Raw genomic sequence first — 114,209 nt, forward strand, 5'->3', positions numbered from 1 at the left:
AGCGGCTTCTCCGGCAGCAGCGGCCGCACGAAGCCGAAGTAGAGCGCCAGGTACTCCGCCGCCACCAGCGCGCCCGCGGCCAGCCCCAGGCGCGGGTTGCTGCGCAGGCCCGCCAGCGTCACCAGCGTGCCCCAGATGACCAGCGTGGGCGCGGTGAGCGCGTAGACCGGCCCCTGGTAGCGCAGGTCGAACGTGAGCACCACCGCCGGGATGCTCACCTCGATGAACACGTTCAGCCACGGGATGGCCGGGTGGAACGCACCGGAGCGCAGCACCCACCACATGCACCCGTAATAGCCAGACAGCACCGTGGACAGCCCCATCAGCGCGAACGTCAGGTCCCAACCCATCGCGGGCCCCAGCGCCGCGGCCACCACCACGCAGATGGCGGACAGGATGCTCATGAAGCGCGCCACCGAAAGCTCCCGCGCCTGCGCGTCACGCCGCAGGTGCGCGTCCAGGAAGCGCGACACGGTGCTCGATGGATTCCGGGTAATCATGTCCCCCCACTCTAGAACGTGGCAGGCCGCGTCATCCGCTGGCCCCCCCACACGTTGGGTGCGCTCCTACCACACCTCCCGCTGCTGGGTAGACCTTTGCAACCCCATGAAGTGGACTTCGGGGGTCAGGTATCGCTGAAATGTTGCACCCCTGCCTCACGCGGCATGAGAGGCACTGGGGGCTTTCCTCGTCGCACCTGTTCCTTTTCCAAGCACTGCCTTCGGGCAGGAGGCTTCATGCGCAGCTCCCGTTTATTGCTGGCCGCTTTGGGCACAGTCCTGCTGTTGGGCAGCGCCTGTAGTTCGGATGAACCCGAGGTCACGGCGGTCTGCGGTGACGGAAAGAAGGAAGGTGCCGAGCAGTGCGATGATGGCAACACCGTCGGTGGCGACGGGTGCGAGGCGAACTGCACGCTCCCTGGCGCGAAGTGTGGCGACGGCATCAAGGCGCCCACGGAGGCCTGCGACGACGGCAACACGGTGAGCGGCGACGGGTGCGAGGCGGACTGTACCGTCACGCCCACCCAGACGACGCAGTGTTGGGCCACGCCGCCCGCGCCGCTGGCGAACGGGGCCACCTGCGAGGTGACGAAGGCGGGCACGGCGGGGAAGCTCTTCGTCGGCATCGTGCTCAAGGACGGCGAGACGCTGACGGGCGGCCAGGTGCTGGTGGACGCCCAGGGCGTCATCACCTGCGCCGCGTGCGACTGCTCGCAGGCGGCCGGCGCCGCGGAGGCCACGGTGGTGACGTGCCCCACGGGCGTCATCTCCCCGGGCCTCATCAACCCGCATGACCACATCACCTACCCGGGCGCGCCCGTGGCCAGCACCAGCGCGGAGCGCTACGAGCACCGCCACGACTGGCGCACGGGCAACAACAAGCACACCCGGCTGAACAACCCGGCCAACTCCAAGGCGGACGCCATCCGCTGGTCGGAGCTGCGCCAGGTGATGGCGGGCACCACCTCCATCGCGGGCGCGGGCGGGCAGGCCGGGTTCCTGCGCAACCTGGACGTGTCCACCGTCGCGCAGCAGGAGGGGCTGGCGGAGGGGTACGCGGACTCGGACACCTTCCCGCTGGGGGACAGCAGCGGCACCACGCTGACGGACTCGTGCTCGTACAGCTCGTTCCCGTCCGCGACGACCATCACGGGCCGCGCGTCCGCGTACCTGCCGCACATCGCGGAGGGCATCGCGGCCACGGCGCAGAACGAGTTCCGCTGCCTGTCCTCGGGCACCGGGAACGTGCTGTTCCCGCGCTCGGCCATCATCCACGGCGTGGGCCTCACCGCCCGGGAGATTTCGGAGATGGTGGCGCACGGCACGGGCCTGGTCTGGTCGCCGCGCTCCAACATCTCGCTGTACGGCGACACGGCGATGGTGACGGCCTTCAAGCGGATGGGCGCGTCCATCTCCCTGGGCACGGACTGGATCCGCTCCGGCTCCATGAACATCCTGCGCGAGCTGCGCTGCGCGGACCACCTCAACACCACGCGCTACGCCAAGACCTTCACGGACGAGGACCTGTGGCGCATGGTGACGGCCAACGCCGCGGACGTGGTGGACTTCTACGAGCGCGTGGGCCGCATCGCCCCGGGCAAGGTGGCGGACCTGGCCATCTTCCGCGTGGGCACGAACGCGGCCTCGCCGTTCCGCGCGGTCATCGCCGCGGAGCCGGCGGACGTGGTGCTGACGGTGCGCGGCGGCAAGCCGCTCTACGGTGACCAAGCGCTGGTGGACGGCCTCAAGGGCACGGACACCTGCGACGCGCTGGACGTGTGCGGCACGCAGAAGGCCGCGTGCGTGAAGTCGGAGATCGGCAAGACGCTGACGGAGTTCCAGGGCTCCACGGACACCCAGGGCCTCTACCCGCTGTTCGCGTGCGGCACCCCGGAGAACGAGCCCACCTGCGAGCCCTCGCGCAGCGCGGTGAACACCAGCTTCCCGGTGGCCGCCGTCAACGGCTCCACCGTCTACACGGGCGTGGCGAGCGCGGCGGACGCGGACGCGGACGGCGTCGAGGACGCCTTCGACAACTGCCCCGCCATCTTCAACCCCGTGCGCCCCATGGACAACGGGCGGCAGCTGGACACGGACGGCGACGGCGTGGGTGACGCGTGCGACCCGTGCCCCCTGGAGGCGGGCACCACCGCGTGCCAGGCCTTCCGCGGCGACGACGACGACCACGACGGCGTGCCCACCTGGCTGGACAACTGCCCCTTCGTGGCCAACGCGGATCAGCAGGACACGGATGGCGACGGCAAGGGCGACGCGTGCGACGGCTGCCCGAGTGACGCGAACGCGTGCGCGGCCACGGATCCGTCCGACTTCGACTACGACGGCATCACCGCCCCCGGCGACAACTGCCCGCTGGTGGCCAACCCGGACCAGCAGGACACGGATGGCGACGGCGTGGGCGACGCGTGCGACGCGTGCCCGGTGGCCAACCCCGCTGGCGCCGCGTGCGCCATCACCGTCTACGACGTGAAGACGACGCCGCGCACCGGCAACCAGTCGCTGGTGGGCACGAAGGTGGTGGTGGACGACGTGGTGGTGACCGCGCTGGATGCGAAGGTGGATAACGGCTACTGGGTGCAGGTGGCGCACTACCCGGCGGGCAAGGGGGCGGAGAACTCCGGCCTCTTCATCTACAGCGCCAAGTCCGCGGTCGCGGTGGGCGACAACATCCGCGTGGAGGGCTCGCTGAAGGACTACTTCGGCCTGCTGGAGTTGACGGACGCGAAGGTGACGAAGAACAGCGCGGCCAACCCGCTGCCGGCGCCGGAGGTGGTGCGCACGGAGGACATCCGCACCAACGGCCCGCGGGCGAAGGCGCTGGAGGGCGCGCTGGTGGAGGTCCACGACGTCTTCAATACCCGCCTGGAGAACACCAACCGCGAGTTCATCGTGGACGAGAACAAGTCCGGCAACCCGGCGTCCTCGGGCCTGATGGTGGACGACCAGGCCTTCAACTACCCCGCGCAGGTGCTGGGCACGGAGTACACCACGCTGCGCGGCGTGCTCACGTTCACCTTCAGCGACCACAAGCTGCTGCCCCGGAGCGCGGCGGACATGGTCATCCCGCTGCCGCCCCTGCCGGCGCTGACGGGCTTCACGTCCGGCGGCTTCGCGCGCGTGGGCGGCACCCAGGCCATTCCCCAGCCGCTCACCGTGAGCATCGCGAACGCCTACCCGGTGGATGTCACCGTGACCATCAGCTCCGCCGACGCGGCGGCGCTGACCGCGGCGGGTGGGCAGGTGGTGATCCCGGCCGGCCAGACCAGCGCCACGGTGGCGCTGGAGGCGAAGGCGGTGGCGGCCTCGGTGACCCTCACCGCGACGCTGGGCACGTCCTCCCTGACGACCGGGCTGCGCGTGCTGGGGGAGGACGAGGCGGCTGGCGCCACGGAGCTCACCCCGGCGACGCAGGGCGTGGCGCCGGGCGGTGTCGCGCGCTTCACCGTGACGTTCGACCGGCCGGTGCCGGCGGGCACCCCGCTGGACGTGACCGTGGCGCCCGCGGGCTTTGGCGCCGTCACCGCCCAGGCCGTGACGGCGGACGCGCTGACGGCCACCTTCGACGTGACCGTGGAGGAGGCCAGCACCGGCTCCGGCACGGTGACGCTGGGCGCGCTGAGCGCCACGGTGAACGTCATCACGGACGTGCCGCGGCTCGTGTCGCTCACCCCGCTCACCGCCACGGTGAACGCGGGCGCGGCGCAGGAGTTCACGGTGACGCTGGAGTCCGCTCCGACGGACGCCGTGCAGGTGCTGCTGGCGCTGACCTCGCCGGCCACGCCCTTCGGCGCGCTGTCCGCCACGTCGGTGACGGTGGGCGCGGGCGAGACGACGGCGACGGTGACGTTCACCGCCGCCGCGGATGGGGAGGGGGCGGGCGCGGTGTCCGCCTCGCTCAACGGCATCACGCGCTCGGCGTCGCTGACCGTGCTCCCTCCGCCCGCGAAGCTCGCCAGCGTCACGCCGGACCTCGTGACGGTGACGGTGGGCACGACGCAGACCTTCACCGTCACGCTGGACCGCAAGGCCCCCGCGGGCGGCGCGGTCGTGGACGTGGCGTTCGCTCCGTCGGAGCTGGGCTCGCTGTCGGCCTCGACGGTGACGGTGCCGGAAGGCGAGACGACCGCCACGGTCGTCTTCACCGCCACGGAGGCCACGGGCGATGGCCAGCTCACCGCGTCCTACCAGGGCGTGACGAAGCAGGCGGCCGTGACGGTGGCCGAGGTGCAGGGCCACGTCGTCATCAGCGAGTTCTGCGGCGGCACCACCGCCAACGCGTCGGACGAGTTCGTGGAGCTCTACAACCCCACGAACGCGGACATCGACATGAGCGGCTGGAAGGTCCAGTACCGGGCCGCGGGGGCGACCTCCAAGTACAGCCAGTCCAGCAGCCTGCCCCAGGGCGCGATCATCAAGGCGCACGGCTACTACCTGCTGGTCGGCAGCGGCTATCCCTCGGACGCGGCCGTGAAGGAGGACGCGAAGTACGGGTTCAACTCGTCCGCCAGCACGTCGGGCGGCGGCCATGTGCGAATCGGAACGTCCGCCCTCGGTGACGCGGATGGTGACGTGAACGCCATCGACACCCTGGGCTACGGCACGGGCGCGGCCCCTGAGGGCGGCCACGCCGCGCCGGCGCACCCCGCGTCCGGCGGCAGTCTGGAGCGCAAGGCCCGGGCGACCTCCTCCTCCGCCTCCATGGCGGAGGGCGGCGAGGACGAGCTCGCCGGCAACGGTCAGGACACGGACGACAACGCGGCGGACTTCGTGCAGCGCTCGACGCGCCAGCCGCAGAACTCGTCGAGCCCCATCGAGATGCCGTAGCGCCGGCGCCTCACCCCGCTCCCCTCACCGGGGAGCGGGGGGCTGAAGCCCCCCTGAAATGAAGACGCCCGGTCCCCTCGCGCGGGGGACCGGGCGTCTGTCCTTCCGGGCCGCGGGCCGCCCGGCCCGGTGGGCCCGGCGCATCAGCCCAAGGAGCTGCGCACGTGGAGGTCGCCGGAGAGGATCTGATCCAACGACGCCATCAGCGGGTCGTAGCTCACGGTGTCGCGGTACAGGTTGTGGTGCAGGAGGATGCCCAGGTAGCCGCCCATCATCGTGTGGGCCATGTGCACGGGGTCCACCTCCGGGCGGAACTCCTGCCGCTTCTGGCCGTAGCGGATCATCCCCGCCAGCACCGACACGTAGAGGGAGATCTTCTCGCGCAGCGCCTCCGTCACGCGGTCGTTGGCCTCCGCGGACTCGGCGGACAGCATCCCGAAGAAGATGCCGTATTCGCGGTGGTAGCGCAGGAACTGCGAGGTGCGCGACACCACGAAGACCAGCTGCTCCCGGCCGGACAGGGTGCGGCGCTCGGCGAGCAGCGGCGTGAACTCCATCAGGTAGCGCTGGTGCAGCTCGTCGATGGCCGCCAGCAGCAGGTCTTCCTTGGTGGGGAAGTGCCAGTACAGGGCGCCCGGCGTCATCCGGATGGCCTTCGCCAGGTCCGACATCGTCGTCGACAGGTAGCCCCGCCGGGCGAACAAGGTGATGGCGGCCTCCAGGATCTCGATCCGCGTTCGCGCGGCCCGCTCCTGTTTGATTTCGCGCTTCGCTGGTTCCTTGCTCATTTCCAGGTAAATCTACACCTCACGCCAGGAGCGTCACCTTAACGATTTCCGACGGGGCGGCGACGCGCAGGGGCGGGCCCCAGAAGCCGGTGCCCCGGCTGACGTAGAGGTGGCTGTCGCCGTCCTGGAAGAGGCCGGCGGCGTGCTTCCAGATGGCGGAGACCGCGAGGGTGAAGGGGAAGAACTGGCCGCCGTGGGTGTGGCCGGACAGCTGCAAGCCCATGCCCGCCTTCGCGGCGACATCCCAATTGGATGGTTGGTGCGCGAGCAGCACGGCCGCGCGGTCGCGGTCGCGGCCCGCGATGGCGGCGTCCAGGTTGTAGCCCTGGGGGCCGTTGCGCATGGACCAGTCGTCCACGCCCACCAGGTCGAACGCGCCGCCCGCGTCTCCAATCGTCACGTAACGGTTTCGCAGCACGGTGAGGCCCAGGCCGGTGAGCGCGTCCGCCCAGGCGCTCGCGTTCCAGTAGTACTCGTGGTTGCCGGTGATGAAGTGCGTGCCCGCGCGCGCCTGGAGGTTCTGGAGCGCGGCGACGGAGTGGCGCAGGTCGCCCACCGTGCCATCCACCAGGTCGCCGGTGATGGCGACCAGGTCCGGCTTGAGCGCGTTGGTCCGCCGCACCAGCTCGTCCATGAAGCGCCGCTGGATGATGGGGCCCACGTGGATGTCGCTCAGGTGGACGAGGGTGAAGCCATCCAGCGCCCTGGGCAGGCCGGGCAGCCGCACCGCGATTTCGTTGACCACGGGCGGATGGAACGCGCTCCACATGCCGTAGCCGGTGAGGCCGCCCGCCGCGAGCACCGCGCCGCCCGCGGTGGCCCGCGCGAGGAACAGCCGGCGCGCCTCATCCACCGGCGGCGCCGCGGGAGCCGGGGGCGCCGCGGGCGGCGCGGTGACGGCCAGGTCCGACAGCGACGGCGGCGGGGCGGGGTCCGGCGCGGGCGTGGCCAGCGGCGCGGCGACGCCCCGGTGGCCCCGCGTGCGCGCCACCAGCCAGCGCACCGCGCCCAGCAGCGCCAGGGACAGCAGCAGGTAGACGGCGACGCCCATCCACGTCCACGCGGCCACGGCGACGATGAACGCGGAGGGCGCCACGCGCGTCACCACCCAGGACAGCAGCAGCGGCAGGCACAGCGCCGTCAGCAGCCCCTTGCCGGCCGCGCGCCAGGTGGGGTTCGCGGACGTGTCGCGGAAGAGGCGCCGGTACAGGTAGATGTGGGCGTAGACCGACGCGACGCTGACGAGGAGGATGAACAGGATGATGCGCAACGGGCTTTCCACCATGGGGAGCCCATCCTTGCGCGCACGCGCCACGGCGCAACCGGCATGCGCGTGAAGAAGCGTGAAGCGCGCGGGGGCTCGACCCTGGCGGAGGCCGGCCGGCTACTTCCGGGTGGTGTCCAGCGCGGCGCCGATCTCCTGCCACTCCTGGGCGTAGGTGCCCCGGGAGAAGGCGCGCAGGTCGTCGCCAGTCACCGTGCCGCGGGAGAGCGCCGTGTCGAGCGCCTTCACGATGGCGTTCTTGTGCGGCTGCTCGACGTACGGGTTGTTCTCGCGGAAGACCTCGCCGAAGAGCGTCTCCAGGCGGCCGTCCTGCTTCAGCCGCTCCACGATGCGGTTCTGGGACACCGGCGCGTCCGAGTGCGCGTGCAGCATCGCGGAGGCGATGCCGCTCTGCGCGTCCGCGTCCGGGAACTCCTCCAGCAGCCCCAGCTCGATGTCCGCCTGGGCGATGGACTCCGCGTCCGCCGGCGAGGGCGGGGCCTTCACCGCCTGCGTCTGCGTGGGCGTGGGGCGCCCGGGGGCGGGGCGCGCGGGCTCGAAGTCGCTGCGGCCCTGGAACGAGCGCACGTTGGCGTTGGCGGGCGTCCGGCCCTGCGCGGCCCCCGGCTTGCCGTCGCGCGAGGCGTCGCTCCGCTCGGACCGCTCGAACTCCGAGCGCTTCGGGGGGAGGGACGGGCGGTTGCCACCATCGACGCGAGACATGAGGGGACTCCAGGGGCGGGGGAAGACCCGTCGCGGTACTCGCGCCGGGTTGCGCACCTACATCCGTTATCGGTCCGTCCTTCCCCCGGGTTGCGTGGCCTGCGGGTCCACAAGCCCCGCCCGGCCGCCCGTCTGCCGCGCCGGAGGCCCCTCCCAATCCGGGATCATCCGGCCTTGGCCGCCTTTCCTCCACGCCAACCCCTTGATTCCCCGGGGATTTCGGCCCGGGCGGAAATCCAGCCGTTCGCCGCGCTGCGTCACCCGGCGGGCGAGAAAATTTCTTCCAGGCCGGCGGGGAGGCTGGTCTGCCACGCCGGGTAATTGTGGCCCCCGCTGTAGGGCCGGTAGGTGACGCGGTGCCCGGCGGCGTGGAGGGCGGGCAGGAGGCGCTGGTTGCCGTCCTGGAGTCCCTCGAAGCGGCCGCAGTCCATCCAGACGTGCAGGGGCGGCTGGCCGGTGCGCCGGGCCAGGTCGAAGACGACCAGGTCGGTGCCTTCGATGGAGAAGGCGCCGGACTGGGACAGCACGCGGCCGAAGACGCGCGGCAGGCGCTGGGCCGCGTAGAGCGCCATCAGGCCGCCCAGCGACGCGCCCAGCACCGCGTGCGCGCCCGGCGCGCGCCGCTCATCCACCAGCGACAGGTGCTCGCGGGCCAGGGGCAGCACGCGCTGGTGCAGGAGGCGCACGGTGGCCTCGCTGCATGCGTATTCCGTGGTGCGGGCCGGGCCGCCGTTGGACACGAAGGCCATGGCCACCGGGCGCATGCGGCCCGCGGCGATCAGGTTGTCCACCAGCGTGGGCAGCCGGACGCGCCTCAGGTAGTCGTCGCCGTCCAGCACCACCATGAGCGGCACGGGGCCCCGCGCGGGCGGCGCGTAGAGGGCCACCGCGCGCTTCCTGCCCACGGCGTACTCGTGGGTCTCCACCTGGTGGCGCGTCACGCGGCCCCTCGTCACGCCGCGCGCGCGCCTGCCCAGCGGCGTGGCCCCGCCCTTCGGCATCCAGAAGCAGTGGTTGAAGTCGCCGAAGCCGTTGTCGGAGCGGCGCGGGTTGAGGACGTCGCGCACGCGGCGGCCCCTGGCGTCCTGGAGCGCATACTCCACGTAGGCGTCCTCGGGCAGCGCCAGCGAGCGCGCCCACAGCCCCCTGCCCACGCGCTCCAGCGGCAGCGGCGTGCCGCGCCAGTCCTGGAAGTCTCCCTGGAGGAAGACGGGGCGGGGGCCCCTCCACACGAAGGTGGCGGTGTCTCCGTCGATGAGCGGCGTGCCCTCTTCGCGCGCGCGGGCTTCCAGCGTCCGGATGTCATCCATGCGTGGCGCGCACTGTATTAGGGGGACAGCAGGTCGCGCAGCGCCTCGGTCAGGTCGGGGTGGCGGAACTCGAAGCCCGCCTCCAGCGCGCGGCGGGGCATCACCCGCTGGCCCTCCAGCGCCACGTGCGCCATCTCCCCGAAGCGCGCCTTGAGCACCAGCCCCGGCACCGTCAGCGCCGCGGGCCGCTCCAGCACCGCGCCCAGCGTGTGCGCGAAGGTCGCGTTGGTGACGGGCTCCGGCGACGTGGCGTTCACCGGGCCGGACAGGGCGGGGTGCTCCAGCGTGAAGCGCATCAACTGGAAGAGGTCCTCGCGGTGCACCCAGCTGACGTACTGCTGGCCGTGGCCCACCTTCGCGCCCGCGCCCAGGCGGAACACCGGCAGCATCCGGTGCAGCACGCCGCCCGCCGGGTGCAGCACCACGCCGATGCGCAGGCGCACCGTGCGGATGCCCGCCTCCTCCGCGCGCAGGGCCTGCGCCTCCCAGGCCTGGCACACGTGGGCGAGGAAGTCGTCGCCGGGCGGGTCCTCCTCCGTCAGCGTCTGCGTCGCGCGCGCGCCGCCGTAGTAGCCCACCGCCGACGCGCAGACGAAGTGCCGCACGGTGCCGGCCTGCCTCAGGGCCTCCACCAGCACGCGCGTGCCCTCCACGCGGCTGTGGTGGATGCGCTGCTTCGCCTCGTGTGTCCAGCGCTGGTCCACCGGCTCGCCGGCCAGGTGCACCACGCCCTCCGCCCCCGCGAGCGCGTCCGGCGACAGCGGCGTGCTCCCGTCGAAGAAGGACCCCGTCACTCCGGCGGGCAGGCGGCCGAGCGCGTGCTCCACGTTCCGGCTGAGCACGTGCACGGTGTGGCCGGCTTCCAACAAACCTTGAACAAGGCCTGGGCCGAGGAAGCCGGTGGCACCCGTGCACGTCACCCTCACGGGGAGTCCTCCGCCGGGGTCGACAGGTCCTGGCCCACCAGCGCCCCCAAGGCGGTGAAGAAGCGCTCCTGCTCCTCCGGCTTCATGCGCCCGGAGTGGCGGTAGACGGGCGCGCCCTCCGCGTCCAGCAGCAGCACCGAGGACGTCTTCGTGGGCAGCTTCCACGGGGGCTGGCCCAGGGTGCCCTTCAGGTCCACCAGGATGGGCACGCCGGCCTTCTTCTCTTCGTCACGCACGTACGACAGGGCGATCTCCCGCGCGGGAAAGAAGTCATATTTCTCCAGATTGGCCACGGCGACCACGGACGCGCTCTCCAGGAGTCCGCGCGCGCGTCCCCGGGCGAACAACTCCGCCTTCAAGGCCGCGTTGAGTGTCGTGGAGTCCTTGTCCTCGTAGAAGAGGATGACGGGTTTCCCACGCCAGCGCGCCAGCTGGACCCGCGCTCCGCTGGAGGTGCTTAACGTCGCGTCCACCGGCTCCGCGTCCGGGGCGGCGCCATGCGCGCTCCCCGCCGCCAGGGTCACCGTCAACGCACCTGTGATCCACGCCTTCATCGGGTGTCTCCATGTCCAAGGTTTTCGGTAAACATTGGACATAGCCTTGACAATCTCTGGACGCAAACGCTACCTCTAGGGGAAAGGCTGCCGCCGTGCTCCCGACTTCGGAGATCCGCTTCATGGCCACCCTGCTTCCCAACGTGCAGCAGACCTCCGCCGGCGCCGCGCACCTTGAGCAGGCCTGGCTGCAGCTCGTGCAGGGGCAGGTGGAGTCCGCGCTCGCCCGGCTCTTCGAGCTGCCGGACGAGCAGGCCCTGGACGCGCGCTGGACACAGGCGGCGGCGCAGGCGCGGGCCTATGCGCTGCGGCCGGCGAAGCGGCTGAGGCCCGCGCTGGTGCTGGCGGGGCACGGGCTGGCGCGCGGGAGCACGGCGGTCCCGCCGGGGCTGTGGCGCTTCGCCGCGGGGCTGGAGCTGCTGCACACGTTCCTGCTCATCCACGACGACGTGGCGGATCAGGCGGAGCTGCGCCGGGGTGGGCCGGTGCTGCACCGGATGCTGGCCCCGGGCCGCCCGGGCGAGGACCTGGCGGTGGTGATGGGGGACCACCTCTTCGCGCGCGCGCTGGAGGCGATGCTGGAGTCGGGCCTGCCGGGCGCGGCGCGGGTGGCGCGCTACTACCTGGGCGTGTGCCGGCACACGGCCGCCGGGCAGTACCTGGACCTGGACCTGGCGCGCGCGCCGCTGGCGGAGGTGTCGCTCTTCCAGACGCTGCGCGTGGCGCACCTCAAGACGGCGCGCTACGGCTTCAGCGCCCCGCTGGTGTGCGGCGCCATGCTGGGCGGCGCGGACGTGGCGCTCCAGCAGGGCTTGGAGCGGGTGGGGCGCGCGGTGGGGCTCGCGTACCAGCTGCGCGACGACCTCATCGGCCTGTTCGGCGACACGTCCGTGGCGGGCAAGGCGTCCGACGGCGACTTCACGCAGGGCAAGCGCACGTTTCCCGTCGTGGCCGCGTACGTGCGCGCCTCTCCCGCGGGCCGCGAGGAGCTGGAGCGGCTGTGGGCGCTGCCGGTGGAGCGCAAGGACGGCGCGGCGCTGGCCCGCGCGCGGGAGCTGGTGGCGGACTTCGGCGGCCGCGCGGCGTGTGAGCGCGCGGTGGAGCGGGCGTCGCGCTCGGCCCGGCGCGGTCTCCAGGTCCTGCCCAACCCCCACGGCATGAGGGACCTGCTGGACACCCTCATCGCCCGGCTGTCGCACCGCGCCGCTTGAGGACACCGTCATGAGCGCACAGGGCAAGCGGGTGGTGGTGGTGGGCGCGGGGGTGGGCGGGCTGGCCGCGGCGGCGCGGCTCGCGCGGCAGGGGTTCGACGTCCAGGTCTTCGAGAAGACGCGCGGCCCGGGGGGGCGGTGCAACCAGCTCCAGGTGGATGGCTTCACCTGGGACGTGGGCCCCACCATCGTGCTCATGCCGGAGGTGTTCGAGGAGACCTTCCGCGCGCTGGGCCGGCGCATCGAGGACTTCCTCACGCTGGTGCGGTGCGACCCGAACTACCGGGTGCACTTCCGGGACGGCTCGGACATCACCTTCACGTCCGAGCTGTGCGCCATGGGCCGCGAGCTGGAGCGCGTGGAGCCGGGGGGCTTCCAGCGCTACCTGGCCTTCCTCGCGCAGGGCCGCGACCAGTACCGCATCAGCCTGGACCACTTCGTGGGCCGCAACTTCGAGGGCGTGAGCGACTACTGCTCCCCCGGGGTGCTGGCCCGGATCTTCAAGGCGCGCGCGCACCGCCGCATGTACGCGGACGTCAGCCGCTTCTTCCAGGACGACCGGCTGCGCGCGGCGATGACCTTCCAGACCATGTACCTGGGCGTGTCTCCCTTTGAGGCGCCCGCGGTGTATGGCCTGTTGCCCTTCACCGAGCTGGGCGTGGGCGTCTGGTTTCCGAAGGGCGGCCTGTATGCCATTCCCCTCGCGCTGGAGCGGCTGGCGCGCGCGGAGGGCGTGGCGCTGCACTACGGCCGGCCGGTGGAGCGCATCCTCACCGAGGGCGGGCGCGCCACGGGCGTGCGGCTCGCGGGCGGTGACGTGGTGTCCGCGGACGCGGTGCTGTGCAACGCGGACCTGCCCTACGCGTATGAGAAGCTGCTGGACCCGAAGGACGCGCCGCTCAAGCGGGGGGAGAAGCTCCGCTACACCTCCAGCGGCTACATGCTCTACCTGGGCATGAAGAGGCGGGTGCCGGGCCTCCTGCATCACAACGTGATGTTCGGCCGGGACTACGCGGGCTCCTTCGAGGACATCTTCCGGCGCTTCCGCGTGCCGGAGGACCCCAGCTTCTACGTCAACGTGCCCACGCGCACGGACCCCTCGCTGGCGCCGGAGGGGAAGGACTCGCTCTACGTGCTGGTGCCGGTGCCGCACCAGCACCCCGGGCTGGACTGGAAGGTGGAGGGCCCCCAGGTGCGCGCGAAGGTGTTCCAGCGCCTGGCGGAGCTGGGGTACCCGGACCTGGAGGCGGACATCGAGGTGGAGCGCGTCTTCACCCCGGACGACTGGGCGGGCACGTACAACCTGGCGCGCGGCAGCGCGTTCGGGCTGGCGCAGAACTTCTTCCAGATTGGCCCCTTCCGTCCGGCCAACGTGGATCCGCGCGTGAAGAACCTGTTCTTCGTGGGGGCCTCCACGCAGCCGGGCACGGGCCTGCCCACGGTGCTCATCTCCGCGCGGCTCGTCACCGAGCGGCTGACGGCGTGGGCCCGCAAGCAGGGCGTGGCGCTGGCGCCGCGTGAAGGCGTCCGGGCGGTGGAGGTGGCGGCATGAGCGACACCGCCGCTCCGGCGCTCATCGCGCGGGGCTACCAGCGCGCCCGGGCCGTCACGCGCCACCACGCCAGGAGCTTCTACTTCGCGTCGTATCTCCTCTTCGGGCAGCGGCGGAGGGCGGCCTTCGCGCTGTATGCCTTCTGCCGCCGGCTGGACGACCTGGTGGACGCGGGCGAGAGCGCGCTGCCGGGCGGAGCGCCCCTGGACCTGGCGACGCGCCTGGCCTGGGCGCGCGAGCGCGTGGCGGAGGTGTACCTGCCGCTGCCGGAGCTGGCGTCGGAGGCGCTGGGCCCGCCGTCCGCGCGCCAGCCCCGCGCGGACGCGCCGTCGCCGTGGGACCCGAGCGAGTTCGCGGCGCTGCGCCACACCATCCACCGCGCCCGGATTCCCGAGCAGCCCTTCCAGGACCTCATCTCCGGCATGGAGATGGACCTGACGAAGCAGCGCTACGACACGTGGGCGGAGCTGGACCTGTACTGCTACCGCGTCGCGGGCGTGGTCGGGTTGATGCTCACGCCGGTGCTGGGCTGCGAGGACGCTCGCGCGGTGGCGCCGGCGGCGGACCTGGGCCGCGCGATGCAGCTCACCAACATCCTGCGCGACGTGCGCGAGGACCTGGAGCGCGGCCGGGTGTACCTGCCCTCGGAGGAGCTGCGCGCCTTTGGCCTCGCCGAGGACGACCTGCGCGCGGGGCGGGTGGACGCGAGGTGGCGCGACTTCATGCGCTTTCAAATCCAGCGCGCGCGGGCGTACTACGCGCGCGCGGCGGCGGGGGTGCGCCACCTCACCGGCTTCGGCAGCCAGCGGATGGTGCGGCTGATGGGCGCCATCTACGGCGACATCCTGCGCGACATCGAGGCGCGGGACTACGACGTGTTCCGCGGCCGGGCGCACACGACGACGGGCCGCAAGCTGGCGCTGGCGGCGACCGTGCTCCTGCGGCCCCGGGCCGCGCTGCCGGAGGCGTCCCTGCCGCTGCCCTCCGCGCCGGCGCCGCTGGTGTCCACGGGCACGGGAGGTCCGCGATGAAGGCCTCGCGCGTGGCGGTGATCGGGGGCGGCATCGGCGGGCTGACGGCCGCGGGCCTGCTCGCGAAGGAGGGGCACGCGGTGACGCTGTTCGAGGGCGGCCCGTCCCTCGGAGGCAAGGCGCAGGCGGTGACGGTGGAGGGGCTCACGCTGGACACGGGGCCCACGCTGCTCACGTTGCCGGCGCTGGTGCGCGGCACCTTCGAGCAGTTGGACGCGCTGGACCTGCTGCCGCCGTTCACGGAGCTGGAGCCGCAGTGCACCTACCACTTCGCGGACGGGTGCGGCTTCACGGCGTACAAGGACCTGGAGCGCATGGCGGACAGCGCCGCGGAGCTGCGCCCCGTAGAGCGCAAGGGCGTGCGCTCCTTCTACGCGGAGGCCGCGGCCATCTGGCGCGCGGCGGGGGAGCCCTACCTGGAGGCCCCCTTCGAGGGCATGGCCGGCTTCATGGCGCGCGTGGCCCGCAGGGGCATTGGCGCGATGCTGGCGGGGCTGAAGCTGGACACGCTGCACGCGCTGGCGGCGAAGCACTTCCAGACGCATCACCTGCGGCAGTACGTGGGGCGCTTCGCCACCTACGCGGGCGGCTCGCCCTATGCGTCCAGCGCGGCGTTCGCGCTCATCCCGCACATCGAGCATGCGTATGGCGTGCACCACGTGCGCGGTGGCATGGGGGCGCTCGTGGAGGCGCTGGGGCGGGCGGCGCGGCGGCTGGGCGTGACGGTGCACCTGGACACGCGCGCCCGCTTCGAGCGCGTCGCCGGGGGCTACCGCGTGGAGCCTGTGGCGGAGGTGTTCGACAGCGTGGTGGTGAACGCGGATCCGCTGGCGGCGCTGCGCCGGGAGTCGGAGCCGCTGTCGCTGTCCGGCTTCGTGTTGCTCCTGGAGGTGGAGGGGCGCACGGCGGTCCCGCACCACGCGGTGATGTTCGGCGGGGACTACCGGAAGGAGTTCGATGCGCTCTTCGCGGGGCAGCTCGCGGCGGACCCCACGGTGTATGTCTGCAACCCGTCCGCCACGGACTCGGGCATGGCGCCGCCCGGCCGCACGGGGCTGTTCGTGATGGTGAACGCACCGGCCATGCCGGTGGAGGAGGGCAGGGCGGAGCAGGCTCGCCGCGAGTGGGAGTCCGACGCGGCGCGCGTGCGCGAGCAGATGTTCGAGAAGCTCCTGCGGCACTACCCGGCGTTGAAGGGGCGCGTGCGCGTGGTGGGGCAGCGCTCGCCGGTGGACCTGGCGGCGCGCGGGGCTCCGGGCGGTTCCATCTACGGCTTCCTGCCGCATGGCCGCTTCGGTCCGTTCCGCAGGCCGCGCATCCGGGGCGGCACGCCGGGGCTGTTCTTCGCGGGCGGTGGCACGCATCCGGGGGGCGGCGTTCCGCTGGTGATGCTGTCGGGCCGGTTCGCGGCCCAGCTGGCGTCCGCGCACCTGCGGGAGGTCGCATGAAGGCCATCCTCGCCCAGAGCGTCCCGTCCGAGACGCCGGAGTCGTGCGCGTTGCCGGCGCTGCCGGACACGGCGGGGGCGTATCGCTGGTTCTACGCGGACGTGAGCGCCGGGCCGTACAGCGCGGTGTGCATCTTCATGCTGGGGTCGTTGTTCTCTCCGCGCTACTCGGTGGCGGCGAGGCGCGGAGGGCATCCGCTGGCGTACAGCGCGGTGAACTTCGCGCTCTACCACCAGGGGGTGCGCAGGTTGTGGGTGCTCAGCGAGTACCCGCGCGTGGAGCTGCAAGGGCCGGGGCGGCTGCGCATCGGCCGCTCCACGTTGACGCACGCGGTGGATGGCACGGTGCGCATGGACGTGGATGACGGGACGGCGCCGTGGGGCCGCCCGGTGCGCGCGAGCCTGACGCTGCGGCCGCTGACGGGGCGGGGCGCGGAGGTGCAGCTCATGCCGGGCCTGCCGCACTACTGGCAGGCCCTGGCGCCCCGGTCGGAGGCCCGGCTGGAGGTGGCCACGCTGGGCGTGGCGGCGGAGGGGCTGGGCTACCACGACACGAACCACGGCCAGGAGTTGCTGGGCGCGCGGCTGTCCGGCTGGCATTGGGCGCGCACGCACCACGCGGACCACACGGCGGTGGACTACCACCTGCCGGATGGCGTGGCGCCGGTGCGCATGATGGCGGGGCCCTCGGGCGTGGTGTGCGAGCGCGGCCCGGATCCCGAGGCGCGCCCCATGACCCTGACGGGCTGGGGGTTGCGCATCCCCGCGAGGCTGCACACGGGCAATGAGGTGGTGGGCTCGCCGCGCCTGCTGGAGTCGTCGCCCTTCTACGCGCGGCTGGAGTCGAGGCGGGACACGCTGGACACGCTGGGCGAGGTGGCGGACTTCCGCCGCTTCCATTCCCCGTTCATCCGCTGGATGGCGCACTTCCGGACGCGCGTGGGGCGGGCGCCATGAACGCGCTCGGCTTCTTCACGCTCGGATGGGCGGCGGTGGCCGGGGGCTTCAGCGCCGTGGCGCTGGCGCGGCTGTGCCGCCGCGCGCCCGTGACGGTCGGAGGCCCGCTGCCCTCCGTGCTGCTCCTGCGCCCCGTGGACGCGCCCACGCCGCTGGAGCTGGAGAACCTGGGACGCCCCATCGACTACGCGGGGCCGCTGGAGCAGGTGGTGCTGGCTCCCTACCGCCCGCGTCTGGCCGCGGGCGTGCGCTGGCTCCCGAGCGACCCGGTGTGCCCCAACCGCAAGGTGGGTCACTTGCTCTACGCGCTGGGGACACTGGACGTGCGCGGAAGGGTGGTGCTCGCGGTGGACGCGGACGTGGCGGTGACGGGCGCGCTGGTGGAGGGGCTGGCCGCTCCGCTCGCGGCCGGTGTCGCCTTGAGCACCGCCGCCCCTACCCCCGTGGGCGCGCTGGACGCGGCCGGCCGCGCCATGGCCGGGCTGCTTCGCTGCACGCATCACAGCTTCCGCGCGCTGCATGCGATGAGCGCGGGCGCGCGGGCCGTGTGTGGCAAGGCGCTCGGGCTGTCACCGCGCGCGGCGGAGGAGCTGGTCGGCCTGTCGGACCACATCGGCGAGGACCTGGAGCTGGCGAAGCGGCTGCACGCGCACGGCCTGGACGTGGCGCTGAGCCTCGCGCCCGCCTGGGTGCCCGTGGCCCACGGGACGCCCTGGCGTGTGCCATTGGAGCGCTTCACGCGCTGGATGCAGGTGCTCGCGAGCCACCGGCCCGGCCTGTACCCCACCGTGCCGCTGCTCTTCTCGCCCACCGTGCCGCTGCTGCTCCTGGCCGCGTGGCTCCACGAGCCCGCTGTTTGGCTCACGGTGGGGGCGCTCGTCGCCGTGCGCACGCTGCTGTCGCTGCGCCTCGCCGTGCTCAGCCGCGTGCCCGGCGTGGCGGACACGGGCCACGCGCTGACGGACTGGGTGCGGGGGGAGCTGCTGCTGCTCGCGGCCTTCGCGGCGTCGCTGACGCGGCAGGGGCGGGTGACCTGGCGTGGCCATACCTACGCGCTGGAGGCTGGGGGACGCATGGTGCGCGTGACACCGCGATGGAGTGGAGGCCCGGGATGACCTACGCGCGCTTCCTGGGCCTCTTCGTCGTCCTGCCCATCCTGTTCCTGCTCGCGCGCTACCGCCGCACGCTGTCGTGGCGCGGGCTCGCGCCCCTGGGCCTGCTGCTCATCATCGTCTACGCGGCCACGTCGCCGTGGGACAACATGGCCGTGAAGTGGGGCCTGTGGGGCTTCGACCCGGAGCGCATCTGGGGCGTGAAGCTGGGCTACCTGCCGCTGGAGGAGTACCTCTTCTTCGGCCTCCAGACGCTGCTCGTGGGCCTGTGGGCGCGCGACCGGCTGGAGCGCGCGCTGGCGAAGCGCGTCGCCGAGGCGCAGAAACCCGTCCACGCGGAGCGGACCCTGGAGTCCTCCGAGGTGTCGCCATGATGGAGACGCGCTGGGCGTACCTCGTCCACCTGCTGGCGTGGACGCTGCCGGTGATGGCCCTCCAGCTGGCGGCGCTCGTGCATCACTACAAGGCCCGCTCGGGCGAGGTGCTGCGCGCGGTGCTGCCTCCGGCGCTCGTCATCGGCGTGTACCTGTCCGTCGCGGACCACCTGGCCATCTCCGCCGGCATCTGGAGCTTCGGCGAGGGCCGCCACATCGGCGTCTCCGTGGGCGCCGTGCCGCTGGAGGAGCTCCTCTTCTTCCTCATCACGAGCGTGCTGGTGTCGCTGGGGCTCGCGCTGTTCACGGCGCTCCTGCGGCGCAGGGAGGCCCGGGCGTCTTGATTCGCGCGGCCAAGGGTGGGCCCTTCGGGTGGGCCGTGGACCGGTACATCGGGTGGAAGGTCCGCTCGACGTTCCGGGGGCTGTGGGTGCGCGGCGAGCTGCCCGCCGACGGCGTGGGCCGGCTCGTCTACCTGAACCACACCAACTGGTGGGACGGCTTCGTGCTACACCAGCTCTGCCAGGTCGCGGGTTGGGACGGCTACTGCCTGATGGACGAGGACACTCTGCGCCGCTACCCCTTCCACACGAAGATGGGCGCCTTCAGCATCCGCAAGCAGGACGCGATGTCGTCCCTGGCCTCCCTGAGGTACGCGAAGGAGCTGCTGCGCAGGCCGCGAGCGGCCGTGTGTGTCTTCCCGGAAGGCGAGCACCGGCCCTTCGGCGTCCACCCGCTGCGGCTGGAGCGTGGCGTGGAGCTGCTGGCCCGCGCGGCGAAGGCGGAGTGCGTGCCCATCGCCATCCGCTACGCCTTCTTCGAGCACGAGCGCCCGGACGTGCTGCTGGAGGTGGGCGCGGTCCACGAGGCCGGGCCGCTCGAGCGCTTCCAGCGCGGGCTGGAGACGGTGGTGCGGCGGGTGTCCGAGGCCACCCGCCTGGAGGGCTTCACGCGGAAGGTGGCGGGGGCGCGCGGCGTGGCGGAGCGCTGGGACCGCGCGCGGGGCCTGGGCCCATGAGCCTGCGCATCCGCACCATCGCCCGGCTCACCGGCATCCGCGAGGCCACGCTGCGCGCCTGGGAGCGCCGCTACGGCTTCCCGCGCCCGGAGCGCAGCGAGAACAACTACCGCGTCTATTCGCGCGATGAGCTGGACGCCGTCCACCGGGTGGCGAAGCTGATGGAGGAGGGCCTCGCGGTGAGCGAGGCCATCGCCCAGGTGCGCGACGAGCCCCGCACGTTCGGCCCGCCGGGAGCGAGGCACCTGGAGCGCTTCTGGGCGGCGGTGATGGAGCTGGACTCGGAGGCCGCGGACGCGGCGCTGTCCGAGGCCCAGGCGGGGCTGGATGCCATCACGTGCTGCGATACCGTCCTCGTCCCGCTGCTGCGGGACATGGCCTCCCGCCTGGACGTGGCGCGCGAGCACATGGCGTCCGCGCTGGTGCGGCATCGGCTGCGCATGCTGCTGACGGGGATGGAGCGCGTGGGGGAGGGGCCCCGGGGGCTCCTGGCGTGTCCGGCGAGGGACCACCACGAGGGGGGCTTGCTCGCGCTGGGCGTGCACCTCAAGGCGCGGGGGTGGCGGGTGACGCTGCTCGGGGCGGACACGCCCGCGGAGGCGTTGCGGGGGGCCTGCCTGCAGGTGCGCCCGGACGTGGTGGCGCTGTCGTTCAGCCGCCGCCGGGACGTGGGGGACTTCGTCTCGGTGTTGTCGGAGGCGATGCAGGCGTGCGTGCCCGCGCCGGTGGTGGTAGGCGGTCCTGGGGCGCGGGAGCACCTGAAGGCGCTGTTCACCCTGGGCGCGCAGTACGCGGAGTCCGCGGAGGAGCTCATCGCCGTCTGGCAGCAGGCGCGAAACGCGCAGAACCGACCATGAAGCACCCACACCATGGCTGAGCGCACCTATCGCATCCACGTCGCCGCGGAGCTGTCGGGGGTCCGGGTGGAGCTCATCCGGGCCTGGGAGCGCCGCTACGGGGTGCTCGCGCCGGAGCGCACGCCCGCGGGCTACCGCGTCTACACCGACCGCGACGTGGCCCTGCTCAAGCGGCTCAAGGCGCTGACGGACGAGGGGGTGTCCATCAGCGAGGCGGCGAAGCTGTTGCCCCAGCTGCGCGCGGAGCTGGAGGTGGCCGCTCCCCCTCCCGTCGAGGGCCCCGAGGAGCGGACCGGGTCGCAGCCGGAGACGTGGCGCGCGGCGGTGCTGTCCGCGGCCCAGGCGTATGACCAGCCCCGCGTGGTGCGCGTCCTGGATGAAGTGCTGGCGGCGCTGCCGCCCTTGAGGGCCTTCGAGGACGTGCTGGTGCCGGTGCAGCGCGAGGTGGGTGAGCGTTGGCATGCGGGAGCCCTCACGGTGGCGCAGGAGCACCTGGTGACGCAGGTGGTGCGCGAGCGGCTGGTGAGCCTGCTGCACGGCTCTCCTCGCGGAGGGCACAAGCACGCGGTGCTGGCGTGCTTCCCGGAGGAGGAGCACGAGATTGGCCTGCTGGGCGCGGCGCTGCGGCTGCGGTACGCGGGCCTGCGGGTGACGCTGTTGGGGCAGCGCGTGCCGGCGGAGGGGCTGGGCGAGACGGTGGCGCGGGCGAGGCCAGACGTAGTGGGCCTGTCCGCGGTGACCAACCAGGGCGCCACGGTGTTCGAGGACGTGCTCGGCCACATCCGGCAGGCGCTGCCCAAGGGCCTGCCCCTCTGGGTGGGAGGCCCCGCCGCCCAGACGCACGCGGACGTCTGCGAGCGCCTGGGCGTGACGCTCTTCACCCACGAGGACGACTGGTCACGGATGGCGGGCTGAGCGTCCGCCGTGCTCCTCAGTGCGCCAGGGCCCCGAGGGCCTTCGCCTGCGCGTCGATGAAGTGCCCGGAGTCCGAGTCCACCGGATCCGAACCTCCGTGAGCCACTTGATGCGCCGCTCCGACCGTCCATCACCACCGAGGAGAGTGGAAACAACGATCTCTTTGGCCTCTATAACCAGTGCTACGCCAACGAGCCGCCGTGGACCCAGGTGGGCACGGATCATCCCTATGGAGAGTAGGCCCATGTCGATGAGGGAAATGCTCGAAGAGGTGTCACGTCTGCACCACGCACGCCCACCCGCGACGCCGGAACAAATCGATGCGTTCGAGCAAAGGGTGGGATGGCGCCTGGACCCGGAGCTGCGCGCTTTCTATCTGCACTGCGATGGCGCGGACCTGTTCGACTCCGTCGACCCCGCCTTCTCATTCCTTCCCTTGGAACGGATTCGCCGTGCGCGGGTGGTGATGCGCAAGGACGACACCGACCGAGCAGGGCCCGCGTCCTGGTACGCCATCGGCGAGGTGCAGGACAGCAACTACATCCTGCTCGACGTAAGCCATCAGCGGGACGGCAGATATCCCATTCGCGATGGCTACAATGAAGCGTTCCCGAACCCGGACTACTGCCGTCAGATCGCGGGTTCATTCGCTGAGTTCCTCCGCGGAGCGCTTCGTTCCAGTGGACGCTGGTTCTGGCTCCGAGAGGACGCGTAGGCGACCCGGGCGCTACACCGCCCGCGGTGTGAGCGGGATGCCGTGCTTCGGGCGCAGGGTGATGGCGGGGAGGACCTCCGGCGCGGGGCCTGGCGCGGCGTCGAAGTGGAGGCGCTGGAGCACCGTGGCCAGCACCAGGCGGATCACCATCAGCGCGGAGCCCGCGCCGATGCAGAGCCTGGGGCCTCCTCCGAACGGACAGTACGCGAAGCGCGGGATGCGCCGCTCCAGCCCGTCCGCCCAGCGCTCGGGACGGAAGGCCTCCGGCTCCGGGAAGTGGCGCGCGTCCCGGTGCAGCGCCCACTGGGACCACGCGACCACCGTCCCTGCGGGGACGCGCACGCCGTCCAGCCGGTCGTCCGCCTCCGCCACCCGGCTCATGCCCCACGCGGGGGGATACAGCCGCAGCGACTCCTTCACCACCTGCTCGCAGTACGGCAGCGACGGCAGGTCCGCCACCGTGGGCTCACGGCCTCCCAGCACCGTGGCCAGCTCCCGCCGCAGCGCGGCCTCCGCCTCCGGGTGGCGCGCCAGCAGCCACAGGCTGAGCGCCAGCGCGGCGGCCGTCGTCTCGTGCCCGGCGATCATCAAGGTCAGACATTCGTCGCGCAGCTGCGCGTCCGTCAGGTGCTCGCCGTCCTCCGCCTGTGCCTCCAGCAGCAGGCCCAGCAGGTCGTCTCCAGGGCCTCCCTGCCTCCTCCGACGCTCCACCACGGCGTCCACGATGGCGTGCAGGGAGCGCAGGGCGGCCTGGAACCGCCGCTGTCCCGGCGTGGGCACCCAGGCGGGCAGCGGCAGGGGCGTGTCGAAGAGGAACTGGGCATGCAGCATCACCGACTCCATGGCCCGCCCCACCTCCCGCGCCTGCGCGGAGAGGTTCGCGCCGAAGAGCGTCCCCGCCACCACGTCCAGGGTCAGCGCCATCATCTCCGGATACGCGTCGAAGACCGCCCCCTCCCGCCGCGCCGCCATCCACGTGTTCGCGGCCTTCACCGCCACGCTCCCGTGCGCGGCCAGCAGGTTCTTGTGGAAGGCCGGCTGCATCATCCGCCGCCGCAGCATCCAGAAGTCACCGTGGCCGGTGAACAGGCCATGCCCCACCACCGCCTCCAGGGCGCGCTTCTGGAAGGCGTCCTTGGGGTAGTTGCGGAAGTTCTTCACCAACACGTGCTCGATGGCCTCCGACGTGTTGAGCAGGTAGATGTCCGTCCCCACGAAGCGCGTCCGCACCACCGCGCCCCGGTCCGCGTAGCGCAGGAAGAAGCCCAGCGGATCCTTCCGGTACTCCAGCCCCTGCCCCACCCACGGCAGCCCCGCGGGAAGCCGGGGCGGGAGGACCGCGGAGTCGGAAGGGGCGGCGTGCATGCGGCGGCTCCTGGACGGGCATGAACGACCTTCCCGAGGGCGCGAGTGTACCCGAGCCGGTCCGGTGGAGGCCCCACGGCGCCGATGACGCCCCCGCGCGCTCCAGCCGTCGTCGTCGTGACACTCCCGTCCGGCGGACGCGCGCCGGGAAGTCGTTGGACCTGTATTCAATGAAAAAAGTGATAGAGCGGCTGGGCTCATCAAGGTCGGTGGGTGGCTCCAGCAAGGACGGATATGCGTCTTCTCCAGCGGTTCTGGGTGGCTCTCGTCGCGGCACAGCTCCTGTTCGTCTCGTCGTCGGCGCGCGCGGACAGTTACGACAACGTGTGGATGGAGAGCTCGTACATCACCCAGTGTTCGTTCACGTCCGCCAACCCCACGGTGGGGGCCGTCTCCAGCGCGTCGCCGGGCTACGGCGCCCTGAATGACTGGCGCATCGGCAACGGCCAGGCGGACGCCGTGGATCCGGGGACGTCCGCCATCGGCGCCATCGGGCTCTTGTATGGCTACCAGCGGCTGGTGTCCGCGGGGCGCAGCAACAGCGACCTGGACTCGCGGGCGAAGACGGCGCTGAGCGGCTACTTCTGGAGCTGGGTGCGCAACCCCCAGAACCACGTGGTGGAGCAGGACGGGAGCGTCACGCGCGTCGGCTTCATGCAGCCGCCAGGGGGGCAGTTCGTCACCTATGACGCCCACGGGAACATCACCCGCACGTTCCCGGGCGGCGCCGCCGCCACGGCGGAGGTGCTCATCGCCATGCGCAAGTACTGCCTGTACTCGCCCAACGGCGACCGGGCCAACTACCAGTCGCAGGAGTACGCGCTGGCGCACCAGATGGCGGACTACATCAACGCGCACCTGGGCTCCTGGACCATCGACCGCTCCTACGCGGTGGCGGCCTTCCGGGCCTTCTCGCACTGGGCCTCGGCGGTCGGCGACAGCGCGACGGCGGCCTACTACAACGACCGGGCGAACGCGGTGTCGGGCCTGCTGGCCGCCGCCCAGGACCCGGGCTCCTGGGGCAACTACTACGCGTACCTCGATGGCGGCGGCAACGGCGTCTACAACGGCGGCGTGGACCAGACGGGCTTCGCTCCGTATGAGTTCAGCGCCCGGGACCCGGGAGAGGCCTACGCGAAGAAGCTCGCGGACTGGTGGAACTCCGGGCAGGCGTACAACGGCGCGTACCTGAGCGTGCAGGGCGGGCGCTACGCGGGCGGCGTGCACCAGTGGACGCCGCAGGGAGGCACGGACACCAAGGTCTACCCGGGCTCCGCGCTCCAGCTCGCGGACGCGCAGTGGAAGATCGCCCGGGCCACGGGCAACTACCACGACCTGTATGGCGCCGCCTGGAGCCACTACAACTTCGCCCTGTCGGCGCTGGGCGCGTCGAGCGGCTCCGGCTGCTGGGTCAACAACACGTCCGTCGATGGCGTCGTGGGAGGCTTCGTGGACTGGGTGGACACCGCGACCGGCGCGCGCCCCGTCGCGTGGCAGCGCTTCGTGGACACGAGCGCCTACTTCCTCGTGGCCACCGAGGAGCTGGTCTTCTCCAACCTGGTGGACTGGAGCCACTGAGCAAGGGGGCGGACCACCCGGAGCCTCCGGTCGCGCGGGCGGGCGCTTCGCGCCCTACTGCTCGTCGCCGAGCACCGGCCGGAGCTGGCCGCTGTTGATGGCCAGCGACAGGCGCTGCTCCAGGGCCTCCAGCTCCTCGCGCGTTCCGCCGCGGAGGGCCTGGTGGAAGCGCTGCTGATCCGCCTCCGTCCAGCGGCCCCTCCCGAGGGCTTCCGCCAGCACCTGCTGCCCCTGGCGCGAGGCCTCCACCGGGTCGGGCGTGGGGGCGGGGCGCACGTCGTCCTCGGGTTCCGGGGGAGGCGCCGGCGCGGGGGGCCTCGCCGCGAGCACGGCGAGTTGCTCACGGATGAGCCGCAGCTCCTGGCGGGAGTCCTCCGCCTGCGTCACCACGGGCGCGGGCGCGGGGCGGGACTGCACGAGGGGGCGGAGCCGGGCGAGCTGCGCCTCCAGCTTCGCGTCCAGCAACTGCTCCACGCGGGACTCCAGGGTGGTGAAGGTCAGCGCCACGCCCCCGGTGATGCCGAGCGCGATGCCCGGGACCTGTGACAACAGCGTCTGGAGGAAGGTCTTCATCGAAGGCTCCGGGGGCGTGGCGCAAGCGGCGGGACTACGGCCCCTTCGGCTCCAGGTGCGAGCCCTTGAGCACGTCGATGGTCTGACAGACGCCGCTCGCGTCCCAGGCGAAGTAGAGGTAGGCCGAGTCGTTGGCGGACTGGACGCTGCGGATGAGCGCCGGCGAGGACGAGTAGCAGGACACGGAGGCGCCCGCCGCGTTGTTGGCGAAGCACCGCACCGACTCACCCAACGCCGCGTCCGCGAAGGTGCGGCAATAGATGTTCTGGACGGTGTCCGCGCTGTTGCGCGCCGTGCCCATCGCGCCGTAGGCCGTGCGGGCGGTCGAGTTGATGGTCACGAAGAACTGCGTCTTCGACCCTGCGTAGGCCACGGGCACGGCCAGCAGGACCAGCGCGGCGGACATCCCCAACGTCTGCGTGGAACGCTTCATGGTGTGGGCTCCCCTTCAGTGGAAATGCTGAAGGGGTTACGCCCGCGGTGCTGATTATTCCCGAGCATCTTCCGGGAGCCGTCCTTCCCACCCGGGAGGACCCGCCCCTATCGTCCAGGGACATCCCCTTCGCAGGAGCGTCCGCATGGGCAGCTATCTGGACTTCTACCGCCGCTCCATCGAAGCGCCGGAGGCGTTCTGGGCGGAGCAGGCTCGCCTCATCGACTGGGAGCGGCCCTTCGACGCGGTGCTGGACGCCTCCCGGCCGCCCTTCGCGCGCTGGTTCGTCGGGGGGCGCACCAACCTGTGCCACAACGCGGTGGACCGGCACCTGGCCACCCGCGCGGACCAGCCGGCGCTCGTCTTCGAGTCCACGGAGACGGAGCAGCGCCGCCAGTACACCTACGCCCAACTGCACGGGGAGGTGAACCGGGCGGCGGCCATGCTGCGCTCGCTGGGCGTGGGGCGCGGCGACCGCGTCATCGTCTACATGCCCATGGTGCCGGAGGCCCTCTTCGTGCTGCTCGCCTGCACGCGGCTGGGGGCCATCCACTCGGTGGTGTTCGGCGGCTTCGCGGCGCACAGCCTGGCCATGCGCATCGACGACGCGACGCCCGTCCTGCTGGTGACGACGGACGCGGGCATGCGCGCGGGCAGGGTCGTCCCGTACAAGCCGCTGGTGGACGAGGCGCTCACGCTCGCGAAGCACCCGCCCGCGCACGTGCTGGTGTTCCACCGGGGGCTCGTCCCGGACAGCCCCGTCACGCAGGGGCGCGACGTGGACTTCGCCACGCTGGCGGAGCAGCACGAAGGCGCCCGCGTGCCGGTGGAGTGGCTGGAGTCCTCCGAGCCCAGCTACATCCTCTACACGTCCGGCACCACCGGGAAGCCCAAGGGCGTGCAGCGCGACACGGGCGGCTACGCGGTGGCGCTGGCCGCGTCCATGCGCCACATCTACACGGGCCAGCCGGGCGAGACGATGTTCACGGCCTCGGACATCGGCTGGGTGGTGGGCCACTCGTACATCGTCTACGGCCCGCTGCTGAACGGCATGACGACGGTGCTCTACGAGGGCCTGCCCATCCGGCCCGACGCGGGCATCTGGTGGCGGCTCATCGAGCAGCACAAGGTCCGCGTGATGTTCACGTCGCCCACGGCCATCCGCATCCTGAAGAAGCAGGACGCGGCGTTCCTGAAGCAGCACGACACGTCCAGCCTGCGCTACCTGTTCCTCGCGGGCGAGCCGCTGGACGCGCCCACGCACGCGTGGATCTCCGACGCGCTGCCGTCCACGCAGGTGCTGGACAACTACTGGCAGACGGAGACGGGCTGGCCCATCCTGGGGCCCGTTCCCGGGGTGGAGCCTCGCAAGCGCAAGCTGGGGTCCCCGGGCACGGCCATCTACGGCTACCGCGTGAAGCTGGTGGACGGGCTGAGCGGCGAAGAGGTGACGGCGGCGAACCAGAAGGGCGTGCTGGTGGTTCAGCCCCCGCTGCCACCGGGCTGCCTGTCCACGGTGTGGGGCGACGACGCGCGCTTCGTCTCCACGTACTTCTCCAGCTTCGACACGCCCCTCTACAACACCTTCGACTGGGCCACGCGCGACGAGGACGGGGACTACTTCATCCTCGGCCGCACGGACGACGTCATCAACGTGGCGGGCCACCGGCTGGGCACGCGCGAGATTGAAGAGGCCATCAGCGGCCACCCGGCCATCGCGGAGGTGGCCGTGGTGGGCGTGAAGGACGAGCTCAAGGGCCAGGTGGTGATGGCCTTCGCCGTGCCCAAGGACCCCGCGCGCCTCGTGCGCGAGGAGGACCGCGCCGCCCTCTCGCGCGAGCTGATGGACACGGTGGGCCGGACGCTGGGCGCCGTGGCCCGCCCCGCTGCGGTGCACCTGGTGGCGGGCCTGCCCAAGACGCGCTCGGGCAAGCTGCTCCGCCGCAGCATCCAGGCCGTGGCGGAGCAGCGCGAGCCGGGCGACCTCACCACCATCGAGGACCCAGGCGCGCTGGAGGGCATCCAGGCGGCGCTCCAGGCGCGGCCTCCGAAGGCGTAGCCCTTCAGCCCTTGCGCTTCGCCTCGCGCCTCGCGCCGGGCGCGGCGGGGTCCTTGGGCAGGTGCCGCAGGCCCATCCACCCGAGCGCCGCGACGTGGCGGGCCACGTTCTCCGTGGAGAAGGCCTTGCCCTCCGCGGCCCACCAGTGGCCCACCTGCGTCACCATGCCCACCAGCGCGTTGGCGTAGATGGGCGCCACCTTGGATGGGTAGCCGGCGCGCTCGAACTCGCTGCGGAAGACGTCGCCCACGCGGTGGGCCAGGTCGTCAATGACGCGCGTCAGCCCGCGCCGCGCCGCCGCCGTGGGGGAGTCCCGCGTCAGCACCGCGAAGCCCGCGGGCTCTTCCTTCACGTAGGCCATGAAGGCCAGCACCGCGTCCTCGAAGCGCTGCCGGGGCGTGCCCTGCGCGATGCTCGCGGACACGCGCGCCACCAGGTCCTCCAGCTCCCGGTCCACGATGGCCGCGTACAGCCCCTCCTTCGCGCCGAAGTGCTCGTAGACGATGGGCTTGGACACGCCCGCCTGCTGGGCCACCTCTTCGATGGAGGTCGCCTCGTAGCCCTTCGAGGCGAAGGCCGCCCGGCCGATCTCCATCAACTGGACCCGGCGCTCCGCTCCCGTGAGCCGCTGTTTCTTCTTCAAGTTGACCTCGAACCTACCCACCAGTAACTTACCCAATCGAAACCTACCGAAGAGTAGGTGCGGCGAGGAGGTGGCGTCATCATGAAATGCCTGGATGCTCGGGGTGTCGAGTCCACGGTGGGGTGCGCGTGAGCGCGGCGGTGATGGGCATGGAGAAGCCGAGGTTGCGAGGGGTGCTGCACCAGTGGGCGGCGGCGTTCGCGGTGGGCGCGGGCGTGGTGCTGGTGGCGATGGCGCCCACGCCGCGCACGGCGGTGGCGTCCGCACTGTACGCGCTGAGCCTGGTGGGGCTGTTCACCATCAGCGCGACGTACCACCGGGTGAACTGGTCGCCGGGGGCCCGTGCGTGGATGCGCCGGGCGGACCACGCGGCCATCTTCCTGCTCATCGCGGGGACGTACACGCCGGTCATCCTGCTGGGGCTGCCGCCCGCCGTGGGCAACCCGCTGATGGCGTGGCTCTCCGCGGGGGCGCTGCTGGGCATCCTCCAGTCGCTGTTCTGGGTGGGAGCGCCCAAGTGGGTGACGGCGGCGCTGGCCATCGCGGTGGGGTGGACGATGATGCCGTACTTCGGCGACGTCTTCCGCGCGGTGGGGCCGGGCGCGAGCCTGCTCATCATCGCCGGGGGGCTGGCGTATACGCTGGGGGCGCTCGCGTATGCCTTCAAGCGGCCCAACCCCCGGCCCGGCGTCTTCGGCTACCACGAGGTGTTCCACGCGATGACGCTGGTGGGCGCGGGGCTGCACTTCGCGGTGGTGCTGCGCCTGGTGCGCGCGGCGGGATAGGCCGCGCTTCCTTCAGCGCGCCGCGACGGCGAGCCGGCGCTTCGGGGCCGTGGGCTCCGGGGGCTTCCGGCGCAGGTAGGTCTCTCCCCAGGACTTGAGCGCGGCAATCACGCCGCGCAGGGTCTGGCCCTGTGGCGTGAGGCTGTATTCGACGCGCGGGGGGACCTCCGCGTACACCTGCCGGTGCACGAGCCCGCTCTGTTCCAGCTCGCGCAGGTGCTGCGTCAGCATCCGCTGGGTGACGTCCGGGATGCGCTTGCGCAGCTCCCCGAAGCGCAGCGTGCCTTCGAGCAGGTGGTAGAGGATGAGCCCCTTCCACTTGCCGCCAATCACATCCAGCGTCGCGGACACCGGACAGCCGGCGGAGCAGTCGTAGGTCTTGTGCCGGGCCATGGTTCCCTTTTCGTGTGTATGGGCGGAAATCCTGCGTACTTGTCCGTTCCAACCTTCGGGACGATGTTGCACGCGAAGGAGCCTCCCATGCGAGCTGTCGCCCTCACGAAGTATCTCCCCAGTGACCACCCCGAAGCCTTCGCCGACGTGGAGCTGCCGGACCCCACGCCCGGCCCTGGCGACCTCCTGGTGCGCGTGCGCGCCGTGTCCGTGAACCCCGTGGACGTGAAGGTGCGCGCGCCCAAGGCCCAGGTGGAGTCCTCGCCGCGCGTGCTCGGCTGGGACGCAGCCGGCGTGGTGGAGGCGGTGGGCGAGGACGTGACGCGCTTCCGCCCGGGGGATGAGGTGTTCTACGCGGGCTCCATCGCGAAGCCCGGGACGAACTCCGAGCTGCACGTCGTGGACGCGCGCATCGTCGGCCGCAAGCCGAGGGGGCTGACGTTCGCCCAGGCGGCCGCGATGCCGCTCACCTCCATCACCGCGTGGGAGCTGCTGTTCGAGCGCCTGGGCGTACCCCAGCGGAAGACGGGGACGCGGAAGGACGCGCTGCTCGTGGTGGGGGGCGCGGGGGGCGTGGGCTCCATGGCCATCCAGCTTGCGAGCCAGCTGACGGACCTCACGGTCATCGCCACGGCGTCGCGGCCGGAGACGGTGGAGTGGTGCGAGTCCCTGGGCGCGCACCACGTGGTGGACCACCGCCAGCCCCTGGCCGAGCAGGTGAAGGCGCTGGTGCCGGGCGGCGTGCGCTACGTGATGGCGCTCACCGCGACGGAGCAGCACTTCGCGCAGCTGGTGGAGCTGATGGCGCCCTTCGGGCAGATGGGCATCATCGACGACCCGCGGGCGCCGCTCGACGTGAACGCGATGAAGCGCAAGAGCCTGGCGCTGCACTGGGAGCTGATGTTCACCCGCGCGCTCTACGACGCGGAGCCGCTGTCCCAGCAGCGGCTGCTCGACGCGGTGGCGGGCCTGGTGGAGGCGGGGACGCTGCGGACCACGATGACGCAGGACTTCGGGCCGCTCACCGCGGCCAACCTCCGGCGCGCGCACGCGGCGGTGGAGACGGGTCGAACGCTGGGCAAGATCGTCCTGAGTGGCCTTCCCTGAGCCATCCCGGGGGAGGGGAGGTTCGTCGTAAGGGCCGATGGCCTCGCGGCCCTCGTGGGCTGCATGGAGGACGCCTCCGAACACCTTGCCCGGGCGGGACGTCGCCTGGGCCTGCGAGCCTGGTGGGGCTGGCTGCCGATGATGGGCATGGCCTGCGCGACGGTGCTGACGGTGGTGTCCGACAGCTCGCCGCGGTCGTTCGACCCAAGCGGCTGGAGCCTGCCGCTCACGGCCACGTCGCCAGTGACTCGGACGGCGTGGCGAATGGCGGAGGTCTGGCTGCTCCTCCCGCCCCGGACAGCCAGCCTTGCGTGGGGCTCGCCCGCACGGCCGGTCTCAGGGCGGTGGGACGGTGCACATCTTCGCCGGGGGTGAACCGGCCCAGGCGAGGGGTGGACCATGAAGAAGACGGTGGCGGACCAGTTCGCGGAGGTCCTCGCGCTCGCGGGAGTGAAGCGCATCTATGGCGTGGTGGGCGACAGCCTGAACGCCCTCACGGAGGCGCTGCGCCGGCGCGGCGACATCGAGTGGGTGCCCATGCGCAACGAGGAGGCCGCCGCCTTCGCGGCCGGCGCGGAGGCGCACCTCACCGGGCAGCTCGCCGTGTGCGCGGGCAGCTGCGGCCCCGGCAACCTGCACCTCATCAATGGCCTGTATGACTGCCACCGCAGCCGGGTGCCGGTGCTGGCCATCGCCGCGCAGATTCCCTCCGTGGAGCTGGGCACCGGCTACTTCCAGGAGACGCATCCCGAGGTGCTCTTCAAGGAGTGCAGCCACTACTGCGAGCTGGTCTCCGGCCCCAACCAGATGCAGCGCACGGCGGAGATCGCCGTCCGCAGCGCCGTGGGCAAGGGCGGCGTGGCCGTGGTGGTGCTCCCCGGCGACGTCGCCATGCAGAAGGCCGAGGACGCGCGGCTCCCCACGCCAGGGTCGCTGCGCGTGTCGCCCGCCCAGCTGATGCCCGCCACCGCGCAGGTGGAGCAGATGGCCGCGCTGCTCAACCGCGGAGGACGCGTGACGCTGCTATGCGGCGCGGGCTGCGCGGGCGCGGGCGCGCAGGTGGTGGAGCTGGCGAAGCGGCTCCAGGCGCCCGTCGTCTCCGCGCTCCGGGGCAAGGAGTTCCTGGAGAAGGACAACCCCCACTTCGTGGGGCTCACGGGGCTCATCGGCTACGCGTCCGGGTACTGGGCGATGATCGACTGCGACGTGCTCCTGATGCTGGGCACGGACTTCCCCTACCGGCAGTTCTATCCGGACAGCTCGGACACCCGCATCATCCAGGTGGACGTGCGCGCGGAGAACCTCGGCAAGCGCACGCGGGTGGACCTGGGCGTGGTGGGCAGCGTGTCCGCCACCATCCAGGCGCTCCTGCCCCGCCTCGAAACGAAGCGCGACACGAGGCACCTGGAGCGGGCGCTCGCGCACTACCGCAAGACGCGCGAGGAGCTGGACGCGCTGGGGCAGGGCACCGTGGGCAAGCGGCCCATCCGACCGACCCAGGTGGCCCGCGCGTTCGACCTCCAGGCGTCGGACGACGCCATCTTCACCTGCGACGTGGGCCTGCCCACCGTATGGGCCGCGCGCTACGCGACCATGAAGGGCGGCCGGCGGCTGGTGGGCTCCTTCAACCATGGCTCCATGGCCAGCGCGCTGGCGCAGGCCATTGGCGCGCAGAAGGCCTTCCCGGACCGGCAGGTCATCTCCTTCTCCGGTGACGGCGGCTTCACGATGTTGATGGGGGACTTCATCGGCCTGGTGCAGCTGGGGCTGCCCATCAAGGTCGTGGTGTTCAACAACAGCTCCCTGGGCTTCGTGGCCATGGAGCAGCAGGTGGGCGGAATGCTCGACGTGGGCACGGCGCTCCAGAACCCCCACTTCGCCGCGCTCGCCGAGGCCGTGGGCGTCAAGGGCCTGCGCGTGGAGGACCCGGGGCAGGTGGACGAGGCCGTCCAGCTGGCGCTCGCGACCCCCGGCCCCGTGCTGGTGGACGCCGTGGTCAGCAAGGCGGAGCTGGTGATGCCCCCGCGCATCACCGCGTCCATGGCCGCGGGCTTCACCCTGTTCGGCATCAAGGCCCTGCTCAATGGCCGCACCAACGAGGTGCTGGAGTTGGCGCGCACCAACCTCTGGCGGTGAAACCCCTGGCATTCCCGGCGGTTGGGCGGGGCTGAAGAAAAATCAGCGGGGCCGCGAATCCATCCGGCCCGTGGCCGCCTCCTGGCGTGTGAATGGGGAGCTTCCCCGTCGCACGAGGCAGGTCCCAGTGGCGTCCACGTCGCGAGGGAAGAACGCCCGGTGGTACAGCGACGTCATGCCGCCCTTGCTGATCCACTTGCCGGGGAAGAGCGGCTTGAACGCCTGGACGATGCGGTGGTGGTCCGCCGCCGCCTGCTCGATGTTGAGCAGCCTCCAGTCCGTGGGCTGCGGGGTGGAGTTGTTGAAGCAGCGGTGCTCCACCAGCAGCTGGTTGCCCTCGACGAGGTAGGTGGGCTCCATGGGGGAGTAGTACGAGCCAATGCCATAGCCCGTGCTGGCCAGCACCATGGCAGCACCGCGGGACGACTGAAGAAACTCGTCATATGGGAAATGCCTCCTGGCGTTGAAAGCGCCTACGAAGATGCCGGGTTGGCATTTCACGATGAAGGACTTCCCAGGTGCCCTGGCCGCGGCCGTAAGGTCTCCCTCATGAACGTCCATGAGATTCGCGGCGGCTTCGGCCTGGACCACCTGGTGCGCGCGGAGCGGCCGGACCCGGAGCCCGGACCCTTCCAGGTGCGCATGCGGGTGAAGGCCACGAGCCTCAACTCGCGCGACCTGATGATGGTGGAGGGCCGCTACAACCCGCGCCAGAAGCTGCCGCTGGTGCCCAACTCGGACGGCGCGGGCGTGGTGGACGCGGTGGGGCCGGGCGTCACCCGCGTGAAGCCCGGGGACCGGGTGATGACGCTGTTCGCGCAGGGGTGGCAGGCCGGTGAGCCGACGAAGGCCATCACCGCGACCACGCTGGGCGGACCGCTGGACGGCGCGCTCGCGGACACGCTGGTCCTGCACGAGGACGGCGTGGTGCCCACGCCCGCGTACCTCACCGACGAGGAGGCCGCCACGCTGCCGTGCGCGGCGGTGACGGCGTGGAGCGCGCTCGTCACGCAGGGCGGGCTCAAGGCCGGGGACACCGTGCTGGTCCAGGGCACGGGAGGCGTGTCCATCTTCGCGCTACAGATCGCCCGGCTGTTCGGCGCGCGCGTCATCGTCACGTCCAGCCGCGACGACAAGCTGGAGCGGGCCCTGAAGCTGGGCGCGCAGGAGGGCATCAACTACGTCACCACGCCGGACTGGGAGAAGGCGGCGCGCGCGCTCACCGGCGGCGTGGGCGTGGACCACGTGGTGGAGGTGGGCGGGGCGGGCACCTTCGAGAGGTCACTCAAGGCGCTGCGCGTGGGCGGCACCGTGTCCGTCATCGGCGTGCTGTCCGGTGGGGCGGGCCCCGTGTCGCTCATCCCCATCCTGATGCAGAACCTGCGCGTGCAGGGCGTGTTCGTGGGGCACCGTCAGTCCTTCGAGGCGATGACGCGCGCGTTCGCGCTCCATGACGTCCACCCGGTGGTGGACCGCGTGTTCCCCTTCGCGGAGGCGCGCGCCGCCTTCGAGCACATGAAGCAGGGCGCGCACTTCGGAAAGCTTGTCATCAAGGTGAGCTGACCCACGCGAAGTGGAAGTGGGCCTCCACCGTGGCGGTGGAGGTGCTCCCGGGCAGCGGCGGGAAGGGCGCCGCCTTCTTCACCGCGGCGAGCGCGGCCGCGTCCCACGCCTTGGCGCCGGACTCGGTGAGGATGGCGGTGGAGACCAGCTTGCCGTCCTTGTCGAGCACGGCCTGGACGATGGTCTTCCTCCCCAGGGCCGGCGTGCCCTTGGGGCCCGGCTGCTTCCAGGCCTTCGCCACGCGCTGGAAGGCCTGCTGCTGGTAGGCGGGGCTGTCCACCGAGCCCTGGAAGTAGGTCTGGAGCTGCGGACTGCCGCTCGCGGCCAGGGCCCCGGAAGCGAGGGCCAGCGCGAGCACCACCACGGCGGTTTTCGGGATGCGGAGCATGGGCCGAATATAGGGCCCGCTCAGCTCCTCGGCTGGGGGCCTCGGGGCGGCGCCTTCGCCTCGGCGGGCTTGCTGGCGCCCTTCTCCGGCAGCCAGGACAGGTCGTACACCGCCGCGTCGCCCGCGCTGCGCATCAGCACCACGGAGGCGCCCTGCGCGCCGCTCATCTCCAGGCCGGCGGCGAAGAGGCCCCGGTAGAAGCCGGCGATCACCACCGGGCGGCAGGTGAGCACGTAGCGCGTGGGCCCCGTCTGCTCCAGCCGCGCCTCCAGGTAGTTGGTGCCCGTGCGCAGGTTGCGCGTCATCCGCTCCAGCATCCGGTGCGGCCCCAGCAGCCGCACGCCCGCCAGCAGCGCGCTGCCGATGAGCGTGGAGCCGTAGCCCTCCAGGAAGCGCCGGCCCACCACCTCCGCGCCGTCGTCCAGCGTGGCCATGGGCGCGAGCACGGACGCCGCCAGCTTCAGCGACCCCACCCACACCTCCAGGGGATACGCCACCGCCAGCTTCCCGCGAGGATCGATGCCGATCTCGCGCAGCTGCCGCGCGCATGGCTCGTCCAGGTGGTCACCCAGGGCGCGAATCAGCCCTTCGAAGCTCTGCTGGAACACAAGGCGTTCGGGACTCGGCATGCCTTCCCACGCTAGCCGTGCGACCGGGGCTGTCTCAACCCGGTAGGTTCCCAGGGTTCAAGAACTTTACGCGGATTGTTCGGAAACGCGGTGCGCCAGGAGCCCTGACAGGTCGACCGACGCGGCTCGACATGTCGGACGAGGGGGCAGAGCGGGTGCGGTAGGGTCGTGGGCCATGCCGCATGACCCCCTCGCCGACATCTCCACGGCCGCGATGCAGGAGCGCGGCGCCTCCCGGGGGACCCCCCGCGAGGTCCCCGCGCTGACGGTGGTGTCCCACCCGGTGCCGCGGCGCGTGGGGGACCGGCGGCTGCTGGACGCGCTGGGGGCGGGGCGCGGGGTGGCCCTGTCTCGCAACGCTCCGGACTTCGCGAAGCCGGGCAGCGCGCTGGGGCTGCCGCTGGCGGATCCGTTCGTGAGCCGCAAGCCGCTGGAGCTCTCCGCCCTGCCGGACGGCGGCGTGCGGCTGACGGCGCCGGAAGACGGCACGCACGTGGTCGCGGCGGGCGTGCCGCTCCAGGGCGCGCGGGACTTCGGGCCGTCGGAGCTGAAGGACGGCGTGGCGCTGGAGCTGTCGGGCCGGGTAGTGCTGCTGCTGCACACGGTGGAGCTGGACGGCGAGGGCTCGGCGGACACGACCGGCATGGTGGGGGAGAGCGCGGGCCTGCGGCGGCTGCGCAAGCACATCGAGCGGGTGGCGGACCTGGACGTGCCGGTGCTCATCCGGGGCGAGACGGGCACGGGCAAGGAGCTGGTGGCGCAGGCCATCCACCGGCTGGGGGCGCGCCGGGCCGGGCGCTTCATCAGCGTGAACCTGGGCGCCATTCCCAAGGAGCTGGCGGCGGCGGAGCTGTTCGGGGCGCGGAAGGGGGCTTACTCGGGGGCGACGCGGGACCGCGAGGGCTTCTTCGGCGCCGCGCACGGCGGCACGCTGTTCCTGGACGAGGTGGGCGAGGCGCCGCCGGAGGTGCAGGTGATGCTCCTGCGCGTGCTGGAGACGGGGGAGCTGTACCCCGTGGGCGCCAGCCAGCCGGTGAGGGTGGACGTGCGGCTCATCGCCGCGACGGACGCGCACCTGGAGGCGCAGATCCGCGACGGGCGCTTCAAGGCGCCGCTGCTGCACCGGCTGGCGGGCTACGACCTGCGCGTGCCCGCGCTGCGCGAGCGGCGTGAGGACGTGGGCCGGCTGTTCTTCCACTTCGCGCGCGAGGAGCTGGCGGCGCTGGGCGAGGCGGCGCGGCTGGACGCGGAGGAGCCGCACGCGGAGCCGTGGCTGCCCGCGCCGCTGGCGTCCCGGCTGGTGCGGGCGGCGTGGCCGGGCAACATCCGGCAGCTGCGCAACCTCACGCGGCAGCTCGTCATCGGGAGCCGGGGGCAGGCGCGGTTGCAGCTGGACCCCCAGCTGGAGGAGGCGCTGGGCGCGGCGGCTCCGGCGCGGGGCCCGGAGGTGGGAGTCCAGGGGGGGGCTGGCGCCGCCGTGGCCCCGGCGCGGGGCGCGGGCCGCGCTCCGGAGGCCCGCGACGCGGCGGTGCCCCGACGCAAGCCCTCGCAGGTGACGGAGGCGGAGCTGCTGGCCGCGCTGCGCGCGAGCGCGTGGGACCTGAAGGCCACGGCGGACGCGCTGGGGATTCCCCGGCCGTCCGTCTACGACCTCATCGAGCGGAGCCCCACCCTGCGCACCGCGGGGGACCTGGGCGCGGATGAGATCACCCGCTGCTTCGAGGCCTGCGGCGGCGACCTGGACGCGATGGCGCGCACCCTGGAGGTGTCGAAGCGCGCGCTGGGGCGGCGGCTGAAGGAGCTGGGGTTGACGGCGAAGGGAGCGTGAACGGAAGAGGGCGCCGCGTGGCACGCTTGCTGCTGAGCTGTCGCGTCATCCGTCGTCATCCTCCTGGAGGGCTCCCCATGCGAAGCCGCACTCTCTTCCCGCTGTGCCTCACCGGACTGCTGCTGGCCTGTGCCAGCGGCTCTCGTTCCACCTCCCCCGGAGCGGCGTCGTCCGACTCCGAGCCGGTGCAGCCCTGCGCGGTGAACCCGACGCCGCCCGAGGGAGGCACCCAGGTGCTCATCACCGCCGACGCGGAGGGCAAGGTGCACTTCAGCACCAAGACGGTGCAGGTGCGGGCCGGTCAGGCGGTGAGCTTCGTGTCCCAGGTGCAGCAGGACCGGTGCGTCGGCGTCGCGAACAGCGGGCTCCTCGTGGAGGGCTCCACGAACCCGCTGCCGGTGCCCGCGTGCCAGGTCGCCACGTGGACGCTGAGCTCCAGCGACAAGCTCGGCGAGAGCACGTCCCTCTGGTCCTGCCCGAAGAGCGACTGCTCCAAGTGCACCCGGCCCGAGGGCATCAAGGACACCATCAACGGCACGCTGGAGGTCTCCGGGCGCGGCGAGGACTGAGCGGACAGCCCCTCACCGCCCGGGAGCGCGGGGCCCGTCAGGCCTTGCGGACCCTGGCCGGGCGGGGGGCCTTCCGAGGGGGCTCGGCCGGGGCCGCGGCGCGGGGGCTCGCGGTGACGGCCCGGAGCTCGTCGAGCCCGAGCTGGAGGTGCCGTGAGAGGTCCCGCGCCTTCGGGTCCTCGAGCCAGCGCTCGAACGCGACCTTGAAGACCGCCATGCCCGCCTCGGCGCTCAGGCTCGCCGTGGGCTCGGGGACGCCGCGCGCGCGCAGGGCGTCCGCGGCGGCCGAGGCGAGGGAGGCCAGCTTGATCAGCTCGCGCTCCCGAAGCTCGGCGTGCGCGAGGAGGAGCGCCTGTCGCGCCCGGGCGTGGTCGCGGCGGTCCTTGAAGAAGGGGGCCAGGGCATCGAGGGCGGCCGCGACCGTGTCGAGCGGCGCCGCCCCCTCGGGGGCCTCCGCGATGGTGGTGACGATGCGCTCATGGAGCGCCTCCGAGCCCCCGAACAGGACCTCCTTCTTGTCGGTGAAGTAGCGGAAGAACGTCCGCTCGGTGAGCCCCGCGCGCGCGGCGATCTCCTCCACCGTCGTCCGGTCGTACCCATGCTCCTGGAACAGCGTCATCGCGGCCTGTGCGAGCCGGTCTCGTGCGTTGGGTTCCCAGCGGCCCATGGCCCCAAGCATAACCTGATTGCAGTCACTGACATCACTTGTTAGGAGTGATGTCAGTAGCTGACATCAAGGAGCTTTCCATGCGCGTATTCGTGACGGGTGCGTCTGGTTTCATTGGCTCGGCGGTGGTCCCGGAGCTGTTGGGGGCGGGGCATCAGGTAGTGGGGCTTGCCCGCTCGGAGGCCTCGGCCCGGGCGCTGGAGGGGGCGGGGGCGCAGGTGCACCGCGGCTCGCTGGATGACGTGGACAGCCTGCGCGCCGGGGCGGCGAAGGCGGACGGGGTCATCCACCTGGCGTTCATCCACGACTTCTCCCGCTTCGAGGACTCGGTGCGCGCCGATGCGCGCGCGATCGAGGGCATCGGCGCGGTGCTCGAGGGCTCCCACCGGCCCTTCGTCATCGCGTCGGGGTTGCTGGGGCTCAAGCCGGGCCGCACCGCCGTGGAGACGGACCTGGCGGCCCCGTCGGGGCGCGGCGGGGCGGAGGCGACGATGCTCGCGCTGGCCTCTCGCGGCGTGCGCACGGCCATCGTGCGGCTCTCGCCGTCGGTCCACGGCAAGGGGGACCATGGCTTCGTGCCGCACCTGATCGCGTCCGCGCGGCGGACGGGCGTGGCGGCCTACGTGGGCGAGGGCGCGAACCGCTGGCCCGCGGTGCACCGGCACGACGCGGCCCGGCTCTTCCGGCTCGCGCTGGAGCGGGCGCCCGCGGGGTCGAGGCTCCACGCCGTCCACGACGAGGGCGTGCCCGCGCGGGACATCGCGGCCGTCATCGGCCGCCGGCTGGGCGTGCCGGTCGCCTCGAAGACGCCGGGAGAGGCGGGCGACTTCCTCGGCTTCCTGGGGACGCTCTTCGCGCTCGATGCCCCCGCGTCGAGCGCCCTCACGCGGGAGCAGCTCGGCTGGCGGCCCGAAGGGCCTGGGCTCCTGGCGGACCTGGATGACGAGCACTACTTCGCGGCGGACGCTGGCACGAAGCTGTGAGCGCGGTGGGGCAGCTCGGCTTCGCGTGGGTGGGATAACGACCACCCGCGCCAGGATTCCCAGAAGGCCTATGCTTTGGCCCATGGCATCCATCCACTTCATCTGCAAAGAGGACGCTCACCTCCACCGAGTCCCTGAAGACGGTGACTATGACAGTGGTAACTGGTTCGTCACGGCAGCCGACGCCAACGCGCTGATCGGAGGAATGATCTTCCTGCACAGGACAAAGGCCGCACGCTCCTACTTCGGCGGTAAGATCAAGTCGGTCCGACCCATCACAAACGAGTTAGGCTCCCCCTGCTTCATCTTCCGGTTCGCCCCTTCTCAAGAGGCGAAGAACGTTCCTTGGCGAGGCACGAACAACCCCCGTGCTTGGACTAGCGGCGTGATTGGCGACGACGACTAAGCTAAGAGCGCCAACCAAGAGGAAGTAGGGGCTTTCCGGCGGCTACGGGCGAACATCTCCTCCCCCAAAAGTGGTAGGCGCAGGGGGGACGGGGGGCGTCGAACTTGTTTCTTCAGTCCGTTGACGATGGCACGTAGAGCGCGGGAGGCTGGAGAAATGCGCCTTCTATTCGGTGCATGCGTCGCCACATTAATCGCATGCCAGTCCAAGCCAGATCCTGTCGAGCAACAGCGCCTCGTGGTCATGGAGCAGCATGTCCGCGACTTGCAGCAGCGGGTCGCTGAGTTGGAGTCAGGGGCCGCAAGGCAATATGTTGAAACCAGGATTCTTTCCTCCAAGCTGGCAGGCAGCATTGAATTCTCGCCTGGCAGTTCCGGCTATGGCTCGCTCTACACGCCGAGCGGGACATTTCTTGTATCGCTTGAAAAGATTGAGCCGTATGCTGATGGTCAACGACTGACGTTCCGAATTGGGAATCCTCAAGCTGTTGCGTATGGCCACCCTACGCTAAAGCTCAAGTGGGGAAGGCGCATGCCGAAGGTGGCGGTCGGTGATGCATCGCAGTCGATAGAGGAATGGCGTGCCTCGCTTCGCTCTAAGGAACAGCTCCTCACCAGTGACCTGCGCGCCGGTGCCTGGAATACTGTTACAACTACTGTCTCTCCGGCTACGGGAGAGGATGTCGGGTACGTTGAATTCGCGATGGATATATCGAACGTCTCAATGTTGAGACGGTAGCCTTCATCGTGTTGATCGTCTCGAAGGTTTCGCGGCAGCTCGCACTGCACTGGCCTGCATTTGATAATACCGCCAGCGTCAAGTGCCTTTGGTCTGCTCCTCGATTTTCGGACCAGCTGAAACGTAAGAGAGTCCTCGCGGCCAGGAGGCAGGTCGGTCGTGAGAAAGAGTAGGTTCACTGAGGAGCAGATGGTTCGCATCCTGAGGGAGGCGGAGGCCCCTGGCGCCAGCGTAGTGGAGGTAGCCCGGAAGCACGGCATCACCGAGCGGACGATCTACGGGCACGCCCCCGGTTCGGCTATCGACGGGCCTGGGCCCTGCTACGGCGTGACGGGCCTGCCGTCAATGTGAAGTGGGTGCGACGGCTCTGGAGAAAGGAGGGGCTGGCGCTGTCTCGCAGGAGGCCGAGAAAGCGCCGCCAGCTCGGACAGCCACGGCAGCCGAAGCCCGAGGGCGTCAACGCCGTATCGGCCTGGGACTTCGTGCACGGCGCATGTGCCAATGGGCAGAAGCTCAAGTGCCTCACCGTCATGGACGAGCACAGCCGCGAGTGCCTGGCCATCGACGTGGCCGGGCGCATCAGCGCCAGGCGAGCCATCGAGGTGCTCTCGCGCCTGGTGGCGGTGCTCGGTCCGCCGAGGTACCTGAGAAGCGACAACGACCCGGAGTTCATTGCCAAGGCCCTACACAGGTGGCTGGAGGCTAGCGGCATTCAGCCGGCCTACAGCGAGCCGGGCAAGCCCTGGCAGAACGGCACCAACGAGAGCTTCAACGGTCGTTTCCGCGACGAGTGCTTGTCGGCGGAGTGGTTTGCCAGCAGGAGGGAGGCCGTCGTCCTCATCGAGGCGTGGCGGCGCGACTACAACGAGAAGCGCCCGCACAGCAGTCCGGGGCTACAAGGCACCCGCGGAGGTCTGAACTCGCCGTGCCCATGCCGGCCCCGCCGATTCATCCCCCAAGCACGGTATCAGCAGCGCCGCAGGACTCTCGTAACTCGTGGCCCGAAGAACGGGGCAAGTCACACTGTCTCTTCGGTTTCCTGCTGACGGCAATTTGTTGGTGTCTACCCTGGTGGCAGTCTTGCGAGTGCGCGATGCAGGTCATCCCGCAGGCTGCTCGCGTCCTTCCAGCGGGGCCGCGCGGTGGCCACGGCTTCGATGAGGGACAGCCCCTGCTGGAGGTGGGCACGCGCGTCCGGACCGGAGCCGGCCACGCCCCAGTCACGCAGCAGCGTGCCGTAGGCCAGGCGCGCATCCAGGTTTCCGGGCTCCAGCTCCAGCGCCTTCTGGAAGTCGCTCGCCGCGGCCTGGAAGGACGCGTCTGGCTTCAGGCCACGGCGAGCCTCGTCGCGTGCCTGGAGCGCCCTCGCTTCGCCCCGCCAGCGCCACGCCTGCGCGAGAGATGGGTTGAGCTTCAGCGCCCGCTCCAGCGCCTCCGTGGCCTGGGTGAGCGCCGGTCCCGCGTCCTTTCCATGTCGCTGTGCATACGCAGCGACGGTGTGGTGCACCTGGCCCATGCTGGCCCATGGCTCGGCGAGCCCCGGCAGCAACGCGGTGGCCTGTTGGAGCTCGTCCAGGGCCTCCTTCGCGCTCGCCATGGGGTCCTGGTCGCGCGCCAGTCGCCAGCTCGCGCGCCACATGCGCACCTCGCCCACGTTGTTGTGCGCGAAGCCCACCCTGGGCGCGATGGCGATGGCCTGCTGGAAGGCCCGCTCCGCCTGCTCCAGCAGCGGCTCCGGCGAGCCCCCCCGGTCCCATGCCTCACGGGCCTGGTCGAGCAGGACGGTGCCCACGCCGTTCTGGAGCGGAGGCAGCTTCGGGTTGATGGCGATGCCACGGCGGTAGGCCTCCAGCGCGTGCGCGAGCCCCGGCCCCGCGTCGCCGCCCCGGTCGCGCAGGCGCAGGGCGAGCGCTCGGTGCACCTCCGCCAGGTAGAACCACGCGACGACATGGCCCGGGTCGAGCGTGCTCGCGCGCTCCAGCGCCGCCCGGGCCTCCTCCAGGTCCGCGTCCTTCGACGGCGCGCGCGGATGGTTGGCGCGGTTCACGTAGGCCGTGCCCAGGTTGATCCACGCGTCCGGCCGCTTCGCGTCCAGCGCCAACGCCCGCCGGTAGGCCGCGATGGCCTGCTGCCGGAACGGCAGGGAGTCTCCTCCGCGCCCGTCCTCCGAGTCCGCCCACACCTTGAAGACCAGCCCCAGGTCCAGGTGGAAGTCGTAGTCGCGCGCGGCCTCGGGGATGGCCTCGAAGGCGGCGACCGCGGCGCGCAGCTGCTCGCGCGGATCCTCGTTCCGCTCCTGCCGGTAGCGGGCCCACTGCCACCAGCCCATGGCCAGCGCGTGGCGCGCCTCCACCTTCCCGGGAGCCAGCCGCAGCGCCTCCTTCGCCGCGTCGAGCGTGCGCGCGAGGAGCGGCTCCAGGTCGCCTCCGCTGCTGAGGCTCGCCTGGGCATAGCGCCGGTGGAGCCGGGCCTCCAGCACCCAGGTGTCCGCTTCCTCGGGCGCCGCCGTGCGCGCGCGTGACACGGCCTCCATCCCTCGCGTGTACGCGGGCAGCACGGCTCCCTGTCCGGACAGCTCCAGGAGCAGGGCCTCCTGCTCCAGCTCCGCCCGAGCGCGGTGCACGGCGGGCACGCTGCGGCCGATGTCCGCCGCGGCTTCATAGGCCCGGCGCCCGGCCTCCAGGTCGTCCCGGGCCGCGTCGCGCTCGCTCGCCAGGGCGTGGCGCACGGCGCGGGCGAGCAGGATGTCCCCTCGGAGCAGCGGCGCTTCATGGAACCACGGCAATCGCGTGCCCAGCGCGTCCAGCGACCTCAGCGCGTCCTCGAAGCGCTCCTGGTGGAAGGCGCGGAGGGCCTCCGCGTATTCAGGCGCGGGCACCTCCGCGCCCCGGCCCTGCTCCAGGTAGGCCAGCGCGGGGTCTCGGGAGTGCGTCTGGGCTTCGCGCCGCTTGGCCTCGCGGCGGGCCGCGTCCGGGATGCGGTCCGCCTCCAGCCGCTCGCGCTGGTAGCGGTGGCCCAGCACCCGCGCGAGCGCATAGGCCACGCGGGGCTCGCGGAAGCCCTTCGCCCAGGCGGCCTCCAGGTGCGTGAGGGCGGCCTCCTCGTCCCCCAGCGCGAGGGCCCCGCGTCCCAACGCGTAGTGCCCCGGGCCCTCCGCGACGGGCCCCGCGTCGCGCATGGAGGCCTCGATGTCGCGCATGCGCGCGCGCATCGCGTCGCGGTCCGGCCGCGTGTCGTGCAGGGGCGCCTGGCCGGAGTAGCGGGCCTGGGCCTCGATGCGCTCGACGCCCTCGGTGAAGCGCCGGGTCAGGGCCTCGCGGCGCGACACCTCCCGCCGGGCCAGCACGCCCTGGCCCACCGCGCCCGCCGCGGCGAGCGCGGTGAGGCTCGCGACGACGACGGCGACCCGGTGACGGGCCACCCACTTGCGCGCGCGGTACGCGGGGCCCGTGCGCGCGAGCACCCGGTCCCCTTCGAGGAACCGCGTGAGGTCGTCCGCCAGCGCCCGCGCGGAGCTGTAGCGCCGCGAGCGGTCCTTCTCCAGGCACTGGAGGACGATGGCCTCCAGGTCCGCCGGGATCGCCGCGTCCAGCTCGCGGGGACGCCGGGGCTCCTGGGTGGCGATGCGTCCGAGCACCTCCAAGCCATTGGCGCCGGTGACAGGCGGTTGGCCGGTGAGCAGGTGATACAGGGTGGCGCCCAGGCTGTAGATGTCCGCGCGCCGGTCCAGCCGGGTGACCTCACCGCGGGCCTGCTCGGGGGCCATGTACTGGGGCGTGCCCAGCACGGTGCCCGTGGCGGTGGCGGCGTCGTCGCTGCTCCAGTCGCGCGCCAGGCCGAAGTCCATGACATAGGGGCGCAGGGCGCCGTCGTCGCCGCGCTCCACGAGGATGTTGGAGGGCTTGAGGTCGCGGTGCACGAGCCCGGCCAGGTGGGCCGCGTGCACGCCCAGCGTGGCGTCGCGGAGCACGAGCGCCTTCTGCTCCACGGACAGCGCGCCGGCGAGCGTGTGCAGCGGCGCCCCCGCGATGTACTGCATGGCGATGTACGCGCGGCCCTGGACCTCGCCGACCTCGTACACGCGGCAGACGCGCTCGTGGTCCACGCGGGCCTGGGCGCGGGCCTCGGAGATGAAGCGGCGGGACAGCTCGGGGTCCTCGTCGCGCACGAACTTCAGCGCCACGTCGCGGTGCAGCCGCAGGTCCCGCGCCAGGAAGACGCGCCCCATGCCGCCCTGGCCCAGGAAGCGCAGCGGCCGGTAGCGCGTCCAGTGCGGCACCGGGAACGCGGGACCGTCCACTCCCGCGGCGGGCGCGGCGCCCGGAGGCAGCGTGTCGTCGGCGGTGCCCTTTCGCGCGCCGCCATCCGGAGGCGGGGGGGGCTCCGCCTCCACCGCCATGCTCCGGCGCAGCGACGCGAGCGAGTCCGCGTTGAGCCGCCCCTGCTCCACGAGCAGCTGCAACGGGGAGACGCCACGTCGCGCCGCCTCCTCGCGCAGGCGCTCCACGTCCTCGCGGGAGAGGAGGCCCTCGGCCAGGGCCATGCGCAGCTCCGCTTCGTTCGTCTCAAGCACGCCAGCACGCTCCCATCGCCCGGGAGCGTACCGGAGCCCCGCGCTTCGGCCCACGGCGCCGCGGCGCGACTTGCGGTGCCCGACCGCCCGTTCCCAAGATGCGCGCATGAGCTCCGAGTGGGTCCTGGAAACGCCGCAACCGCCGCCGGACGCCCGCATCGCCTATGGCGAAGCCCCGCAGCAGTTCACCGAGCTGCGCAGGCCCAGGGGCAAGGGCCCGCACCCCGTGGTCCTCTTCGTCCACGGCGGCTTCTGGCGCGCGGAGTACGGCCTGGAGCATGCGGGCCACCTGTGCGCGGACCTGACGAAGCGAGGCTTCGCCACGTGGAGCGTGGAGTACCGGCGCGTGGGCCAGGACGGCGGCGGCTTCCCCGGCACCCTGGAGGACGTGGCCGCCGCGGCGGATCACCTGCTGAGCGCGGCCCCGTCGCTGGGGCTGGACCTGTCCAACGTGGTGGCCATGGGGCACTCCGCGGGCGGGCACCTGGCCATGTGGCTCGCCGCGCGGCACCGCCTCACGCCGAAGCAGGCGCTGTACCGCGACGCACCCCTGAAGCTGAAGGGCGTGGTGTCCCTGGCCGGCGTGCTGGACCTCGCCCAGGGCGCGGCGCTGGACCTGGGCAAGGGCATCGTGAAGACCTTCATGGGCGGCGCCCCGGAGCAGGTCCCCGAGCGCTACGCCGTCGCCTCGCCCGCCGCGCTCCAGCCGCTGAAGCTGCCGCAGGTCCTCCTCCACGGCGCCGAGGATGACACCGTCCCCCTCGAGGTCAGCGAGGGCTTCCACGCGCGAGGCGTCCAGCAGAAGGACCCGGTGCACCTGGTGCCCCTGAAGGGCGCGGGCCACTTCGAGCTCATCGACCCGCGCTCCCAGGAGTGGCCGCGCGTGGTGCAGGCCGTGCGCACCCTGCGCTGATCATCCGGTGCCACCGCGCTGCCAGGAGGGGTGGAGCGCGCGCCTGGGAGGGGGGCGGCGGGCCTGATGGCCGGCGCCGCCCACCTGTCCCTCCAGGCGCGCGACCGCCAGCGCTAGAAGAGGTTCCAGAGGTACTGGTTGGTCACCTCGTGGTGGAACTGGATCTCCGCGTCCTTCACGCGCGTGCCCAGCTGCTTGGGGCAGCGGTCCGCGGAGGCCACCTTCAGCTCCGCGTACTTGCCCTGCACCTGCTCACCCAGCGCCTGCGCGATGAACTGGCTGCCCTTGAAGAAGCGCACCGCGTCGTAGATGTTGTCCGGCAGGAAGCGCGTGCGGCTGCGCTTGGTCTCCGCGTCCTCCTGCGGCTGCGGCCCCTCCAGGCCCGTCTTCAGCAGCGTGTAGAGGACCATGTACGGGTTCGCGTCCGGCGCCACCGAGCGGCACTCGATGCGCGCGCTGCGCTCGTTGCCGAACGGGATGCGCACCATGGCGCCGCGGTTGTTCGCGGAGGCCTTGATCTGGTTGGGCGCCTCGTAGTGCGGGTCCAGGCGGCGGTACGAGTTCACGCTGGAGTTGAGCACCAGGCAGATGTCGTTCGCGTTGGTGAGGATGCGGTCGATGAAGTCCCAGCCCATCGCCGACAGGCCGTCCTGGCCGCCCTTGTCGTAGAACAGGTTCTTGTTGTTCTTCGACAGCGACATGTTGATGTGCATGCCATTGCCGTTCACGCCCGTGACGGGCTTGGGCAGGAAGCTGGCCGTCAGCCCCTGCTGCGCGGCGACCTGGCGGCAGAGCAGCTTGTAGAGCTGGATCTGGTCGGCGGAGACCAGCGCCTCGCTGTACGAGAAGTTCATCTCGAACTGGGAGGGCGCCACCTCCGGGTGGTCCTTCTCGTTCTGGAAGCCCATGGCGCGCTGCGCCTCCGCGGCCTTGTCGATGAAGGTGCGGAGCCCGTCGCCCGGCAGCGCGTGGTAGTAGCCGCCGATGGAGATGAACTCGAACTTGCCCTCCTCGTGGTAGTGGCGCTCGGCGTCACGGCCCTTGAAGAGGAAGCCCTCGATCTCCGGCGCCGCGTGGAACACGGTGCCGTCCTTCTGGAACAGCTGCTCGGTGGCGCGCTTGAGCTGGCCGCGCATGTCCGAGGGGTACGGCGTGCCGTCGCGCTCCAGCACCTCGCAGAACGCCAGCACCTTGCCGGGGCCGAAGACGTCGGACGGCAGCCAGTAGAACGCGCCCCAGTCCACGTTCAGGCGCAGGTCGCTCTCCGCCTGCGCGGAGAAGCCGCGGATGGAGGAGCCGTCGAAGGTGAGGTTGTCCGCGCTCTTGAGGAGGAACTTCTTGTCGTAGTCCAGCATGTGCAGCCGACCTTCCAGGTCGGTGAAGCACACGGTGATGGCCTTGATGCGCTTCTCGTCGGCCAGGTACTTGAGGCGCTCCTCGCGAATCTTGTCCGGCGACTCACGGCGGAGGCGCTGTTCCTTCACCCGGAGGTTGAGCTCCTCCAGCTCGTCGTAGGGAATCTCCAGGAAGTCCCGCAGCGGCTTCTGCTCCATGGTCCTGCCTCCAGGCGTGTCCCCGGTTCCGGAATACCGGCGAGGGCACCAAAGTCACAGGCGCAGGTATTTACATTCCATGAATCTAAATCAAGCCTAATTTTTGAGAACTGAAGGCTAAAGACTGTGTCCGGCCACTCACGCATGCCCGAACGTCAAGGGACGGGGTGCCCGATGCCCCGGCCAGTGGACACTGCGCGCCGCACCGCGTTGGCGGCGTGTCCGCCTTCGGACGTCCAGGCTCACGGGAGGGGGACGAGGCCCTGTTCCGGGAGCGGGGTCCCGGCGGGCCAGAGCACGTAGGCGGCTCCCCGGGAGTGCTGCCAGGCGCGCCACAGCTCGGCGCGGGGGTAGGTGGCGTGGGTGGTTTCGTTGGAGTCGAAAGCAGGGTCGTTGACCACGACGTCGCCCTTGTCGGTGAAGCCCTTCACGACGATGAGGTGGCCGTCGGTGCGGCGGGAGGCGCCGCCGGGCAGCTCGCCGGGCTCGTAGGCGATGCTGATGCTGACGGGGATGCCGGCGGCGATGAGGCGCTCCACGGGGGCGAAGGAGTCGAAGCGGGCGACGAGCCCGTGCAGCGCGCCGCCGGCCATGCTGGCGGCGTAGGCGGTGTTGAAGGCCCAGTTGCCGGTGCCCCGGTAGACCCAGTCATAGGTGTGGGCGGCGGCGGTGGGCACGGGGTGCTCCAGGTCCGCGCGGCCCAGCTTCCGGCTCCAGTAGCCGAGCAGCATGGTGGTGGACGTGGGGGAGCACCAGACCTCGCCGCCGTCGGGGTAGATCATCTGCGAGTAGCCCGGCACGTCGAGCACGACGCCCCAGGCGGTGTGGTCCGACGCGAGGTCCTTGGGCGTCCGGCGCGTGTCGGTGACGGCGGCGGCGAGCGCCCGGACGCGGGGGCTCGAGTCGGGGCGTTCGGAGAAGAGGTGGACGGTGACGCGCAGGGCGTCCGCGCGGCGCTTGAGGTTGAGGGTGTCGGTGAGGACGGTGCCGTCGGCGTCGCCCTGGCCGTCCACGCTGTGGCGCGCGACGGTGGAGGCGTCGAAGGCCCAGATGCCCAGCTCGTAGTCCTGGGTCCAGGTGCCCTCGATGCGGGCGGAGACGGTGAGCTTCACCCAGGTGCCGGGAGGTGTCTGGGCGTCGAAGGACGGCACCACGCTGTCGAAGCCGCCGGGGACGGGCTGGACTTCAGAGGTGGCGGTGCCGACGCGGAAGGTGCCGCCATTGTAGAAGCTGCCGCCGTCGAGCCAGCCGCCCGCGGGGAATGGGTCGGTGCCCTCCTTCGCGGTGGCGGGGTCCAGCTCCAGCGCGCCCTCCGCGGTGACGCGCGTGCCGTCGCGGGAGAAGCGCGCGAGGTCGCCCGCCACGGACGTCTTCTGCCACAGGCGCGCGGGCGAGCCGGTCTCTGGAGTCTGCGCGTCCGGAGGCGGTGAAGGCGGCGAGGAGGCGCAGGCCCAGAGGCAGGTGGCCAGCAGGACGGCGGAGAGGACGCGAGCGCGGGCGTTCACGTGCGCGATTGTCGCAAACGCTCGCAGGGGGTCTCAAGTCGGATTCCTTGAAAGTCCTGCCGGGCGGACAGATGCGGGCCCTGGGGGCTGGAATGTCAGACGCGGCGGGTAGCGCGCCGTGCGCGACCCGGTGGGGTCGCGACGATGCACCACGCCTCGCTCTCCACGAGCGACAAGCCCAGCAGCGGGATCGATTCCGCATCGCCCGGGAGCTGCCCTGCTGCGGAAGGCTCAGGGACTGACACAGGCGCGGCTCTCCGTCATGTCAGGTGTGCCCCAGCGCGAGAGCAGCAGGCTCGAGTCCGGAAGGGCGAATGCCACCGAGCTGACGCTGTTCAGGGTGGCCCATGCGATGGGCCATGCGTTCCGGCTGGAGCCTGTCGGGCGCGGCCCTCGCCGTTCCGTGGCCGCGAAGAAGGGCCGCATCATGCGGAAGCGTGCGACCCGGTCACGCGAGCTCGGGCCCGCGTGACTGGCGGTGTTGGCTCTTTGTGGTTTGAACGCGTCACACCTGCCAGGGTCCGTGAGGAGCAGGTGGCCTACGCCCAGAGGTCCTGCTCCAGCGTGTCCAGCAGCGCCAGCGCCGCCTCCGGCGTCGGCATGCCCGCCTCCGTGATGATGCTCGCGTCGAGCGGCACCGCGACCTCTTCACGCAGCAGCGCCACCGCGCGCTTCTGCGCCTCCTTCACCGCGGCCCGCTCCTCCTCGGAGAGGCGCGGCCGGGCCCACTGGTCGATGTCCCAGGACAGCGCCGCATGCCGCGTCTCATCCTCCGCGATGCCGACCATGGCCTGACGCACCTCCAGGTCGCGCGCGTGCAGCGCCTGGTGGTGCGCGAGCAGCGCGCCATACGTCTCCCGCACGCAGCCCTCCACGGCGTTCTCCAGCGCCACGTCCACCAGCGAGCGCAGGGGCAGCTCCTCCACCACCGGGCGCTGGGGCGTGCCGCCGAAGCGCCTCGCGATCCGCTCCGTCACCCGCGCGTGCATGACCTCCTCCATGGCGCTGCGGCGTGCCGCGTCCTGGAGCCCCAGGTCCGCGCCGTGCAACGCCAGCTCATCGCGCAGCCGCAGGAAGGCGTGCACGGACGCCGCCTCCAGGCGCGCCGCGTCCGCGAAGTAGCGCCCCAGCGCCTCCGCGCTCTCGCGCGCCTCCGCGACCTGGAGCCCCGCCGGCCGCCGGCCGATGTTGCAGTGGGGGCTGCCCTTCTCCAGGACGTGCTTCTCCACCGCGCTCACCTCGCCAGAGGTGGAGACCCGCACCCGGTGTTGCGTGAGCGCCGTGTTGGGACCGCACGCGTAGCCCTGCGTGCCGACGACGTCGAAGCTGCCGTCCTCGTTCTTCTTCACCGCGCCCTGCTTCAGCTCGGAGCAGCTCAGGTCGTAGCCCGCCGCGAAGGCCCGGAGCGCGGCCTCCTCCGCCGTGTCGACCGTGCCCAACAGGCCCTGCACGGCCTCCTCGGTCGTGTACGTCGTCACGGTGTCGCCGGACGTCGCGAGCAGGAAGAACTCCTCGCAGGAGTCGATGCAGTCGCGATGAAAGCCCTGCTCGGTGGTCGCGTCCGCCACGGCCGCCTGGCAGGTGGGGACGTCGGTGGCGGTCGCGCAGGGCTGCCCCGATGACGAGACCTCGGAGGACCTCGGGTTTTCCAGCCAGGGGGAGAAGGACCGGAGCTGGACGAAGTCCTGCGCGGAAGCGGGCGTCAGGTTTCCGAGCGAGAGGCGGCCCGCCTCGCACGCGACCTGCGAGAAGCCCGTCAGGTCCGTGCTGTTCCCCAGGTTGACGCCGCAGCCCGCGAGCACCAGCGGCGTGGCGAGCGAGGCATGCAGGGCCCGCGAGAAGAGACGGCGCAGTCGATGGATGTGCACGGAGGGCAGCTCCCCAAGAAGGTGTGTCCGTGCGCCAGAGCAATGCGGATGCCAGGACCCCTCCAGAGGGAAGCCGCGCTGCCACGGTGCTCCGGAACCCCCGGGAATGATCAGATTCCTGAGGGGGCCGCCTCATTTCCTGACGCGTGTGCCCGGATGGCCCGGACGCGACGGGGGAGGTCACCAGGGCGTTTGCCGGATGTCAGACCGAGTGGATAGCGTGCAGCTCATGCCGGACATCCGCCTGCCTGCCGAAGCGAAGTACAAGAACGAGCTGGACGCACTCGCCGCGCATGACGACAAGCCCCGCCCACCGGGTTGGGCGCTGTCGCCTCGCGCCGTGGAGACGTACATCCTGGGCAGCCCCAAGCCCGTGGGCGGCGTCGCCATCACGCCCAAGTACGTGGGCGACAAGGGGCTCATCCAGGTGTGCATCGCCACGCTCGCGTCGGACCGCGCGCTGATGCTCGTGGGCGAGCCGGGCACCGCGAAGAGCTGGCTGTCCGAGCACCTCTCCGCGGCCATCAGCGGCACGTCCGCGCTCGTCGTCCAGGGCACGGCGGGGACCAGCGAGGACCACATCAAGTACTCGTGGAACTACGCGCTGCTGCTCGCGCAGGGCCCCACGCCCGCGGCGCTGGTGCCGTCGCCCATCCTGCGCGCCATGCGCGCGGGCAGGTTCGCCCGCTTTGAAGAAGTGACGCGCACGTCGCCGGAGATTCAAGACTCGCTCATCTCCATCCTGTCGGAGAAGCAGGTGTCGGTGCCGGAGCTGGGAGAGGTCACGAGCGCCCAGCGCGGCTTCAACCTCATCGCCACCGCGAACACGCGCGACCGCGGCGTCAACGAGATGAGCGCCGCGCTCAAGCGCCGCTTCAACTTCGTCACCGTGCCGGTGGTGGAGGACCTGGAGCAGGAGATCCAAATCGTCACCAAGCGCGAGGCGGAGCTGCGCACGGACTACCAGGTGGGCGTGCCGCCGCCGGAGGAGCTGTCGCGCGTGCTGCTGACGCTCTTCCATGAGCTGCGCAAGGGCGTGACGAAGGATGGAAAGACGAAGGTGCGCACGCCGGGCGCGGTGCTGTCCACGGCGGAGGCCATCAGCGTGCTCTTCAACAGCTCCATCCTCGCGCAGCAGTTCGGCTCCGGGACGGTGACGTCGCAGGAGCTGGCGGCGTCGCTGGTGGGCGCGGTGGTGAAGGAGCAGGAGGACGACGTCAAGGCGCTGCGCGAATACATGGAGACGGTGGCCAAGGGGCGCACGGGCCCGTGGAAGGAGCTCTACACCGCCAGCAAGAAGCTCTTGAGGGGCTGATGGACCTGGCACTGCTCTCCCGGGTGCAGCACTTCCCGGTCCGTCACCACTCGCCGCGCACCACCGCGGTGCTCCTGAAGTGGCTGGAGCGCGTGAAGCCCGCCGTCGTCCTGGTGGAGGGCCCCTGCGACGCGACGGCGCTGGTGGACGTGCTGTGCGACGCGCAGACGCGGCCGCCCGTGGCCATCCTGGGCTACCGCACGGACGGCACCCCGTCCTCGTCGCTGTGGCCCTTCGCGGCGTACTCGCCGGAGTACCAGGCGCTGAAGTGGGCCCGGGCGAACGGCGCGCGGGTGGAGTTCATCGACATCCCGGTGGGCGTCAGCCTCGCGGTGGATCGCCAGGCGCCCGGGCTGGGCGTGGAGACGGAGGAGGCCGAAGCGCACGCGCCGGTCCCCGACGAAGCCGTGCCGCTCACGGAGGCGTTCGCGCGCTCGCAGGGCTACCGCTCCTTCGAGGAGTTCTGGGAGGCGGCCTTCGAGGCGCCGGACTGGAGCCCGGAGCAGTTCCGGCCGGTGCTCACCGCCTGGGCGGACGTGGTCAACGCCGGGCCCCGGCAGGCCTACCACCGCCAGCGCGACGCCTTCATGGCGCGCAAGGTGCTGGAGGTGGTGGGGCGCGGCGTGGCGCCGGAGCAGGTGGCGGTGGTGGCGGGCGCGGCGCACACCGCCGCGTTCCTCGCGGGGGACGTGGACCCGAAGGAGGAGGCGAAGCTGCCTGCGGGCGGGCCGTGCGCGGTGACGGTGATTCCGTACAGCTTCCCGCGCCTGGCGGAGCAGCTGGGGTACGGCGCGGGCAACCGGGCGCCGCACTTCTACCAGAAGGCCCACGAGGCGGACTGCGACTTCCGGCGGGCCACGCTGGAGGTGCTGCTGGACTTCGCGGCGCACCTGCGGATGCGCGGCTTCTCCGCGTCGCTGTCGGACGTGCTGGAGGCGTACCGGCTGGCGGTGACGCTGTCGGACCTGCGCGAGAAGAGCGCCCCGGGCCTGGATGAGCTGCGCGAGGCCACCGTGGCCACGCTGTGCCGCGGCGACGCGACGCACGTGGACGGCTTCCTGTGGAAGAGCGTCATCGGCCACGAGGTGGGGCAGGTGGCGAGCCGCATCGGGCAGAACTCGCTCCAGGCGGAGTTCTGGCGCGAGGTGGGCGAGCGCCGGCTGCCGCGCACGGACAGCCCGGAGACGTTCACCCTGCGCCTCAACAACCCGGTGGAGGTGGGCTCCTCCGTGTTCCTCCACCGGCTGCGCGTGGCGGGCATTCCCTATGCGTCGCTGTCCGGGACGGGCTCGTCGCGCAAGCAGGGCGCGGACGGCGAGCCCGGCGGCTACGCGGCGCTCACCCGGGTGCGCGAGGCCTGGCAGGCGCAGTGGACGCCGTCCACGGACGTGGCGCTGGTGGAGAAGATTGTCTTGGGCGACTCGCTGGAGGGCGTGACGACGCGCGTGCTCCAGGAGCGGCTGACGCAGGCGAAGACGACGGCCGAGGCGGCGGACGTGCTGCTGGAGTCCGTCATCACCGGCTGCTCCCAGACGGTGGCCCAGGCGCTCAGGGCCTGTGACGCGCACGCGGCCACGGACGCGGACCTGCCGTCGCTGGCGAGCGCGGCGCGGGCGCTGTCGGGGCTGATGGCCTATGGCACCTCGCGCGCGCACTCGGACGTGGGGGACGAGGCGGTGGCGGCCCTGGGGGAGAAGACCTTCAACCGGGCGCTGCTGCGCGTGCGCGAGGCCAGCGCCTGCGCTCCGGAGGCGGTGCCGCCGGTGCTGGACGCGCTGCGCACGCTACAGGAGGTGGCGCTGTCCCAGCCGCGCGCGGACAAGGCGGCCTGGTTCGCGGAGGCGCGCGGGCTGATGGAGAGCCACGCGGTGCACCCCGCGACGTCGGGGCTGGCCACGGGCCTGCTGTACCTGGCGCGCGAGCTGCCGGAGGCGGACGTGGCCCTGGAGGTGGGGCGGCGGCTGTCCGCGGCGGTGGAGCCCTCGGACGCGGCGGCGTACCTGGAGGGCTTCCTCCAGGTGAACGCGCTGGTGCTGGTGAAGAGCCGCGACGTGGTGAAGGCGCTGGACGCGTTCCTCGTCAGCGTGGAGCCCGAGCGCTTCCGGCAGACGCTGCCCGTCCTGCGACGGGCGCTGGGCGTGCTGGGGGCCACGGAGCGGCGCTACCTGATGGAGAACGTGATGGGCGTGCGCCAGCTGAAGGACCAGGGCCGCGCGGTGAAGGCCGTGCTGGAGGAGCAGGACAAGGCGACGCTGAAGGACCTGAGCGCGGACCTGGGCAAGGCGCTCGATGACCTGGATGACCTGCTATGAGCGTGGACCCCAAGGACCTGGACCCGAAGGACCGCGACGCGCTGTTGCGCTGGCGGCTGGCGCTGGGCCCGGAGGCGGAGAAGACGGGGGCCTGCCCGTCCTTGAGCGCGCTGGGCGCCAGCGCGGACACGGTGGACCTGAAGGGCGACGACCTGGACGGCCTGGATGACGCGCTCTCGTTCGTCTACGGCGAGCGCGCGGCGGGGCGGGGCGGCTCGAAGCCGTACCTGCCCAGGTGGCTGGGCGCGCTGCGCGACTTCTTCCAGGACGACGTCATCGCGCTGGTGCAGAAGGACGCCATCGAGCGCAAGGGCCTCACCCAGCTGCTCTTCGAGCCGGAGACGCTGCCCTTCCTGGACAAGAACCTGGAGCTGGTGACGACGCTGGTGAGCGCCCGGGGGCTCATCCCGGAGCAGGCCAAGGACACCGCGCGCGCCATCATCCGCGAGGTGGTGGAGGACCTGCGCAAGAAGCTGGAGTCCCCGCTGCGCACGGCGGTGCTGGGGGCGCTGCGCAGGGACAGGACGAGCCCCATCCCCATCGCGCGCAACATCGACTGGCGCCGCACCATCCGCTCCAACCTGAAGGGCTGGGACGCGGAGCGGCGGCGGCTCATCCCGGAGCGCTTCTACTTCTGGCCCAACCAGCGCCGGCACCACGAGTGGGACGTGACGCTGGTGGTGGACCAGTCCGGCTCCATGGCGGAGAGCGTGGTGTACAGCTCCGTGATGGCGGCCATCTTCGCGTCGCTGGACGTGCTGCGCACCAGCCTGGTGCTGTTCGACACGGAGATCGTCGACATGACGCCCGTGCTGTCGGACCCCGTGGAGGTGCTCTTCTCCGCGCAGCTGGGCGGCGGCACGGACATCAACCGGGCGGTGGCCTACGCGCAGGAGCACTACGTGCGCCGGCCGGAGAAGACGCTCTTCATCCTCATCACCGACCTGTACGAGGGCGGCAACGCCGAGGAGCTGGTGGCCCGGCTGCGGCAGCTGGTGGACTCACGCTCCAGGGTGCTGTGCCTGCTGGCGCTGTCGGACAGCGGGCGGCCGTCCTACGACCACGCGATGGCCGAGCAGCTCACCGCGCTGGGGATCCCCTGCTTCGGGTGCACGCCCCGGAAGCTGGTGGACGTGGTGGAGCGGGTGATGCGCAACCAGGACCTGGCGCCGCTGCTCGCGTCGAACGACACGAAGGGGGAGCGTCATGGCTGAGGTGCGGCCCGTCATCGGGATGGGCGGAATGACGGAGATCATCAGCGACAAGGCGGAGCTGGCCAAGGGCGCGGCCCTGTTCGACGGCAAGCAGCTCACCAACCTGTCGCGCTTCGAGAACCGGCTCTTCGCGGACGCGGCGGGCTCCGGGGCCACGCCATACAAGGTGTCGCTGGTGTTCGGCGAGGCGCGCTCGGACGTGAAGGGGCGGTGCTCGTGCATGGCGGCGCGCTCGCGCCCGTTCTGCAAGCACGCGGCGGCGCTGCTGGTGGCGTGGGCCCGGGCCCCGCAGGCCTTCGTGACGGCGGAGGCGGCCCCGGCCGCGCCCCCGGGCACGGGCGGCGCGAAGAAGAGCGTGAAGAAGGGCAAGGCGGAGACGGGCGACCTGATGAAGGCCGGCGTGGCGCAGGTGTCCACGCTGGTGCGCGAGCTGGGCCTGTCCGGCGTGGCGTCGCTGGGCTCGGAGCGGCCGGAGCAGGTGCGCGCGCTGGGCGAGGCGCTCCGGGCCAACGGCCTGCGGCGGCTGTCCGCGCGGGCGGTGGAGCTGGCGGGCCTGCTGGACGCGGCGGCCGCGCGCACGGGCACCTTCGAGGCGCCCGTCTACACGGACCTGGTGGCGGACATGCTGCTCACCGCGCGCAAGGTGGAGAAGCACCTGGGCGGCGAGGCGCTGGAGCCCCGCCACGTCGAGGAGCTCATCGGCAAGACGTGGACGAAGAAGGACCGCGCGCCCGTCGCGGGGCTCGCGCTGGTGGAGTACGCGTTCTCCTCCAAGGTGACGCCGGACCGGTTCCTCATCCGCGAGAGCCGCTTCGTGGACCTGGCGTCCGGCGGCCACTACAGCGAGAAGCAGATCCTCCCCGCCAGCCTCAAGACGGTGGCGCCGAAGATGAGCCACGCGGGCTCCGTGCTCCAGGGCGCGCACGGCGGGCAGTACCCGGGCTTCGCGCCGCACCGGCTGGACCTGGAGGCGTGGAAGGACGGGGCGCCGGTGGACCGGGCGGCGCTGGAGCGGCTGGTGGAGGTGGCGCTGCCGGACGTGGCCGCGGTGATGGCGGCCTTCCAGGAGCACCGCAAGGACGTGTTCGCGCCGGACCTGCTGCCGGTGGCCGTGCGGGTGGAGCTGTTGCTCGCCAGCGGGGCCCGCTCGCAGTTCGTGGACGGCGCGGGGCGGGGCCTCTTCCTGCCCGTGGACCCGTCGCTGGAGGAGCCGCTGGCGAGCGCGCTGGAGGACGCGAGGCTCCTGGCGGTGCTGGGGGACGTGGGCCTGGAGGCGGCGCTGCCGACGCTGTTCCCCTCGGCCGTCGTGGTGCGGACGCCGGAGGGGCTGGACCTGCGCCCGCTGGGGCGCCCCGCGGAGGCGGCCGGGGCGCCCCGGCGGCGCGGCCGGGTGCGGGCCCCCGTGACGCCGAGCGCGCTGCCCCGCAGCGGGTGGGCGGACGCGGCCCGGGCGGCGGGCGCGTCGCGGGCGGCCATCGCGCTCGCGGAGGTGCGCGACGAGCTGGCGGACGCGTTCGCCAGCGGCCTGGCGGCGCTGGGGCCGCGGACGGTGGAGCCGCTGGTGGCCCGGCTGAAGGAGCTGGGGCTGGAGAAGCCGGGCGCGCTGCTGGAGGCGCTGGCACAGCGCTCGGACCCGGCGGAGCGGCTGGAGGACTTCATCAAGGTGTACCAGGTGCTGGGCATCGCGCTGGTGCGGCTGGCGGGCGCGGTGCAGGTGGACCTGGCCGGGCTGGAGCCCGTGCCCACGCACCCGAGCATCCACGTGCTCCGGCCGGCGGAGGTGCTGAGCCCGGGCGAGGCGATGGTGCGCCGGGCGCGCGGCGAGCTGACGCGCTACGAGGCGGCGGCGCACGCGGCGCGCTACTACGCGGGCCTGGGGCCGGACGCGCTGATGCGGGACCTGTATCCGGCGTGGAGCGACGGCGCGGCGAGCGCCTTCGTGGCGCGGACGGTGGCGGCGCGCGGGGAGGCGGCGCTGGGGGTCGTGCGGGGCGCGCTGAACGAGCGCCACAGCCGCATGGTGCGCCGCACGGCCATCCGCGTGCTGGGCGCGATGGGCGGGGTGCAGGCGCGGCGCGAGCTGGACGCGTTGACGCGCGCGGGGCACGACATGGGCCTGCGCCTGTTCGCGCGGGAGACGCTGGAGGACGTGCAGGCCCGGGAGGCGGGGGAGCGGGCCGTGGCGGAGCTGGCGCGGCGCCGGAAGGACAAGGCGGTGCCGCTGATGCAGGCGGCGCTGTCGGAGACGACGAAGGACGCGCGCGCCGCGGCGGTGGCGATGCTGGCGGACCTGGGCACCGTGGCGATGCCCGTGCTGCGCCAGGTGCTGCACTCGGACCCGGCGCGCGAGGTGCGGCGCGAGGCGGCGGAGGCCCTGGCCCGGATGGGGGACGCGGACGTGCTCGACCGGTTCCTCGACATGGTGCAGGGCCGCGGCCACGACGACGTGGAGGCCAAGCACGCCGTGTACGCGCTGGGCATGCTGGGCGACGTGCGCGGCGCGGAGGCCCTGCTGCTGGCGTTCGCGGACGGGTGGAAGCCCGGCGTCGTCGCGGAGTCCATGCGCGCGCTGGGGCTGGCCCTGCTGCGGCCCGCGTTGAACCTGGCGGAGTCGCGCCCGGAGGTGCTGGAGCGGCAGGCGCTGCGCGGCCTCTTCGAGGCCTTCGACCCGCCCCTCCTGGCGAAGGAGCTGCTCGCCCGCGTGGACGCGTCCCGCGAGCACCCGGAGCTGCTCACGCGCGCGGCGGTGTACCTCAAGGCCGCGGCGGGGACCCCGGCGGTGGGCAAGGTCGTGGCCGCGCGCCTCCTGGAGCTCCCCGCCGTCGCCGGGGACAAGGCCCTGGCCAAGGCGGCGAAGAAGCTCCTGTGACGCCCGGCGCGACCGCTTCGGGGGGAGGCCGATTCCAGTGGGCGAGGCCGTCAGGGGGGAGGGGCCTCCCGGCGGCCCCGCTGAAGCGCGGGGGCAGGCGGGGCTCCGCGCGCGTTCCGGTCCACCGCGAGCCATTGCGTGGTGCCCGGAATCCGGACAGCCTCCGTGCCGCATGACGGCTCCCGCTCCTCCTCCCGCGCCTCCATCGCGCAGCGACGACGTGCTGGACGCGTACGACCTGCCGTTCCACGAGCGGCTGGCGCTCCAGTTGCTGGGCATCCTCATCGCGGTCGTGCTGCGCGTCACCGACCTGCTGCTCCTGCTCCCGCGCCCCCGCCTGCTGAAGCCGTACCTGGGGCTGTGGTGGCAGCGCATCCTGTGGACGCCCTACCGCGCGCGGCGCACCTTCGAGATGACGCGGGTGCTCCAGACCACGGGCCAGTCGTTCCGCGAGCTGATGTACGGCGAGACGCCGCTGGTGACGGCGCTGTGGTTCCTCAAGAAGGCGGGCGTGGGGCGCGGCAGCCGGGTGGTGGACCTGGGCGCGGGGCGCGGCCGCGTGCTGCTCGCCGCGCGCTGGTGGGGGGCCGGCGCGCATGGCGTGGAGCTGCTCGCGGACCACGTGGCGCGCGTGGCGCCGTGGCTCAATCCCGCGGGCATCACGCTCACCGTGGGCGACATGACCCGCGAGCCGCTGGCAGACGCGACCCACATCTTCTGCAACTGGGTGGCGTTCAGCCCGGAGACGAAGGCCCGGCTCGTCGCCCACCTGCGCACCTGCGCCCCCGGCACGCGCATCATCACGGTCACGCGTCCCATCCAGGCGGAAGGCTTCACCGGCCATGTCCACCAGTGGATGCTCTTTACCTGGGGGTTTGAGAAAGTCTGGCTTCAAGAATACCGCCCGGACGCAATCACATAATCTTGACGCGTTGATGTCAGACGTCACTTCTAGTCTGCCAGCCTTCACTCGCAGTTGGATGGGAAAGGCAGGCAGACATGCACTTCGGTTTGAGATGCCGTAACGCCTTCGCCGCGGCGGTGGTCGCCCTGGTCGTGGGTGGGGGCGCGGCGCGGGCCGCGTCGGAGGCGAGCGTGTCGGCGGACCCCACGGACAACGCGGGCTCGCGGACGTTCGCGGCGCAGTCGGACCTCGCCGCGGTGCTCGCGTACTGGACGCCGGAGCGCATGGCGGCGGCGGTCCCGGTGGACGTGCCGACGACGTCGGGGACGGCGCCCGTCAGCCTGCGGCGCACGCCGGAGGACAAGGCGTGGGGCCAGGTGGACGGCGCGGAGCCCCGGGGCGGCGTGCCCATGGGGGCGGCGGACATCCACTCCATGAGCGGCCGGGTCTTCTTCACGGGCGACCAGGGCGGGAACTACTCCTGCTCCGGCAGCACGGTGAACAGCAACGGCAAGCGGGTGGTCTTCACCGCGGGCCACTGCGTGCACGGCGGCGGCGCGGGGCGCGGCTGGCACTCCAACTGGGTCTTCGTGCCGGCGTACCACGCGGGCTCGCCCTACGGCGTGTGGACGTCGTACCAGCTCTGGACGAAGAACGGGTGGATCAACAACGCGGACCGCTCCTATGACGTGGCGGCGGCGGTGATGAACCCGCTCAACGGCGTGCGCATCGTGGACGCGGTGGGCGGCCAGGGCATCAAGTGGGGCATCGGGTACGGGCAGTACATCTACCAGTTCGGCTACCCGGCGGATCCGCCCTACGACGGCTCGCAGCTGTACTACTGCGCGGGCACCACCTGGAACGAGAGCGGCTTCCCCACCATCAGCTGCTCCATGACGGGCGGCGCCAGCGGCGGCCCGTGGCTGGAGAGCTATGGGCAGACGTTCTGGGCGTACCTGTACTCGGTCAACAGCTGGCAGTTCTGGAACCCGGATCCGACCCACGTCTACAAGTGGCAGGGCCCGTACTTCAGCTACGACACGGCCGGCAGCCTCTACGACCTCGTGAAGGACATGTAGCGCTGTCTCCTGGAGGGAGCGGCGCTGTGGCCGCTCCCTCCGGGCGTCGAACGTCAGCGCGTCAGGTGCTTCAGGGTGAGGTAGACGAACTCCGCGCCGGGCTGGAGGGACGCCACCGGGACGCGCTCGTTGGGGGCGTGCGCGGTGCGCGCGTCGTCCGGTGTCAGCGCGAAGAGGTCGATGCCGTAGGCGTGGATGCCCGCGCGGCGCAGCGTGGCGGACTCGGTGGTGCCGGTGGACATGCGGGGAATCACCGGCGCCTTGGGCCACACCTTCGCCGCGGCGGCCTTCACCGCGCGGAACATGGCGTTGTCGCCCACGGGAGACATGGGCGAGTCCGGCGGCGACACGTCCATCTCCACCTGGACGCCCGGGTCGTTCACGGCCGCGACGATGCGCTCGCGCACGGCCTGCGGGTCCGCGTCCGGCAGCAGGCGGCAGTTCACGGTGGCCTCGGCGGTGGCGGGGATGACGTTGGACTTCGCGCCCGCGGTGAACACCGTGGGCACGCAGGTGGTGCGCAGCACGGCGCCCAGCGCGGGCTCCAGCCGGGCCACGGTGGCCACCGCGTCCTCGGGCGGCGCGTCCGGCGCGGCGGCGATGCGGCGCAGCGCTTCGCCCAGCGCGCCCGGTGTCGCCTGGGCGCGGCCCTGCACGTGGAGCCTGGCGGCGGGCGTCAGGTGCGCGGGGAAGGTGAGGGCGCCCACGCGCGCCACCGCCGAGGCCACGCGCACCAGGGGCCCGGCGTCCACGGGCGGCGCGGAGGAGTGGCCCCCGGGGCCCGAGGCCTTGAGCGTCACGTTGCGGGACACGCGCTCCGCGGCCTGGAGCGCCACGAAGCGCACCTCCCTGCGGTCCGGCGACAGCTCCGTGAGGCCGCCCTCGTTGAGCGCGAGCTCCGCCTCCTTCAGCTCCGGGCGGTGCTCCAGCATCCAGTCCAGCCCCTGTCCGGAGCCCACCTCCTCGTCCGCGCCCAGGTACAGGAGGATGTCGCGCGAGCGCGCGCCGCCCTCCTGCTTCAGCCGGCGCAGCGCGAGGATGCTCGCCGCCGCCATGCCCTTGTTGTCCTGCACGCCGCGGCCGTACAGCAGGCCGTCCTTCTCCGTGAGCGTCCACGGGTCGGTGGCCCACTCGGCCTTCACGGCGGGCACCGTGTCCAGGTGCGCGAGCACGAGCACCGGCCGGCCCTTGCCGCTGCCCTTCAGGCGCACCAGCAGGTTGCCGCGCCCGGGCGAGGGCTCGATGAGCTCCGGTTCGAGGCCCGCCTCACGCAGCCACCTCTCCGCCACCCGGGCCGCCGCCGTCTCGTTGCCGGGCGGGTTGGAGGTATCCGCGGCGACGAGCTCCGCGAGCAGCGTCCGCAGCTCATCCCTCGGCGCGGGACGGGATGACGCGGCGTGGCTTGGACCCAGCGCGAGCGAGGCGATGACGAGGGGCAGGAGACGCATGGCGCGGAGGCTCGCGCCTTCCGGCCCTGGAAGGCAACGGAAGCGGTGTTTGCCGGGAGTGCCGTGTTAAGGGAGGGGCCCTGGAGGGATTCCGCCCATGGCCTCGCCGTTGAGCTTTCGCACCGTGGAGCTGCCGCTGCGTCACGCCTGGACCATTGCCCGGGGCACGAGCACGGTGAAGCGCAACGTGTTGGTGGAGGTGCGCGCGGAAGGGCGCGTGGGCTACGGCGAGGCCGCGCCCAACGTGCGCTACGGCGAGTCGTGGGAGTCGGTGGAGGCGGCGCTCCACAAGCTGGCCCCCGTGCTGGAGGGCCGCGACCCGCGCCACTTCCGCGACGTGTCCGAGGCCGTGGACGCGGCGCTGCCGGACAACCCCGCGGCGAAGTCGGCGGTGGACCTGGCGCTGCATGACTGGGCGGGCAAGGTGATGGGCGTGCCGCTCTACCGGATGCTGGGCGTGGACCCCACGCGGCAGCCGGTGACGTCCATGTCCATTGGCATCGACGTGCCGGAGACGCTGGCGGTGAAGGTGCGCGAGGCGGCGGACTTCCCGGTGCTGAAGGTGAAGCTGGGCGCGGACCGCGTGCGGGAGGTGTTCGGCACGGTGCGCGAGCTCACGGCGCAGACCCTCCGCGTGGACGCGAACGAGGCGTGGACGCCGGACGAGGCGCTGGCGCACATCCAGTGGTTGTCCACGCAGGGCGTGGAGCTGGTGGAGCAGCCGCTGCCCGCGGCGGACGTGGAGGGGGCGAAGTGGCTGCGCGCGCGCTCGCCGCTGCCGCTGGTGGCGGACGAGTCGCTGACGAAGGCGGCGGACGTGCCGGGGCTGGCGGAGGGCTTCCACGGCATCAACGTGAAGCTCCAGAAGAGCGGCGGCATCCGCGAGGCATTGCGCATCATCGAGACGGCGCGCGCGTGCGGCCTGAAGGTGATGCTGGGCTGCATGGTGGAGACGGGGCTGGGCATCGCGGCGGGCGCGCACCTGGCGCCGCTGGTGGACTGGGTGGACCTGGACGGCAACCTGCTGCTGGCGGAGGACCCGTTCCGGGCGCACCCGGTGGTGCAGGGCCGCATCCAGCTGGGGGCGGGCGCGGGCCTGGGCGTGGAGCCCCGGTGACGCCACCGCTCATCCAGGACCCGATGGCGGTGCTCGCCGTGCTGCTCGCGGTGCTGGCGGGGCTGTATGCGTTGCAGCGCTACCCGGCGGTGGAGCGGTTCTTCAACGTCGTGCCGCTGCTGGTGTTCGCGTACTTCGTGCCGACGCTGCTGTCGAACCTGGGCGTCATCCCCACGCAGTCGGAGCTGTATCGCTTCACGCGCGTGTACCTGCTGCCCGCGAGCCTGGTGCTGCTGGTGCTGTCGGTGGACCTGCCCGCCATCGCGCGGCTGGGGCGCAACGCGGTGGGCGTGTTCCTGGCGGGCTCGGTGGGCATCATGGTGGGCGGGCCGCTCGCGTATCTGGCGTTGGGGTGGCTGGTGCCGGCGGAGCTGGGGGTCCAGGCGTGGAAGGGACTGGCGGCGCTCAGCGGGTCATGGATTGGGGGGAGCGCGAACTTCGTGGCCATTGGCCAGAGCGTGGGCGCGCTGGACAGCACGCTGAGCATGCTGGTGGTGGTGGACGTGGGCGTGTCCAACGTGTGGACGGCGGTGCTGCTGTCCTTCGCCGGGCGGGAGAAGGCGATGGACGCGAGCATCGGCGCGGACCGGACGGCGCTGGACCGCGTGCGCGAGGAGTCCGCGCGCCTTCAAGCGGCGTCCGCCCGGCCCGCGAGCCTGGCTGACCTGCTGTCGATGCTGGCGGTGGCGTTCGGCGTGACGGTGGCGTGCACGGCGCTGGCGAGGCACCTGCCGGACCTGGGCAACGTGGTGACGGGCTTCACGTGGGTGGTGTTGCTGGTGACGACGGTGGGCGTGGTGCTGTCGTTCACGCCGGTGCGCAGGCTGGAGGGCGCGGGGGCGAGCCGGGTGGGCTCGCTGTTCCTGTACCTGCTGGTGGCGACGATTGGCGCGCAGGCGGAGTTCCGGCGGCTGTGGGACGCGCCCGCGCTGGTGGCGGTGGGGGCGCTGTGGATGTGCATCCACGCGGCGGTGACGATGGGCGCGCGGCGGTGGCTGAAGGCGCCGGTGTTCTTCGCGGCGGTGGGCTCGCAGGCGAACGTGGGCGGGACGGCCTCCGCGTCCGTGGTGGCGGCGGCCTTCCATCCCGCGCTCGCGCCGGTGGGCGTGCTGCTGGCGGTGCTGGGATATGTGCTGGGCACCTACTGCGGCCTGGTGACCGCGCTGATGCTGGAGCAGGTGCACCGGCTGCTTCACTGAAGGGAGACGCGGATGCGGACGGTGCTGCGCTGGGCGTGCCTGCTGGCGCTGGGAGGCTGCGCGACGACGCCGGCGCCGAGCGCGCCGCGCGAGTCCTTGGGCGCGGTGGTGGAGTCGCTGGCGCGCGAGGCCGCGCGGCTGACGCCCGGGACGGACCTGTCGCTCGCGGTGATGGACCTGCGCACGGGGGAGCTGGCGAGCGTCTCCGGTCTGGAGCCGCACATCTCCGCCAGCTCCGCGAAGGTGCTCTGGGTGGCGGCGGCGCTGGGGCAGCGGGACCTGGCGACGGTGGCGCCGCTCGCGGAGGAGGTGTTCCGCACGTCGGACAACGAGGCATCGGGCGAGGTCATTGACCTGGTGGGCGGACCGGATGCCATCAATGTCTACCTTCGCGGCCTGGGGCTGGCGCACACGGCGCTGACGAAGTGGAACTACGGCCGGGAGCGCTGGGCGACGAACTCGCCGCGCGCGATGGGGCGGGACAACTACTTCTGCGCGGATGACATGGTGTCGTTCCTGGCGCGGTTGGACCGGCGGGAGGTGTTGCCGCCGGAGCCCACGGCGCGGCTGCTGAAGTGGATGGAGCTGACGCCGCGAGAGGGCTGTGGCGGTTGGCTGGGGACGCGCCTGCCCGCGGGGGGCCGCGCGTCGCTCCAGCACAAGGGCGGGTGGCTGCCGCCGGGCTGCTGTGGGGATGACGCTCGCTACAACGTGCTCAACGAGGTGGGGCTGGTGACGCTGCCGGATGGTGGGCGGTACGCGGTGGCCCTCCTGGCTTCACGCGGGCCCGACTGGCCGCGGCAGGCGTTCTTCGTGGAGCGCGCGTCCTGTGTCCTGTACCGGCACCTGGCGAAGGACGCGGCGCTGGACTGCGGTGACGCGCTGGCGAAGGCCGGAGGCCCCGCGCCCGTGGTGCTGGAGCCTGGGACGCCGGCGCCGAGCTACGACTGCGAATGACGTGCGGTGCCCAAGGCGGTCCGACCTGAATCCAGTCCCCAGGGTTGAGAAGGTGAGAGTCCCGCGCGGACTCCCTGCCGGAGGCGGACCGCGAAAACCTGTCCGACAGTCGGACAGGCTGGGACGGCACGGCAAGACCTGTCCGACAGTCGAACCGGCTCGGACGACGGAAACCTGTCCGACAGTCGGACAAGTTTGGGACCAGCCCGGGCGGGGGGGCGTCACGCCGTAACCCCGTTGGACTGACGCGGGCGGCACGGTGCGCCTCGTGCGTGGCATGGGGCGTGAAAGAAGGACTGATGCCTCCGGGGCGCATGGCGTCCCCGCGTGAGCCCTGGCTGTTAGTGCTGTCCGGCTGAATCACGGGGAGGTGTAGCCATGATGGATCCGCAGGCGTGGCGCAGGTTCGCGGAGCGGCTCGGGGTGGCGCATTCGATCATCCAGGCTCCGATGGCGGGCGGCCTGACGCCGCCGGAGCTGGTCGCGGCGGTGTCCGAAGCGGGCGGCTTGGGCTCGCTGGGCGCCGCCTATATGCAGCCGGAGGACCTCGCCCAGCAGGCCCGCGCGGTGCGCGCGCTCACCTCGCGGCCCTACGCCATCAACCTCTTCGCGCCACAGCCCGCCGTGGCTCCCGTGGAGCCGGAGGCCACGCTCGCCATCCTCGCGCGCTTCCATGCGGCGCTGGGGCTTCCTCCCCCCGTGACCTCGGCGGCCGCGATGCCGGACTTCGCGAAGCAGGTGGAGGCGGTGCTCGACGCGGCGCCCGCCGTGTTCAGCTTCACCTTCGGCGTTCCGCCCGCGCCGGTGCTGGAGGCGTTCCGGTCGCGCGGCGTCCTCGTCGTGGGCACGGCGACGAACGTGCGCGAGGCCCGGGCGCTGGAGGCCGCGGGCGTGGATGCGGTTGTCGCGCAGGGCTCGGAGGCGGGCGGTCACCGGGGCTCCTTCGGCGGTTCGTTCGATGCGGGCATGGTGGGGACGATGGCGCTCGTGCCGCAGGTGGTGGACGCCGTGCGGGTGCCGGTCATCGCCAGCGGCGGCATCATGGACGGGCGCGGCATCGCGGCGGCCCGGATGCTGGGCGCGGCGGCCGTGCAGCTGGGCACGGCGTTCCTGCGGTGCCAGGAGTCCAGCGCGGCGGCGGCCCACAAGGCGCTGCTGCGCGAGGCCCGGGATGAGTCGTCGCGCATCACCCGCGCCTTCTCCGGGCGCCCGGCCCGGGCCATCCCCAACGAGCTCACGACCGCGCTGGAGGAGGCCGGCGCCATCCTGCCCTTCCCGCAGCAGCACGGGGCCACGCGCGCGCTGCGGGCCGCGTCGTCGAAGCAGAACGACCCGCGCTTCATGGCCCTGTGGGCGGGGCAGGGCATCGGCTTGTCGCGCGAGGGCCCGGCGGCGGACCTGGTGCGGGCGCTGGTGGCGGAGACCGACGCCGCGCTGTCCGCCGCGCGCGGCTGACTCAGGACGGCGAGGGCGGGCCCATGCTCCGGCCCGCGATGCGCTGGCGCAGCGCCACGAAGTACATGCTGCAGAACGTGGCCACCAGGACCGCGGCTTCATCCCAGTAGTCCAGCGGGTCCTCGTTCTCGTCCAGCAGCGACAGGCTGAGCAGGCACAGCACCACGTGCACGGCGAACACGGGCAGCGACGCCTGCCCCAGCGCCTCCAGCACCTTGGGTTGCAGCCAGCGGAACACCCGGGGCGCGAGCCAGCTGGCGAGCAGCGCCACGGCCAGGAAGTTCAAGAGCCGCAGCGGCGCGAGCGACCACTTGTCGAACAGCACGGAGGCGGTGCCCAGGTCCAGGTCGAGGTGCCGCACCACGAAGAACCCCAGGCTGACGACGAGGGCGCCCGTGAGGAGCCGGCGGGACACGGGCTCGCGCTGCTCCGGCGCGGTGGCGCGAGCCACGCCCAGCCACACCCCCAGCACCCAGAGGAACTGCCACGCGAACAGGTCGAACGCGCCCGACAGGTCGATGCTCAACGGCGGCCACGGCAGCACGGGGATGGCGACGAGCAGATCATACAGCGCGCGCTTGAGCCCCACCTGCGCCCAGACCCAGATGAGGGCGCTCAGCCCCAGGACCCGCGTCCACCCCTCCTTGCGCGCCCCAACCAGCACGGCGGGGGTGAGCAACAGGAGCACGACGTACAGCGGAAGGATGTCGAGCAGCGGGGGACAGTAGAGGAGGAACAGGCTGCTCCACAGGGCGGTGAACGGGTCCTGGTGGAAGAAGGCAATGAGGTTGTGGATGGCGGGCCTGCGCGCGGCGACCCCCAGCGCGGCGATGATGGTGAACGAGAAGCCGAGCAGGGCCACGTGGTAGCCGTACACCTTGAGGGCCCGGCGCCAGAGGCTCTTGAACACGGCGGCCGTGTCCCGCTTCTTCGCGTGCACCACGCCCACCAGGAACGCGGAGAGGAACACGAAGCCCTCGGCGGCGGACACGAAGCCGAACGGCTGATTGCCAAGGACACTCAGCCGGGTGGGCAGGTGCGTCAGCGTCATCAGGACGAGCAGCACTCCGCGCAGACTGTCGAACTCGGGGCGGCGTTTCATGGCGGGTAGACTTCTTCATCCATGCCACAGCCCCACGTCCTGGGTAAACCTCACCGCCCGCGCGGTTCCGCTGTCACTGTTCGGCTGACGCACGCGACCGTCATCGCGTGGATGTTGCTCGTCGGCACGGGCTGTGCGTCGTCCCGGAGTGTGCACCTGAGCACGGGGCGCGGCCCCGCCCTCGTTCACACTCCTCAACGGGCTGTTCGGCCCGGGGTGCTGGAGGAAGAGGGCTTCGTGGACACGGTCGCGGGCCTCGCGCGCGCCGCGCCTGTGTCCACGCACCCCCTGGAGGCGGCCCGGCGCCTGCTCGTGGCCTCGCTTCCGCCACGCCCCCAGGTGCGCGGGCACCTGGGCCTCATCTCCGTGCAGGAGCCGGGGCGGGGACGCGTGCGGCTCAACGACGATGGAGCGGCGCTGGCGGCGGCCTATGGCCGGTGGTGCAAGCGCAAGTCGCTCTCCGGCGATTGTCTCCACCTGCTGGAGCGGGGGCCCGCGCTGGACGTGGACGGCAAGCGCACGCTGGCCTTCTCCATCGCGTTGGACTCGGTGTGGGACGAGACCGCGGACGCGCTGCGCGGCATGACGGACCGCGAGGCCGTGCTCTCCATGGTCGTCACGACCGGCGCCCTGTATCTGGGCCTGTGGCTGCTGCCGGAGCCCGTGTCCAAGGGCGTCGCGGCGACCCTGACGGCGGCGCTCATTGCCTATCTGGGCGTCGACACGGTGTGGAGCCTCATCCAGGGGTGGAGGCGGCTCTCGGACGCGGTGGCGGAGGCCACGACCTTCGACGCGCTCCGCGACGCGGGCGAGCAGTACGGCGAGGTGATGGGAGAGAACGCCGCGCGGGCCTTCGTCATGTTGGCCACGGCGGCGCTGGGCAGCACGGCGGAGACCCTGGCCGCGAAGGTGCCCACGCTGCCCGGTTCGGCGCAGGCCTCACTCGTGGCGGCGGCGGAGGGCGGCTTCCGGCTGGTCGCGGCCGCCCAGGTGGAGTCCGTCGCCGCGTCCACGGCGGGTGACCTCCTCCTCACCCTGGCGCCAGGCGCGGTGGCGATGGGCGGGCCCGTGGAGGTGCCGGGGCCGAAGCACCACATCGCGTCCGACAAGTTCAGCACGTCCACCGCGAACGGCGGCCCGTGGACGCCGCGCTACCAACAACTCTTCGACAAGGCTGGCATGTCCCTGAACGATCCGGAGAACCAGGTTCACGTTCCGGGGCACAAGGGGCCGCATCCGCAGGAGTACCATGAAGCGGTCTTCGAACGATTGAGGCTCGCGACCAGCACCTGCAGGACGATTCAGCAGTGCCGCGCTGACCTGATCCAGGCGCTGCGGATCCTCGCGAAGGAGCTCACGACGGAGAACACCTGGCTCAACACGCTCGTCACCCGGAGCGGGGGATGAGGCAAGATGCTCGCGTGACGGCTCGGTACTTCAAGCTCACGGACGACGTGACCCTCCCTGGCCGATGGGAGCTGGGAGCTCCCGTGGATGACCAGGGCCAGGACCACGGCTCGTGGCTGTTCATGCAGGGGACCCCCGCGCGTGTCGAGCGTTCGCTGCGTGTCCCGTCCTACGTGCGAGGGAGCGCGCTCGACTTCTCGCTCGCGGATGCCGGGGCCGTTCCTGTCGTTTCCCAGCGGGTCGCGGAGGTGCTGTCCCGACTGGCTCCAGGGGACGTGGAGCTGTTCCCGGTCGCGGTGGAGGACACCTCGAACGCCTACTTCCTCGTCAACGTCGTGCGCGTCGTGAAGTGCATCGACGATGCCAGCTCGGGTGAGGTGCGCTACTGGACGCCCGAGGATGGGCGGCCCGAGCGGGTCGGCACCTACCAGGCGGTCCATCGGCTGCGCATCGACCCGACCAGGACCGGGGATGCGAAGGTTTTCCGCCCCTGGGGCTGGCTCATCGCGCTCATCGTCTCAGAGGACATCAAGCTCGCGCTGGAGTCCCTCGGCGCCACGGGCGTGCAGTTCAAGGACGTGTCCCCGCTCCGCTGATTCCGCGCCTCCGTGCGTCACGGCGGCTGTTCGCCAGGCCGCTCTTGGCCCGGGGCCCGGTTGCAATCACCCGGCACACGGCTACATTCACCCCTTCAGCGCTTTTCGCCACCCCCGGGTCCCTCGTCAGATGACGGTTTCGCTCACAGCCTGCCTGCAGCCCGCTCCGCGCCGGATTCCCGTGCGCCGGACGCTGCCCGCGCACGGCCGAGCCACCGCCTGGCTTGTCACCCACGCCGCCCGTCTCGCGTAGCTCACGACGGACGGCGTCCTCTTCACCCCCGCTGAACCTCGCGCCCCTCGCTCCCATCCTTCAGGAGCGCGCGCCGTCCCCATCCCCCCTTTCACGCTGGAGGCACCCATGACCCTGATGACCCACGACCACCCCCTCATCATCACCGACACCGACCTCCAGCGCCTGGAGCGCGTCGTCGAGCAGTACGGCAACGCCCGCAACGCCGAGCTCGTGGAGCAGCTGGAGGCCGAGCTCGCCCGCGCCGTCGTCACCTCCTCCTCCGCCATTCCCCGCGACGTCGTCACCATGAACAGCACCGTCGTCTTCGAGGACGAAGAGGCCGGCGAGACGCGCGAGATCACCCTCGTCTATCCCAAGGACGCCAACAGCGAGGCGGGCCGCATCTCCGTCCTCGCCCCCGTGGGCAGCGCCCTCATCGGCCTGTCCGTGGGCCAGACCGTGGAGTGGCCGCTCCCCAATGGCCGCACCCGCCGCCTGCGCATCATCGCCGTGCCCTACCAGCCGGAGGCCGCGGGGCACTTCCACCTGTAGGCCTCCGCGTCCTCCCGTGACGCGTCAGCGCGCGTCCGCGTTCCCCGCTGACGCGTCATGCCCGGGTCGCCGGCGCGCGGTCCCGCCGGATTCCCGAGCCATTTCCCGCCGTTGGGACGTGGACAGTCCCTGGCCTTCCACATGCATTGCCCGGTGCGCCCTTCCCTTCTCGAAGGGCCAGTGCATGTGGAGGAACGCTTGTTCGCACGAAGGCATCACCTGGGGCTCGGAGGACTGACGGTCCTCTGCGCCTTCAGCGCTCAGGCCCAGAGCACCATCCCGGGCATCGAACTGGAGCGCCTGCAGCTCAACCCCGGCATGCGCGACAGCCTCGTGCTGTCCACCGGCGACCTGCTCCCCGAGGGCCAGTTCCGCATCGGGCTGACCGCGCATTACGAGAACCGGCCCCTCGTCCTCGTGGAGGGCGACGAGCGGCAGGCCGATATCATCTCGAACCGCGTGACGGCGCACGTGAGCGCCGCGTACGCCCTCACGAGCTGGTTGGAGCTCGGCGCCCAGGTGCCCGTCATGGGCCAGTGGGGGCCGGAGATCACCAGCGGCGGCGTGACGCGGCCCACCACCAGCGGGCTGGGCACCCCGTGGCTCCAGGCCCGCGTGGGCTTCCTCTCCGAGGACCGGGGCGGCCCCCTGGACCTGGGCCTGCACCTGGGCGCGGCCCTGCCCCTGGGCAGCAAGGCCGCCCTCACCCGCGACGAGGGCTTCACCTTCTCCCCGCGCCTGGGCGCCGGCAAGCAGCTGGGCGGCACCTTCCGCGTGGGCGCGGACGTGGGCGCGCTCGTGCGCACGAAGACGTACGCGCTGACCCCGCAGACGCAGCCCTACCAGGATGAGATGGGCGTGGAGCTGAGCGGCGGCGTCAACCTGTCCGCCGGCCTCTGGGGCCTGAAGGAAGAGGTGCTCGTTCGCGGCACCGTCCCCACGCAGGACTCGCCCAGCTCGCTGGAGGCGCTGCTGGGCCTGCGCGTCCCCTCCGCGGAGGGCACCGAGCTGTACATCATGGGCGGCCCGGGCTTTGGCCGGACGCCCGGCACGCCGCGCTTCCGCGTGCTCGCGGGCGTGTCGTTCGGCACGCCTCCCCCGCCCAAGGGCCCCGTCTGTATCGCGGGCCAGCCCCACGTGGCCGCCGAGTGTCCCGACCTGGACGCCGACGGCGACGGCGTGAAGAACCGCGACGACCAGTGCCCGACGACGGGCGGCCTGGCGCAGCTCCAGGGCTGCCCGGACTCGGATGACGACCAGGACGGCATCCCCAACCTGGCGGACCAGTGCCCCACGCAGGCGGAGAACAAGAACGGCTTCCAGGACGAGGACGGCTGCCCGGACGACCCCGACTCCGACGGGGACGGCATCGTGGACTCCAAGGACCAGTGCCCCCACGAGCCGGAGACGTTCAACCGCTACAAGGACCAGGACGGCTGCCCGGACGTGGAGCCGGACCGCGACGGGGACGGCGTCGTGGACCGCCTGGACAACTGCCCGGACGAGCCCGGCACCGAGGCCAACGGCGGCTGCAAGGAGGCGCCTGTCGCGCGCATCGACTCCGGCAGCATCCGCATCATGGAGGCGGTGTTCTTCGAGAACGGCCAGACCGTCATCCAGAAGCGCAGCCACGCGGTGCTCGACAAGGTCGCGTCCATCCTCGTGTCCCATCCGGACATCGAGAAGGTCCGCGTGGAGGGCCACACCGACAACACCGGCAAGGCCGAGTACAACCTGGAGCTGTCCCAGAAGCGCGCCGAGGCGGTGGTGGACTACCTCGTGGGCAAGGGCGTGCAGCGCGAGCGGCTGGAGGCGAAGGGCTTCGGGCTCACGCAGCCCATCGCGGACAACGCGAAGGCGGACGGCCGCGCGAAGAACCGCCGCGTCGAGTTCAAGATCGTCGGGGAGACCGAGGGCGCGCAGCCGACGCCGGCCTCCTCCTCTTCCCCCGGCACCCCCGAGAAGTAAGGCGGAGCGTCCATGTTCACGACCCTGATGAAGTTCCTCCGGAGAGATTCACCCCGCATGGCCCTGCACGCGGGCATCCACGCCCTGGCGCTGTGCGCGCTGTTCCTCCTCATCGGCTGCGGGCCGGACGACCCGCCGTCCGCCGCCTCCAACGAGCCCGCGCTCATGGCCCAGGACCCCCAGGCCCCGGACACCTCCATCGTGAGGGGCCCGCAGGCCACCACCTCCAGCCGCACGGCGGACTTCGAGTACGCCTCCACGGCGGAGGGCGCCACGTTCGAGTGCAGCCTCGACGGTGGCGCCTGGGAGCCCTGCGAGGACAGCTACACCGTCGGCGGCGGGGACCACGTCCTGCTCGTCCGCGCGGTGGATGGCGGCGGCAACGCGGATGGAACCCCGGCGGGGTACACCTGGACGGTGGTGAACGCGCGCGCCTTCGCGGGCGGCGGGTGCAGCGCCGCGCCGGATGCCTCCTGGCTGGCCCTCCTGGGCCTGATGGGGGTGCCGGGGCTGCGCCGCCGTCAGCGCCGCGCCGTCTAGCGGCTCGCGGAGCCCGCCGGAGGGGTGGGCCTTCCCCCTCGGGAGCGCCCCCTCGCTCCCTCTCAAGGCGCCCTTCCGGCGGCGCTCCCGCGGTCACCGGCCTTCCCCGTATGCTCTCGTCCGTGCCCGGGGCTGGTCATCAGAGGTTGTACGAGGAGGAGGTCCTGCTCGCGCTGGATGAGGGGCTGCTGTCCTCCGACGAGGCGGCCGCCCTGCGCGAGGAGGCCCTCCGCCTGCACCGCGGGCCCCTGGAGCTGCTGAAGGAACGGGGCCGGCTGACGGAGGACACCCTGGACCTCTTGCGGCAGGACCTGGCGCGCGGTCACACGGATCGGGGAACGGCTCCCATCCAGGAGGCCGCCACGCTGTCGACGGCGGCGCCCCCGACCTCGCTGGCCGTGCGCGGCGAGCCCTCCTTTCCCGTGCCCGGCTGGGACCGCTACGAGCCCGTGCGCTTCCTGGGGCAGGGCGGCATGGGGCAGGTGTTCCTGGCCTATGACCCGCTCCTGCGCCGCAACGTGGCCCTCAAGTTCGTGCGCGACGGCGACCCGGAGCTGGCCCGCCGCTTCCTGGCCGAGGCCCGCGCCCAGGCCCGCGTGCGCCACGAGCGCGTGTGCGAGGTCTACGAGGTGGGCGAGGTGCGCGGCCACGCCTTCATCGCCATGCGCTACGTGGAGGGCCCGTCGCTGGGGCAGCTCTCCAACTCGCTCACGCTGGAGCAGCGCGTCTGGGTGCTGTGCCAGGCCGCGGAGGGCGTGCACGCCGCGCACCGCGTGGGGCTGGTCCACCGCGACCTGAAGCCCACCAACATCCTGGTGGAGCGCACGGAGGACGGCGGCTTCCTCCCGTTCGTGATGGACTTCGGGCTCGCGCGGGACTGGCGCGAGGACAGCGCCACCCCCCACGCGGTGCTGGGCACGCCGCACTACATGCCGCCCGAGCAGGCCCGGGGCGAGGGCCACCGCCTGGACCGCCGCGCGGACGTCTACGCGCTGGGCGCGACGCTGTACGCGCTGCTCACCGGGCAGCCTCCCTTCACCGGCGGCACGGAGAAGGAGGTGCTCGCGAAGCTCCAGGCGGAGCCGCCTCCGCGCCCGCGCGCGCTGGAGCCGGACATCCCGGAGGACCTGGAGGCGGTGGTCCTCAAGTGCCTGGAGAAGGAGCGCCCGCTCCGCTACGACTCCGTGCGCGCCTTCACCGACGACCTGGAGCGCTTCCTGTCCGGGGAGCCGGTGCGGGCCCGCCACGGCGCGCGTTACTGGCTGGGCAAGAAGGTTCGCAAGCACCGCGCGGCGCTGGCGCTGGGCGGCACGGTGGTGGCGGTGGTGGCCGGCGCCCTCACCCAGGCCCAGCTCGCGCGCGGCGAGGTGGCGGAGCGCGAGCGGCTGGCCCGCGCCTTCACGGAGCGCGTGGAGCGCATCGAGTCCTCGGCGCGCTACTCCGCCCTGTCGCGCCTGCACGACACGCGCAAGGACCGCGCGGCGCTGCGCGAGAGCATGGCCGCGCTGGCGGCGGAGGTCGCCCGCGCGGGCGAGCAGGCGGTGGGCCCCGGTGAGTACGCCCTGGGCCGCGCCCTGTTCGCGCTGGACGACCTGGACGGCGCGCGCGCGAAGCTGGAGGCCGCGTGGGCCCACGGCTACCGCGAGCCCCGCGTGGCGTGGGCGCTGGCGCAGGTGCTGGGGCACCTCTACCGCGAGCAGCTGCTCCTGGACGTGGAGCGCCGCGCCCCCGCGCAGCGCGAGGCCCGGCTCAAGGAGCTGAACGAGCGCTACCGCGACCCGGCGCTCGCGTACCTGCGCCAGGCGGAGGGGCCGGACGTGCCCGCGCCGCCGTCGTTCGTGAAGGCCCTGTTCGCCTTCTACGAGGACCGCTCGGAGGACGCGCTGGCGCTGCTGGACGCGCCGGGCGCGCAGTCGCCGTGGTTCTACGAGGCGCCGCTGCTGCGTGGTGACATCCTGCTCGCGCGCGCCATGCGGCGCTGGAACGGCGGGGACCGGCCCGGCTCGCAGGCGGACCTGGCGCTGAGCCGCGAGGCCTACGCCGCCGCCGTCGCCACGGCGGAGAGCCAGCCGGTCGTGCACGCGGTGCTGGGGCGGCTGGAGCTGGCCGCGCTGGTGATGGAGCTGTACGGCGAGGGCAACGTGCTGCCGCACTACGAGCGCGGCCTGGAGGCGCTGTCGCACGCGCTCACCGCGGCGCCGGACCACGCCCGCTCGCTGGTGCTGATGTCGCGCTTCCACCGCCGGCTCGCGGAGCAGCGCACGAACCAGGGCGGGGAGGGCGTGGAGGCGCTGCTGGAGAAGGCCCTGGCCGCGCTGCGCACCGCGGAGGCCGTGGCCACGCCCAGCGACCGCATCCCGCTGGAGCGGGCCCTCACGCACCGCCAGTGGGCGCGCTACCAGCAGCTGCACGGGGCGGATCCGCGCGAGCAGCTGCGGCTGGCGATCGCCTCGTTCGAGCAGCTGCGCCCCGAGGACCGCGACTACGCGTTCCACGCCAACCTGGGCCTCGCGTGGCAGGGGCAGGCGGACGCGGAGGCCGCGCGCGGCGGAGACCCGCTGCCGCTGCTGGACAAGGCCATCTCCGAGTACCAGGCGGCGCTCCAGCTGAGCGAGCAGCAGCCGTTCTCGTGGATCAACCTGGGCGTGGCGTACCGCAAGCGGGCGGGCGTCCCGAGCGCCCCCGACGCGCCGGGCGACCTGCGCCGGGCGAACAGCGCCCTCACGCGGGCCCTGTCCCTCAACCCGGACAACTTCGGCGCGAGCTTCAACGGCGCGGAGGTGGCGGAGCAGCTGGCGCGCGCCCGGTACCTCAAGGGCGAGGACGTGAGCGTGGACCTGGAGCGGGCCCTGGCGCTGTACCGGCAGGGGCTGGCGCTCAACGCGAAGCAGCCCGCGCTCCACAACGCGCTGGGCTCCGCGGTGTTCTGGCAGGCGGAGCTGCGCGCGGAGGAGGGCGGCGACGCGAAGGCGCTGCTCGACGAGGCGAGGGCGTCGTTCGAGAGGGCCCGCGCCCTGGCGCCCACGCAGGGCTTCGCCTTCAACAACCTGGGCGAGTGGGAGGTCTTCCGCGCGGAGCTCCAGCTCGCGAGGGGCGAGGACCCCAGCGCGGCGCTGCGAGCCGCGGTGGACGACTACACGGAGGCGCTGAAGCGGCTGCCGGACGACGCGGACCTGCTCGCGAACCTGGGCAAGGCGTGGGTGCGCCACGCGGCGTGGACGCTGTCTCGGGCGCGAGACCCCGCGGCGGGCCTCGCGAAGGCGGAGGCGGCGCTGAACCGGGCGCGCGCGCAGAACCCGCGCCTGGGCAATGCCTGGCGCTACCTGGCGGAGGCTGCCGGCGTCCGGGCGCGCTGGAGGGCGCAGGGTCACGGCGCGGCGGAGGAGGTGTTCTCGCGCGCGGCGCAGGACTTCGAGGAGGCGATGAGGCTCGACCCGAGGCTGGAGTACCGGCTCGCGGCGGCCCAGCTCCACGATGCGTGGGCGCGGTGGCGCATCCGCGAAGGGCAGGACGCGGCGGCCGGACTGACGCGCGGGCTGGAGCTGGCCGACGCGGTGGTGGCGGCCCGCCCCCGGTGGCTCCAGGCGCGCGCGGTGAGGGACGGGCTGGTCGCGCTGCGCGCCGGGGCCCGCGCCCCGGCCGCGGAGCCCGAGGCCGCCGCGCCCGTGCCATGAGGAGGGCCCATCACCTGCGGTCCTCGCCTCGCGGGTCGCTGCTCACGCCGATGCCGCCGTGCTTCCGGGCCGTCGGCGGAGCATCGGTCAGGCGCTCCGACGGGGCGTCGGTGCGCGTCCCCGTCGTGGGGGCCCTGGGCCCGCGCTGGGTCGCGACGCCCGGACCGTGAGCGCCGTGGCCCCGGACGCGTCAAGGGCCTGTCACGGTCCGGGGCGGACGTGTCCGTCGGTTAGAGGGGGTCCTTCGGCGGGTCGCTGGTCACGTCGATGCCGCCGTTCTTCCGGTCCAGCTCCAGCGGGCCGGCCTTGGCCCCGCTCCGGTCGCCGGACCCGTCGTCAATGGTCACGTCGAACGAGTAGACCCGCTTCAGCGCCGTCGTCGAGACGGTCAGCGGGGAGGTCGCCAGCGCGTGGCTCCCCCCGAGCTGGTACGGGTACGGGTTCGCGGTGGAGACGGTGAGGCAGTTCCCGTCGGGGAACGTGACGGTGGCGGTGTAGGAGGAGGGGTAGCTGCCCATCGAGAAGACGACCGTGTCGCCGTGCTTCACTTCCGGGCCGGGGCTGTAGCTGATGGGATCCGTGGAGAGGTCAACTGTGATGGTGGCCATAGGTCCGCATAGCATTGCAGCCCTTGTACCAACATTCATGTTTTGAATACGTGCTCGGATGTTTCACGGCCGGGGCCGCGGCCGTGCGCTCCGGACGCGTCAATGGCACGTCACGGCCCGGGAGCTGACGTGTCCGGCGCCTACCGGCGGAGCTCCTTCGGCGGGTCGCTGGTCACGTCGATGCCGCCGTTCTTCCGGTCCCACTCGTGGCCCTTGCGGGCCTGGGACTCCTGCCCGTTGTTGAAGTCCACGTCGAACTCATAGACCCGCCGCTCCGCCGTCAGGGAGACGGTCAGGGGCGAGGTCGCCATCGTGGCCCCTCCCAGCGTGTACGGGCCGGACGTGGTGAGGCAGGTGCCATGCGGGAACGTCACGGTGGCGGTGGCGTTGAGCGCGCTGCCCAACGTGAAGACGACCGTGTCGCCGTGCTTCACATCCGGGCTGGGGGTGTAGGTGACGGGGGTCGTGGAGACGTCAATGGTGATGTTGGCCATGATGCCCGTCGCTACTGCAGACGTCGTACCAGCTTCAGCTGGCTTCCAATCCCAGCTCACGCACGCGGCGCTGGAGCGCGCGGCGCGAGACCTCCAGCTTCTGCACCATGCGGTCCAGGTCGCCCTCGCACTCGTGGAAGCAGCGGGTGATCTCCTCCGGGCTCAGGTCGCGCGCGGTGCGCAGGAGCGAGCTCTTGTCGATGAGCACGTACACGGAGGAGCGCGGGATGCCCAGCCAGTCCGCCGTGGCCTTCAGGTCCCACGCGCAGGCGCGCAGGCCCTCCAGCACCTCCTGCTCGCTCACCTCGGACGGCTTGCGCCGCGCGGGGGCGCGGACCGCCGACGGCGCGGGCGTGTCCTCCGCGGCGGAGGAGGGCGCCCGCGCGCTCAGCGGCTGTCCGGGGATGGGGAGCGCGTCGGCGTCCAGCGACTGCTCCAGCCGCGCATCCACGCGCAGCCCGGGCAGGCCCCGGCTCCCGATGACGAGCTGCCTCGCGACGTTGCGCAGCTGGCGCACGTTGCCGGGCCACGCGGAGCGGGCCAGCCGCGCGGCGAGCGAGGCGGGCAGCCACGGCTCCGCGCGCGCGTCAGAGGAGGTCAGCCGCCCGGCCTCGCCCGTGGACTCCAGCTCCTGGCGCGCGAAGTGGAGGAACAGCGGCGCGATGTCCTCGCGGCGCTCGCGCAGGGGCGGCACGGTGATCTCAAAGCCCGCCAGCCGGTGCAGCAGCGGGGCCTTGAAGTGGCCGTCGCGGATGCGCGCCTCCAGGTCCGCGTCCGTGGCGGTGACGAGCCGCACGTCCACGCGAACCGGCGTCTGCCCACCCACGGGGTAGACCTCCTGCGTCTCCAGCACGCGCAGGAGCGCGGCCTGGACCTCCGGAGGCGCCTCCGCGACCTCGTCCAGGAAGAGCGTGCCGCCGTGGGCGGCGCGGAAGAAGCCCTCCCGGTCGCGCGCGGCGCCGGTGAACGCGCCCCGCAACGCGCCGAACAGCTCCGCGGCGATGAGGTCCTTCGACAGGGCCCCCAGGTTGACGCTGACGAAGGGCCCCTCGCGGCGGGGGCTCTGCGCATGGAGCGCGCGGGCCACCAGCTCCTTGCCCGTGCCCGTCTCGCCCCGCACCAGCACGGGCACCTGGAGGTCGGCTACGCGCAGCACGTCCTCGCGCACGCGGACGATGGCCTCGCTGGTGCCCACCATGCCCAGCGCCGCCCAGTCCCCCTGGGCGCAGGCACCGCGCACCGTGGCCTGATGCAGCAGCAGCGCCACGCGTCCGGCGAGCACCAGCGGCACGCCCGCCACCAGCGCCTCCGCGGGGAACTCGCGCCCGCCGCGCACCGGCTCGTTGCCCACCCACACCGGCGTCCCGCCCTCCGGCACCAGCAGCCGCACGCTCCCGTCCGTCCCCGCCTCGAAGCGCACCGGCGTGCGGCTGAGGAACGGGTCGCCCAGGGGCAGCGCCAGCACCGCGCCCGGGCGGCTGAAGTCCGGCGCGTTGCGCGACAGCGCCACCGCGCGCTCTCCGGAGAGCAGCCCGTCCAGCAGCAGCCGCTCTCCGATGCGTTGGGGCTGGGCATGGCCAATGAGCGTCAGCGCCGGCATCAGCTGGGCGGCCTGCGCGGGCGTGCCCTGCGAGCGGACGGCGGTCGTGGAGAAATCCGTGGGGTTCTTGGGCGACATGGAGCGCTCCGGGAGCCTACAACGGGCTGGCTGCCTCCGGGCCTGGCAGGCGGGCGCTCCTCTCTACTCCCCTTGGTACTCCCCCGGAAACCGGCCCCACGGCCGCCCGCATGGGGGACGTGGGCCATGGGACCTGGAGCCGCGTCCGCGCCCCTGCTCCGTGAATAGTGTTGAGGGGCGTGCCGTGTGGATCTTCGAGAGAGAAAGAGCGGGACCTCCATGTCTTCATCGACCTCGAACCTCACCACCTTCGGCGCCGTCCTCTTCGACCTGGATGGCGTCGTCATCGACACGACCGAGCTGCACTACCGCGTCTGGGACGAGTTCGCGCGCGAGCGGGGCTACGTGCCCACGCGGGAGCAGCTGCTCGCCACCAACGGCCGGCGGGCCGGGGAGACGCTGCGCGCGTGGTTCGGCGCGGAGCTGGACGACGAGCAGGTGGCCGCGCTCACGGACGACCGGGAGCGGGCCTTCCACCGGCTGCTCGACCACGAGCCGGTGTCCGCCGTCCCCGGCGTGGGCGCCTACCTGATGGCCCTGAAGCATGCGGGCGTGCCCTGGGCCCTGGGCACGAGCGCCCTGGCGCGGAACGCGGAGCGGGCCCTGGAGCGCGTGGGGCTGGAGCACCTGTTCCCCGTGCGGGTGACGTCCACGGACGTGACGCGCGGCAAGCCGGATCCCGAGGTGTACCTCAAGGCCGCCGCCGCGCTGGGCGTCTCTGCGCGCGTCTGCGTGGTGTTCGAGGACGCGGTGGCGGGCCTGAGGGCCGCGCGGGCGGCGGGCGCGGCGTGTGTCGCCGTCGCCACGTCGTTCCCGCGCGACGTGCTGCTGCGCGAGCGGCCGGACTGGCTGGTGAAGGACTTCCGGGACCTGCCCCGGGCGCTGCGCCCCGGAGGCCACGGCCTCACGGCGCCGACGGCACCTCCCCCGTGAGCACGCAGATGAGCGCGTCCGGGTCGCACTTCACGGGGAACAGGGGGTTGATGCCGGAGCCGCGCAGCCGGCCCGCGTCGTAGTCCGCGTACGGGTCGCACAGCGCGTCGTCCGGCAGCTTCGTCGCGCTGTTCTGGCACTTCACCACCGGCCAGATGCCCTTCACGGTGTACTCGGCGGTGCAGCCGTTCTCCGAGTAGACGAGGTCCGCGGTGAACTGCGTGCCCGGGATCTCCGGCGTGTTGTAGATGCGCAGGTTGCTCCACGCGTAGCCGAAGTCCTGCGCCGCCAGCGCGCCGCCGTCGGGGGCGGTGGACGCGGGCACCTCCAGCCGCGTGGGCGTGAGCTCCGGCACCGAGCAGAAGTGGTCCGCCCCCGGCGTCGCGGAGGCGAAGGGGCCCACCGCCGTGGCGGACGCCTGGGAGTCCGCCGTCAGCCGGGACGCGAAGTCCTCCAGCAGCTTGCCCAGCCGCGCGCTGCGCACGCCCACGGTGTCGGGCGCGGCCGGGTCCTGGCTGAAGAACTTCTGCAGGCCCAGCGGCTCCGGCGTGAGCCGCGCGCAGACGCGGTCCGGGTTCTGCCCGGCCTTGAGCTGGTACGTCGCGGCGAACGAGCCGGTGGAGCCGTCCGACACGGCGCGCGCCACCACGCACTCGGCCTCCGGCGCGCTGCCGCACGCGCCCACGGCGGCGACCGCGGCCGCCGCCCCTGCGCTCACTGCCATCCAACGAAGCTTCATCGCGTAGGTCCTCATGGGCGTCTGGCCTAGAAGCTGAGCTTCGCGCCCAGGCGGATGGAGCGCGGCGCCTGGTAGGCGGTGGGCCGCTTGAAGTTGGGGTTGATGTCCGCCTCGCCGATGGGCGCGTTCGTGGAGGTGGAGATGACCTTGCAATGGGGGTTGCCCTCGGTGAGGCAGGCGGTGAGGTCGTCCGGCTTGCCGCCCTGCTCGATGGCGTACACGCGGGTGGTGGTGAAGGTCTGGTCCACGTCCGTGTACTGCTGGAAGTTGAAGAGGTTGAACACGTCCAGGGACACCGTGAGGACGTAGTCCCCCGTCAGCCGTTGGTTGAGGCCCAGGTGCCCGTCCACGCCGTGCACCCAGGGCAGCCGGCCCGCGCTGCCGCGCGGCAGGATGAACGTCTCCGAGCCGCTGCGGCGCGGGTGCGCGCCCAGGTAGTTGAGCGGCGTGCCGGAGCGCGCCCGGTAGTTGCCGCCCACGTTGATGCTGGTGCGCTGGCCCAGCACCAGCTCCTTCGCGGCGAACACCTTGAACGCGTGCGCGCGGTCCCCGGGCAGCGGGCCGTCGCGGTTGACGGTGAGGGACACCAGGTCGAAGTCGCGGGTGAGGTTGGGGGACAGCTGGCCGGTGTCCGCGCGGAACAGGCCGGAGTAGTTCCCGCGCAGGCTGGACCAGGTGTAGCTGGCCTGCGCCAGCCACCCGTTGGTGAAGGCGCGCTGGAAGTAGAGGTTGACCGCGTCGTACCTGCGCTTCGCCAGCGGGAAGTCCGTGGAGTAGCCCTTGCCCGGGTTGCCCAGGAAGAAGGTGCTGCCGTCGTCGCGGCTCATGTCCTCGATGACGTCGTTGAGCGCGCGCCGGGTGTAGGTCGCGCCCAGGCGGCTCGCGGTGAAGAGCTCGTACTCACCGCCCACCACGTACTCGTCCGCGGACTGGGCGCGAATCTGGGGGTCCACCGGCACGCGGTCGCCGCCCTGCGCGTCCCAGAGCTGGTTGGGGCTCTCGCGGTTGCCAATGGGCTGGCGGTTGCCGTCCAGGGTGCAGTCCACCAGCAGCGACCCCTCATGCGACGGGTTGCACGGCGGGGTGTCGTAGGTGGCGGACAAGAGCTGCTGCTGCGGGAAGGACAGGTCCGCCATGTCCAGGGGGACGTTCTCGTAGAAGCGCGCGTAGTTGGCGAAGAGCTTGGCGCGGCCGCTCTGCGTCGGGTCGTAGATGACGCCCAGGCGCGGGGACCACTGGTTGGGCAGGTGCAGGCCCACCTCGCCGTCCAGGCCGTAGAGGGTCTGCACGTCGTAGCGCAGGCCCACGTTGACGGTGACCTTGTCCACGACGGACCAGCTGTCCTGGAGGAAGCCGCCCACGGTGGTGGACGTGGAGGTGCCCTCCTTGTTGGGCAGGAACACCGGCTGGTCCGGGCCCTCCAGGTAGCCGTACTGGTTGAGGCTGAAGAAGCAGTCGCCGCCGGTGCACTCCTGCCAGGGCGTGAGGCCGGTGCGCGCGCGGTTGTTGTAGAAGCTCATCCGCTCGATGTCCGCGCCGGCCTTGAGGATGTGGTGGCCCAGGGCCTCCAGCAGGTACGTGCCCATCACCTTGCCCTGCACGCGGTCCAGCCGCTGGATGCTGATGGTGCCGGGGCCGCCCGTGGAGTAGGCCGCCACGGGGCAGCGCAGCCGCTGCTCCTCGGGCGTGGTGCCGCAGGCGTCCGCGTCCGGGAGCGGCTCGAACTCGTTGATGGTGTGGTAGCCCGGGTTGCGGGTGCGCCGCCACGCGATGTTGGGCTTCGCGGACAGGCCCTCGCCGGAGCCCAGGCCGGAGCCGTCCGACGGGAGGATGGAGTCCGCCTGGTGGTGCCAGCCGAGCGTCGCGTCCACGAGCAGCTTCTTGTCGAAGAAGGACGACGCCTGCTTCGCCACGATGTCCAGCGCGCTGTTGCTGCGCCGGGTGGCGATGGATTCATACGCGCCCTGCACGTAGCTGGTGCACGACAGGCTGGTGCACACCTCCGGCTCGCCGTCGTCGCTGAAGGAGTACTTGCCGCTGCCGCCGGAGGAGCGCGGCGTGCCGAACACGGACACGGACAGGCTGTGGTCCGGGTTGAAGTTGTAGGTGAGCTTGCCCAGGTACTGCACGCTGCGCTCGTCCGCGAAGCGGCGGGTGCTGCTGCCCTCGATGGGCGACACCTGGGAGAAGCCGGTGGTGGGGTCCTTGCGGCGCGCGCCCACGGCGGAGCAGCCGTTCGCGGGGTCCACCTCCGCGCACAGCTCGTAGCTGCTCAGCTGGCGGTCCACCTGGATGCGATTGAAGGACGGCGCGACGCCCACGTAGAACCAGAGCTTGTCCTTGAGGATGGGGCCGCCCAGGTCGAAGCCGAAGTCGCCCAGGTTGTAGGCGCTGCCCTGGGCGGAGATGACGCTGCCCTCGCGGAGGATCTCCTTGCCGGACGTCTGGAACGCGCCCGGCGCGTAGTTGGCGAACACGGAGCCGTGGAGCTCATTGGAGCCGGACTTGGTGACGACGTTGAGCACGCCGCCGGTGGAGCGGCCGTACTCCGGCATGTAGCCGCCGGTGATGACGTTGACCTCCTTGACGAACTCCACCGACAGGGGCGTGCCCAGGGTGCCCACGCCGGGGTCGTTCACGGACAGGCCGTCCACGACGTACTGGCTCTCGGGGGAGGAGCTGCCGCTGATGCTCACGCCATAGCGGTCCTCGGTGGCGCCGGGGGCCAGCTCGGCCAGGCCCTCGAAGGAGCGGGACGCGGAGCCCTTGGTGCCGGGGCGGATGACGGCGATGTTGCGGATGAACTCCTGGTCCACGGTGACGCCGGCGGCGCTGGAGCCCACGTCCAGGGTGGGCGGCGAGCCGACGACCTCCACGTCGGAGCTCAGGGAGTCCGGCGCCAGCTCCGCGTTGAAGCGGATGGTGCGGTCGATGCGCAGCAGGATGCCGTCGCGGGCATAGGGCTGGTAGCCCTGGGCCTCGAAGCGCAGCGCGTACGTGCCCGGCGGGAGCTGGGGGATGCGGTACAGGCCGCTCTTGTCGGAGAGCACGGTGCGCTCGCCCTGGAGCTGGGGCGAGGTGGCGGTGACCACGACGTCCACGAGGGGCTTCTTGTCGAGGGCGTTCGTCAGGGTCCCGGTGATGACCGAGTTGCCCTGGGCCCAAGCCCCCGCTCCCCACAACACGACCATGAGCCACAGCCCACGGATGACACGGATTCGTCTGAGCACGTCTGCGCCCCTCCCGGCGAAGGCGGCGAACTCTGTCGCAAAACGTGATAAATCCACCAGCCCAAATCTTGAAGACTTTGCCGGAAGAGCTGAAATGGCTGGCCCGCTGCGTCAGGGGATGCTCCAGGGCTCGGACGCGATGTGCTCAGCGCCCGCTTCGTCGCGTCCATGGCCTTCCCCCCGGGAGGCCACCGACGTCACTGCGATGTCCTCTCAACGCCCCCTTGCGGCAGGGGGCGGACCGTCCACTGACATGCCCTGATGCCTCAGAAGCCCCGCAGCGCTCCACCGTCGCAGGCGATGGACTGCCCGCTGATATACGCGGCCGGCTCCGACGCCAGGAACGTCACCAGCGCCGCGAACTCCTCCGGCCTCCCCAGCCGCCGCGCGGGGATGTTCGGCGCCACCTTCTCGTCGGACAGGCCCAGGTCCTTCATCCGGTCCGTCGCGTGGTAGCCCGGCAGCGCCGCGTTCACCGTGATGCCATACGGCGCCACTTCATTGCTCAGGCTCTTCACCAACCCGAGCAACCCCGCGCGCAGGCCGTTGGACACCGTGAGGTTGGTCATCGCCTCGCGCGCCGCCGTGGACGTCACCAGCACGATGCGGCCCCAGCCCTGCGCCTTCATGCCCGGCAGCGCTTCCTGGATCGCCTCCACCGTGGCCAGCCACAGGCTCTGGAACCCTGTCTGCCATTGCTCCACCGTGATGGCCTCGAAGCCGCCCGACGGCGGACCTCCCGCGTTCACCACCAGCACGTCCAGGCCGCCCAGCTTCTGCGTCACCTCGCGCACCAGCCCGCGCGCGGCCCCGGCCTGCGTCAAATCACACGGCACCGCCAGCGCCGCGCCCAGCTCCTTCGCCGCCTTCTGGAGCTTCTCTCCGCCGCGCGAGGACACCGCCACCGTCGCGCGCTCCTTCACCAGCGTGTCCGCGATGGCCCGCCCCAGCCCCGACGACGCGCCCGTCACCAGCGCGCGCCTACCCTTCAAGCCGAAATCCATCCGCGTGCTCCTCCATGAAAGGGGTCAGCCGGCCGCGAATCAGCTTCGCCGCCCGGTCCAGGTCCACGTCCTCGGGGCGCTTCAGCTCCCGCGCCAGCTCCGACACGATGCCGCCCGCGATGCTGCCCACCCCGTACGCCAGCCGGTAGGGCACCCGGCTGAAGCTCACCAGCGAGTAGCGGCTGACGAACTCGCCCGGGAACGCGTTGAGCAGCACCTTCTCCACGCCCTTCTCCAGCAGGAAGCGCGGATCCGCCGTGCTGTCGCGCATCTCGATGAAGTTCTCCACCGCCATGTCCGCGATGGCGTCCGCGTTCGTCTTGCGCAGCCGATGGAACTCACCGAACGCCGCCGCCCAGTCCGGCTGCTTCGACAAGAGCGCGTCCAGCACCACGCAGTCCTCGAAGCCGCAGTTCATCCCCTGCCCGTAGAAGGGCACCATGGCGTGCGCCGCGTCGCCCAACAGCAGCGTGCGCCCGCCCGCCTGCCACGGCGCGCACTTCACCGTCACCATGTGCCCGGTGGGCCGGGAGAAGAACTCCTCCGTCAGCCCTGGGATCAGCGCCTTCGCGTCCGGGAACTGCTCCTGGAAGAACGCCTCCAGCGCCGCGGGCGTCTGGAGCGACGCGAAGCTCAGCGGCCCCTCCCACGGCAGGAACAGCGTGCACGTGAAGCTGCCGTCTTCATTGGGCAGCGCGATGAGCATGTACGTGCCGCGCGGCCAGATGTGCAGCGCGTGCTTCTCCATCTGGAAGCGCCCGCCCGCGCCCGGCGGAATCGTCAGCTCCTTGTAGCCATGCCCCAGCGTCTGCGAGTCCGCCTGGAACCCCGGCTGGGACTGCATCGCCTGCCGCACCGCCGAACCCGCGCCGTCCGTGCCGAACACCACCGCGTCGCGCACCTCGCGCGTCGCGCCCGTGGCCTCGTCCAGCACCGTGAGCGTCCCTGACGCCGGCTCCGCCTGCGTCACCCGCTGGCGGAAGCGGATGGACACCCGGCCCGTCGCCTCCGCCTGTGTCATCAGGAACTGGTTCAACCAGCCGCGTGACAAGGAGTTGATGTGCTGCGAGTCGTCCTTCCCATACGGCTGGTAGGCCAGCGCGCCCTTCACCGGGTGGATGACCCGCCCGCGCATGGGGATGGCGTGCTTCAGCGCCTCCTCCTCCAGCCCCACCTGCCGCAGCGCATGCAGGCCGCGCGTGGAGATGGCCAGGTTGATGGAGCGCCCCGCGTCCACCGTCTCGCGGCGCATGTCCGGGCGGCGCTCCAGCACCTCCACCGTGTGGCCCCGGCGGGCCAGGTACAGCGAGAGCAGCGAGCCCACCAGGCCCGCTCCCACCACCGTCAGCTTCGGTTCATTCGAGGGCATGGGCCTCCAGCGCCTTCACGAAGCGGAAGACGTCCAGGTGCGTGTTGTAGAGGGGCGCGGGCGCGGCGCGGATGATGTCCGGCTCGCGGAAGTCGCAGACGATGCCGGCCGCGGACAGCCGCTGGAGCAGCCGCTTCGGCTCGCCCTTGAAGCGCAGCGACAGCTGCGCCCCGCGCTGCGTCAGGTCGCGCGGCGTGGTGATGGTGACGTACCCCGCGGGCAGCCGGTCCAGCAGGAACTCCAGGTAGCCCGTCAGCTGGTCGCTCTTGGCGCGCAGGGCGGACATCGTCGCCTTGTCGAACAGCTCCAGCGACGCGCGCAGCGCCGCCAACTGGAAGATGGGCGGGTTGGACAGCTGCCACCCCTCCGCGCCCGGCAGCGGGTCGAAGGTGGGGCCCATCTCGAAGCGCGTGGCCTTGTTGTGCCCCCACCAGCCCTCGAAGCGCGGCAGCTCGGGTGAGTGCGCGTGCCGCTCGTGCACGAACACGCCGCCCAGGCTTCCGGGGCCGCCGTTGAGGTACTTGTACGAACACCACACCGCGAAGTCCGGCCCGTCGTCGTGCAGCGACAGCTTCAGGTTGCCCGCCCCGTGCGCCAGGTCGAAGCCCACCTTGCAGCCCTGCGCGTGCGCCACGCGCGTGATCTCTCTCAGGTCGAAGGCCTGCCCGGTGAGGTAGTTCACGCTGCCCAGCATCACCAGCGCGAGCTCCCTCCCGTGCCGCTCGATGGCTTCGAGGATGTCCTCGGGGCGCAGCGTGTCCTCGCCCTCGCGGGGCGTCAGCCGGACGATGGCCTCCCTCGGGTCGTAGCCGTGGAAGCGCGCCTGCGACGCCACCGCGTACTGGTCCGACGGGAAGGCGCCGCCTTCGATGAGGATCTTGAAGCGCTCGCGCGTGGGCCGGTAGAACGACACCATCATCAGGTGCAGGTTCACCGACAGGGTGTTCATCACCACGACCTCCACGGGCTGCGCGCCCACCACGCGCGCCACCTGCTCGGTGAGCAGCTCGTGGTAGGGCAGCCACGGGTGGCGGCCATGCACGTGGCCCTCCACGCCCAGCCGCTCCCAGTCCTCCATCTCCATCTGCACGTACTTGCGCGCCTTGCGCGGCTGGAGCCCCAGCGAGTTGCCCGCCAGGTAGATGGTGGGCGCGCCGGAGGGGGCCGGGGGGAAGAGGAACTCGTCGCGCAGGGGCCGGAGCGGATCCTTCGCGTCCAGGCCGTAGGCGAACACGTCGCTGTTCTCGTAGACAGGGGCTGTCATCGTGCGAAGTCCTCGTGCGAGCGCCCCAGCCACTCCAGGGCATTTCGAGACAGCAGCCGCTCGCGCACCGCGGGCGCCAGGTCCGTCAGCGACTCGATGAGCGTGCCGGGCCGGTCCTCGCCCAGCGGGAAGGGGTAGTCACTGCCCAGCGCGACCTTGTCCGCGCCGAACAGCTTCACGATGGCGCGCAGGGTGTCCGCGTCATGCACCAGCGAGTCCACCCAGAAGCGGCCCAGGTAGTCGCGCGGCGCGACCGGGTTGTCCACGGCCACCAGGTCCGGGCGGACCTCGAAGCCGTGCTGGATGCGGCCCAGCGTGCCGGGGAACGCGCCGCCGCCGTGCGCGAACGCGAACCGCAGCTTCGGCAGCCGCTCCATCACCCCGCCGAAGATGAGCGAGCAGATGGCCAGCGACACCTCCGCCGGCATCCCCACCAGCCACGGCAGCCAGTACCTCGCCATCTTCGCCTCACCCATCATGTCCCACGGGTGCACGAAGATGGCCGCGCCCAGGTCGCTCGCCGCCTGGAAGAAGGGGAAGAGGGCCGGGTCGGACAGGTTCAGGTCGTTGACGTGGCTGCCAATCTGCACGCCCGCGAACCCCAGCGTGCGCACGCAGCGCTCCAGCTCCTGAATCGCCAGGTCGGTGGACTGGAGCGGCACCGTGCCCAGCCCCACGAAGCGCCTGGGCGACGTCGCCACCGCGCCGGCCAGGTGGTCGTTGAGGAAGCGCGCCACCTCCAGGCCGTCCTTCGGCTTCGCCCAGTAGCTGAACAGCACCGGGACGGTGGACAGCACCTGCACCTGGACGCCGTGCGCGTCGCACTCCGTGACGCGCTGGTGCGGGTCCCAGCAGTTGCTCTCGACCTCGCGGAAGAACTTGCCGTCGTCCCGCATCATCCGCGCGCGGCAGGGCGCGTGGTGGTCCAGCGTGATGAAGCCGCCGTAGCCGAAGCGCTCGGCGAAGCGGGGCAGCTCCGGGGGCAGGAGGTGCGTGTGGATGTCGACCTTCACTGGGGCGCACCACCCCGCGTCACCTTCGTGCCGCACCGCTTGCACGTGCAGTGGTCGGGGTTGCCGTAGAAGTGCTCGAACACCGGCGGCAGCTGCGTCACCAGGTTGGTGACGTGCAGCGACTCCTCATAGAGCTTCTCGCCGCACTTCGGGCACAGCCACAGGAACGAGTCCAGCTCCTGCGGCTGGCGGCGGCGCTCCAGCACCAGCCCGATGGTGTTCGGGGGCCGCTGCGGCGAGTGCGGCACCTTGGGCGGCAGGAGGAAGATCTCCCCCTCGCGGATGGGGATGTCCTGCACCTGCCCCTCGTCGATGACGCGCAGGGTGATGTCGCCCTCCAACTGGTAGAAGAACTCCTCGCCCTCGTTGACGTGGAAGTCCGTGCGCGAGTTGGGCCCGCCCACCACCGTGACCATGAAGTCCCGGTCCGCCCACACCTGCTGGTTGCCCACCGGCGGCTTGAGCAGGGGGCGGTGCTCGTCGATCCACTTCTTGAAGTTGATGGGGGTCAGTCGGCCCATGTCACTCGTCTCCAATCGTGGCGATGCACTTGAGCTCAATCGCGATGGGCGTGGGCAGCGCGTTGATTTCGAGCGTGGTGCGGCACGGCGGGTTGTCCTTGAAGTACTCCGCCCACAGCCGGTTGTACGTGGGGAAGTCCCGCTTCATGTCCGTGAGGTACACCGTCACGTCCACCAGCCGCTCCCAGGACGAGCCCGCGTCCTCCAGGATGTAGCGCACGTTGCGGAACACGGAGTGGCACTGCGTCTCGATGTCGTAGGAGACGATGTTGCCCGCCGCGTCCAGCTCCACGCCCGGGATGGCCTTGCTGCCGCGCTCGCGCGGGCCCACGCCGGACAGGAACAAGAGGTTCCCCACGCGGCGCGCGTGGGGGTAGAGCCCCACGGGCTCCGGGGCCTTCTTCGAATCGATCCGCTCGCCAGCGCTCACGTGTGGCTCTCCCCGCTCAAAGCTTGATGCAGACGTTCTTGGGCTCGGTGAAGAAGCGCAGCGCGTCCCAGCCGCCCTCGCGGCCCACGCCGGACTCCTTCACCCCGCCGAACGGCGTGCGCAGGTCGCGCAGCATCCAGGTGTTCACCCAGACGATGCCGCTGTGCAGCCGGGACGCGAACCGGTGCGCGCGCGTCAGGTCCTTCGTCCACACGCTGCCGGCCAGCCCGTAGCGCGTGGAGTTGGCCCACGACAGCACCTCCTCCTCGTCGTCGAAGGGCATGAGCGTCGCGACCGGGCCGAAGATCTCCTCCTGGTTCGTGCGGCACGTGGGCGCCAGGCCCTCCACCAGCGTGGGCTCCACGAACCAGCCGCTCGCGCAGCGGCCGGGCACGCTCGCGCGCTGGCCGCCGGTGAGGATGCTGCCGCCCTCCTGCTTCGCGAGCGCGATGTAGCCCAGCACCTTCTCGAAGTGCTCGCGCGACACCAGCGCGCCCTGGTCCGTGCCCTCCACCAGCGGGTCGCCCACCTTCAGGGCCTTCGTGCGCGCCACCAGCGCCTCCTTGAAGCGCGGATACAGCGAGCGCTGCACGAAGATGCGCGGGCCGCATAGGCAGATCTGCCCCTGGTTCGCGAACGACGAGCGCAGCGTGGTGGCCAGGGCCTCGTCGAAGTCGCAGTCCGCGAAGATGACGTTGGGGTTCTTGCCGCCCATCTCCAGGGACAGCTTCTTGAACGACGGCGCGGCCACGCGGGCGATCTCCGCGCCCGTGCGCGTGCTGCCGGTGAAGGAGATGGCGCTGACGTCCGGGTGGCGCGTGAGCGGCCCACCGACGTGCGGCCCCAGGCCGTGCACCAGGTTGAGCACGCCCGGCGGCAGCCCCGCGTCGCGGCACACCCGCGACAGGAGGTAGGCCGTCATCGGCGTCACCTCCGACGGCTTGGCCACCACGCAGTTCCCCGCCGCCAGCGCGGGGGCGATCTTCCACGTGAGCAGGTACAGCGGCAGGTTCCACGGCGAGATGCAGCCCACCACGCCCAGCGGCGAGCGCAGCGTGTAGTTGAGCGCCACGCCGTCCATGGGGTGCGCTTCGCTGGAGAACTGGGTCGCCGCGTCCGCGAAGAACTCGAGGTTGAGCACGCTGCGCGGGATGTCCACCGTGCGGGCCACCGACAGCGGCTTGCCCGTGTCGACGGACTCCGCCCGCGCGAAGGCGTCCAGGCGCTCCTGGAGGAGCCCGGCGATGCGGCGCAGGTAGCGCGAGCGCTCCATCGCCGGCAGGGCGGACCAGGCGGGGAAGGCCCGGCCCGCGGCCTCCACGGCGGACCGCACGTCCGCCTCGCGCGAGTCCGGCACGCGCGCATAGCGCTGGCCCGTCGCGGGCTCCGGCTTGTCCAGCCACTGGCCCCCCGCCGCGGGCACCAGCTCGCCACCGATGTAGTTGAGGACCTCTTCCAAGGCAGCGCCCTCCCAGGCAGACGCGGCAATGTATGTCGCGGCTGTCCATCGCCTCCAGGATTCCGAACGCAGGACGTCGGTTGGCGCTCGCTTGCGCGGCTGACCGGCGCTCGGTGTCACATGACCCGCTCCGAAGGTGAATCCTTGGTGGAATTGCGGGCCGGGCATGGAAAAGATTCGCGCATGACCTCGACAGTGGACGTGGCGGCCCTGGCTGGAATCCTGGACGCGGCGCGGCGCGAGCGGCGTGAGGTGCCGCCCCTGACGCACGCGCACCCGAACCTGACCGTGCCGGACGGCTACGCGGTGCAGGCGGAGGGCATCCGGCTGCGCGAGGCCCGGGGCGAGCGGGTGGTGGGCCTGAAGATGGGCTTCACGTCGGAGGCGAAGCGCCAGCAGATGAACCTGGGCTCGCCCATCTTCGGCGTGCTCACGGACCGGATGCGCGTGCAGGCCGGCGGCGTGGTGCACGTGGGCGCGGGCATCCACCCGCGCATCGAGCCCGAGATCGCCTTCCGCACGTCGAAGCCGCTCCAGGGCGCCGTCACGCGCGACGAGGTGCTGGACGCGTGCGAGGCCGTCTTCGCGGCGATGGAGGTGCTGGACTCGCGCTTCGTGGGCTTCAAGTACTTCAGCCTGCCGGACGTGGTGGCGGACAACGCGTCGTCGTCGCTGTTCGTGCCGGGCACCCTGGAGCGCGCCCCGCGCGAGCTGGACCTGACGAAGCTCCAGATGCGGATGGAGGTGAACGGCCGGGTGGAGGGCGAGGCGCGCTCGGACGCCATCTCCGGAGACCCGGTGGTGTCCCTCATCCAGCTCTGCGCGCTGCTCGCCGAGCGCGGCCAGGCGCTGCCCGCCGGGAGCCTGGTGCTGTCCGGCGCGGCCACCGCCGCGTACCTGATGAAGCCCGGCGACCACGTGCGGCTCACCGTGGACGGCCTGGGCTCGGTGGAGGTGACGGCGGCCGGGTAGGCCTCAGTACAGCAGGCCGTCCTTCGGCTGGACCGGCGGGGGCAGCTCGGCCTCGCCCAGCATCTGCCGCAGGTTGATCTCGATGGTGCGGCACAGCGCCGTCATGGGCGTGTCGCTGACGCCGTCCTCGAAGGGGTTCTCCACGTCGCGGCCCACCGCGTCCATGGCGACGAAGAGGAACGCGATGAGGGCGGTGACCAGCGGCGTGAGCACGCCCAGGTCCGTGACGATGCCCAGGGGCAGCAGCGTGAGGTACACCCGCACCATGGCGTGCGGGAGGATGTCGTACTGGCGGGGCAGGGGCGTGTTCTTGATGCGCTCGCACGCGCCCAGGTAGTCGGTCAGCGCGGTGAGCGTCTGGTCCATCGCCACGCGCAGGTACACCTTCTCCGGGTGGTCGATGTCGCTGTAGATGCGGCGGATGCGCGTGCTCATCCACAGGAGGATGGCGGCGGGCACGTTCTGCTCGACGCGCAGCGCCTCCAGCACGGACGGCCGGAAGAACGGGGTGATCTCCGGGAAGGGGTCCTGCCGCCGCAGGTGGCAGCGCAGCGCGTTCACGAAGCCCACCTGCGCGTAGACGAGCTCGCGCGCGTCCTCGGTGATGCCCTCGAACATGCCGGTGATGACGCCCCGGGGCGTCTCCATGCCCGGGTGGAGGAAGGTGGCCAGGTTCGCGCGGGGCGCGTCCGGGCCGCGCAGGTCGCGCGCGTGGCCGAGCGGGTCGCGCACCGCGCCGTCGCCCACCTTGGACCAGGCGGGCGCCAGCGCGGGCCCCTCCGGCTGCACGGCCATCTGGACCAGGCGGGACGCGGCGGAGGGCGTCTCCGGGGTGCCGTCACTGCGCCGCGCGCGGGGCGCGGGCAGGAAGGTCAGCACCTGCCGGGCGAGCGTCCGCGACGTATTCACCAGCCCGCCCCAGAGGGTGCGCGCCTCCCACCAGCGCTCGTAGGCGGAGTTGTTGCGGAAGCCGAGCAGCACGCCCAGCGCCGCGGCCAGCAGCGTCACCGGCAACGCCGGCACCGACAGCCACCTGGCGTTCAGCACCTCGTAGCCCAGCGAGATGGCCAGCGCGATGGCGATGTGCACGACGACGGGGCGCCCCGTGTAGCGGAGGATGATCCGCCAGGACAGCATCCGACCGACGATCATCTCCCGGGGCTCCTCCGCATGGGCCGCGCCGCTTGAGGAGCTGGAGGTAGTGATGCCCCCGCGTGGGGGCAATGCGGCGCGTCACCTTCACGACCTCCGCCCGGCCTGAAGTCGCCTCCGCGCGCCCGGGGACGTGCGGAAGCGGACGAAGGGGACGCGGGGGGCCCGTCAGGCCCGCGACTTGGTGAAGACGAGGTTCGCGCCCGTCCCCGGCACCGTCACGGTGAAGGTGCGCTCCACGGTGGCCAGGCCGTTGCCGCCGCGCGACGCCAGCTCCAGGAAGAAGGCGCCCGTGGCCTTCAGGTGGAAGGACTGGGCCCACGACTGGGACAGCGCCTTGAACGCGCCGTTGAAGACGGAGGGCGAGCGCTGCTCGTTGTTGCGCAGGTCCAGGAGGCCCGCGCGCAGGTCGCGCCACTTGGACACGGTGCCGGGGTTCTTCTGGATGACCTCCGCGAACGTCAGCATGCCGTTGCCCAGCTGCCCCTCGACGTACGCGAAGGGCCCGACGAGCGAGTGGTTCTTCAGGGTCGCGGCGGCCGTCCGCGCGGCGTCGGCGGCGGACCAGTTCTGCTCCAGGTACGCCTTCCACAGGGGCGCGTAGACGGACTCGCGCACGGCGGGCCGGTCGCGGCACGACACGCCGTACCAGGGCAGGGCCCGGCCCAGCGCGCGGGCGAAGGCGGAGGGGGCGTCCGGGTCGGCCGCGCGGGCGATGACGTCGCGCATCGTCCGGTTGTCCAGCTTCAGCTCCACCCGCGCCTCGAGCTCCTTGCCGCCGGCCGCGTCGCGGATGCGCCGGAGGACCTCCTCCTCCTCGGCGTCATCCAGCGCGCCCCAGACGATGGCCTCGTCCACGGCCTGGCGCAGCTCGGTGTCCGACAGCTTGCGCGCGTCGTGGGCCAGCAGCAGGTAGAGGCCCAGGTCGAAGTCCGCCACGGTGGGGGACTTGCGGAACTCCGCCATGTCCGCCTTGAAGTCCGCGGTCCAGTGCATGTACGGCGTGAGCAGCGCGCCGCTGTAGCTGCGCACGCCCAGGAACGAGATGCGCTGGGGCGCCTCCTTCTCCAGGCTGTTGCGCTGCACCACCTGGGTGAGCTCGCGCGTGTCGTTGCCGCCCAGCGCCCACCTGCCCAGCTTCAGCGAGAAGCCCCAGGCCCTGGACTCCTTGTCGACCTCCTTCAGCAGGCACTGCTCCAGCGCCATGCCCTCGTCCCGCATCTTCTGCATCGCGCCGTCCAGCCGCCCGGACACCAGCAGCGGGTGCAGGGCGCGGGCCTGGGCGTCGGTGCACACGGCGGCCAGGAGCGTGGTCTGCTCGCGCAGGCGCAGGTACTCGTAGCGGAAGCCCGCCTCGAACTTGGACTCCGCCAGCGCCTGGATGCGCGCGCGCACGTCCGCGCGGAGCTTCTCCCACTGCGCGCGCAGCGCCGTGGTGTCGGCCTCCAGCTCCTGGAAGCCCAGCCGGTCCAGGATGAGGCGCAGCACCTTCGCCTCGTCCTCCGACAGGCTGTGCGCCTCCAGCTTCGTCATCAAGGACTCGAAGCGGGACAGCGGCACCGACAGCAGCCCTTCGAGGACCTGCTCCACCTGGGCGACGACGGCGGACGGGTCGGTGAGGCTCGCCTCCACGTGGAGGCTGGCCGTCACGCCCGCCTCGCGCGCCACCCCCTTCTTCACCTGCACGCGCACCTGGCCCGCGGCGGGGCGGGAGAAGATGACGGCGTAGTCGTCCACCACCCTCACCCGGGCGGACACGGTGGCGCCCGCCTTGGCCTCGAAGGCGAGCAGGGTGCTGGCGGACAAGAGCTTCGTCAGCGTCTGGAGGTTGGAGGTGTAGACGTCCGTCCAGTCCAGCGTCGCGGTGACGGACAGCTCGCCGCGCGCCTGGAAGGCCATGGCGTCGCCCACGCCCAGCTTGTCCAGCGACGACGTGAGCAGGGGCAGCCGCAGGTTCGGCGCGTCCTCCTTCAGCGCGGCGCGCGCGTTCGTGTCCTGCGTGTGCCGGTGGTAGTCCGCCAGCAGCACGCGCACGTCGCCGTTGGCCGCGAGCGCCACGTAGGGCAGCGGGAAGCCGACCTCCGCCTTCACGCGCGCCTCCACGCCGTACTTCAGCCACGCCGGGTCGCCGCCGTAGACGAGCGCCGGGGCCAGCTGGGTTGTCGCGTCGCCCGGGGCCTCGCCCACCACGCCCGCCGCGTCCACGTCCGCCGGGGCGTCATAGCCCTCCACGAAGCCGCGCGCGGACACGTCGAACGCGAACGTCAGGGGGCCCAGCTGCTCTCCCGCGGGCAGCGCGTAGCTGGCGGTCGGCAATTCCACGCGGATGTCCGAGCCCTTGAGCGGCGCATCCGGCAGCACCTTCGACACCTCGTCCAGCAGCACCAGCTTCCACGACATGACGGCTCCCTCCCACGACGTCCACGGAAAGGCGGCATCGTACATCGCCGCCCCGTCGCGGGAGGCCGGACGTGGGGAGGGCGCGGCCGACTCAGGGCACGTCGTGGACCCGCTGGAGCGCGGGCGGGCCGTCCGCCCTCACGACCAGCGGGTCGGGCATCAACCCCTGCACGCACGAGTGGATTCGAGCCTGGGTCTCGTCCACGGGCTTGAGCACCAGCGACGTCGTCCGGGTGGGGAGCACGCGCGGCCACTGGCCCTTCTCCGCGCGGTCCGCGTCGACCTCCGCCAGCGCGATGAGGGCCTCGGAGCGCAGCGCGCGCAGCTCCAGCGCCTCCAGGTCCTCGGGCGACAGGCGCACCGCGGGGGCCTCTGCGTGGCGGAGGTGCTCACCGGCCCACCGGGCCTCCAGGGCCGCCAGCGCGCGGCGGCGCTCCTCGGCCGGCTGATCCACCACGGCGAGGAGGCGGTCCGCGTCCTCCACCCACTGATGCCACTGGAGCCGGCGCGACAGGGCCTCCGGCCGCGCGGGGGCGTCGAACCAGGTGGGCGGCAGCGCGGCGCGGCCGTCGTCGGAGAGCAGGTCGCGGAAGGCGTGGAGCTGCGCGACGACGGCCTCCTCGTGCAGCGCGAGGGACACCGGCGGGAAGCCCTCGTGCAGCCGGGTGAGCTGCGAGATGGCCTGACGCTTGCGGGGCAGCGAGGCCGCGTCGAGCGCGTCCGCGCAGACCCGCCACGCGCGCCCATGGCTGGTCGCGGACAGCCGCTGTCCCACGAGCCCGCCGCCCAGGGCCAGCTCCCGGCTGAGCGCGAGCGCGTCCACGCACGTGTCCACCGCGGGGTCCGCCTGGCCCCCCGCGACGAGCAGCCGCGTCTCCAGCGCCGCGTCCTCCACCACGTGGAGGAGCGCCTGGAGCAGCGCGTCCCGCCCCGGCACCGAGGGGCCGGCCAGCGGGCGCAGGTCCTCCGGGAGGCCGCCGGACTCCGCGTGGGTGGCGTCGAGCACCCGCCGCGTCAGCGAGCGGTCCCGCTCCAGGGCCTCCAGGCGGGAGGCGGGGAGGTCCGTCACCGGCGCGCGCCCCTCCGTCACCGCCTCCAGGGTCGCGGTCTCCGCGGCGGTGGGGACGGGGAGCCCGTGCGTCCGCGCGAGCAGCGCGGGCAGGAGCGGAGCCACCGCGTCCCCGAAGGTGCCGGGCCGCGCGGGGGTGACGTGCGCCGGGCGCGGGTGCTCCGCCTGCGTCAGCATGCCCACCTCCCGCAGGAGCCGCTCCTCCAGCGCGTCGGTCCGCAGGTGCTGGTACGCCAGCGCCCCGAGGCTCGCGAGGACGGACAGGGACACGCCTCCCATGAGGGCGGGGAGGGGGCGCTTCAAGGCCATCGGGAAGGGACTCCAGGAGGGGGGCCTGGAATCTCTCACGAAATGCCGGGGCCCCACAGCCTCCCTCCAGGGGAGCCGTTGTCCGGCGAGCAGGAGGCCCACCTCCAGGTCATGGCGCCTGTCAGGCCCGCTACCGGGCAGGCATGCGCGGCCGTGACGCGGGCGTCACCCGGGCGGCCCCGCGAGCCTCAGGGGGGCGCCGGGGCGGCCGCCTCGGACGCGGCGGTCCGGGACACGCCCAGCCGGCGCAGCAGGAGGTCCGCCAGGTCTCGGGCCTGGGAGCGGATCTCCGGCACCGCCGTGGTTTCCCACAGGTCGCCCCGGCGCGTGGGGCCCAGCGTGAAGAGGTGGGCGGAGGGCTGGCCGCGCGCGTCCAGCACCGCGCCGTCGGGCGCCGTCGCCAGCCCCATGCCCAGCATGTCCGCGCGGGCCTGCCCCGCCTCCAGCAGGCCGCGGAGGATGGGCTGGTGGCGCGAGGCCGGGTTGGACTCGGGGCCGGTGCAGTTGATGACGTGCTGCACGCGCAGCACCCGCGGCTCCCGCTCGCCCCGGGGGCGCAGGTGGACCGCCACCGCGTCCGGCTCCAGCTCGAAGCGCAGCACGTGGCCCGCGTGGAGCACCAGGCGCCCGTCCCGCCGCCACGCGTCCATGACGTCATGGAGCTCCGGCGCCATGCGGTGGCGGTGCACCTCCCAGTACGCCCGCAGGTGGCGCAGGAACCGCCGCCGCTCCGGCTCCGACAGCCGCTGCCACAGGGGCGTCGTCACCGGCCGCAGCGAATCCACCGCCGCGCGCCAGTCCGCGCCCGCCGCCGCCTGCGCGTCCACCTCCTGGCGCATCGTGCGCAGCACGTCGCGGACGCGCAGCGTGCTGAACGGCACCACCTCCCGCGCGGAGGCGGACGCCACCTCCGCGTTACGGCAGCGGTCCATCTCCCGGCGCACCGAGCGCAAGAGCTCGCGGATGCGCAGGGGCTCCGCCGCCGCGGGCGCCTTCGCGCCGTGCGCGCGGTGCGGGTGCGGCAGCAGGCCGTGCCGCGACAGCGCATGCACCGGGCCCTGGTGCCCGCGCTCAGCCAGCGACAGCACCGTGTCCACCATGGTGAGCGCCGTGCCGATGAGCAGCACCGGGTCCCCGGCGCCGATGCCCTCCAGCGCCCCCGGCGCCCACGGCGAGCGGTGGTAGCGCGGGCTCGCGTACAGCCCGCCGTCCGGCACGCGCAGGTCCGCGGGCAGCGCGTTGCCCAGGGCGAGCACCCCGCCGCGCGCCTCCAGGTCCTGGCCGCTCGCGAGCGCCACCTTCACGCCGTCCGCCGTGTCCACCACGGCGGTCACCTCGTCGCGCGCCGTCTCCAACTGAACGCCCGGCGCGGCCCGCGCGGCGGTGTCCTTCAGCACCGCCTCCAGGTACTGGCCATAGCGGCGGCGCTCGGAGAACGCGGACGGCGGCGTGTCCGGCGCGTCCACGCGCAGCCAGCGCAGGAAGTGCTCCGGGTCGTCGACCCAGGCGCTCATGCGGCCCGCCGGCACGTTGAGCAGGTGCCGCGCGCTGGGGGTCGAGTACGCCACCCCCCGCCCCAGGCGCTCCCCTCGCTCCACGAGGGCCACGCGCAAGGGCGAACGGGCGGCCCTCAGGAGACAGGCCGCGAGCAGCGTTCCGCTGGCGCCCGCGCCGATGATGATGACGTCCTGCCGGGAGTGCACCTCCCGATTCTAGGTCCGCACCCCGGGGATGCCACCCCTCCAGGGGTCGCCTCCCTCGTGGACTGTCCGTCGGCCCACGGCCATGGGCCCCCTCGTGCCCACCGTGGGACGTCGGGGGCCGGTGGACCTCACAGCGCCTGCCGGACCCCTGGCACCGCGGGGACGGGAGGGGCGGGGGGAGGCACCGCCAGCCGCTCCCCGATGCGCGTCAGCCCCGCTCCCTCGCGGGCGCGGGCATGCACGAGCGGATAGTCGGGGAACGCGGTGCCGAACCACCGGTCCAGCACCACGGTGTAGAGGCCGTAGTGCCCCTGGTAGCGCGCGTGGTGCAGCGCGTGAAACGTGGGGGTGAAGAAGACGCGGCCCACCCAGGACGCCACGAAGCGCTTGGGCAGCCACTCCGTGTTGCCGTGCCCGAACGCGTTGAGGACGTAGTTGGTCAGCATGTAGGCCAGGACGCCCGCCTGCGTGCCCGGGAACAGGTGCATGGCCGCGAAGTGCAGGCCGAGCCCGCCGCCCATCAGCACCAGGCGCTCCGCCACGGAGAACGACAGCGCGGTGAGCGGCTCCGTCACCTGCGCCACGTGGTGCTGCGCGTGGAAGCGATAGAAGCGCGGCAGGTGCAGCAGCCGGTGCGTCACGTAGAACCACACCTCGAAGCCCACGAACATCCACGCGTACGACCACAGCGCCGTGGCCAGGCTGAACGGCGCGTACAGCGGCCCGGTGAAGGCGCGGAAGGCGGCGATGAGCACCGCGTCCGTCGCCACCACGCCCACCGCCGCGAGCGCCTCGCGGCGCAGCTGCCCCTGGGCCAGCGCCCGCCGGTACACCCGGAAGCGCTCCGCCAGCCGCGTGCGCCACACCAGCCAGCCTGCGGCCACCATCGACAGCTTGATGGCCCCGGAGATGAGCAGGACCCCGAGGAGCAACACCGGCAGGGACGGGTTGTCGGGCAGCAGCATCAGCATGACGGACCTCGCGAAGGCCAGCGCACCCCCGGGCCACGCGCGCCCGGACCCCCCATGGATAGGGCCCGTCCGGTGTCATTGTCAAATCTGACAATAGCGCTGCGCGCGTCGAACGACGCTTGGGTGGGTAGGATGCGCCGCGATGGCATCCAGGCGTCCCCAGGTCCGGGCCCCGTCCCGGCGCAGCTCCGCTCCCCGTCGTCCCGCGAAGCCCGCCGCGCCCCGCAGGCGGCGCACGCCGGAGGAGGCGCGCGAGGCCATCCTCCAGGCCGCCGAGCCGCTGCTCGTGGCGCAGGGGCCGGACCGGGTGGGGTTGCAGGCGGTGGCGAAGGCGGCGGGGGTGAGCCACGCGCTCGTCACCCACTACTTCGGCACCTATGAGGCCCTGGTGCGCGAGGTGCTCCTGCGCCGCAACGAGCTGCTGGCCGCGTCCTTCCGGGAGCAGCTGCTCGCGGCGGAGGCGCCCCCTGACGCGGGGGCGCTGCTCGAGCGGTTCTTCGCCGTGGTCCAGGAGGGGCAGCACGGCCGGCTGATGGCGTGGGCCCTGCTCACCGGCCGCGCCGAGCACATGCCCCTGGTGCGCGCGCAGGGCCTGCGGCTGCTGGCGGACGCGCTGGAGCTCCAGGCAGGCCGCGTGGCGGAGGCGCAGGGCACGCCGCCGCCCTCGCGGGACACGGTGGACATGACGCTGCTCGTGGCGCTGTGCGCGTCGCAGTGGTTCCTGCTCTCGCGGGAGGTGCTGCTGCCCGTGCTGGGGCGCGCGGCGGACGCGGCGTCGGACGCGCGGTTCCGCGAGGTGCTCGGCGGCATGCTCCAGCGGTCGCTCGGGGTGAAGCCCACCGGAGGGGGCTGAGCGGCGCGCCCTCAGGTCCAGTCGGCCTGCGGGCGCGGCGACTGCGACTGGACGAAGGCGCCGGCCACCGGCAGGGACACGCGGAAGGTGCTGCCCCTGCCGGGCGAGCTCTCCAGGGTCAGCGTGCCGCCCAGCGAGGTGACGATGCCGTGGCACACCGCGAGCCCCAGCCCCGTGCCCACGCCCAGCGGCTTGGTGGTGAAGAAGGGGTCGAAGATGCGCTCGCGGTGCTCGGGCGCGATGCCGCAGCCGGTGTCGCGCACCTCCACCAGCACGTGGCCGGGCTCGCCGGGGCGCGCCACCACGCGCACCTCGTTGCCCTCCGCGTTCCCCGGGGAGATGGACTGCGCCGCGTTGAGCAGCAGGTTGAGGAACACCTGCCCCAGCCGCGAGCCGTTGCCCTGCACCGGCGGCACGCCGTCGCACTCCACCACCAGCCGCGCGCGGTGCCGCAGCTCGTGCATGGCCATCTTCGCCGCCGTGCGCACCACCGCGGCCAGCTCCGCGGGCCCGCTGCCCACGTCCTCCGCGCGCGACAGCGTCTGCAGGTCGCGCACGATGAGCCGGATGCGCTCCGCGCCGTCGCGCGTCTCCGCCAGCGCTTCCAAGATCTCCTGCCGGTCCTGCTCCGACAGGCGCTCCTTCTGCTGGAGCTCCTGGTGGATGTACTCCAGGTTGCTCAGGATGAAGGCCAGCGGGTTGTTGATTTCATGACCCACGCCCGCCGCGATGCGCCCCAGCGCGATGAGCCGGTCCGCGAAGAGGAGCTGGGCCTGCGTGGCGTGCAGCTGCTCCAGGCTGCTGGACAGCTTCGCGTTGGCGGCCTCCAGCGCCGCGGTGCGCTCGCGCACCGTCTCCTCCAGGAGCCGGCTGTTCGCGCGGGACGCGCTCGCCGTGGACCTGGCGCCGGGGCCCAGGCGCTCGAAGGCCTGGCGGAGCGTGTCCCGCCGTCGCGCCATCGCCTCCATCCGCCCGACCTTCGCTCGTAACGTCATCGCAAAGGGCCATCCAACACCGCGGCCCCGGGCCCGGCAAGCTGCGCGAGGGGATGGGATGCCGTCGGGCCGACACCTCCCGACCTCACGTCCCGGCTGTGATTTTCCACTGGGAGTTCGGGCGCGTGGGAGCAACCCACCGCGCGCCCGGGGGCTTCTGGACACGCGGCCACGGGTGAGGCCGAGGCCGTGCATGTCCAGCGATTCACCGCGGGTGCAGCCGGTGTGTCCGCTTCAGGCGCCGCAGTCCGCGCGGCAGCTGTCCGCCGTGTTGCCAGGGCCCGCGTGCTCGGTGAACTGGCACACGCCGTCGCCGCAGCGGAACAGCTCCGTCGGCTGCACGCGCGTGGTGATGGCCGGGTACGTCTTCCCGTTGTACGTGCAGTGCGTGTAGTAGGGCTTGCTCGGGTCGCCCTTCGTGCAGAACTGCGCGCAGCTGCCGACGTTGACGATGGGCGAGCAGGTGTCCGCCTTCAGCGTGAGGCCACACGCGCGCGTGGAGCTCTCCGCCGCGCTGAGGTCGCGGTCGCGCGCCGCGAACAGGCCCTCGCTCGCGAAGAGGTTGCCAAAGAAGCACGCCTCCTTCTCGCTGAACTTCGCGAGCTCCTCGGCGGAGTAGGGGATCTCCGCGCCCGCCGCCGTGTGGCCCAGCGCGGACAGCGCGATGTGCAGCCCGTACTTGTTCGTGTGCGCCGCCAGACACGCGCTCACCACCTGCTGCTCCGCCTCCGTCGCGGGCTTGCCGGCGGACCAGCCCGGCGCCAGCCCCAGGCCGCCCTGCCACGTGTACTTCACCCCCGTCGCCATGGACTGGAAGGAGCGCGTCTCGCCCTCGGGCACCGCGCACTTCACGACGTACGCCATCACCATGGCCGCGTCCGCGTTCTGGGCGAACCAGTCGTTGAAGCTCGCGGTGGCCAGCCCGTTGAGGGTCATGCCGTTCAAGGTCATGCCGTTCAAGGTCATGCCGTTGAGGGTCATGCCGTTCAAGGTCATGCCGTTGTCCGCCTGCTGCGCCTGATCCACGGACGCCCAGTCAGCGGCCGCCGTGGCGTCCTCCGGCATCGCGCCTCCGCAACCCACGAGGGCGATGAGCGCCCCTGTCAGGAGGACCGACGTCAGGGGTTTGCGTGAGGTGGTCCGGTTCCACCACTCGCTGCATCCACTTCCAGGCCGAAAAGCAGGGGTGAGGCGCATGTTGGGGGCTCCCGCTCGGGGGTCGTCGGAGGTCCGACTTCCAGAATGTCAGGCAGTCCAGGCTTTCAGCTAGAAAGGTGCTGAAACTGTCAGACAGGGGAATCGTGACGGATTCAGGATCGGAAATAAATACGGCTCCGTCAAAAAATTACTCTGTGGGTCCAATTCGCACGGGGCCGGAGTAGGACCCTGAAGGTCATGGGACCACCACGGATGACAGGGGGTTACAGGGGGGATGAGGGGGAAGGCAGGGGGGAACGGTTCAAAACAGGGGCGGACTGTCGAGGAACTGCGAGGCGGGACGGGTGATGGCGAAGCCTCCCGGCTCCCTTACGTTCCAGGTTGCCACAAGCGTGACCGGACCGCCTACCACCTCGGCCTCGCTGGAGTCGCCGCGGGTCTCCGCCTCGCCGTGGTGGAGGCAGAGGTGGACGCGGGCGTGGGCGGCTTCGGCCAGCCGCTGGGCCTCGGCGTGCAGGTCTCGCAGGGGCTGGAGGGCGTGGAGGCGCGTCCCTTCGGACAGGGGCCGCACGCCCAGCAGCGTGGTGCCCGTCTGGAGCGCCAGGATGAAGCCCTGGGCGCGCAGGCCCTGCTCCAGCGTGTCCATGACGGTGGCGAGCGCGGCGTAGGCGGTGTCGTCGTCCAGGTCCGTGGCGGGGAGCACCACCTCCGCGTTCACGGCGAGGACGAGCCGCGTCTGGCCCTCCACCTGGTTGGGCTCCTCGGTGGCCTCGCGCAGGGCGGTGAGGAAGGCGCTCACGCTGGGGTAGCGGCGGGTGGCGTCCTTGTTCAGGCACCGGAGCACCACCGCGTCCACGGCGGGGGACACCGGGGCCTTCACGCTGGGGCGCGGCGGCGGGGCCTCCAGGTGCATGCGCTCCAGCTCCAGCCGATCATCCGACTGGAACGGGTAGCGGCCGGTGAGCAGCTGGTAGAGCAGCACGCCCAGGGCGTACACGTCCGTGGGCGGCCCGATGCTGCCGCCGCGGAACTGCTCGGGCGCCATCGCGTGCGCGGTGCCCAGGCGCTGGCCGGCGGTGGTGAGCCCCTGCTGGCCGGGCTCCTGCTGGATGAGCTTCGCGATGCCGAAGTCCAGGAGCTTCAGCCGGGGCTTCTCCCCCTCCTCCACGACGAGGATGTTGCTGGACTTCAGGTCGCGGTGCACGACGCCCGCGCGGTGCGCCGCCTCCAGCGCGCCGCAGATGGGCTCCAGGTACGCCAGCGCGCGAGACGCGGACAGCCGCCCGCGCTCCTGCACCACCTGGCTCAGGGTGCGCCCGGAGAGCAGCTCCATCACGTAGTAGGGGCTGCCGTCCGGCATCAGCCCGAAGTCGTAGACGTCCACGATGTTCGGGTGGTGGATCTGATTGACGACGCGCGCCTCGCGCACGAAGCGCTGGAGCATCTCCCCCTGGTCCGCCAGGTGCGAGTGCAGCACCTTCACCGCGGCGTGCCGCCCCAGGATGCGGTGCTCCGCCTCGTAGACGCTGCCGTGGCCGCCGGCCGCCAGGAGGGACTTGAGCACGTACTCACCCGCGAGGGTGCCAGGCCCGCGCTCGGGACGGGTGGGTGTGGGGTGCCCCTTCTCCGAGGCGCTCGCGGCCGCGCGCGCCTGGATGCGGAAGGTGCTCTCGGAGTCCGCCGCCATGAATGTCCCGCACCCTACCATTCACGGGGTGGGTCGCGAGTACCCGTGCCGGGCTGGCGGGCCCGCCTGCCTGCCCCCTCGTTCACCAGGAGTCAGGCCCCCCGCCCCGGAGGGGGAGGGGACGTTCATTGGAGGCCGTTGGGGTATGGTGGCGGTCCGGGCCAACGCTTTGGGCCCGCACGGAGCGCGGCGTCATGCACGACAGGCGGCGAGGAGACGGCCGGCCCGAACGCAGGGGAGCGCCGGGGGGCTGGCATACATGATGACGTTGGTGGACGAGCTCACGACCTGCGCGGGCCAGTCGGTGACGGCCCCGTCCTCGACCGGGGCGTGCCTCATCCTCATCAGCACCACGACGCCGGCGGCCATCGGCAAGGCGTACCGGCTGGAGCCGGGCGAGCACGTCATCGGCCGCGGCTCGGAGGCGGAGGTGCGCATCGACGACCACGGGGTGTCGCGCAAGCACGCGCGCATCCTGCGCAAGTCGGACGGCTCGTGCCTCGTGACGGACCTGGAGTCCACCAACGGCACGTTCCTCAACGGCCTGCCGGTGTCCACCGCGGAGCTCCAGGAGGGCGACCGGCTCCAGGTGGGCACGGTGACGGTGTTCCGCTTCTCCCGCCGCGAGGTGCTGGAGCAGCGCGAGGAGCAGCTGCGGCAGGCCCTGTCCGCCGCGCGCGTGGGCATCTGGGACTGGAACGCGAAGACGGGCCAGGTGACGTGGAGCGAGCACGTGGACCGGCTGCTGGGGCTGGCCGTGGGCAAGCTGTCCGGCCGCGCCATGGACCTGGCGGAGGTCGTGCACCCGGCGGACCTGCCCCGCCTGCGCGCGAACCTGGCCACGGCGCTCCAGCAGCGCTCGCAGGTGGACGTGGAGTACCGCATCGAGCCCGCGGGCAGCGGCTACCGCTGGATTTCATGCAAGGGCGACGTGCTCCTGGACGCCGCGGGGCAGCCCGCGCGGGTGACGGGCACGGTGATGGACATCACCGCGCGCAAGCAGGCGGAGCAGGAGCTGCACCGCCAGGCGCTCATCTTCGAGAGCATCTCCGACGGCGTCGTCATCACGGACCTGGCGGGCGGCATCATCGACTGGAACACCAGCGCGGAGCGGATGTTCGGCCGCAGCCGCAAGGAGGCCATGGGCCAGACGCTCTTCAGCGTGCTGCACCCCGGTGAGACGGACCGGCTGACGGGCGCCATCCTCACCGCGCTGGAGGTGCACGGGCGCTGGAGCGGGGAGCTGGAGTTCAAGCGCGCGGACGGCATGGCGTGCGTCTGCGAGTCCGTGGTGGTGCCGCTGCGCGACGCGGAGGGGCGCGTCATCGCGAACATCATGGTGCACCGCGACCTGAGCGAGCGCCGGCAGCTCCAGGCGCGGCTGGTGGTGGCGGACCGGCTGGCCAGCGTGGGCACGCTGGGCGCGGGCGTGGCGCATGAGATCAACAACCCGCTGGCGTACATGCTGGTGAACCTGCACCTCATCCGCGAGGGGCTGGACAAGCTGGAGGCGCAGGGCGCGCCGTCGGAGCCGGTGGCCGCCATCCAGCAGCTGGTGCGCGAGACGACGGAGGGCGCGGAGCGCATCGCCACCATCGTGCGGGACCTGAAGGTGTTCGCGCGCGGCGAGCAGGAGTCGCGCCCCATGCCGGTGGACGTGCGCCGCTCGCTGGAGCTGGCGTGCAAGATGGCGGACAACGTCATCCGCCACCGCGCGCGGCTCATCACGGAGTTCGAGCCGGTGCCCGCGGTGGAGGCCAGCGAGGCGCGGCTGTGCCAGGTGTTCCTGAACCTGCTGCTCAACGCGGCGCAGGCCATCCCGGAGGACCCGTCCTCCGTCACCGAGCACGAGATCCGCGCCATCATCCGCCCGGGCGAGCCGGGCAAGGTGGTGGTGGAGGTGCGCGACACCGGCGTGGGCATGACGCCGGAGGTGCTGGGGCGCATCTTCGACCCGTTCTTCACCACCAAGGCGGTGGGCGTGGGCACGGGGCTGGGGCTGTCCATCTGCCACGGCATCGTGGAGTCCATGGGCGGCTCCATCCAGGCGGAGAGCACGCCGGGGCAGGGCAGCACCTTCCGCGTGGTGCTGCGGTCGGCGGCGCACGAGCCGGACCTCTACCCCCGGCTGTCGGCGACGGCGCCGGCGGGGGCGCGGGCGCGCATCCTGGTGGTGGATGACGAGCCCAACGTGACGGTGGCGCTCCAGCGCTCGCTGGCCACGGAGCACGAGGTGTCCACGGCGAACAGCGCGCAGGCCGCGCTGCGGCTGGTGAACGAGGGCGGCCGCTTCGACCTCATCCTCTGCGACGTGATGATGCCGGGGATGACGGGCATGGACCTGTACTTCGAGCTGGGGCGCTCGGCGCCGGAGCAGGCGGGGCGCATGGTGTTCATGACGGGCGGGGCCTTCACCCCGCGCACCACGTCGTTCCTGCGGGACGTGCCCAACCTCAAGCTGAGCAAGCCGCTGGACCTGGCGCAGCTGCGCGAGCTGGTGGGCCGCTCGGCGGAGGCGTCTCGATGAGCGCCTCCTCCGGTCACCCCGCGGCTCCTCCGGAGGCCGCCGCGGGGCCGGAGGCCGCCGCGCCCGTGGCGGCGGAGGTGGCGCCCGCGGGGGCGGCGGCGCCCGCGGGGCGGGAGTGGACGGCCCGGTCGCTGGGGGTGGGGCTGCTCATCGGCGCGCTGCTGGCCGTCACCAACCTCTACATGGGGCTGAAGACGGGCCTGTGGGACTCGGGCTCCATCACCGCGACGGTGCTGGGGTTCAGCGTCCTGGCGCCCTATGGGCGCAGGCGGGGCGCGCCCTACACGCCGCTGGAGAACAACCTCACGCAGACGGCCGCGGCGGCGGTGGGGGCGATGCCCGCGTCCGCGGGGCTGCTGGCCGCGATTCCGGCGCTGGCCCTGCTGGGCACGCGCGTGCCGGGCTGGGGCATCGCGGCCTGGGGCCTGGTGCTGGGCGTGGTGGGGGTGCTGGTGGCGGGGCTCTTGCGGCGGCGCCTGGTGGAGCAGGAGTCCCTGCCGTTCCCCACGGGCATCGCCACCGCGGAGCTGATCTCCACGCTGCACGCGGCCACGCCGTCCGAGGCGCGCGGCGCGCGGGCGGGAGGGGGCCGGACGCTGGTGGGCGCCGGGCTGGTGGCGATGGCGCTCACGTGGATGCGCGACGCCCGCGGCTGGCTGCCGGGGATGGTGGCGCTGCCGGGCCGCGTGGCCGGCGCCTCGCTGGAGACGCTGACGTGGGGCGTGGGGATGAGCCCCATGCTGCTGGCGGTGGGGATGATGACGGGCCCGCAGCTGGCGCTGAGCATGCTGCTGGGGGCGGCGCTCGCGTGGGGCGTGCTCGCGTCGTGGCTGCTGGGCGCGGGCCTGGTGGCGGGCGCGGCGTACGAGCCGCTGTCCTCGTGGCTGGTGTGGCCCGGCGTGGGGTTGATGGTGGGCGGGGCGGTGATGTCGCTCGCGGCGCAGGCGCGGGACTTCCTGGGCGCGGCGAGGGACCTGCGCTCGGTGGGGCTGAGCCGGGGCGGGCTGCCCCGCTGGAGCCTGGGGCTGGCGGCGGTGGCGTGCGCGCTGGCGGTGGCGCTGGGCGGGGTGCTGTTCGGGCTGGGCGTGCCGTCCACGCTGCTGCTGCTCGCGCTGCTGGTGCCGCTGTGCGCGGTGTGCGCGCGAGGCGCGGGGCAGACGGACGTGTCCCCGGTGGGCCAGGTGGGGAACCTCACGCAGGTCCTCTTCGGCGGCGTGCGGCCCGGAGCGCTGTCCCCCAACGTGGCGGCGGGCTCGGTGGTGGCGGGGGCGGCGGCGCAGACGGGCGTGAGCCTGTGGTCGCTGAAGGCGGGGCACCTGCTGGGGGCGTCGGCCTCCCGGCAGCTCGCCGCGCAGCTGGTGGGCGTGGCGGTGGGGGCCGTGGTGGCGGTGCCGGCCTACCTGCTGCTGGCGGGCGCGTACGGCGTGGGGACGGCGGTGCTGCCGGCGCCCTCGGCGGCGCAGTTCCGGGCCGTGGCGGAGGTGTCCGTGCGGGGCCTGGCGAGCCTGCCGCCCTACGCGGGCTGGGCCGCGCTGGTGGGCTGCGGGGTGGGCGCGCTGTCGACGCTGGCCGCGAGGAGCCGGGTGGGGCGGTGGCTGCCGTCGCCGGTGGCGATGGGCATCGGCTTCATCACCCCCGCCTACTTCGCGGTGACGCTGTGCGTGGGGGCGGGGCTGGTGGCGCTCGCGCGGAAGTGGAGGACGACGGACGCGCACGTGTCCTCGCTGAGCTCCGGCGCGCTGGTGGGCGAGTCGCTGATGGGGCTGATGGTCGCGGCGACGACGGCGCTCTCGCGGTCGGCGTAGCGCGCGTCACGCCGCGGGCGTGAGGTCCCGCACGCGCTCCAGCGAGCGGCGGATGCGGTCCTCCATCAGGTTCGGCATGTGCGTCGAGCGCGCCAGCGCCTCTCCGAGCGCGAGCATCGCCTCCGCGAAGTCGCCCCGGCGCCCGGCCGCGAGGCCCATCATCTCCAGCACCTCCAGCGGCTCCTGCTCCACGGAGACCTGGGCGGAGCGCTCCCGCAGCGCGTGCCACTCCTCGGTCGTCGCGTCCCGCGCGGCCAGCTCCACCATGGAGAAGAGCACCTCCTCCGACGGGCTCAGGTGCGCGCCGTGCCGGTTCGTCGCGATGGCCTGCCGCACCTGCTCCAGCAGGTCGCGCGCCGGCTCGTACCGGCCCGCCCACGCCAGGGCCCGCGCCTGGAGCAGCAGCGCCCAGGGGCGGTGCGCCACCTCCGGGTACCGGCGCTCCAGCGCGACGGCCCGCGCGATGTGCGGCGCCGCCGCCTCCGCGTCGCCCGCCTGGTAGTACAGCTCGCCCAGGTTGATCTCGCCGAAGTACTCCCAGCCCACCACGCCCAGCTCGCGCCCCAGTTGCATGAAGCGCTCCTGGTCCTTCAGCGCGTTCGTCAGGTCGCGCCGGGCCACCCACAGGTTGCGGCGGTTGTTGATGGCCGCGCCCAGGTGGAGGCGGTCGCCGCGCTCCGTGCAGATGCTGATGAGCTCGTCCAGCAGGCGCTCCGCGCCGTCGATGTTGCCCATGCTCGGCAGGATGGCCACCATCAGGAGCAGCGCCACCACCAGCGACTCGTAGCCCGCGTCCCCCAGCTTCCGCGCCCGCTCCGCCGCGGCCTCCAGGGACATGAGCGCGTCCAGCCACTCGCCCTTGCGGAACTGCGCGCGGCCCAGCGCCAGCAGGAGCCGCGTCCGCACGTAGGGCGACGTCACCGTCTCCGCCAGCTGCTGCGCCTCCTGGGCCCGCGCCTCGCTGCGCGCGTAGTCGTTCACCCAGTCGAAGGCCATCGCCTCGTCGAGCAGCAGCTCCACCTCCGCGCGCGAGTCCCCCAGGCTCCGCGCCCGCTCGCGCGCGACGGCGAAGTCCGTGAGCGAGTCCTCGTAGCGGCCGATGCGGTAGCGCATCAGGCCCCGGCCCCGCAGCGCGGTGAGCCGGCGCAGCTCGTCCTCGGGCTCGATGAGCTCCAGGGCGCGCGTGTACATGGCCTCCGCGTCGAGGTACGCGTGGCGGCCGCGCGCGGACTCCGCCAGGTCGATGGTCAGCGCCGCCGCCTCGTCGCGCAGGCCCGCCGCCGCCGCGTGCAGCGCGAGCCGGGCCAGCCGCTGGCGCTCCTGCGCGCCCGCCGGGCTCAGGTAGTGGCGGTACGCGGCGTGGTGGATGCGGGCCTTCTCCTCCGCGGGCAGGCTCGCCACCACGGCCTCGCGCACCAGCTCGTTGCGGAAGCTCAGCCCCTCCAGCCGGTGCTCCACCAGGAGCCCCAGGTCCAGGAGCCGCCGCGTCGCGTGCCCCATGTCCAGCGGGAACTGCGCCGCGGCCCCGTCGCGCTCCAGCTCGCGCACCACGCCGTCCGCCGCCGTGGCGGTGAAGGTCGCGCCCAGGAGCGCGCACAGCCGGGCATGCGCGGCGAGCGCCGGGGGCAGGGCGCCCAGCTCGCGGTCCGCCAGCCACTCCACCAGCCGCAGCTCCGGCAGGCGGTCCAGCTCGTCCGTGACGAGGTACCAGTTGCCGCCCGGCGAGCGCTGCCGCACCAGCCCCTGGCGCTTGAGGCCGCGCACCAGCTCCACCAGGAACAGGGGCACGCGCTGCGCGCGCTCGACGATGCGCTCCACCGCCTGCGCGGGGACGTTCTCCACCGGCTTGAGCAGCGCGCGGCACAGGGCATGCGCGTCGCTGGGGGACAGGCCGGACAGGGTCAGGTCCAGCTGGCGGGCGGCGCGGGCGCCCCAGGCCGGGCGGCTCTGCTCGAAGCCCGGGCGCACCAGCACGCAGACCCACAGGGGGACGCCCGTCTCCGCGAGCGCGGCGTACTCCAGCGCGTCCAGCGCCGGCTCCTCCGCGAAGTGCGCGTCGTCCACGATGAGGCACAGGGGCCGCTCGCGGGCGCTCGCGGCCAGCAGCTCACCCGTGGCGCGCATGGCCAGCGAGCGCAGCGCGCCCGGGGCCGCGGCCCAGCTCTGGAGCTCCGGCCCGCCCGGCGCGTACCACCCGAGCGTCGCGGCCACGCCCGGCCACAGCTCCATGCCCAGCCGGGGCCCCAGCCGGTCGAGGATGGCGGTGCGGCCGACCTCCTGCGTGTCGGTGTCCTCGCGGTCGAAGCCGTGCAGCGCCATGCGCAGCAGCGTGCGCAGCGTGCCCTCCGGGTCGCCCTGCACGGGCTCGCGCGAGCGCAGCGTGTAGACGCGCGCGTGCGGCAGCGCGGACCGCAGGCGCAGGCCGAGCGTGGAGGACAGGTGGCTCTTGCCGTGGCCCCGGTCGCCGCGCACGGTGACGATGGTGGGCGCCGCGCCGGACACCGCGGACCGGGCGCTCTCCAGGAGCTGCTCCAGCTCCGCGTCGCGGCCCACCAGCATCGCGCTGCCCAGCTGGAGCACGGTGACGTCCGGCCGGGGCGCGCCGCCCGAGGGCGCGGGGCGCATCAGCCCGGAGCGCCCCGGCACGGGCACGCACGGCACCTCCGGCACGGCCTCCGCGGCGGAGGAGGAGAGCAGGGGCCCGCGCTGCTCCGGGACGTGGGGGTAGCGGTCCTCGCGCGCGAAGATGGCGCCCAGGTAGCGGGGCGCGCCGTCGCGGCGGCGCTGCACGGTGACGGAGGCCACGTCCACGAGCGAGGCCGGGGCGAGGCCCCGCTCGGCCATGCCCTCGGCGGCGCGCAGGGCGCGGCGCACGGGGTTCTCTCCCACGTCGGGGTCGAAGACGCCGGCGAAGCGCTCGCCGTCCGCGAAGGCCATGTGGCCTCCGTAGGCGGCCAGGGCCTTCTGCATCGCCACGGGGTTCGCGCGCGAGGAGGTGAACAGCACCGCCACCGACCGGCGCGTCTGGGCGGGGCGCACCTCCGGCAGCAGGGTGAGCCGGGGCGCGGGCTGCACGGCGGACTGGCCCGCGTGGTCCAGCGCCGCGCGCAGCGCCTGGGCCACGGCGGCGGCGTCGCGGGGCCGGCGCGCGGGCTCCTTGGCCAGGCAGCGCAGCACGACCTCCTCCACGGGCGGCGCCACCGGGGCGTACTCCGACGGAGGCGGCGGCCGCAGCGACAGGTGCGCCTGGAGCACCTCCGTGAGCGAGCCGAAGAACGGCGGCCGGCCGGTGATGAGCTCGTAGAGGATGATGCCCAGCGCGTACACGTCCGTGCGCGCGTCGAGGACGGCGTGGCCGGCGCACTGCTCGGGCGCCATGTACTCGGCGGTGCCGGCGAAGGAGGACGTGTCGCCGGGCGTGCCGTCGTCGGCGGGGACGTCGGGGGCCGGGCGCTGCACCAGGCCGAAGTCGAAGACGCGGGCGCGCCGGTGGGCGTCGTCCAGGAAGACGTGCTCGGGCTTGAGGTCGCAGTGCACCAGCCCGTGCGCGTGCACGACGGCCACCGCCTCCAGGAGCGCGCTGGCGCGCGGCCCGAACTCCTGCGGGGACATGGGCCCGGACACCCGCGCCAGCCAGTCCGCCAGGGTGGGCAGCGTCACGAACTCCATGGCGAGGAAGCGCTGGCCGCCGGGCAGCGTGCCCACGGCGTGGAGCGCGGGCACGGTGGGCGGCCCGATGACGCGCAGGGCCTCCGCCTCGCGGGTCAGCTGCGCCTCCGCGAGCGCGATGCCGGGCCGCGCCAGCTTCAGCGCGATGCGTTCGCCCTGCGTGCCGTCGGCGGCGAGCGGGAAGGCGGTCAGCAGCACGCCGAAGCCACCGCGCGCGACGACCTTCTCGCCGCGGTAGCCCGGGACGTCGGGCACGAGCGAGGCATCGGAGGGCGAAGCGACGGGAGGCGGGACGCCGGGCGGGCACGGCGTATGAGAGCCCTCCCAACGCCGCCCGCATGTGAGGCAGCGCGGCACGGCCGTCACTCTATGCCACCGCCGCCGTGATTTCCGAACGCCGGGTGTCGCGCGGATGACGGACGCGTGAGGCCCCGCCAGGACGCCGCTCAAGCCCGGAGGGCATCCAGGCGCCACACCCTGTGAACCGCGCGACACAAGACAGCCGGGGCGAACGAAAGGCCAACGGGTCGCCCGCGCACCGGCTGCGTCATTGCGCACCGCACCGCGCCGGGATGTCAGGAGTCCCTGTTAGCCCTGCTCAACGGGAGGAGCAGGCATGAGAGGGATTCAGCCGTCATGGCGCGGGGCGTGGCTGTACCTGGTGCTCATCGCGGGGCTGGTGGGGTGCGCGGGAGGACGGGCCCGTTCGTTGCCGGTGGGGTTGCAGGGCTACGCGCGCTACCACAGCGCATCGCCGGCGCCGCTGCGCGGGGACGCGGCCTCCGCGGGAGCGGGCGGCACGGTAGGGGCTGCGCCGGCGCCTCCCGTGCGGCTGCCACCGGGAACGGTGCTCGTCGGCGATGCGGGGGAGCGGACGCGGCAGGCGGTGGAGCTGGGCCTGCT

At 72.4% G+C, this 114,209-nt stretch carries 90 protein-coding genes and 1 pseudogene (2 of these 91 running past the window's edge); 48 read left to right on the top strand and 43 right to left on the bottom strand.

Annotation, left to right across the window (positions count from 1 at the left end):
* A protein-coding gene (locus U8525_RS02585) for a serine/threonine-protein kinase (protein WP_374260672.1) crosses the window boundary here: on the bottom strand, window positions 1–500 show its 5' portion. It extends 1,108 nt beyond the left edge of the window; 500 of the gene's 1,608 nt are visible here — the first part of the coding sequence; its start codon is at window positions 498–500; the stop codon falls past the left edge of the window.
* 237 nt (window positions 501–737) lie between these two features.
* Between U8525_RS02585 and U8525_RS02590 the strand changes: the two genes are divergently transcribed.
* A complete protein-coding gene (locus tag U8525_RS02590; protein ID WP_374260674.1) occupies window positions 738–5,342 on the top strand; it encodes a lamin tail domain-containing protein in 4,605 nt (1,534 codons plus the stop codon).
* Window positions 5,343–5,485: 143 nt separating this feature from the next.
* Here the strand turns inward: U8525_RS02590 and U8525_RS02595 are convergent, their stop codons facing one another.
* The 6 genes from U8525_RS02595 to U8525_RS02620 form a co-directional block, all read right to left on the bottom strand.
* Window positions 5,486–6,130, bottom strand: a complete 645-nt coding sequence (locus U8525_RS02595; RefSeq protein ID WP_374260676.1) for a TetR/AcrR family transcriptional regulator — start codon at window positions 6,128–6,130, stop codon at window positions 5,486–5,488.
* A gap of 19 nt (window positions 6,131–6,149) precedes the next feature.
* Entirely contained in the window at window positions 6,150–7,415 is a 1,266-nt protein-coding gene (locus tag U8525_RS02600) for a metallophosphoesterase (RefSeq protein WP_374260679.1), read from the bottom strand.
* A gap of 99 nt (window positions 7,416–7,514) precedes the next feature.
* Window positions 7,515–8,117: a hypothetical protein gene (locus U8525_RS02605; protein WP_374260682.1), complete on the bottom strand. Its 603-nt coding sequence runs from the start codon at window positions 8,115–8,117 to the stop codon at window positions 7,515–7,517.
* Window positions 8,118–8,374: 257 nt separating this feature from the next.
* A complete protein-coding gene (locus U8525_RS02610) occupies window positions 8,375–9,427 on the bottom strand; it encodes an alpha/beta hydrolase-fold protein (protein WP_374260685.1) in 1,053 nt (350 codons plus the stop codon).
* A gap of 17 nt (window positions 9,428–9,444) precedes the next feature.
* Window positions 9,445–10,353, bottom strand: coding sequence for a TIGR01777 family oxidoreductase (locus tag U8525_RS02615; RefSeq protein WP_374260687.1), 909 nt, complete (start codon window positions 10,351–10,353; stop codon window positions 9,445–9,447).
* Window positions 10,350–10,907: a hypothetical protein gene (locus U8525_RS02620; protein ID WP_374260690.1), complete on the bottom strand. Its 558-nt coding sequence runs from the start codon at window positions 10,905–10,907 to the stop codon at window positions 10,350–10,352. The genes U8525_RS02615 and U8525_RS02620 overlap by 4 nt, the downstream gene beginning before the upstream one ends.
* A 122-nt stretch (window positions 10,908–11,029) precedes the next feature.
* Here U8525_RS02620 and U8525_RS02625 point away from each other — a divergent pair, with 122 nt between their 5' ends.
* The 12 genes from U8525_RS02625 (at window position 11,030) to U8525_RS02680 (ending at window position 22,096) form a co-directional block, all read left to right on the top strand.
* Window positions 11,030–12,118, top strand: coding sequence for a polyprenyl synthetase family protein (locus U8525_RS02625; protein WP_374260692.1), 1,089 nt, complete (start codon window positions 11,030–11,032; stop codon window positions 12,116–12,118).
* 10 nt (window positions 12,119–12,128) lie between these two features.
* Entirely contained in the window at window positions 12,129–13,670 is a 1,542-nt protein-coding gene (locus tag U8525_RS02630) for a phytoene desaturase family protein (protein WP_374260694.1), read from the top strand.
* Complete coding sequence (locus U8525_RS02635; RefSeq protein ID WP_374260697.1) at window positions 13,667–14,701, top strand: phytoene/squalene synthase family protein; 1,035 nt, start codon at window positions 13,667–13,669, stop codon at window positions 14,699–14,701. Before U8525_RS02630 ends, U8525_RS02635 begins: the two co-directional genes overlap by 4 nt.
* Window positions 14,698–16,149: a phytoene desaturase family protein gene (locus U8525_RS02640; RefSeq protein WP_374260701.1), complete on the top strand. Its 1,452-nt coding sequence runs from the start codon at window positions 14,698–14,700 to the stop codon at window positions 16,147–16,149. The genes U8525_RS02635 and U8525_RS02640 overlap by 4 nt, the downstream gene beginning before the upstream one ends.
* On the top strand, window positions 16,146–17,105 hold the full coding sequence (locus U8525_RS02645; RefSeq protein WP_374260704.1) for a carotenoid 1,2-hydratase: 960 nt from the start codon (window positions 16,146–16,148) through the stop codon (window positions 17,103–17,105). The genes U8525_RS02640 and U8525_RS02645 overlap by 4 nt, the downstream gene beginning before the upstream one ends.
* Window positions 17,102–18,220 (top strand): glycosyltransferase, encoded by a 1,119-nt coding sequence (locus tag U8525_RS02650; protein WP_374260707.1) that lies wholly within the window; start codon window positions 17,102–17,104, stop codon window positions 18,218–18,220. Before U8525_RS02645 ends, U8525_RS02650 begins: the two co-directional genes overlap by 4 nt.
* Entirely contained in the window at window positions 18,217–18,591 is a 375-nt protein-coding gene (locus U8525_RS02655; protein ID WP_374260710.1) for a lycopene cyclase domain-containing protein, read from the top strand. The genes U8525_RS02650 and U8525_RS02655 overlap by 4 nt, the downstream gene beginning before the upstream one ends.
* A complete protein-coding gene (locus U8525_RS02660; protein ID WP_374260712.1) occupies window positions 18,588–18,935 on the top strand; it encodes a lycopene cyclase domain-containing protein in 348 nt (115 codons plus the stop codon). The genes U8525_RS02655 and U8525_RS02660 overlap by 4 nt, the downstream gene beginning before the upstream one ends.
* The gene (locus tag U8525_RS02665; protein WP_374260714.1) at window positions 18,932–19,609 is read left to right on the top strand and encodes a lysophospholipid acyltransferase family protein; all 678 of its coding nucleotides are present in this window, start codon (window positions 18,932–18,934) and stop codon (window positions 19,607–19,609) included. The genes U8525_RS02660 and U8525_RS02665 overlap by 4 nt, the downstream gene beginning before the upstream one ends.
* The gene (locus U8525_RS02670; RefSeq protein ID WP_374260717.1) at window positions 19,606–20,466 is read left to right on the top strand and encodes a MerR family transcriptional regulator; all 861 of its coding nucleotides are present in this window, start codon (window positions 19,606–19,608) and stop codon (window positions 20,464–20,466) included. Before U8525_RS02665 ends, U8525_RS02670 begins: the two co-directional genes overlap by 4 nt.
* Window positions 20,467–20,478: 12 nt before the next feature.
* Window positions 20,479–21,381 (top strand): MerR family transcriptional regulator, encoded by a 903-nt coding sequence (locus U8525_RS02675; protein ID WP_374260720.1) that lies wholly within the window; start codon window positions 20,479–20,481, stop codon window positions 21,379–21,381.
* Window positions 21,382–21,625: 244 nt separating this feature from the next.
* Window positions 21,626–22,096 (top strand): SMI1/KNR4 family protein, encoded by a 471-nt coding sequence (locus tag U8525_RS02680; protein ID WP_374260723.1) that lies wholly within the window; start codon window positions 21,626–21,628, stop codon window positions 22,094–22,096.
* Between the two features lie 12 nt (window positions 22,097–22,108).
* On the opposite strand, the gene U8525_RS02685 is transcribed toward U8525_RS02680, so the two are convergent.
* Window positions 22,109–23,461, bottom strand: a complete 1,353-nt coding sequence (locus U8525_RS02685) for a cytochrome P450 (protein WP_374260725.1) — start codon at window positions 23,459–23,461, stop codon at window positions 22,109–22,111.
* A 234-nt stretch (window positions 23,462–23,695) separates the two neighbouring features.
* Here U8525_RS02685 and U8525_RS02690 point away from each other — a divergent pair, with 234 nt between their 5' ends.
* Complete coding sequence (locus U8525_RS02690; protein ID WP_374260728.1) at window positions 23,696–25,039, top strand: hypothetical protein; 1,344 nt, start codon at window positions 23,696–23,698, stop codon at window positions 25,037–25,039.
* 54 nt (window positions 25,040–25,093) lie between these two features.
* Here the strand turns inward: U8525_RS02690 and U8525_RS02695 are convergent, their stop codons facing one another.
* Both U8525_RS02695 and U8525_RS02700 read right to left on the bottom strand, forming a co-directional pair.
* Window positions 25,094–25,612, bottom strand: a complete 519-nt coding sequence (locus tag U8525_RS02695) for a hypothetical protein (RefSeq protein ID WP_374260730.1) — start codon at window positions 25,610–25,612, stop codon at window positions 25,094–25,096.
* A gap of 34 nt (window positions 25,613–25,646) precedes the next feature.
* A complete protein-coding gene (locus tag U8525_RS02700; protein WP_374260733.1) occupies window positions 25,647–26,045 on the bottom strand; it encodes a hypothetical protein in 399 nt (132 codons plus the stop codon).
* A 145-nt stretch (window positions 26,046–26,190) separates the two neighbouring features.
* On the opposite strand from U8525_RS02700, the gene U8525_RS02705 reads away from it, so the two are divergent.
* The gene (locus U8525_RS02705; protein WP_374260736.1) at window positions 26,191–28,104 is read left to right on the top strand and encodes a propionate--CoA ligase; all 1,914 of its coding nucleotides are present in this window, start codon (window positions 26,191–26,193) and stop codon (window positions 28,102–28,104) included.
* A 4-nt stretch (window positions 28,105–28,108) separates the two neighbouring features.
* Here U8525_RS02705 and U8525_RS02710 read toward each other — a convergent pair whose 3' ends face one another.
* Window positions 28,109–28,747, bottom strand: a complete 639-nt coding sequence (locus tag U8525_RS02710) for a TetR/AcrR family transcriptional regulator (RefSeq protein WP_374260738.1) — start codon at window positions 28,745–28,747, stop codon at window positions 28,109–28,111.
* A gap of 122 nt (window positions 28,748–28,869) precedes the next feature.
* Here U8525_RS02710 and U8525_RS02715 point away from each other — a divergent pair, with 122 nt between their 5' ends.
* Window positions 28,870–29,532 (top strand): hemolysin III family protein, encoded by a 663-nt coding sequence (locus U8525_RS02715; RefSeq protein WP_374260741.1) that lies wholly within the window; start codon window positions 28,870–28,872, stop codon window positions 29,530–29,532.
* 12 nt (window positions 29,533–29,544) lie between these two features.
* Here the strand turns inward: U8525_RS02715 and U8525_RS02720 are convergent, their stop codons facing one another.
* On the bottom strand, window positions 29,545–29,925 hold the full coding sequence (locus tag U8525_RS02720) for a winged helix-turn-helix transcriptional regulator (protein ID WP_374260744.1): 381 nt from the start codon (window positions 29,923–29,925) through the stop codon (window positions 29,545–29,547).
* Between the two features lie 87 nt (window positions 29,926–30,012).
* Between U8525_RS02720 and U8525_RS02725 the strand changes: the two genes are divergently transcribed.
* Both U8525_RS02725 and poxB read left to right on the top strand, forming a co-directional pair.
* The gene (locus tag U8525_RS02725; protein ID WP_374260747.1) at window positions 30,013–31,032 is read left to right on the top strand and encodes a zinc-binding alcohol dehydrogenase family protein; all 1,020 of its coding nucleotides are present in this window, start codon (window positions 30,013–30,015) and stop codon (window positions 31,030–31,032) included.
* A gap of 399 nt (window positions 31,033–31,431) precedes the next feature.
* Window positions 31,432–33,168 (top strand): ubiquinone-dependent pyruvate dehydrogenase, encoded by a 1,737-nt coding sequence (gene poxB, locus U8525_RS02730; protein WP_374260749.1) that lies wholly within the window; start codon window positions 31,432–31,434, stop codon window positions 33,166–33,168.
* A gap of 42 nt (window positions 33,169–33,210) precedes the next feature.
* Here poxB and U8525_RS02735 read toward each other — a convergent pair whose 3' ends face one another.
* Window positions 33,211–33,576 (bottom strand): hypothetical protein, encoded by a 366-nt coding sequence (locus U8525_RS02735; RefSeq protein WP_374260752.1) that lies wholly within the window; start codon window positions 33,574–33,576, stop codon window positions 33,211–33,213.
* A 141-nt stretch (window positions 33,577–33,717) separates the two neighbouring features.
* Here U8525_RS02735 and U8525_RS02740 point away from each other — a divergent pair, with 141 nt between their 5' ends.
* A complete protein-coding gene (locus U8525_RS02740) occupies window positions 33,718–34,731 on the top strand; it encodes an NAD(P)-dependent alcohol dehydrogenase (RefSeq protein WP_374260754.1) in 1,014 nt (337 codons plus the stop codon).
* On the opposite strand, the gene U8525_RS02745 is transcribed toward U8525_RS02740, so the two are convergent.
* Both U8525_RS02745 and U8525_RS02750 read right to left on the bottom strand, forming a co-directional pair.
* The gene (locus tag U8525_RS02745) at window positions 34,718–35,119 is read right to left on the bottom strand and encodes a TonB family protein (protein ID WP_374260756.1); all 402 of its coding nucleotides are present in this window, start codon (window positions 35,117–35,119) and stop codon (window positions 34,718–34,720) included. The two genes, U8525_RS02740 and U8525_RS02745, sit on opposite strands and share 14 nt — an antisense overlap.
* 20 nt (window positions 35,120–35,139) lie before the next feature.
* Entirely contained in the window at window positions 35,140–35,748 is a 609-nt protein-coding gene (locus U8525_RS02750) for a DUF2378 family protein (protein WP_374260758.1), read from the bottom strand.
* A gap of 175 nt (window positions 35,749–35,923) precedes the next feature.
* Between U8525_RS02750 and U8525_RS02755 the strand changes: the two genes are divergently transcribed.
* Both U8525_RS02755 and U8525_RS02760 read left to right on the top strand, forming a co-directional pair.
* Window positions 35,924–37,576: a sigma 54-interacting transcriptional regulator gene (locus tag U8525_RS02755; protein ID WP_374260761.1), complete on the top strand. Its 1,653-nt coding sequence runs from the start codon at window positions 35,924–35,926 to the stop codon at window positions 37,574–37,576.
* Between the two features lie 77 nt (window positions 37,577–37,653).
* The gene (locus tag U8525_RS02760) at window positions 37,654–38,145 is read left to right on the top strand and encodes a hypothetical protein (protein ID WP_374260764.1); all 492 of its coding nucleotides are present in this window, start codon (window positions 37,654–37,656) and stop codon (window positions 38,143–38,145) included.
* Between the two features lie 37 nt (window positions 38,146–38,182).
* On the opposite strand, the gene U8525_RS02765 is transcribed toward U8525_RS02760, so the two are convergent.
* Window positions 38,183–38,812, bottom strand: a complete 630-nt coding sequence (locus U8525_RS02765) for a TetR/AcrR family transcriptional regulator (RefSeq protein WP_374260767.1) — start codon at window positions 38,810–38,812, stop codon at window positions 38,183–38,185.
* A gap of 80 nt (window positions 38,813–38,892) precedes the next feature.
* Here U8525_RS02765 and U8525_RS02770 point away from each other — a divergent pair, with 80 nt between their 5' ends.
* The 3 genes and pseudogenes from U8525_RS02770 to U8525_RS02780 all read left to right on the top strand — a co-directional run bounded on the left by U8525_RS02770 (window position 38,893) and on the right by U8525_RS02780 (window position 41,932).
* Window positions 38,893–39,795 carry an SDR family oxidoreductase gene (locus U8525_RS02770; protein WP_374260770.1) on the top strand — a complete coding sequence of 301 codons (903 nt, stop codon included), beginning with the start codon at window positions 38,893–38,895 and terminating at the stop codon, window positions 39,793–39,795.
* 562 nt (window positions 39,796–40,357) lie between these two features.
* Window positions 40,358–40,939, top strand: coding sequence for a DUF3251 domain-containing protein (locus U8525_RS02775; protein WP_374260772.1), 582 nt, complete (start codon window positions 40,358–40,360; stop codon window positions 40,937–40,939).
* A gap of 159 nt (window positions 40,940–41,098) precedes the next feature.
* Window positions 41,099–41,932 (top strand): annotated as a pseudogene (locus tag U8525_RS02780) (IS3 family transposase).
* A 70-nt stretch (window positions 41,933–42,002) separates the two neighbouring features.
* Here U8525_RS02780 and U8525_RS02785 read toward each other — a convergent pair.
* Window positions 42,003–45,512, bottom strand: a complete 3,510-nt coding sequence (locus U8525_RS02785; protein WP_374260775.1) for a protein kinase — start codon at window positions 45,510–45,512, stop codon at window positions 42,003–42,005.
* Window positions 45,513–45,618: 106 nt separating this feature from the next.
* Between U8525_RS02785 and U8525_RS02790 the strand changes: the two genes are divergently transcribed.
* Window positions 45,619–46,425, top strand: a complete 807-nt coding sequence (locus U8525_RS02790) for an alpha/beta hydrolase family protein (RefSeq protein WP_374260778.1) — start codon at window positions 45,619–45,621, stop codon at window positions 46,423–46,425.
* Window positions 46,426–46,538: 113 nt separating this feature from the next.
* Here the strand turns inward: U8525_RS02790 and U8525_RS02795 are convergent, their stop codons facing one another.
* On the bottom strand, window positions 46,539–47,978 hold the full coding sequence (locus U8525_RS02795) for a glutamine synthetase family protein (protein ID WP_374260780.1): 1,440 nt from the start codon (window positions 47,976–47,978) through the stop codon (window positions 46,539–46,541).
* 242 nt (window positions 47,979–48,220) lie between these two features.
* Entirely contained in the window at window positions 48,221–49,483 is a 1,263-nt protein-coding gene (locus U8525_RS02800; RefSeq protein WP_374260783.1) for a peptidase C39 family protein, read from the bottom strand.
* 130 nt (window positions 49,484–49,613) lie between these two features.
* On the opposite strand from U8525_RS02800, the gene U8525_RS02805 reads away from it, so the two are divergent.
* The gene (locus U8525_RS02805; protein WP_374261490.1) at window positions 49,614–49,955 is read left to right on the top strand and encodes a helix-turn-helix domain-containing protein; all 342 of its coding nucleotides are present in this window, start codon (window positions 49,614–49,616) and stop codon (window positions 49,953–49,955) included.
* Between the two features lie 67 nt (window positions 49,956–50,022).
* Here the strand turns inward: U8525_RS02805 and U8525_RS02810 are convergent, their stop codons facing one another.
* Window positions 50,023–51,351: a ferritin-like domain-containing protein gene (locus U8525_RS02810; RefSeq protein ID WP_374260786.1), complete on the bottom strand. Its 1,329-nt coding sequence runs from the start codon at window positions 51,349–51,351 to the stop codon at window positions 50,023–50,025.
* A 211-nt stretch (window positions 51,352–51,562) separates the two neighbouring features.
* Between U8525_RS02810 and U8525_RS02815 the strand changes: the two genes are divergently transcribed.
* From U8525_RS02815 to U8525_RS02840, 6 genes are all read left to right on the top strand, one after another.
* Window positions 51,563–52,666 carry an AAA family ATPase gene (locus U8525_RS02815; RefSeq protein ID WP_374260789.1) on the top strand — a complete coding sequence of 368 codons (1,104 nt, stop codon included), beginning with the start codon at window positions 51,563–51,565 and terminating at the stop codon, window positions 52,664–52,666.
* On the top strand, window positions 52,666–54,978 hold the full coding sequence (locus U8525_RS02820) for a DUF5682 family protein (RefSeq protein WP_374260792.1): 2,313 nt from the start codon (window positions 52,666–52,668) through the stop codon (window positions 54,976–54,978). Before U8525_RS02815 ends, U8525_RS02820 begins: the two co-directional genes overlap by 1 nt.
* Entirely contained in the window at window positions 54,975–56,192 is a 1,218-nt protein-coding gene (locus U8525_RS02825) for a VWA domain-containing protein (protein WP_374260794.1), read from the top strand. The genes U8525_RS02820 and U8525_RS02825 overlap by 4 nt, the downstream gene beginning before the upstream one ends.
* Window positions 56,185–59,061 carry a HEAT repeat domain-containing protein gene (locus U8525_RS02830; protein WP_374260797.1) on the top strand — a complete coding sequence of 959 codons (2,877 nt, stop codon included), beginning with the start codon at window positions 56,185–56,187 and terminating at the stop codon, window positions 59,059–59,061. Before U8525_RS02825 ends, U8525_RS02830 begins: the two co-directional genes overlap by 8 nt.
* A 172-nt stretch (window positions 59,062–59,233) precedes the next feature.
* Complete coding sequence (locus U8525_RS02835; protein ID WP_374260801.1) at window positions 59,234–59,983, top strand: class I SAM-dependent methyltransferase; 750 nt, start codon at window positions 59,234–59,236, stop codon at window positions 59,981–59,983.
* 77 nt (window positions 59,984–60,060) lie between these two features.
* Window positions 60,061–61,044, top strand: coding sequence for a serine protease (locus U8525_RS02840; RefSeq protein WP_374260804.1), 984 nt, complete (start codon window positions 60,061–60,063; stop codon window positions 61,042–61,044).
* Window positions 61,045–61,097: 53 nt separating this feature from the next.
* On the opposite strand, the gene U8525_RS02845 is transcribed toward U8525_RS02840, so the two are convergent.
* Window positions 61,098–62,492, bottom strand: a complete 1,395-nt coding sequence (locus U8525_RS02845) for a M20/M25/M40 family metallo-hydrolase (protein WP_374260807.1) — start codon at window positions 62,490–62,492, stop codon at window positions 61,098–61,100.
* Window positions 62,493–62,589: 97 nt separating this feature from the next.
* On the opposite strand from U8525_RS02845, the gene U8525_RS02850 reads away from it, so the two are divergent.
* The 4 genes from U8525_RS02850 to U8525_RS02865 all read left to right on the top strand — a co-directional run bounded on the left by U8525_RS02850 (window position 62,590) and on the right by U8525_RS02865 (window position 67,220).
* The gene (locus tag U8525_RS02850; protein WP_374260810.1) at window positions 62,590–63,609 is read left to right on the top strand and encodes a dipeptide epimerase; all 1,020 of its coding nucleotides are present in this window, start codon (window positions 62,590–62,592) and stop codon (window positions 63,607–63,609) included.
* Window positions 63,606–64,808 carry a DUF819 domain-containing protein gene (locus tag U8525_RS02855; RefSeq protein WP_374260813.1) on the top strand — a complete coding sequence of 401 codons (1,203 nt, stop codon included), beginning with the start codon at window positions 63,606–63,608 and terminating at the stop codon, window positions 64,806–64,808. The genes U8525_RS02850 and U8525_RS02855 overlap by 4 nt, the downstream gene beginning before the upstream one ends.
* A 12-nt stretch (window positions 64,809–64,820) precedes the next feature.
* The gene (locus U8525_RS02860) at window positions 64,821–65,765 is read left to right on the top strand and encodes a serine hydrolase (RefSeq protein WP_374260815.1); all 945 of its coding nucleotides are present in this window, start codon (window positions 64,821–64,823) and stop codon (window positions 65,763–65,765) included.
* Between the two features lie 378 nt (window positions 65,766–66,143).
* Window positions 66,144–67,220, top strand: coding sequence for an NAD(P)H-dependent flavin oxidoreductase (locus U8525_RS02865; protein WP_374260818.1), 1,077 nt, complete (start codon window positions 66,144–66,146; stop codon window positions 67,218–67,220).
* 1 nt (window position 67,221) lies between these two features.
* On the opposite strand, the gene opgC is transcribed toward U8525_RS02865, so the two are convergent.
* Entirely contained in the window at window positions 67,222–68,322 is a 1,101-nt protein-coding gene (gene opgC / locus U8525_RS02870) for an OpgC domain-containing protein (RefSeq protein ID WP_374260821.1), read from the bottom strand.
* A gap of 111 nt (window positions 68,323–68,433) precedes the next feature.
* On the opposite strand from opgC, the gene U8525_RS02875 reads away from it, so the two are divergent.
* From U8525_RS02875 to U8525_RS02900, 6 genes are all read left to right on the top strand, one after another.
* A complete protein-coding gene (locus U8525_RS02875; protein ID WP_374260823.1) occupies window positions 68,434–69,729 on the top strand; it encodes an AHH domain-containing protein in 1,296 nt (431 codons plus the stop codon).
* A 14-nt stretch (window positions 69,730–69,743) separates the two neighbouring features.
* Window positions 69,744–70,325: an imm11 family protein gene (locus tag U8525_RS02880; RefSeq protein ID WP_374260826.1), complete on the top strand. Its 582-nt coding sequence runs from the start codon at window positions 69,744–69,746 to the stop codon at window positions 70,323–70,325.
* Between the two features lie 370 nt (window positions 70,326–70,695).
* Window positions 70,696–71,112 (top strand): nucleoside diphosphate kinase regulator, encoded by a 417-nt coding sequence (gene rnk, locus U8525_RS02885; RefSeq protein ID WP_374261492.1) that lies wholly within the window; start codon window positions 70,696–70,698, stop codon window positions 71,110–71,112.
* Window positions 71,113–71,253: 141 nt separating this feature from the next.
* A complete protein-coding gene (locus U8525_RS02890) occupies window positions 71,254–73,080 on the top strand; it encodes an OmpA family protein (RefSeq protein WP_374260829.1) in 1,827 nt (608 codons plus the stop codon).
* A gap of 12 nt (window positions 73,081–73,092) precedes the next feature.
* Window positions 73,093–73,620, top strand: coding sequence for a hypothetical protein (locus U8525_RS02895; protein WP_374260832.1), 528 nt, complete (start codon window positions 73,093–73,095; stop codon window positions 73,618–73,620).
* Window positions 73,621–73,766: 146 nt separating this feature from the next.
* Window positions 73,767–77,294 (top strand): protein kinase, encoded by a 3,528-nt coding sequence (locus U8525_RS02900; RefSeq protein ID WP_374260835.1) that lies wholly within the window; start codon window positions 73,767–73,769, stop codon window positions 77,292–77,294.
* Window positions 77,295–77,524: 230 nt separating this feature from the next.
* Here the strand turns inward: U8525_RS02900 and U8525_RS02905 are convergent, their stop codons facing one another.
* From U8525_RS02905 to U8525_RS02915, 3 genes are all read right to left on the bottom strand, one after another.
* Window positions 77,525–77,902, bottom strand: coding sequence for a hypothetical protein (locus U8525_RS02905; RefSeq protein ID WP_374260837.1), 378 nt, complete (start codon window positions 77,900–77,902; stop codon window positions 77,525–77,527).
* A 140-nt stretch (window positions 77,903–78,042) separates the two neighbouring features.
* Complete coding sequence (locus U8525_RS02910; RefSeq protein WP_374260839.1) at window positions 78,043–78,396, bottom strand: hypothetical protein; 354 nt, start codon at window positions 78,394–78,396, stop codon at window positions 78,043–78,045.
* A gap of 34 nt (window positions 78,397–78,430) precedes the next feature.
* The gene (locus tag U8525_RS02915) at window positions 78,431–80,074 is read right to left on the bottom strand and encodes a sigma 54-interacting transcriptional regulator (RefSeq protein ID WP_374260841.1); all 1,644 of its coding nucleotides are present in this window, start codon (window positions 80,072–80,074) and stop codon (window positions 78,431–78,433) included.
* A gap of 219 nt (window positions 80,075–80,293) precedes the next feature.
* On the opposite strand from U8525_RS02915, the gene U8525_RS02920 reads away from it, so the two are divergent.
* On the top strand, window positions 80,294–81,007 hold the full coding sequence (locus U8525_RS02920; RefSeq protein ID WP_374260843.1) for an HAD family hydrolase: 714 nt from the start codon (window positions 80,294–80,296) through the stop codon (window positions 81,005–81,007).
* On the opposite strand, the gene U8525_RS02925 is transcribed toward U8525_RS02920, so the two are convergent.
* The 9 genes from U8525_RS02925 to U8525_RS02965 form a co-directional block, all read right to left on the bottom strand.
* Window positions 80,979–81,746: a hypothetical protein gene (locus U8525_RS02925; protein ID WP_374260846.1), complete on the bottom strand. Its 768-nt coding sequence runs from the start codon at window positions 81,744–81,746 to the stop codon at window positions 80,979–80,981. The two genes, U8525_RS02920 and U8525_RS02925, sit on opposite strands and share 29 nt — an antisense overlap.
* Before the next feature lie 26 nt (window positions 81,747–81,772).
* A complete protein-coding gene (locus U8525_RS02930; protein ID WP_374261494.1) occupies window positions 81,773–84,937 on the bottom strand; it encodes a TonB-dependent receptor domain-containing protein in 3,165 nt (1,054 codons plus the stop codon).
* Window positions 84,938–85,242: 305 nt separating this feature from the next.
* A complete protein-coding gene (locus tag U8525_RS02935) occupies window positions 85,243–85,968 on the bottom strand; it encodes an SDR family oxidoreductase (RefSeq protein WP_374260848.1) in 726 nt (241 codons plus the stop codon).
* Window positions 85,958–87,349, bottom strand: a complete 1,392-nt coding sequence (locus U8525_RS02940) for an FAD-dependent oxidoreductase (RefSeq protein WP_374260851.1) — start codon at window positions 87,347–87,349, stop codon at window positions 85,958–85,960. Before U8525_RS02940 ends, U8525_RS02935 begins: the two co-directional genes overlap by 11 nt.
* Window positions 87,336–88,613, bottom strand: a complete 1,278-nt coding sequence (gene kynU / locus U8525_RS02945; RefSeq protein ID WP_374260853.1) for a kynureninase — start codon at window positions 88,611–88,613, stop codon at window positions 87,336–87,338. Before kynU ends, U8525_RS02940 begins: the two co-directional genes overlap by 14 nt.
* On the bottom strand, window positions 88,610–89,626 hold the full coding sequence (locus U8525_RS02950) for an amidohydrolase family protein (protein ID WP_374260856.1): 1,017 nt from the start codon (window positions 89,624–89,626) through the stop codon (window positions 88,610–88,612). The genes kynU and U8525_RS02950 overlap by 4 nt, the downstream gene beginning before the upstream one ends.
* Window positions 89,623–90,147, bottom strand: a complete 525-nt coding sequence (gene nbaC, locus U8525_RS02955) for a 3-hydroxyanthranilate 3,4-dioxygenase (protein ID WP_374260858.1) — start codon at window positions 90,145–90,147, stop codon at window positions 89,623–89,625. The genes U8525_RS02950 and nbaC overlap by 4 nt, the downstream gene beginning before the upstream one ends.
* 1 nt (window position 90,148) lies before the next feature.
* Window positions 90,149–90,577: a RidA family protein gene (locus tag U8525_RS02960; protein ID WP_014393721.1), complete on the bottom strand. Its 429-nt coding sequence runs from the start codon at window positions 90,575–90,577 to the stop codon at window positions 90,149–90,151.
* A gap of 16 nt (window positions 90,578–90,593) precedes the next feature.
* Window positions 90,594–92,036 (bottom strand): aldehyde dehydrogenase, encoded by a 1,443-nt coding sequence (locus tag U8525_RS02965; protein WP_374260860.1) that lies wholly within the window; start codon window positions 92,034–92,036, stop codon window positions 90,594–90,596.
* Window positions 92,037–92,219: 183 nt separating this feature from the next.
* Between U8525_RS02965 and U8525_RS02970 the strand changes: the two genes are divergently transcribed.
* Window positions 92,220–93,008 carry a 2-keto-4-pentenoate hydratase gene (locus U8525_RS02970; protein WP_374260862.1) on the top strand — a complete coding sequence of 263 codons (789 nt, stop codon included), beginning with the start codon at window positions 92,220–92,222 and terminating at the stop codon, window positions 93,006–93,008.
* Window positions 93,009–93,011: 3 nt separating this feature from the next.
* On the opposite strand, the gene U8525_RS02975 is transcribed toward U8525_RS02970, so the two are convergent.
* The 5 genes from U8525_RS02975 to U8525_RS02995 form a co-directional block, all read right to left on the bottom strand.
* Window positions 93,012–94,160 (bottom strand): bestrophin family protein, encoded by a 1,149-nt coding sequence (locus U8525_RS02975; RefSeq protein WP_374260865.1) that lies wholly within the window; start codon window positions 94,158–94,160, stop codon window positions 93,012–93,014.
* Between the two features lie 168 nt (window positions 94,161–94,328).
* Complete coding sequence (locus U8525_RS02980) at window positions 94,329–96,560, bottom strand: hypothetical protein (protein ID WP_374260868.1); 2,232 nt, start codon at window positions 96,558–96,560, stop codon at window positions 94,329–94,331.
* Between the two features lie 91 nt (window positions 96,561–96,651).
* Window positions 96,652–97,938: a hypothetical protein gene (locus U8525_RS02985; protein WP_374260871.1), complete on the bottom strand. Its 1,287-nt coding sequence runs from the start codon at window positions 97,936–97,938 to the stop codon at window positions 96,652–96,654.
* Between the two features lie 188 nt (window positions 97,939–98,126).
* A complete protein-coding gene (locus U8525_RS02990) occupies window positions 98,127–99,641 on the bottom strand; it encodes an FAD/NAD(P)-binding protein (RefSeq protein WP_374260874.1) in 1,515 nt (504 codons plus the stop codon).
* Between the two features lie 128 nt (window positions 99,642–99,769).
* Window positions 99,770–100,612: a sterol desaturase family protein gene (locus tag U8525_RS02995; protein ID WP_374260878.1), complete on the bottom strand. Its 843-nt coding sequence runs from the start codon at window positions 100,610–100,612 to the stop codon at window positions 99,770–99,772.
* 142 nt (window positions 100,613–100,754) lie between these two features.
* Between U8525_RS02995 and U8525_RS03000 the strand changes: the two genes are divergently transcribed.
* Window positions 100,755–101,465, top strand: a complete 711-nt coding sequence (locus tag U8525_RS03000; RefSeq protein WP_374260881.1) for a TetR/AcrR family transcriptional regulator — start codon at window positions 100,755–100,757, stop codon at window positions 101,463–101,465.
* Window positions 101,466–101,476: 11 nt separating this feature from the next.
* Here U8525_RS03000 and U8525_RS03005 read toward each other — a convergent pair whose 3' ends face one another.
* The 3 genes from U8525_RS03005 to U8525_RS03015 form a co-directional block, all read right to left on the bottom strand.
* Window positions 101,477–102,460 carry a sensor histidine kinase gene (locus U8525_RS03005; protein ID WP_374260884.1) on the bottom strand — a complete coding sequence of 328 codons (984 nt, stop codon included), beginning with the start codon at window positions 102,458–102,460 and terminating at the stop codon, window positions 101,477–101,479.
* 234 nt (window positions 102,461–102,694) lie between these two features.
* Window positions 102,695–103,525 carry a hypothetical protein gene (locus U8525_RS03010; RefSeq protein ID WP_374260887.1) on the bottom strand — a complete coding sequence of 277 codons (831 nt, stop codon included), beginning with the start codon at window positions 103,523–103,525 and terminating at the stop codon, window positions 102,695–102,697.
* A gap of 394 nt (window positions 103,526–103,919) precedes the next feature.
* On the bottom strand, window positions 103,920–105,305 hold the full coding sequence (locus U8525_RS03015; protein ID WP_374260890.1) for a serine/threonine-protein kinase: 1,386 nt from the start codon (window positions 105,303–105,305) through the stop codon (window positions 103,920–103,922).
* Between the two features lie 262 nt (window positions 105,306–105,567).
* Between U8525_RS03015 and U8525_RS03020 the strand changes: the two genes are divergently transcribed.
* Together U8525_RS03020 and U8525_RS03025 are read left to right on the top strand one after the other, a co-directional pair.
* The gene (locus U8525_RS03020) at window positions 105,568–107,832 is read left to right on the top strand and encodes a PAS domain S-box protein (protein ID WP_374261496.1); all 2,265 of its coding nucleotides are present in this window, start codon (window positions 105,568–105,570) and stop codon (window positions 107,830–107,832) included.
* A complete protein-coding gene (locus tag U8525_RS03025; protein ID WP_374260893.1) occupies window positions 107,829–109,637 on the top strand; it encodes an OPT/YSL family transporter in 1,809 nt (602 codons plus the stop codon). Before U8525_RS03020 ends, U8525_RS03025 begins: the two co-directional genes overlap by 4 nt.
* 6 nt (window positions 109,638–109,643) lie before the next feature.
* Here the strand turns inward: U8525_RS03025 and U8525_RS03030 are convergent, their stop codons facing one another.
* Window positions 109,644–113,561 (bottom strand): serine/threonine-protein kinase PknK, encoded by a 3,918-nt coding sequence (locus U8525_RS03030; RefSeq protein ID WP_374260896.1) that lies wholly within the window; start codon window positions 113,559–113,561, stop codon window positions 109,644–109,646.
* Window positions 113,562–113,922: 361 nt separating this feature from the next.
* On the opposite strand from U8525_RS03030, the gene U8525_RS03035 reads away from it, so the two are divergent.
* A protein-coding gene (locus U8525_RS03035; RefSeq protein WP_374260899.1) for a hypothetical protein crosses the window boundary here: on the top strand, window positions 113,923–114,209 show its 5' end (the start). The gene runs 511 nt beyond the window's last position; 287 of the gene's 798 nt are visible here — the first part of the coding sequence; the start codon lies at window positions 113,923–113,925; its stop codon lies beyond the right edge, outside the window.

Origin of the sequence: Corallococcus sp. RDP092CA, assembly GCF_041903675.1 — a bacterium.
GTDB lineage: Bacteria > Myxococcota > Myxococcia > Myxococcales > Myxococcaceae > Corallococcus.

What these genes read in the sequence shown, in the direction of transcription:
- U8525_RS02670 (WP_374260717.1), top strand. Translation starts at nt 19,606, where the DNA reads ATGAGCCTGCGCATCCGCACCATCGCCCGGCTCACCGGCATCCGCGAG.
- U8525_RS02590 (WP_374260674.1), top strand. Translation starts at nt 738, where the DNA reads ATGCGCAGCTCCCGTTTATTGCTGGCCGCTTTGGGCACAGTCCTGCTG.
- poxB (WP_374260749.1), top strand. Translation starts at nt 31,432, where the DNA reads ATGAAGAAGACGGTGGCGGACCAGTTCGCGGAGGTCCTCGCGCTCGCG.
- U8525_RS02895 (WP_374260832.1), top strand. Translation starts at nt 73,093, where the DNA reads ATGTTCACGACCCTGATGAAGTTCCTCCGGAGAGATTCACCCCGCATG.
- opgC (WP_374260821.1), bottom strand. Translation starts at nt 68,322, where the DNA reads ATGAAACGCCGCCCCGAGTTCGACAGTCTGCGCGGAGTGCTGCTCGTC.
- U8525_RS02630 (WP_374260694.1), top strand. Translation starts at nt 12,129, where the DNA reads ATGAGCGCACAGGGCAAGCGGGTGGTGGTGGTGGGCGCGGGGGTGGGC.
- U8525_RS02830 (WP_374260797.1), top strand. Translation starts at nt 56,185, where the DNA reads ATGGCTGAGGTGCGGCCCGTCATCGGGATGGGCGGAATGACGGAGATC.
- U8525_RS02765 (WP_374260767.1), bottom strand. Translation starts at nt 38,812, where the DNA reads ATGGGCCGCTGGGAACCCAACGCACGAGACCGGCTCGCACAGGCCGCG.
- U8525_RS02930 (WP_374261494.1), bottom strand. Translation starts at nt 84,937, where the DNA reads ATGGTCGTGTTGTGGGGAGCGGGGGCTTGGGCCCAGGGCAACTCGGTC.
- U8525_RS02910 (WP_374260839.1), bottom strand. Translation starts at nt 78,396, where the DNA reads ATGGCCAACATCACCATTGACGTCTCCACGACCCCCGTCACCTACACC.
- U8525_RS02690 (WP_374260728.1), top strand. Translation starts at nt 23,696, where the DNA reads ATGCGTCTTCTCCAGCGGTTCTGGGTGGCTCTCGTCGCGGCACAGCTC.
- U8525_RS02755 (WP_374260761.1), top strand. Translation starts at nt 35,924, where the DNA reads ATGCCGCATGACCCCCTCGCCGACATCTCCACGGCCGCGATGCAGGAG.
- U8525_RS02920 (WP_374260843.1), top strand. Translation starts at nt 80,294, where the DNA reads ATGTCTTCATCGACCTCGAACCTCACCACCTTCGGCGCCGTCCTCTTC.
- U8525_RS02610 (WP_374260685.1), bottom strand. Translation starts at nt 9,427, where the DNA reads ATGGATGACATCCGGACGCTGGAAGCCCGCGCGCGCGAAGAGGGCACG.
- U8525_RS02625 (WP_374260692.1), top strand. Translation starts at nt 11,030, where the DNA reads ATGGCCACCCTGCTTCCCAACGTGCAGCAGACCTCCGCCGGCGCCGCG.
- U8525_RS02705 (WP_374260736.1), top strand. Translation starts at nt 26,191, where the DNA reads ATGGGCAGCTATCTGGACTTCTACCGCCGCTCCATCGAAGCGCCGGAG.
- U8525_RS02985 (WP_374260871.1), bottom strand. Translation starts at nt 97,938, where the DNA reads ATGGCCTTGAAGCGCCCCCTCCCCGCCCTCATGGGAGGCGTGTCCCTG.
- U8525_RS02700 (WP_374260733.1), bottom strand. Translation starts at nt 26,045, where the DNA reads ATGAAGCGTTCCACGCAGACGTTGGGGATGTCCGCCGCGCTGGTCCTG.
- U8525_RS02620 (WP_374260690.1), bottom strand. Translation starts at nt 10,907, where the DNA reads ATGAAGGCGTGGATCACAGGTGCGTTGACGGTGACCCTGGCGGCGGGG.
- U8525_RS02835 (WP_374260801.1), top strand. Translation starts at nt 59,234, where the DNA reads ATGACGGCTCCCGCTCCTCCTCCCGCGCCTCCATCGCGCAGCGACGAC.
- U8525_RS03010 (WP_374260887.1), bottom strand. Translation starts at nt 103,525, where the DNA reads ATGCCGGAGGACGCCACGGCGGCCGCTGACTGGGCGTCCGTGGATCAG.
- U8525_RS02675 (WP_374260720.1), top strand. Translation starts at nt 20,479, where the DNA reads ATGGCTGAGCGCACCTATCGCATCCACGTCGCCGCGGAGCTGTCGGGG.
- U8525_RS02640 (WP_374260701.1), top strand. Translation starts at nt 14,698, where the DNA reads ATGAAGGCCTCGCGCGTGGCGGTGATCGGGGGCGGCATCGGCGGGCTG.
- U8525_RS02890 (WP_374260829.1), top strand. Translation starts at nt 71,254, where the DNA reads ATGCATTGCCCGGTGCGCCCTTCCCTTCTCGAAGGGCCAGTGCATGTG.
- U8525_RS02655 (WP_374260710.1), top strand. Translation starts at nt 18,217, where the DNA reads ATGACCTACGCGCGCTTCCTGGGCCTCTTCGTCGTCCTGCCCATCCTG.
- U8525_RS02645 (WP_374260704.1), top strand. Translation starts at nt 16,146, where the DNA reads ATGAAGGCCATCCTCGCCCAGAGCGTCCCGTCCGAGACGCCGGAGTCG.
- U8525_RS02940 (WP_374260851.1), bottom strand. Translation starts at nt 87,349, where the DNA reads ATGCCCTCGAATGAACCGAAGCTGACGGTGGTGGGAGCGGGCCTGGTG.
- U8525_RS02915 (WP_374260841.1), bottom strand. Translation starts at nt 80,074, where the DNA reads ATGTCGCCCAAGAACCCCACGGATTTCTCCACGACCGCCGTCCGCTCG.
- U8525_RS03025 (WP_374260893.1), top strand. Translation starts at nt 107,829, where the DNA reads ATGAGCGCCTCCTCCGGTCACCCCGCGGCTCCTCCGGAGGCCGCCGCG.
- U8525_RS02845 (WP_374260807.1), bottom strand. Translation starts at nt 62,492, where the DNA reads ATGCGTCTCCTGCCCCTCGTCATCGCCTCGCTCGCGCTGGGTCCAAGC.
- U8525_RS02820 (WP_374260792.1), top strand. Translation starts at nt 52,666, where the DNA reads ATGGACCTGGCACTGCTCTCCCGGGTGCAGCACTTCCCGGTCCGTCAC.
- U8525_RS02925 (WP_374260846.1), bottom strand. Translation starts at nt 81,746, where the DNA reads ATGAAGCTTCGTTGGATGGCAGTGAGCGCAGGGGCGGCGGCCGCGGTC.
- U8525_RS02680 (WP_374260723.1), top strand. Translation starts at nt 21,626, where the DNA reads ATGTCGATGAGGGAAATGCTCGAAGAGGTGTCACGTCTGCACCACGCA.
- U8525_RS02605 (WP_374260682.1), bottom strand. Translation starts at nt 8,117, where the DNA reads ATGTCTCGCGTCGATGGTGGCAACCGCCCGTCCCTCCCCCCGAAGCGC.
- U8525_RS02840 (WP_374260804.1), top strand. Translation starts at nt 60,061, where the DNA reads ATGCACTTCGGTTTGAGATGCCGTAACGCCTTCGCCGCGGCGGTGGTC.
- U8525_RS02825 (WP_374260794.1), top strand. Translation starts at nt 54,975, where the DNA reads ATGAGCGTGGACCCCAAGGACCTGGACCCGAAGGACCGCGACGCGCTG.
- U8525_RS02865 (WP_374260818.1), top strand. Translation starts at nt 66,144, where the DNA reads ATGATGGATCCGCAGGCGTGGCGCAGGTTCGCGGAGCGGCTCGGGGTG.
- U8525_RS02650 (WP_374260707.1), top strand. Translation starts at nt 17,102, where the DNA reads ATGAACGCGCTCGGCTTCTTCACGCTCGGATGGGCGGCGGTGGCCGGG.
- U8525_RS02860 (WP_374260815.1), top strand. Translation starts at nt 64,821, where the DNA reads ATGCGGACGGTGCTGCGCTGGGCGTGCCTGCTGGCGCTGGGAGGCTGC.
- U8525_RS02600 (WP_374260679.1), bottom strand. Translation starts at nt 7,415, where the DNA reads ATGGTGGAAAGCCCGTTGCGCATCATCCTGTTCATCCTCCTCGTCAGC.
- U8525_RS02745 (WP_374260756.1), bottom strand. Translation starts at nt 35,119, where the DNA reads ATGCTCCGCATCCCGAAAACCGCCGTGGTGGTGCTCGCGCTGGCCCTC.
- U8525_RS02740 (WP_374260754.1), top strand. Translation starts at nt 33,718, where the DNA reads ATGAACGTCCATGAGATTCGCGGCGGCTTCGGCCTGGACCACCTGGTG.
- U8525_RS02850 (WP_374260810.1), top strand. Translation starts at nt 62,590, where the DNA reads ATGGCCTCGCCGTTGAGCTTTCGCACCGTGGAGCTGCCGCTGCGTCAC.
- rnk (WP_374261492.1), top strand. Translation starts at nt 70,696, where the DNA reads ATGACCCACGACCACCCCCTCATCATCACCGACACCGACCTCCAGCGC.
- U8525_RS02975 (WP_374260865.1), bottom strand. Translation starts at nt 94,160, where the DNA reads ATGATCGTCGGTCGGATGCTGTCCTGGCGGATCATCCTCCGCTACACG.
- U8525_RS02725 (WP_374260747.1), top strand. Translation starts at nt 30,013, where the DNA reads ATGCGAGCTGTCGCCCTCACGAAGTATCTCCCCAGTGACCACCCCGAA.
- U8525_RS02760 (WP_374260764.1), top strand. Translation starts at nt 37,654, where the DNA reads ATGCGAAGCCGCACTCTCTTCCCGCTGTGCCTCACCGGACTGCTGCTG.
- U8525_RS02595 (WP_374260676.1), bottom strand. Translation starts at nt 6,130, where the DNA reads ATGAGCAAGGAACCAGCGAAGCGCGAAATCAAACAGGAGCGGGCCGCG.
- kynU (WP_374260853.1), bottom strand. Translation starts at nt 88,613, where the DNA reads ATGACAGCCCCTGTCTACGAGAACAGCGACGTGTTCGCCTACGGCCTG.
- U8525_RS02875 (WP_374260823.1), top strand. Translation starts at nt 68,434, where the DNA reads ATGTTGCTCGTCGGCACGGGCTGTGCGTCGTCCCGGAGTGTGCACCTG.
- U8525_RS02735 (WP_374260752.1), bottom strand. Translation starts at nt 33,576, where the DNA reads ATGGTGCTGGCCAGCACGGGCTATGGCATTGGCTCGTACTACTCCCCC.
- U8525_RS03020 (WP_374261496.1), top strand. Translation starts at nt 105,568, where the DNA reads ATGACGTTGGTGGACGAGCTCACGACCTGCGCGGGCCAGTCGGTGACG.
- U8525_RS02750 (WP_374260758.1), bottom strand. Translation starts at nt 35,748, where the DNA reads ATGCCGAGTCCCGAACGCCTTGTGTTCCAGCAGAGCTTCGAAGGGCTG.
- U8525_RS02720 (WP_374260744.1), bottom strand. Translation starts at nt 29,925, where the DNA reads ATGGCCCGGCACAAGACCTACGACTGCTCCGCCGGCTGTCCGGTGTCC.
- nbaC (WP_374260858.1), bottom strand. Translation starts at nt 90,147, where the DNA reads ATGGGCCGACTGACCCCCATCAACTTCAAGAAGTGGATCGACGAGCAC.
- U8525_RS02790 (WP_374260778.1), top strand. Translation starts at nt 45,619, where the DNA reads ATGAGCTCCGAGTGGGTCCTGGAAACGCCGCAACCGCCGCCGGACGCC.
- U8525_RS02995 (WP_374260878.1), bottom strand. Translation starts at nt 100,612, where the DNA reads ATGCTGATGCTGCTGCCCGACAACCCGTCCCTGCCGGTGTTGCTCCTC.
- U8525_RS02980 (WP_374260868.1), bottom strand. Translation starts at nt 96,560, where the DNA reads ATGTCGTGGAAGCTGGTGCTGCTGGACGAGGTGTCGAAGGTGCTGCCG.
- U8525_RS03015 (WP_374260890.1), bottom strand. Translation starts at nt 105,305, where the DNA reads ATGGCGGCGGACTCCGAGAGCACCTTCCGCATCCAGGCGCGCGCGGCC.
- U8525_RS02770 (WP_374260770.1), top strand. Translation starts at nt 38,893, where the DNA reads ATGCGCGTATTCGTGACGGGTGCGTCTGGTTTCATTGGCTCGGCGGTG.
- U8525_RS03000 (WP_374260881.1), top strand. Translation starts at nt 100,755, where the DNA reads ATGGCATCCAGGCGTCCCCAGGTCCGGGCCCCGTCCCGGCGCAGCTCC.
- U8525_RS02635 (WP_374260697.1), top strand. Translation starts at nt 13,667, where the DNA reads ATGAGCGACACCGCCGCTCCGGCGCTCATCGCGCGGGGCTACCAGCGC.
- U8525_RS02795 (WP_374260780.1), bottom strand. Translation starts at nt 47,978, where the DNA reads ATGGAGCAGAAGCCGCTGCGGGACTTCCTGGAGATTCCCTACGACGAG.
- U8525_RS02905 (WP_374260837.1), bottom strand. Translation starts at nt 77,902, where the DNA reads ATGGCCACCATCACAGTTGACCTCTCCACGGATCCCATCAGCTACAGC.
- U8525_RS02775 (WP_374260772.1), top strand. Translation starts at nt 40,358, where the DNA reads ATGCGCCTTCTATTCGGTGCATGCGTCGCCACATTAATCGCATGCCAG.
- U8525_RS03005 (WP_374260884.1), bottom strand. Translation starts at nt 102,460, where the DNA reads ATGACGTTACGAGCGAAGGTCGGGCGGATGGAGGCGATGGCGCGACGG.
- U8525_RS02660 (WP_374260712.1), top strand. Translation starts at nt 18,588, where the DNA reads ATGATGGAGACGCGCTGGGCGTACCTCGTCCACCTGCTGGCGTGGACG.
- U8525_RS02695 (WP_374260730.1), bottom strand. Translation starts at nt 25,612, where the DNA reads ATGAAGACCTTCCTCCAGACGCTGTTGTCACAGGTCCCGGGCATCGCG.
- U8525_RS02685 (WP_374260725.1), bottom strand. Translation starts at nt 23,461, where the DNA reads ATGCACGCCGCCCCTTCCGACTCCGCGGTCCTCCCGCCCCGGCTTCCC.
- U8525_RS02970 (WP_374260862.1), top strand. Translation starts at nt 92,220, where the DNA reads ATGACCTCGACAGTGGACGTGGCGGCCCTGGCTGGAATCCTGGACGCG.